This is a genomic window from Microbacterium sp. JZ37 (genome assembly GCF_035188445.1).
Lineage (GTDB): Bacteria > Actinomycetota > Actinomycetes > Actinomycetales > Microbacteriaceae > Microbacterium > Microbacterium barkeri.
Genome location: NZ_CP045253.1, coordinates 2505834 through 2618827, shown reverse-complemented (window position 1 = coordinate 2618827; position 112994 = coordinate 2505834). Strand labels below are relative to the sequence as shown.

At 72.4% G+C, this 112994-nt stretch carries 107 protein-coding genes, 1 tRNA gene and 2 pseudogenes (2 of these 110 cut by a window edge); 66 read left to right on the top strand and 44 right to left on the bottom strand.

All coding sequences use genetic code 11. The features are described from left to right. The 4 genes from GC092_RS12125 to GC092_RS12110 form a co-directional block, all read right to left on the bottom strand. Positions 1-563 carry the beginning of an enolase C-terminal domain-like protein gene (locus tag GC092_RS12125; RefSeq protein WP_324012196.1) on the bottom strand. It extends 760 nt beyond the left edge of the window, so the window shows 563 of its 1323 coding nt (coding positions 1-563); the start codon lies at positions 561-563; its stop codon lies beyond the left edge, outside the window. After that, complete coding sequence (locus GC092_RS12120; RefSeq protein WP_324012194.1) at positions 560-2149, bottom strand: aldehyde dehydrogenase (NADP(+)); 1590 nt, start codon at positions 2147-2149, stop codon at positions 560-562. The genes GC092_RS12125 and GC092_RS12120 overlap by 4 nt, the downstream gene beginning before the upstream one ends. Before the next feature lie 14 nt (positions 2150-2163). After that, entirely contained in the window at positions 2164-3099 is a 936-nt protein-coding gene (gene kdgD / locus GC092_RS12115; protein WP_324012192.1) for a 5-dehydro-4-deoxyglucarate dehydratase, read from the bottom strand. Between the two features lie 116 nt (positions 3100-3215). Continuing rightward, positions 3216-4100, bottom strand: coding sequence for a LysR substrate-binding domain-containing protein (locus GC092_RS12110; protein ID WP_324012189.1), 885 nt, complete (start codon positions 4098-4100; stop codon positions 3216-3218). Positions 4101-4240: 140 nt separating this feature from the next. On the opposite strand from GC092_RS12110, the gene GC092_RS12105 reads away from it, so the two are divergent. The 14 genes and pseudogenes from GC092_RS12105 (at position 4241) to GC092_RS12040 (ending at position 16314) form a co-directional block, all read left to right on the top strand. Further along, positions 4241-5227, top strand: coding sequence for a tripartite tricarboxylate transporter substrate binding protein (locus tag GC092_RS12105; protein ID WP_324012187.1), 987 nt, complete (start codon positions 4241-4243; stop codon positions 5225-5227). 68 nt (positions 5228-5295) lie between these two features. Next, positions 5296-5808: a tripartite tricarboxylate transporter TctB family protein gene (locus GC092_RS12100; RefSeq protein ID WP_324012186.1), complete on the top strand. Its 513-nt coding sequence runs from the start codon at positions 5296-5298 to the stop codon at positions 5806-5808. Positions 5809-5822: 14 nt separating this feature from the next. Then, positions 5823-7334, top strand: a complete 1512-nt coding sequence (locus GC092_RS12095; RefSeq protein WP_324012185.1) for a tripartite tricarboxylate transporter permease — start codon at positions 5823-5825, stop codon at positions 7332-7334. Beyond that, complete coding sequence (locus tag GC092_RS12090; RefSeq protein WP_324012183.1) at positions 7331-7687, top strand: universal stress protein; 357 nt, start codon at positions 7331-7333, stop codon at positions 7685-7687. The genes GC092_RS12095 and GC092_RS12090 overlap by 4 nt, the downstream gene beginning before the upstream one ends. Before the next feature lie 59 nt (positions 7688-7746). Beyond that, positions 7747-9600, top strand: a complete 1854-nt coding sequence (glmS, locus tag GC092_RS12085) for a glutamine--fructose-6-phosphate transaminase (isomerizing) (protein WP_324012181.1) — start codon at positions 7747-7749, stop codon at positions 9598-9600. 43 nt (positions 9601-9643) lie between these two features. Beyond that, a pseudogene (locus tag GC092_RS12080) lies at positions 9644-9997 on the top strand (holo-ACP synthase); the annotation flags it as partial. 131 nt (positions 9998-10128) lie between these two features. Beyond that, the gene (alr, locus tag GC092_RS12075; protein WP_324012179.1) at positions 10129-11250 is read left to right on the top strand and encodes an alanine racemase; all 1122 of its coding nucleotides are present in this window, start codon (positions 10129-10131) and stop codon (positions 11248-11250) included. Continuing rightward, positions 11247-11753, top strand: a complete 507-nt coding sequence (tsaE, locus tag GC092_RS12070; RefSeq protein WP_324012178.1) for a tRNA (adenosine(37)-N6)-threonylcarbamoyltransferase complex ATPase subunit type 1 TsaE — start codon at positions 11247-11249, stop codon at positions 11751-11753. Before alr ends, tsaE begins: the two co-directional genes overlap by 4 nt. Further along, positions 11750-13246, top strand: coding sequence for an APC family permease (locus GC092_RS12065; RefSeq protein ID WP_271172342.1), 1497 nt, complete (start codon positions 11750-11752; stop codon positions 13244-13246). Before tsaE ends, GC092_RS12065 begins: the two co-directional genes overlap by 4 nt. Then, a complete protein-coding gene (locus GC092_RS12060) occupies positions 13243-13710 on the top strand; it encodes a GNAT family N-acetyltransferase (RefSeq protein WP_324012175.1) in 468 nt (155 codons plus the stop codon). The genes GC092_RS12065 and GC092_RS12060 overlap by 4 nt, the downstream gene beginning before the upstream one ends. 51 nt (positions 13711-13761) lie before the next feature. Continuing rightward, complete coding sequence (tsaB, locus tag GC092_RS12055) at positions 13762-14415, top strand: tRNA (adenosine(37)-N6)-threonylcarbamoyltransferase complex dimerization subunit type 1 TsaB (RefSeq protein WP_324012173.1); 654 nt, start codon at positions 13762-13764, stop codon at positions 14413-14415. Then, entirely contained in the window at positions 14412-14909 is a 498-nt protein-coding gene (gene rimI, locus GC092_RS12050) for a ribosomal protein S18-alanine N-acetyltransferase (RefSeq protein WP_271172339.1), read from the top strand. Before tsaB ends, rimI begins: the two co-directional genes overlap by 4 nt. After that, positions 14906-15973, top strand: coding sequence for a tRNA (adenosine(37)-N6)-threonylcarbamoyltransferase complex transferase subunit TsaD (gene tsaD, locus GC092_RS12045; RefSeq protein WP_271172338.1), 1068 nt, complete (start codon positions 14906-14908; stop codon positions 15971-15973). Before rimI ends, tsaD begins: the two co-directional genes overlap by 4 nt. Then, a complete protein-coding gene (locus GC092_RS12040; protein WP_271172337.1) occupies positions 15970-16314 on the top strand; it encodes a hypothetical protein in 345 nt (114 codons plus the stop codon). Before tsaD ends, GC092_RS12040 begins: the two co-directional genes overlap by 4 nt. A 3-nt stretch (positions 16315-16317) precedes the next feature. Here the strand turns inward: GC092_RS12040 and GC092_RS12035 are convergent, their stop codons facing one another. Further along, positions 16318-17505 carry a class I SAM-dependent methyltransferase gene (locus GC092_RS12035; protein WP_324012169.1) on the bottom strand — a complete coding sequence of 396 codons (1188 nt, stop codon included), beginning with the start codon at positions 17503-17505 and terminating at the stop codon, positions 16318-16320. A 147-nt stretch (positions 17506-17652) separates the two neighbouring features. On the opposite strand from GC092_RS12035, the gene groES reads away from it, so the two are divergent. The 13 genes from groES to guaA all read left to right on the top strand — a co-directional run bounded on the left by groES (position 17653) and on the right by guaA (position 30439). Continuing rightward, the gene (gene groES, locus GC092_RS12030; protein ID WP_039394204.1) at positions 17653-17949 is read left to right on the top strand and encodes a co-chaperone GroES; all 297 of its coding nucleotides are present in this window, start codon (positions 17653-17655) and stop codon (positions 17947-17949) included. Positions 17950-18113: 164 nt separating this feature from the next. Next, positions 18114-19058, top strand: coding sequence for an EamA family transporter RarD (gene rarD, locus GC092_RS12025; RefSeq protein ID WP_282978201.1), 945 nt, complete (start codon positions 18114-18116; stop codon positions 19056-19058). A gap of 277 nt (positions 19059-19335) precedes the next feature. Continuing rightward, positions 19336-20493, top strand: coding sequence for a hypothetical protein (locus GC092_RS12020; RefSeq protein ID WP_324012162.1), 1158 nt, complete (start codon positions 19336-19338; stop codon positions 20491-20493). A gap of 519 nt (positions 20494-21012) precedes the next feature. Further along, complete coding sequence (locus GC092_RS12015) at positions 21013-21915, top strand: metal ABC transporter substrate-binding protein (RefSeq protein ID WP_324012160.1); 903 nt, start codon at positions 21013-21015, stop codon at positions 21913-21915. Then, positions 21915-22640, top strand: coding sequence for a metal ABC transporter ATP-binding protein (locus tag GC092_RS12010; protein ID WP_324012158.1), 726 nt, complete (start codon positions 21915-21917; stop codon positions 22638-22640). Before GC092_RS12015 ends, GC092_RS12010 begins: the two co-directional genes overlap by 1 nt. Continuing rightward, positions 22637-23491: a metal ABC transporter permease gene (locus GC092_RS12005; RefSeq protein ID WP_324012156.1), complete on the top strand. Its 855-nt coding sequence runs from the start codon at positions 22637-22639 to the stop codon at positions 23489-23491. The genes GC092_RS12010 and GC092_RS12005 overlap by 4 nt, the downstream gene beginning before the upstream one ends. 129 nt (positions 23492-23620) lie before the next feature. Further along, positions 23621-25123: an IMP dehydrogenase gene (gene guaB / locus GC092_RS12000; RefSeq protein ID WP_271172331.1), complete on the top strand. Its 1503-nt coding sequence runs from the start codon at positions 23621-23623 to the stop codon at positions 25121-25123. An 88-nt stretch (positions 25124-25211) separates the two neighbouring features. After that, positions 25212-25487 (top strand): DUF2277 domain-containing protein, encoded by a 276-nt coding sequence (locus tag GC092_RS11995; protein WP_282978196.1) that lies wholly within the window; start codon positions 25212-25214, stop codon positions 25485-25487. A 56-nt stretch (positions 25488-25543) separates the two neighbouring features. After that, entirely contained in the window at positions 25544-26662 is a 1119-nt protein-coding gene (locus tag GC092_RS11990; RefSeq protein WP_271172329.1) for a GuaB3 family IMP dehydrogenase-related protein, read from the top strand. Between the two features lie 139 nt (positions 26663-26801). After that, a complete protein-coding gene (locus tag GC092_RS11985; RefSeq protein WP_324012152.1) occupies positions 26802-27557 on the top strand; it encodes an SURF1 family cytochrome oxidase biogenesis protein in 756 nt (251 codons plus the stop codon). A gap of 2 nt (positions 27558-27559) precedes the next feature. Then, positions 27560-28255 carry a nucleoside/nucleotide kinase family protein gene (locus GC092_RS11980; RefSeq protein WP_324012150.1) on the top strand — a complete coding sequence of 232 codons (696 nt, stop codon included), beginning with the start codon at positions 27560-27562 and terminating at the stop codon, positions 28253-28255. A 91-nt stretch (positions 28256-28346) separates the two neighbouring features. After that, positions 28347-28865 (top strand): DUF3817 domain-containing protein, encoded by a 519-nt coding sequence (locus tag GC092_RS11975; RefSeq protein WP_324012148.1) that lies wholly within the window; start codon positions 28347-28349, stop codon positions 28863-28865. Further along, positions 28862-30439: a glutamine-hydrolyzing GMP synthase gene (gene guaA, locus GC092_RS11970; protein ID WP_324012146.1), complete on the top strand. Its 1578-nt coding sequence runs from the start codon at positions 28862-28864 to the stop codon at positions 30437-30439. Before GC092_RS11975 ends, guaA begins: the two co-directional genes overlap by 4 nt. A 51-nt stretch (positions 30440-30490) precedes the next feature. Here guaA and GC092_RS11965 read toward each other — a convergent pair whose 3' ends face one another. After that, positions 30491-30991, bottom strand: coding sequence for a hypothetical protein (locus GC092_RS11965; RefSeq protein ID WP_324012144.1), 501 nt, complete (start codon positions 30989-30991; stop codon positions 30491-30493). 78 nt (positions 30992-31069) lie between these two features. On the opposite strand from GC092_RS11965, the gene GC092_RS11960 reads away from it, so the two are divergent. From GC092_RS11960 to GC092_RS11950, 3 genes are all read left to right on the top strand, one after another. Further along, positions 31070-32350: an alpha/beta fold hydrolase gene (locus GC092_RS11960; protein ID WP_324012143.1), complete on the top strand. Its 1281-nt coding sequence runs from the start codon at positions 31070-31072 to the stop codon at positions 32348-32350. A gap of 396 nt (positions 32351-32746) precedes the next feature. Continuing rightward, positions 32747-33937, top strand: a complete 1191-nt coding sequence (locus tag GC092_RS11955; RefSeq protein ID WP_324012141.1) for an MFS transporter — start codon at positions 32747-32749, stop codon at positions 33935-33937. Between the two features lie 59 nt (positions 33938-33996). Next, entirely contained in the window at positions 33997-34326 is a 330-nt protein-coding gene (locus tag GC092_RS11950) for a helix-turn-helix domain-containing protein (RefSeq protein ID WP_271172321.1), read from the top strand. Positions 34327-34376: 50 nt separating this feature from the next. Here the strand turns inward: GC092_RS11950 and GC092_RS11945 are convergent, their stop codons facing one another. The 3 genes from GC092_RS11945 to GC092_RS11935 form a co-directional block, all read right to left on the bottom strand. After that, positions 34377-34964, bottom strand: a complete 588-nt coding sequence (locus GC092_RS11945; RefSeq protein WP_324012139.1) for a ClpP family protease — start codon at positions 34962-34964, stop codon at positions 34377-34379. Then, positions 34961-35578 (bottom strand): ClpP family protease, encoded by a 618-nt coding sequence (locus GC092_RS11940; RefSeq protein WP_324012137.1) that lies wholly within the window; start codon positions 35576-35578, stop codon positions 34961-34963. Before GC092_RS11940 ends, GC092_RS11945 begins: the two co-directional genes overlap by 4 nt. Before the next feature lie 145 nt (positions 35579-35723). Then, positions 35724-36104, bottom strand: a complete 381-nt coding sequence (locus GC092_RS11935; RefSeq protein WP_324012135.1) for an MmcQ/YjbR family DNA-binding protein — start codon at positions 36102-36104, stop codon at positions 35724-35726. Between the two features lie 169 nt (positions 36105-36273). Here GC092_RS11935 and GC092_RS11930 point away from each other — a divergent pair, with 169 nt between their 5' ends. Then, positions 36274-37155, top strand: coding sequence for a formate/nitrite transporter family protein (locus GC092_RS11930; RefSeq protein ID WP_282978187.1), 882 nt, complete (start codon positions 36274-36276; stop codon positions 37153-37155). A 321-nt stretch (positions 37156-37476) separates the two neighbouring features. Here the strand turns inward: GC092_RS11930 and GC092_RS11925 are convergent, their stop codons facing one another. From GC092_RS11925 to GC092_RS11900, 6 genes are all read right to left on the bottom strand, one after another. Then, positions 37477-39051: a carbohydrate-binding domain-containing protein gene (locus GC092_RS11925; protein ID WP_324012132.1), complete on the bottom strand. Its 1575-nt coding sequence runs from the start codon at positions 39049-39051 to the stop codon at positions 37477-37479. Between the two features lie 16 nt (positions 39052-39067). Then, complete coding sequence (locus tag GC092_RS11920) at positions 39068-39835, bottom strand: polyphosphate polymerase domain-containing protein (protein WP_324012130.1); 768 nt, start codon at positions 39833-39835, stop codon at positions 39068-39070. Next, positions 39832-40422, bottom strand: a complete 591-nt coding sequence (locus GC092_RS11915; protein ID WP_271172314.1) for a DUF4956 domain-containing protein — start codon at positions 40420-40422, stop codon at positions 39832-39834. Before GC092_RS11915 ends, GC092_RS11920 begins: the two co-directional genes overlap by 4 nt. Positions 40423-40483: 61 nt before the next feature. Further along, entirely contained in the window at positions 40484-41554 is a 1071-nt protein-coding gene (locus GC092_RS11910) for a glycosyltransferase (RefSeq protein ID WP_324012127.1), read from the bottom strand. Continuing rightward, positions 41551-42465, bottom strand: coding sequence for a phosphodiester glycosidase family protein (locus tag GC092_RS11905; RefSeq protein ID WP_324012125.1), 915 nt, complete (start codon positions 42463-42465; stop codon positions 41551-41553). Before GC092_RS11905 ends, GC092_RS11910 begins: the two co-directional genes overlap by 4 nt. 137 nt (positions 42466-42602) lie before the next feature. Next, positions 42603-43514, bottom strand: a complete 912-nt coding sequence (locus tag GC092_RS11900; RefSeq protein WP_324012124.1) for a Bax inhibitor-1/YccA family protein — start codon at positions 43512-43514, stop codon at positions 42603-42605. A 176-nt stretch (positions 43515-43690) separates the two neighbouring features. Between GC092_RS11900 and GC092_RS11895 the strand changes: the two genes are divergently transcribed. Then, complete coding sequence (locus GC092_RS11895) at positions 43691-44713, top strand: glycerophosphodiester phosphodiesterase family protein (RefSeq protein ID WP_324012122.1); 1023 nt, start codon at positions 43691-43693, stop codon at positions 44711-44713. Here GC092_RS11895 and GC092_RS11890 read toward each other — a convergent pair. Both GC092_RS11890 and GC092_RS11885 read right to left on the bottom strand, forming a co-directional pair. Beyond that, a complete protein-coding gene (locus GC092_RS11890) occupies positions 44706-45371 on the bottom strand; it encodes a GntR family transcriptional regulator (protein WP_271172309.1) in 666 nt (221 codons plus the stop codon). The two genes, GC092_RS11895 and GC092_RS11890, sit on opposite strands and share 8 nt — an antisense overlap. Before the next feature lie 62 nt (positions 45372-45433). Continuing rightward, the gene (locus tag GC092_RS11885) at positions 45434-46030 is read right to left on the bottom strand and encodes a GntR family transcriptional regulator (protein ID WP_324012119.1); all 597 of its coding nucleotides are present in this window, start codon (positions 46028-46030) and stop codon (positions 45434-45436) included. A 192-nt stretch (positions 46031-46222) separates the two neighbouring features. Between GC092_RS11885 and GC092_RS11880 the strand changes: the two genes are divergently transcribed. Beyond that, positions 46223-48601 carry an ATP-dependent helicase gene (locus GC092_RS11880; RefSeq protein ID WP_324012117.1) on the top strand — a complete coding sequence of 793 codons (2379 nt, stop codon included), beginning with the start codon at positions 46223-46225 and terminating at the stop codon, positions 48599-48601. Here GC092_RS11880 and GC092_RS11875 read toward each other — a convergent pair. Further along, on the bottom strand, positions 48598-49287 hold the full coding sequence (locus tag GC092_RS11875; protein WP_324012115.1) for a GntR family transcriptional regulator: 690 nt from the start codon (positions 49285-49287) through the stop codon (positions 48598-48600). The two genes, GC092_RS11880 and GC092_RS11875, sit on opposite strands and share 4 nt — an antisense overlap. Before the next feature lie 45 nt (positions 49288-49332). Here GC092_RS11875 and GC092_RS11870 point away from each other — a divergent pair, with 45 nt between their 5' ends. From GC092_RS11870 to GC092_RS11855, 4 genes are all read left to right on the top strand, one after another. After that, a complete protein-coding gene (locus tag GC092_RS11870) occupies positions 49333-50523 on the top strand; it encodes an MFS transporter (protein WP_324012113.1) in 1191 nt (396 codons plus the stop codon). A gap of 63 nt (positions 50524-50586) precedes the next feature. Further along, positions 50587-50868: a DUF6412 domain-containing protein gene (locus GC092_RS11865; RefSeq protein ID WP_324012111.1), complete on the top strand. Its 282-nt coding sequence runs from the start codon at positions 50587-50589 to the stop codon at positions 50866-50868. A gap of 76 nt (positions 50869-50944) precedes the next feature. Further along, positions 50945-51652, top strand: a complete 708-nt coding sequence (locus GC092_RS11860) for a YidC/Oxa1 family membrane protein insertase (protein ID WP_324012110.1) — start codon at positions 50945-50947, stop codon at positions 51650-51652. 81 nt (positions 51653-51733) lie between these two features. Then, the gene (locus tag GC092_RS11855) at positions 51734-52873 is read left to right on the top strand and encodes an SseB family protein (RefSeq protein ID WP_324012108.1); all 1140 of its coding nucleotides are present in this window, start codon (positions 51734-51736) and stop codon (positions 52871-52873) included. A gap of 8 nt (positions 52874-52881) precedes the next feature. On the opposite strand, the gene rsgA is transcribed toward GC092_RS11855, so the two are convergent. Both rsgA and aroA read right to left on the bottom strand, forming a co-directional pair. Next, positions 52882-53925 carry a ribosome small subunit-dependent GTPase A gene (gene rsgA / locus GC092_RS11850; RefSeq protein ID WP_282978173.1) on the bottom strand — a complete coding sequence of 348 codons (1044 nt, stop codon included), beginning with the start codon at positions 53923-53925 and terminating at the stop codon, positions 52882-52884. Then, positions 53922-55280: a 3-phosphoshikimate 1-carboxyvinyltransferase gene (aroA, locus tag GC092_RS11845; RefSeq protein ID WP_271172302.1), complete on the bottom strand. Its 1359-nt coding sequence runs from the start codon at positions 55278-55280 to the stop codon at positions 53922-53924. Before aroA ends, rsgA begins: the two co-directional genes overlap by 4 nt. 123 nt (positions 55281-55403) lie before the next feature. Here aroA and GC092_RS11840 point away from each other — a divergent pair, with 123 nt between their 5' ends. From GC092_RS11840 to GC092_RS11800, 9 genes are all read left to right on the top strand, one after another. Beyond that, the gene (locus GC092_RS11840) at positions 55404-56003 is read left to right on the top strand and encodes a sigma-70 family RNA polymerase sigma factor (protein WP_271172301.1); all 600 of its coding nucleotides are present in this window, start codon (positions 55404-55406) and stop codon (positions 56001-56003) included. Beyond that, positions 56000-56260, top strand: a complete 261-nt coding sequence (locus GC092_RS11835; RefSeq protein WP_271172300.1) for an anti-sigma factor family protein — start codon at positions 56000-56002, stop codon at positions 56258-56260. Before GC092_RS11840 ends, GC092_RS11835 begins: the two co-directional genes overlap by 4 nt. A 57-nt stretch (positions 56261-56317) precedes the next feature. Next, positions 56318-57505: an inorganic phosphate transporter gene (locus GC092_RS11830; RefSeq protein ID WP_324012105.1), complete on the top strand. Its 1188-nt coding sequence runs from the start codon at positions 56318-56320 to the stop codon at positions 57503-57505. Then, positions 57505-57753, top strand: a complete 249-nt coding sequence (locus tag GC092_RS11825; protein ID WP_324012104.1) for a hypothetical protein — start codon at positions 57505-57507, stop codon at positions 57751-57753. Before GC092_RS11830 ends, GC092_RS11825 begins: the two co-directional genes overlap by 1 nt. Positions 57754-57915: 162 nt before the next feature. Beyond that, a complete protein-coding gene (locus GC092_RS11820) occupies positions 57916-59043 on the top strand; it encodes an ABC transporter substrate-binding protein (protein WP_271172297.1) in 1128 nt (375 codons plus the stop codon). Further along, on the top strand, positions 59040-59960 hold the full coding sequence (locus tag GC092_RS11815; protein ID WP_416383273.1) for an ABC transporter permease: 921 nt from the start codon (positions 59040-59042) through the stop codon (positions 59958-59960). Before GC092_RS11820 ends, GC092_RS11815 begins: the two co-directional genes overlap by 4 nt. Continuing rightward, positions 59957-60757, top strand: a complete 801-nt coding sequence (locus GC092_RS11810; protein ID WP_324012100.1) for an ABC transporter permease — start codon at positions 59957-59959, stop codon at positions 60755-60757. The genes GC092_RS11815 and GC092_RS11810 overlap by 4 nt, the downstream gene beginning before the upstream one ends. After that, positions 60754-61845, top strand: coding sequence for an ABC transporter ATP-binding protein (locus tag GC092_RS11805; protein ID WP_324012098.1), 1092 nt, complete (start codon positions 60754-60756; stop codon positions 61843-61845). Before GC092_RS11810 ends, GC092_RS11805 begins: the two co-directional genes overlap by 4 nt. 107 nt (positions 61846-61952) lie before the next feature. Further along, positions 61953-63254: a GNAT family N-acetyltransferase gene (locus GC092_RS11800; RefSeq protein ID WP_271172294.1), complete on the top strand. Its 1302-nt coding sequence runs from the start codon at positions 61953-61955 to the stop codon at positions 63252-63254. 73 nt (positions 63255-63327) lie between these two features. Here GC092_RS11800 and GC092_RS11795 read toward each other — a convergent pair whose 3' ends face one another. Continuing rightward, a complete protein-coding gene (locus tag GC092_RS11795; protein ID WP_324012096.1) occupies positions 63328-67008 on the bottom strand; it encodes a multifunctional oxoglutarate decarboxylase/oxoglutarate dehydrogenase thiamine pyrophosphate-binding subunit/dihydrolipoyllysine-residue succinyltransferase subunit in 3681 nt (1226 codons plus the stop codon). Between the two features lie 229 nt (positions 67009-67237). On the opposite strand from GC092_RS11795, the gene GC092_RS11790 reads away from it, so the two are divergent. Beyond that, positions 67238-68704 carry a GMP reductase gene (locus GC092_RS11790; protein WP_324012095.1) on the top strand — a complete coding sequence of 489 codons (1467 nt, stop codon included), beginning with the start codon at positions 67238-67240 and terminating at the stop codon, positions 68702-68704. A gap of 22 nt (positions 68705-68726) precedes the next feature. On the opposite strand, the gene GC092_RS11785 is transcribed toward GC092_RS11790, so the two are convergent. From GC092_RS11785 to GC092_RS11775, 3 genes are all read right to left on the bottom strand, one after another. Further along, positions 68727-69788, bottom strand: coding sequence for a hemolysin family protein (locus GC092_RS11785; protein ID WP_271172291.1), 1062 nt, complete (start codon positions 69786-69788; stop codon positions 68727-68729). Then, positions 69785-71110, bottom strand: coding sequence for a hemolysin family protein (locus tag GC092_RS11780; RefSeq protein WP_324012093.1), 1326 nt, complete (start codon positions 71108-71110; stop codon positions 69785-69787). The genes GC092_RS11785 and GC092_RS11780 overlap by 4 nt, the downstream gene beginning before the upstream one ends. A gap of 114 nt (positions 71111-71224) precedes the next feature. Next, complete coding sequence (locus GC092_RS11775) at positions 71225-72316, bottom strand: NADH:flavin oxidoreductase/NADH oxidase (RefSeq protein WP_324012090.1); 1092 nt, start codon at positions 72314-72316, stop codon at positions 71225-71227. A 58-nt stretch (positions 72317-72374) separates the two neighbouring features. Between GC092_RS11775 and GC092_RS11770 the strand changes: the two genes are divergently transcribed. The 5 genes from GC092_RS11770 (at position 72375) to GC092_RS11750 (ending at position 78054) form a co-directional block, all read left to right on the top strand. After that, positions 72375-73277, top strand: a complete 903-nt coding sequence (locus tag GC092_RS11770; protein WP_416383272.1) for an ADP-dependent NAD(P)H-hydrate dehydratase — start codon at positions 72375-72377, stop codon at positions 73275-73277. Positions 73278-74071: 794 nt separating this feature from the next. Next, complete coding sequence (locus tag GC092_RS11765; protein ID WP_324012087.1) at positions 74072-75289, top strand: glycosyltransferase family protein; 1218 nt, start codon at positions 74072-74074, stop codon at positions 75287-75289. 23 nt (positions 75290-75312) lie between these two features. After that, on the top strand, positions 75313-75624 hold the full coding sequence (locus tag GC092_RS11760) for a thiamine-binding protein (RefSeq protein WP_271172286.1): 312 nt from the start codon (positions 75313-75315) through the stop codon (positions 75622-75624). An 81-nt stretch (positions 75625-75705) separates the two neighbouring features. After that, a complete protein-coding gene (locus tag GC092_RS11755; protein WP_282978263.1) occupies positions 75706-76938 on the top strand; it encodes an MFS transporter in 1233 nt (410 codons plus the stop codon). Positions 76939-76986: 48 nt separating this feature from the next. Beyond that, positions 76987-78054: an L-cysteine desulfhydrase Cds1 gene (locus GC092_RS11750; RefSeq protein ID WP_324012085.1), complete on the top strand. Its 1068-nt coding sequence runs from the start codon at positions 76987-76989 to the stop codon at positions 78052-78054. A gap of 6 nt (positions 78055-78060) precedes the next feature. Here GC092_RS11750 and metX read toward each other — a convergent pair whose 3' ends face one another. Both metX and GC092_RS11740 read right to left on the bottom strand, forming a co-directional pair. Further along, the gene (gene metX, locus GC092_RS11745; RefSeq protein ID WP_271172284.1) at positions 78061-79266 is read right to left on the bottom strand and encodes a homoserine O-acetyltransferase MetX; all 1206 of its coding nucleotides are present in this window, start codon (positions 79264-79266) and stop codon (positions 78061-78063) included. A gap of 106 nt (positions 79267-79372) precedes the next feature. Beyond that, positions 79373-80689 carry a bifunctional o-acetylhomoserine/o-acetylserine sulfhydrylase gene (locus GC092_RS11740; protein WP_416383271.1) on the bottom strand — a complete coding sequence of 439 codons (1317 nt, stop codon included), beginning with the start codon at positions 80687-80689 and terminating at the stop codon, positions 79373-79375. Between the two features lie 196 nt (positions 80690-80885). Here GC092_RS11740 and GC092_RS11735 point away from each other — a divergent pair, with 196 nt between their 5' ends. Genes GC092_RS11735 through GC092_RS11720 form a run of 4 tightly spaced genes read left to right on the top strand, consistent with a single transcriptional unit; the run spans position 80886 to position 83605 of the window. Further along, positions 80886-81668, top strand: coding sequence for an SDR family oxidoreductase (locus GC092_RS11735; protein WP_324012083.1), 783 nt, complete (start codon positions 80886-80888; stop codon positions 81666-81668). Between the two features lie 54 nt (positions 81669-81722). Continuing rightward, the gene (locus tag GC092_RS11730) at positions 81723-82262 is read left to right on the top strand and encodes a phosphoribosyltransferase (RefSeq protein ID WP_374727724.1); all 540 of its coding nucleotides are present in this window, start codon (positions 81723-81725) and stop codon (positions 82260-82262) included. 11 nt (positions 82263-82273) lie between these two features. Then, complete coding sequence (locus GC092_RS11725) at positions 82274-82969, top strand: uracil-DNA glycosylase (protein WP_282978261.1); 696 nt, start codon at positions 82274-82276, stop codon at positions 82967-82969. Between the two features lie 9 nt (positions 82970-82978). Continuing rightward, on the top strand, positions 82979-83605 hold the full coding sequence (locus GC092_RS11720; protein ID WP_271172281.1) for a GNAT family N-acetyltransferase: 627 nt from the start codon (positions 82979-82981) through the stop codon (positions 83603-83605). A 6-nt stretch (positions 83606-83611) separates the two neighbouring features. Here the strand turns inward: GC092_RS11720 and GC092_RS11715 are convergent, their stop codons facing one another. From GC092_RS11715 to GC092_RS11685, 7 genes are all read right to left on the bottom strand, one after another. Continuing rightward, positions 83612-84637, bottom strand: a complete 1026-nt coding sequence (locus GC092_RS11715; RefSeq protein ID WP_324012081.1) for an alcohol dehydrogenase catalytic domain-containing protein — start codon at positions 84635-84637, stop codon at positions 83612-83614. Positions 84638-84791: 154 nt separating this feature from the next. Further along, a complete protein-coding gene (locus GC092_RS11710; protein WP_271172279.1) occupies positions 84792-85598 on the bottom strand; it encodes an ATP-binding cassette domain-containing protein in 807 nt (268 codons plus the stop codon). Beyond that, positions 85585-86421: an ABC transporter ATP-binding protein gene (locus GC092_RS11705; RefSeq protein ID WP_324012080.1), complete on the bottom strand. Its 837-nt coding sequence runs from the start codon at positions 86419-86421 to the stop codon at positions 85585-85587. Before GC092_RS11705 ends, GC092_RS11710 begins: the two co-directional genes overlap by 14 nt. After that, on the bottom strand, positions 86418-87296 hold the full coding sequence (locus GC092_RS11700; RefSeq protein ID WP_324012078.1) for an ABC transporter permease: 879 nt from the start codon (positions 87294-87296) through the stop codon (positions 86418-86420). The genes GC092_RS11705 and GC092_RS11700 overlap by 4 nt, the downstream gene beginning before the upstream one ends. Beyond that, complete coding sequence (locus GC092_RS11695; RefSeq protein ID WP_324012077.1) at positions 87293-88243, bottom strand: ABC transporter permease; 951 nt, start codon at positions 88241-88243, stop codon at positions 87293-87295. The genes GC092_RS11700 and GC092_RS11695 overlap by 4 nt, the downstream gene beginning before the upstream one ends. A gap of 13 nt (positions 88244-88256) precedes the next feature. Beyond that, the gene (locus GC092_RS11690) at positions 88257-89774 is read right to left on the bottom strand and encodes an ABC transporter substrate-binding protein (RefSeq protein ID WP_324012076.1); all 1518 of its coding nucleotides are present in this window, start codon (positions 89772-89774) and stop codon (positions 88257-88259) included. Next, complete coding sequence (locus GC092_RS11685; RefSeq protein ID WP_324012074.1) at positions 89771-90718, bottom strand: alpha/beta hydrolase; 948 nt, start codon at positions 90716-90718, stop codon at positions 89771-89773. Before GC092_RS11685 ends, GC092_RS11690 begins: the two co-directional genes overlap by 4 nt. A gap of 206 nt (positions 90719-90924) precedes the next feature. Here GC092_RS11685 and GC092_RS11680 point away from each other — a divergent pair, with 206 nt between their 5' ends. Together GC092_RS11680 and GC092_RS11675 are read left to right on the top strand one after the other, a co-directional pair. After that, on the top strand, positions 90925-91395 hold the full coding sequence (locus GC092_RS11680; protein ID WP_282978144.1) for a carboxymuconolactone decarboxylase family protein: 471 nt from the start codon (positions 90925-90927) through the stop codon (positions 91393-91395). Between the two features lie 48 nt (positions 91396-91443). Continuing rightward, a complete protein-coding gene (locus GC092_RS11675; protein ID WP_271172272.1) occupies positions 91444-91914 on the top strand; it encodes an SIP domain-containing protein in 471 nt (156 codons plus the stop codon). Here the strand turns inward: GC092_RS11675 and GC092_RS11670 are convergent. The 5 genes from GC092_RS11670 to GC092_RS11650 all read right to left on the bottom strand — a co-directional run bounded on the left by GC092_RS11670 (position 91904) and on the right by GC092_RS11650 (position 96517). Further along, on the bottom strand, positions 91904-92362 hold the full coding sequence (locus GC092_RS11670; RefSeq protein ID WP_324012073.1) for a Fe-S oxidoreductase: 459 nt from the start codon (positions 92360-92362) through the stop codon (positions 91904-91906). The genes GC092_RS11675 and GC092_RS11670 overlap by 11 nt on opposite strands. A gap of 52 nt (positions 92363-92414) precedes the next feature. Next, a complete protein-coding gene (locus GC092_RS11665) occupies positions 92415-93140 on the bottom strand; it encodes a fumarylacetoacetate hydrolase family protein (protein ID WP_324012071.1) in 726 nt (241 codons plus the stop codon). After that, complete coding sequence (locus tag GC092_RS11660; protein ID WP_324012069.1) at positions 93137-94546, bottom strand: MFS transporter; 1410 nt, start codon at positions 94544-94546, stop codon at positions 93137-93139. Before GC092_RS11660 ends, GC092_RS11665 begins: the two co-directional genes overlap by 4 nt. 86 nt (positions 94547-94632) lie before the next feature. After that, complete coding sequence (locus tag GC092_RS11655; RefSeq protein ID WP_324012068.1) at positions 94633-95421, bottom strand: IclR family transcriptional regulator; 789 nt, start codon at positions 95419-95421, stop codon at positions 94633-94635. A gap of 37 nt (positions 95422-95458) precedes the next feature. Beyond that, positions 95459-96517, bottom strand: a complete 1059-nt coding sequence (locus GC092_RS11650) for a D-2-hydroxyacid dehydrogenase (RefSeq protein WP_324012066.1) — start codon at positions 96515-96517, stop codon at positions 95459-95461. Positions 96518-96614: 97 nt separating this feature from the next. Here GC092_RS11650 and GC092_RS11645 point away from each other — a divergent pair, with 97 nt between their 5' ends. Beyond that, the gene (locus GC092_RS11645; protein ID WP_324012064.1) at positions 96615-97505 is read left to right on the top strand and encodes an NAD(P)-dependent oxidoreductase; all 891 of its coding nucleotides are present in this window, start codon (positions 96615-96617) and stop codon (positions 97503-97505) included. Positions 97506-97512: 7 nt separating this feature from the next. Here GC092_RS11645 and GC092_RS11640 read toward each other — a convergent pair whose 3' ends face one another. The 3 genes from GC092_RS11640 to GC092_RS11630 form a co-directional block, all read right to left on the bottom strand. Continuing rightward, positions 97513-98331, bottom strand: coding sequence for an arginase family protein (locus GC092_RS11640; protein ID WP_324012063.1), 819 nt, complete (start codon positions 98329-98331; stop codon positions 97513-97515). Between the two features lie 95 nt (positions 98332-98426). Then, the gene (locus GC092_RS11635; protein ID WP_271172264.1) at positions 98427-99164 is read right to left on the bottom strand and encodes a PspA/IM30 family protein; all 738 of its coding nucleotides are present in this window, start codon (positions 99162-99164) and stop codon (positions 98427-98429) included. Positions 99165-99226: 62 nt separating this feature from the next. Beyond that, the gene (locus tag GC092_RS11630) at positions 99227-101257 is read right to left on the bottom strand and encodes a TPM domain-containing protein (protein WP_324012062.1); all 2031 of its coding nucleotides are present in this window, start codon (positions 101255-101257) and stop codon (positions 99227-99229) included. 173 nt (positions 101258-101430) lie between these two features. Here GC092_RS11630 and GC092_RS11625 point away from each other — a divergent pair, with 173 nt between their 5' ends. From GC092_RS11625 to GC092_RS11605, 5 genes are all read left to right on the top strand, one after another. Next, positions 101431-102264: a DUF3097 domain-containing protein gene (locus GC092_RS11625; RefSeq protein WP_324012060.1), complete on the top strand. Its 834-nt coding sequence runs from the start codon at positions 101431-101433 to the stop codon at positions 102262-102264. 54 nt (positions 102265-102318) lie between these two features. Continuing rightward, a complete protein-coding gene (trmB, locus tag GC092_RS11620; RefSeq protein ID WP_324012058.1) occupies positions 102319-103044 on the top strand; it encodes a tRNA (guanosine(46)-N7)-methyltransferase TrmB in 726 nt (241 codons plus the stop codon). A gap of 9 nt (positions 103045-103053) precedes the next feature. After that, positions 103054-103938, top strand: coding sequence for a CPBP family intramembrane glutamic endopeptidase (locus GC092_RS11615; RefSeq protein WP_324012056.1), 885 nt, complete (start codon positions 103054-103056; stop codon positions 103936-103938). Between the two features lie 10 nt (positions 103939-103948). Continuing rightward, positions 103949-105064, top strand: coding sequence for an FAD-dependent oxidoreductase (locus tag GC092_RS11610; RefSeq protein ID WP_324012054.1), 1116 nt, complete (start codon positions 103949-103951; stop codon positions 105062-105064). A gap of 199 nt (positions 105065-105263) precedes the next feature. Next, positions 105264-107357, top strand: coding sequence for a RecQ family ATP-dependent DNA helicase (locus GC092_RS11605; RefSeq protein WP_324012052.1), 2094 nt, complete (start codon positions 105264-105266; stop codon positions 107355-107357). A 61-nt stretch (positions 107358-107418) separates the two neighbouring features. Here GC092_RS11605 and hrpB read toward each other — a convergent pair. The 3 genes and pseudogenes from hrpB to GC092_RS11590 form a co-directional block, all read right to left on the bottom strand. Then, positions 107419-109991 (bottom strand): annotated as a pseudogene (gene hrpB, locus GC092_RS11600) (ATP-dependent helicase HrpB). Positions 109992-110061: 70 nt separating this feature from the next. Next, positions 110062-110134: transfer RNA gene (locus GC092_RS11595), tRNA-Arg, on the bottom strand. A gap of 16 nt (positions 110135-110150) precedes the next feature. Next, on the bottom strand, positions 110151-110999 hold the full coding sequence (locus GC092_RS11590) for an SGNH/GDSL hydrolase family protein (protein WP_324012051.1): 849 nt from the start codon (positions 110997-110999) through the stop codon (positions 110151-110153). Positions 111000-111059: 60 nt separating this feature from the next. On the opposite strand from GC092_RS11590, the gene argS reads away from it, so the two are divergent. Together argS and GC092_RS11580 are read left to right on the top strand one after the other, a co-directional pair. Continuing rightward, positions 111060-112727 carry an arginine--tRNA ligase gene (argS, locus tag GC092_RS11585; RefSeq protein WP_271172245.1) on the top strand — a complete coding sequence of 556 codons (1668 nt, stop codon included), beginning with the start codon at positions 111060-111062 and terminating at the stop codon, positions 112725-112727. 1 nt (position 112728) lies between these two features. Continuing rightward, positions 112729-112994, top strand: the 5' end (the start) of a protein-coding gene (locus GC092_RS11580; RefSeq protein ID WP_324012048.1) for an LmeA family phospholipid-binding protein. 505 nt of this gene lie beyond the right edge of the window; 266 of the gene's 771 nt are visible here — the first part of the coding sequence; the start codon lies at positions 112729-112731; its stop codon lies off the right edge, out of view.

Here is a 112994-nt window from a genome sequence, read left to right as displayed (position 1 = left end):
TCCGCGAGGCGCACGACCGCGTCGGCGGTCATGGCCTCCTCTCGGCGCAGGCGCTCCCACTCGTCCGCCCCGTCGGGCTCGCGGAGGTAGGGCAGGTCGGTGCGATCGGCGTCGCCGACGAAGAACAGGTATCCGAGCATCGGCACGCTGTCGCGCTGCTGCCCGGATCCGAGGAGCTCGGCCACGGGCACGCCGAGCTCCTGCCCGTGCAGGTCGAGGAGGGCCGACTCGAGCGCCGTCACGGCGTGGACGGTCGTCCGGAGGTCGAACGTCTGCAGGCCGCGCCCGCCTGCGTCGCGGTCGGCGAACCGTCGGGCGATCTCGCGCAGGAGGGAGCGGAATCGCGCCACGGGCTGCCCGACGAGCAGCTCGCCGGCCTCGGCGATCGTGGCGCGGATGGCCTCGCCGCCCGGCACCTCCCCGAGGCCCTCGCGGCCGTCGGAGTCGGTGACGATCGCGATGTTGCGCGTGAAGAACGGCCCGTGCGCGCCGGACAGGTTGAGGAGCATCGAGTCGTGGCCCGCGACGGGCACGACCTCGACGCGGGAGACGACGGCGCTCATGCGGCACCTCCGGGCTGGAGCACGCCGTCGACGAGGCGCGTGAGGTTCCACGGGTTCGCGTCGCGCAGCGGCGCGGGAAGGAGCGCGTCAGGGAGCCCCTGGTACGCCACCGGTCGGAGGAAGCGCTCGATCGCGAGTGTCCCGACGCTCGTCGTGCGGCCATCCGATGTCGCGGGGAACGGGCCGCCGTGCACCATCGCATGCCCGACCTCGACGCCGGTCGGCCAGCCGTTCGCGAGGATCCGCCCGGCCTTCCGCTCGAGCACGGGAAGGAGCGCCGCCGCGAGCGCGTGGTCCCGTTCGGCGAGCTGGATGGTCGCGGTCAGCTGGCCCTCGAGCCGGCCCGCGGCCGCGGTGAGGTCATCGGCCGCGTCGTATCGGACGACCAGCGATGCGGCGCCGAAGATCTCGGCCTGCAGGGCGTCGTCGGCGATGAACGACGCGGCGTCGACACCGTGGATGACGGGTGCCGGCGCGTTCTCGCCCGCACCCTCGGCGCCGCGGGCGAGCACCTCGACGTCCAGGTGCTCGCGCGCGGCGACCCCCTCGCGCCAGGCCCGTGCCATTCCCGCCGTGAGCATGACCTGCCCCGCGGCCTCGTCGACGAGGCGCGACGTCGCCGCGACGAACCGGTCGCCGGCCTCTCCGCGCGGCACGAACACGATGCCGGGCTGCGTGCAGAGCTGTCCGCTCGAGCCCGTCACGCTCGCGACGTACCCCGTCGCGAGCGCCTCGATGTCGCCATCCAGCGCCCCGGGCAGGATGAAGACCGGGTTCACCGAGCTCATCTCGGCGTACACGGGGATCGGCACGGCGCGGCTCTGCGCCGTCCGGACGATCGCGAGGCCGCCCGCGCGCGAGCCGGTGAAGCCGACGGCCTGGATGGCCGGGTCGGCGACGAGCGCCTGCCCCACCGCGGCGCCGGGCCCGTATACGAGCGAGAAGACGCCGGGGTGCAGGCCTGCCGCGGTGATGGCGTCGACGATCGCCGACGCGACGAGCTCGCTCGTGCCGGGATGCGCGTTGTGCGCCTTGAAGACGACGGGGCAGCCGGCGGCGAGGGCGGAGGCGGTGTCTCCACCCGCGGTGGAGAAGGCGAGTGGGAAGTTCGACGCGCCGAACACCGCCACGGGCCCGAGGGCGACCTTGCGCTGGCGGATGTCGGGGCGCGGGAGCGGCGAGCGGTCGGGCAGGGCGGGATCGACGCGGACGCCGCGGAAGTCGCCCTGCCGCACGACGCGCGCGAACAGCCGCAGCTGGTTCGTCGTGCGCGTCCGCTCTCCGGCGAGTCGGGCCGACGTGAGCCCGGTCTCGAGGGCGGCGCGCTCGATGAGGGCGTCGCCGAGCGCATCGATGCGGTCGGCGACGTCGTCGAGGAACGCGGCGTGCGCCGACGGGTCGAGCGACGAGAACGACGGGAATGCGGCCTCGGCTGCGGCCGTCGCCTCTCCGACCGGGTCGACGTCGAGCAGGGTGTAGGCAGGCTCGAGGCGCTCGCCGGTGAGCGGCGAGACGCCGTGTGTCGTTCCCGCGGTTCCCGGCACGCGTGCGCCGGCGATGAGCGAGTGGCCCGTGAGGGTGGTCATGCGGTTCCTTTCGATCAGACGGCGGCGGGGGCGCGGACGCCCGCGCGCTCGATGAGCGCGGCGAGGTCGGCGAGGTCCTGCTCGGAGAGGTCCTGCAGAGGAGGGCGGACGGGCCCGGCGTCGCGGCCGACGGCGCGCAGCCCTGCCTTGACGATCGAGACGCCGTAGCCGCGGCCTCGATCGCGGATGTCGAGGTACGGCAGCACGAAGCGCGAGAGCTTCTCGGTGACGGCGCCGCGATCCTGCGCGCGCACATCGCGGTAGAACTCGAGCGCGAACTCGGGGAGGAAGTTGAACAGCGCGGACGAGTAGGTGCTCATGCCCATCTGCAGGAGCGGAAGGGCGTAAGTCTCGGCGGTCGGCAGGCCCCCGAGGTAGAAGAGACGGTCGCCGTTGCGCGCGTAGACCTTGGCGAGGTGCTCGATGTCGCCGATCGCGTCCTTGAACCCGATGAAGTTCTCGTGGCGGTCCGCGAGGCGCTCGACCGTCTCCGCGGAGTACACCGCGTTCGCCCGGTTGTAGACGATGATGCCGATCCGCGTCGCGGAGGCGATCGCGTCGACGTGCGCCTCGAGTCCGCGCTGATCGCACTCGGTGAGGTAGGGCGGCAGCACGAGGAGCCCCTCCGCGCCCGCCTCCTCGGCTGCGCGGGCGTTCTCGACCGCCTGCCAGGTGGCGCCGCCGGACGAGGCGAGCACAGGCACCTCAGGGCGGGAGGATTCGACCGCCGCGCGCACGACGGCAGCGGATTCCGCCGGGCTCAGGCTGAAGCCCTCGCCGGTGCCGCCCGCGGCGAACAGCCCCGCGACGTCGTAGCTCGCCTGCCACTCGACGTGCTCGCGGTAGGCGCGCTCATCGAAGGCGAGCTCGCGGGTGAACGCGGTGACGGGGAAGGAGAGGAGTCCATCCTTCAGGTGAGCCGCCAGTTCGGCGGGGGTGAGACGTGCCACGAGTGCTCCTGGAGCCAGTGCCGGCGACCCGGCGACGAACGGGATACCGTCACGCTAGGCGGGGCCCGCCATACCTGTCCAAGCCAAAGAGTGGATAGTTCGATGCTCTCGAGGTATCAGGCGGGCAGGTCGTCCAGGAGGCGGACGACGCGCGCGAGTGCGGGATTCCGGCTCGCGCTGCTCCAGATCGCGTGCAGCTGCACGATGTCGTGAGCGTCCGGGCCGAGGTCGACGTAGGCCACCCCGTCGATGCCGAGCAGGCGTGCCGACTCCGGCACGAACGCGATGCCGCGTCCGGCGGCCACGAGCGCGACCATCGTCGCGATCTGGCTCACGACGTGCACCACCCGGGCGTGGTCGACCGGCAGCATCCGCACCGCGAGGTCGTAGAAGTAGCGCGCCTTCGTGGGGGAGTGCATGATGAGCGGCTCCGTCTGCAGCCGTTCGCGGCTCGGGATGTCCGCGGCCGAGGCGAGCGGATGGCCGGCGGGCACAGCCAGGACGAGATCCTCGGCGAGCAGCAGGCGCGAGTCGAACCGCTCGGGGTCGAACGGCGGCCTCGCGAGACCGAGGTCGAGGGAGCCATCCGCGAGGGCGTCGCGCTGCTCGTTCGTGACGAGCTCCTCGAGCTCGAGCCGGACGTTCGGGAGCGCCTCCGAGATCGCGGTCAGGAGCGGGCCGAGCACGCTGTAGCCGGAGGCGGCGGTGAAGCCGATCCGCACGACCCCGCTGCGGCCGGCTGCGACCTCGCGGGCCGTGGACGGCGCGCGCTGCACGGCCGCGAGGATCTCCCGGCTCTCGCGGAGGAAGGCCTGGCCGGCCTCCGTGAGCGCGACGCTGCGGTTGTCCCGGTCGAGCAGCGTCACGCCGAGGTGCGCCTCGAGCCGCTGGATCTGACGGCTCAGCGGCGGCTGGGTCATGCGGAGGCGCTCCGCGGCGCGTCCGAAGTGGAGCTCCTCGGCGACGGCGATGAAGCAGCGGAGCTGGTCGAGCGTGAACATGATGCCCTGAGGGTATCGCGCTATTCGGAATCTGGCTTGGACGTGCATCCATCCGCCTTCCTAACCTGAGTACCCGTCCCGCATCGGTGTGGACGCCGCGAACGAAAGCGGGCGAGGACGCCCGACCCGAAAGGACCGACATGACCGCCACCCGATTCGCAGGACTCGGCCTCCTGGCCGCCGGCGCGCTCGCCCTGACCGCATGCGGCGGCAACATCGCCTCGGGCGGTGACGCCGAGGAGTTCCCCACCGGCCCGATCACCCTCACCGTCGGTCAGGCGGCGGGCGGATCGACCGACCTCATCGCCCGCGCTGTCGCCGAGGGCATGGCGGAGGAGCTGGGCGTCGCCGTGCCCGTCGTGAACAAGCCGGGCGCCAACGGCGCGCTGGCCACCGAGGAGGTCGCCGCCTCCGAGGCCGACGGGTACAACCTCGTGCTGCTCAACGCGTCGCTCATCACGATCACCCCGCTCGCCGTCAGCGAGGAGGAGGCGGTGAGCCTCGACGACCTCACCGTCCTCAAGGGCCTCTCGCAGGACGACTACGTGCTCGTCGCGAGCACCGCGTCGGGCTTCGACAGCCTCGACGACCTCTCCGGGGCCGAGGACCTCTCGTACGGCACGACGGGCGTCGGCACCGGATCGCAGCTCGCGCAGGCGATCCTCTTCGCGGAGGCCGGCATCGACGGCACGGCCGTGCCGTTCGACTCGGGCTCGCCCGCGCTCACCGCGGTCATGGGCGACCAGGTCCAGGTCGCCACGATCCAGCTCGGCGAGGCCAAGCCGCAGATCGACGCGGGCACGGTCACCCCGCTTCTGACGTTCTCCCAGGAGCGCAACGAGTACCTGCCCGACGTCCCGACCGCGGCGGAGGAGGGCTACGACATCCCCGTCGCCCAGTACCGCGCGGTCGCCGGGCCGAAGGGCCTCCCCGAGAACGTGCAGGAGGCGCTCGTGAGCGCGATCGACGCGGCGCTCGAGACCGACGCGTACCGGCAGCTCAACGAGACCAATCTCCTCACGCCGCACGAGATCTCGGGCGACGAGGTCGTCAGCGAGTGGACCGAGCTCGCCGACACCTACCGCGCGCTCGTCGAGGACAACGGCATCTCGCTCACCGAGGGCTGAGAGCGCGCGCGGCCGGGAGCACCCCCGGCCGCGCGCCCGCCCGCACGACTCCAGGAAGAGGACGCCGCATGGCCGGACTGTTCGCGCAACCCGCGCCGCCGCCGGGCGACACCACGCCCGTTCCGATCGACGACTCGCCGCCCGCGGCCGGACCGATCGCCAACCTCGCCGGCTCCCTCGTCGCGGCCGCGGTCGGAGCGCTCGGCGCCGTGCTCGCGACCTCCCTCGGAATCGGGACGCTCGCGAAGCCCGGGCCAGGACTCTGGCCGCTCGCCGTGAGCGCGGTCGTCGTCATCCTCGCGCTCGCGCAGCTCGTCGCGGGCCGTCACGGCGGCGACGGAGAGAAGTTCATGCGGGCGTCGTGGATGGCCGCTGCCGGCTTCGCGAGTCTCGTCGCGTACGTGGCGCTGCTGCCGGTGATCGGCTTCGAGATCCCGACCCTCCTGCTGGCCTTCCTCTGGCTGCGCGTCCTCGGCCACGAGCGCTGGATCCTCTCCATCGTCGGATCCGTGCTGATCGTCGTCGGGTTCTACCTCGTCTTCGTCGTCGCCCTCAAGACGTCGATCCCCCACCTGCTCTGACCCGCGGAGACACCATGGACTTCCAGCCCGTGCTCGACGGCTTCGCGACCGTCTTCGAGCCCCTCAACCTCCTCTACTGCCTCATCGGCGTGGTCGTCGGCATGCTCGTGGGCGTGCTCCCGGGCCTCGGGCCCGCCGCGACCATCGCCATCCTCCTGCCGCTGACCTACGGCATCGAGCCGGTCACGGCGATCATCATGCTCGCGGGCATCTTCTACGGCGCGCAGTACGGCGGCACGATCACCTCGGTCCTCCTGCGGCTGCCGGGCGAGGCGAGCTCGGTCGTGACGGTCTTCGACGGCTACGCGCTCGCGAAGCGCGGCAAGGCGGGCACGGCGCTCGGCATCGCCGCGATCGGCTCGTTCATCGGGGGCACCGTCGCGATCATCGGCCTCACGGTGTTCGCGCCGATCGTGGCGGGGTGGGCGCTGAGCTTCGGGCCCGCCGAGTACGCGGCGCTCGCTCTGCTCGGCATCCTCCTCGTCGCCACGATCTCGAGCGGCTCGAAGCTCAAGGCGATCATCGCAGCGGGCATCGGCCTGCTCCTCGCCACGGTGGGGCGCGACCCCTTCACGGGGGCCGAGCGATTCACCTTCGAGAGCCTGCAGCTCGCCGACGGCCTCGACTTCGTGCCGATCGCGATGGGCCTGTTCGGGCTCGGCGAGATCCTCTACAGCCTCGAGGAGCGGCATCGCGCGGAGACGCTCGCCCCTGCGCACGTCGCGAACGTCTGGCCCAGCCGCTCCGAGCTGCGGCAGTCGTCGGGCGCGTTCGCGCGCGGCTCCGTTCTGGGCTTCCTCCTCGGTCTCCTGCCCGGGGGCGGAGCGACCATCGCGTCGATGGCGGGGTACGCCGTCGAGAAGAAGCGCGCGAAGGACCCTTCGCGGTTCGGCCACGGCGCGGTCGAGGGCATCGCCGGCCCGGAGACCGCGAACAACGCGGCGGCGACGAGCTCCTTCATCCCTCTCCTCACCCTCGGCATCCCGGCCAACGCGACGATGGCGCTCATGTTCGGCGCGCTCCTCATCCAGGGCGTGACGCCCGGCCCGCAGCTCGTCGACCAGCACCCCGACCTCTTCTGGGGCGTCGTGAACTCGATGTACATCGGCAACGTGCTGCTGCTCATCATGTCGCTGCCGCTCGTGGGACTGTTCGTGCGCATCCTCCGCGTGCGCGCGGCCATCCTCGCCCCCATCACGGCGCTCATCACCCTGATCGGCGCCTACACGATCAACAACTCCGTCTTCGACGTGGCGCTCGTCGTCGGCTTCGGCGCCCTCGGGTACCTCATGAAGAAGTTCGGCTTCGAGCCGGGCCCGCTCGTGCTCGCGTTCGTGCTCGGCTCGCTGCTCGAGTCGAGCATCCGGCGGGCGCTCCTCCTGTTCGACGGCGACCCGACCGGCTTCCTCACCCGGCCGATCTCGGGCGTGCTCATCGTCGTCGCCGTCGTCGTCATCGTGCTGCCGGTCATCCAGTCGGCGATGCGCGCCCGGCGGGGGTCCGCGATCGGGATCGGCCGCCGATGAGCGCGGTGCTCGCCCTGCTCGTGCCGGGCGCGGAAGGCCGCTCGGCGCTCGCCGCAGCCGCGGCCGAGGCGGACCGGCGCGGCTCCCGACTCGTCGTGGCGGGCGAGGAGGCGCTGCTGCGCACCCTCGCCGATGAGCGCGGCTCGTCGGAGAGCCTGCGCGCTGCCCGCACGGTCGAGGTGGAGGCGCCGGCGGACGGCGACGCGCTCGCCTCGATCGTGTCGGACGAGGGGGTCGACCTCGTCGTCGTGGGCATGCGCCGACGCGAGGGAGCCGGCCGGCTGCTCGTCGCGACGCCCGCCATGCGCGCCGTGCTCGCGGTCGACGCTCCCGTGCTCGTCGTGCGCCCGTAGCCGCGCCCGGGGCGGTGGCCTGCCGGGGTTCCCAGGATGGCGTCCCTAGGATTGAGCGCATGTGCGGAATCGTCGGATACGTCGGTCCTCGGGAAAGCCAGGACATCCTTCTCGCGGGTCTTGCTCGGCTCGAGTACCGGGGGTACGACTCCGCGGGCATCGCCGTGATCGACCGGGAGGGGTCGCTGGGGATGCGGAAGAAGGCGGGCAAGCTGGCGCGTCTGCGGGAGGCGCTGGATGAGGCTCCGCTGGGTGCCGGCACGACGGGGATCGGGCACACGCGGTGGGCCACGCACGGCGGTCCGACGGATCTGAACGCGCATCCGCATCTGGCGGATGAGGACCGGCTGGCGGTGATCCACAACGGCATCATCGAGAACTTCTCTGCGCTGAAGGCGGAGCTGGAGGCGGAGGGGTTCTCGTTCCGCAGCCAGACGGACACCGAGGTCGCGGCGGTGCTGCTGGGCCGGGAGTACCGGGCTGCGGGCGGGGATCTGGCTGCGGCGTTCCGGGCGGTGGTGTCGCGGCTGGAGGGCGCGTTCACGCTGCTGGCGATGCATGAGGATCACCCGGGTCTGGTCGTGGGCGCGCGGCGGAACTCGCCGCTGGTGATCGGCCTGGGCGAGGGGGAGAACTTCCTCGGGTCGGATGTGGCGGCGTTCGTGGAGCACACGCGTCGTGCGCTGGCGATCGGGCAGGATCAGATCGTGTCGATCACGCCGGAGGGCGTGTCGGTGACGGACTTCGACGGCGCGGTCGTGGAGGTCGAGCCGTTCGAGGTGTCGTGGGATGCGGCGGCTGCGGACAAGGGCGGCTGGTCGAGCTTCATGGCCAAGGAGGTCTCGGAGGAGCCCGAGGCGGTCGCGAACACGGTGCTGGGTCGGGTGCAGGACGGGCAGATCGTGATCCCCGAGCTGGATGGCCTGGACGGGCTGTTCCAGGGGGTGAGCCGGGTGATCGTGCTGGCGTGCGGGACGGCGTACTACGCGGGTCTGGTCGGGAAGTACGCGATCGAGCAGTGGGCGCGGATCCCGGTGGATGTGGAGCTCGCGCACGAGTTCCGGTACCGCGACCCGATCGTGGGGCCGGAGACGCTCGTGGTGTCGATCAGCCAGTCGGGCGAGACGATGGACACGCTGATGGCGGTGAAGGAGGCCGCGCGTCTGGGCGCGAAGACCCTGTCGATCTGCAACACGCAGGGTGCGACGATCCCGCGGGAGTCGGACGCGATCGTGTACACGCACGCGGGGCCGGAGGTCGCGGTGGCGTCGACGAAGGCGTTCGTGGCGCAGATCACGGCGCTGTACCTGCTCGCGCTGCACGTGGGGCGGGTGCGGGGCGCGCTGTCGGCGGAGGTCGCGGGTGCGGCGATCGCGGAGCTGGAGGCGCTGCCGGAGAAGATCCGGTGGATCCTGGAGAACGAGCAGGAGCGCATCGAGCAGCTCTCGCGGTGGATGTCGGACACGCGGTCGGTGCTGTTCCTGGGCCGTCACGTGGGGTACCCGATCGCGCTGGAGGGTGCGCTCAAGCTCAAGGAGCTGTCGTACATCCACGCGGAGGGGTTCGCCGCGGGCGAGCTCAAGCACGGCCCGATCGCGCTGATCGAGCCGGGTCAGCCGGTGTTCGTGATGGTGCCGTCGCCGCGTCAGGGCGCGACGCTGCACGCGAAGGTCATCTCGAACATCGAGGAGATCCGCGCCCGCGGCGCCCGCGTGATCGCGGTCGCGGAGGAGGGCGACGCGGCCGTGCTGCCCTTCGCCGACGAGGTGCTCCGGGTGCCGCTCGCGGCGCCGCTGTTCGAGCCCATCCTCGCCGTCGTGCCGCTGCACATCTTCGCGATGGGCCTCGCGACCGCGAAGGGCCTCGACGTCGACCAGCCCCGCAACCTCGCGAAGTCGGTCACAGTCGAGTAGGCGCGTCGGAGCGCGCAGCACGGGCACGGCGGAAGGGAGAAGGATGATCGTCGGCATCGGCGTCGACCTCGTCGACATCCCGCGGTTCGAGAGCACGATCATGCGCACGCCGCGCCTGCGCGACCGCCTGTTCACGGAGCACGAGCGCGGCCTGCCGCTGCGCTCGCTCGCCGCGCGCTACGCCGCGAAGGAGGCGCTCATCAAGGCGCTCGGCGGCTCGGACGGCGTGACGTGGACCGAGATCGAGGTCGCCCGGCTCGGCGAGCGCGAGGCGCCGCGATTCGAGCTCACCGGCGCCACCGCGCAGACCGTCGCGTCCCTCGGGATCACGGCGCTGCACCTCTCGCTGTCGCACGATGCGGGGCTCGCGATCGCCTACGTCACGGCCGAAGGGGAGGCGGGCCCTGCCGCGGTCGACGTCGTGAGCGCGGGCGTCGAATCGCCTCTCGACGAGGCGGATGGCGACGAGGCGGATGGCTCGGATGTCGCGGATGGCGCGGGCACGTCGACCGCAGGCGAGACGACCCCGTGAGCGGCGAGGGGCGCGCGCTGCGTGAGGCCGTCATCGATCGCGCGGCGATCGTGCACAACGTGCGGCATCTGCGCGAGGTGACGGGGACGCGCGAGTTCATCGCGGTCGTGAAGGCCGACGGCTACGGCCATGGCGCCGAGACCGCGGCGCGTGCGGCGCTCGAGGGAGGGGCGACGCGGCTCGGGGTCGCCGAGATCCCCGAGGCGCTCGCGCTGCGCGCCGCGGGCATCGACGCGCCCGTGCTCGCGTGGCTGCACGACCCGGTCGAGGACTTCGCCGCCGCGGTGGCCGCGCGGGTCGAGCTCGGCGTCTCGCGCATCCCGCAGCTCGCGGCGATCGCCGCCGCGGCGACCGGCGACGAGGTGCCGCGCGTGCACCTCAAGCTCGAGACCGGCCTCGGGCGCAACGGGCTCGCCCCCGCCGACTGGCCCGCGGCGTTCGCGGAGGCCGCGCGCCTCGCGCAGGCCGGGCGCATCGTCGTCGAGGGCGTCTTCAGCCACCTCTCCGGCACGAGCGAGGCCGACGACCTCGCGCAGGTGCGCGTCTTCGAGGGCGCGCTCGCGCAGGCCGAGGCGGCGGGGCTCTCGCCGCGCATCCGCCACATCGCGGCGACCGCCGCCGCCATCCGCCTGCCCGCCGCCCGCTTCGACGCCGTCCGCGTCGGCGTCGGCATCTACGGGCTCTCGCCGTTCGACGACGCGACGTCGGCCGACCTCGGGCTGCGGCCCGCGATGACCCTGCGCGGCCGGGTGGCGGCCGTGCGCCGCGTGCCCGCCGGCCAGGGCGTCTCATACGGGTACGTCCATCGCACGGCGGGGGAGACGACGCTCGCCCTCGTGCCGCTCGGCTACGCCGACGGCATCCCGCGCCAGGCCTCGAACCGCGCGCCGGTCGTGATCGGCGGGCGCCGGATGCCCGTGGTCGGGCGGATTGCGATGGACCAGTTCGTCGTCGATGCGGGTGACCATCCGGTCGCCGTCGACGACGAGGCGATCCTCTTCGGCGACCCCGCTGCGGGGGCTCCCGCGGTCGAGGAGTGGGCGGACGCGGCGGGCACGATCAACTACGAGATCGTCACGCGCATCGGACCGCGCGTGGCACGGAGGGTGAAGGGATGATCCCCGACGAGCTGCTCGGCACGCACGACGTGCCCACAGCGACCGACATGGAGAACCTCGGCCGCCGCATCGGCGCGCACCTCGAGGCGGGCGACCTCGTCGTCCTGACCGGGCCGCTCGGCGCCGGCAAGACGACGCTCACGCGCGGCCTCGCCGATGCGCTCGGCGTGCGCGGGCCCATCCAGAGCCCGACCTTCGTCATCGCGCGCACGCACCCCTCCCTCGTCGGCGGGGCGCCGCTCGTCCACGCAGATGCGTACCGCCTCTCGTCGGCGCTCGAGCTCGACGACCTCGACATCGACGTCGACGGATCGGTCGTCGTCATGGAGTGGGGGCGCGACAAGATCGAGGGCCTGCGCGAGGTCTGGTGGGACGTCGAGATCACCCGCCCCGTGGGCGGACGCGGCTCCGACACGATGTGCGGCGATCTCTCGCGCGCCTCCGCGGAGCTCGACGCCGACGCGCCGCGGATCGTCGTGATCGAGAAGCGCACCGCCGCATGACCCGCGCCTCTCTCGGCGGCCAGCTCCTGCGCCGCCGCACGATCGGCATGCTCGTCGCCGAGGCCGGGCAGTCGAGCGAGGGATCCGCGACGCTGGGGCGCCACCTCTCGATGATCCAGCTCGCCATGATCTCCGTCGGCGCGACGCTCGGCACGGGCATCCTCGCTCTGCTGGCCGAGCAGATCCCGCATGCCGGTCCCGGCATCTGGATGAGCGTGCTGCTCGCGGCCGTCCCCGCTCTGCTCTCCGCCCTGTCGTACGCCGAGATGGCGGGCGCCGTGCCGGTGTCGGGCTCGAGCTACTCGTACGCGTACGTCACGCTCGGCGAGGGCGTCGCCTGGGTCGTGGGCTGGTGCCTCGTCCTCGAGTACGGCGTCTCGGTCGCCGCGGTCGCATCGGGCGCGGGGCAGTACGTCGACGAGACCCTCGCGATCTTCGGGCTCTCGCTGCCGGCCGCGATCGCCTCGGATCCGTCGGCCGAGGGCGGCGTGTTCAACCTCAGCGCGTTCCTGCTCGTGATCCTCGCGATGGTGCTGCTCCTGCGCGGCGTGCGCGAGGCCGCCTGGATCAACACCGTGCTCGTCGCGCTCAAGGTCGGCGTCCTGCTCTTCTTCTCCGCGGTCGCGTTCACCGCATTCCGCGTCGATCACTTCGACGGCATGTTCGACGCGTTCTTCCCGGGCGTGACGGGCGCCGCGGCCGTGCTGTTCTTCTCGTACATCGGGTTCGACGCGGCCTCGACCGCGGGCGAGGAGGCGCGAGACCCCGCGCGCGACCTGCCGCGCGCCATCCTGCTCGGGATGGGCCTCGTGACGGCCATCTACGTCGTCGTCGCGATCGCGGCGGTCGGCGCGCGCGAGGCGCCGTGGTTCCGCGACCACGGACTCGTGACGGTGCTCGCCGAGGTGACCGGCCAGCCCTGGTTCGGCGTCGTGTTCTCGATCGGCGCGCTCATCGCGTTCGCGAGCATCGTGCTGACCGTGCTGTACGGGCAGACGCGCATCCTCCTCACGATGTCGCGCGACGGGCTCGTGCCGCGCGTCTTCGGGCGCATCTCGCCGACGACCCGCACGCCCGTGGCCGGCACCCTCATCACGGGCGCCGTGATCGCCGTCGCTGCGGGCATCGTGCCCCTCGGCGAGCTCGCGAACGCGACGAGCATCGGGACGTTCGCGGCCTTCACGGTCGTCAACGTCGCCGTCATCGTCCTGCGATACCGCCGCCCCGACCTGCCGCGCACGTACCGCGTGCCGCTCTTCCCCGTCGTGCCCGTCCTCGGTGCCGTGACGTGCCTCGCGCTCATGACGCAGCTCTCGGGCGGCACCTGGATCGCGTTCGGCTGCTGGATGGCCGTCGGCATCGCGATCTACCTCGCCTACGGCCGGAGGCACTCGCGGATCGGGGCGCTCGACGAGCGCGCCTACCGTGCGGCGATCGCGGGCGAGGCGAGCGGCTTCCGCGCCGCGCCCCGCGCTGGCAGACTTCCGGGATGACGCTCACCCTCCGCGATATGGACCCCTCCCGGCTGCCCGCCTGGATCGACCGCAGCCGCGACGCGTATGCCGACGAGCTCATGGCGGCCGGGGAGGCGCCCGACGTCGCACGCGAGAACGCGCAGAAGAGCGTCGAGCGCGCCTTCCCCGACGGGCAGCTCGTCGCCGGCCACCGCGTGTTCGACGTCGTCGAGGGCGACGAGGTCGTCGGGTGGCTGTGGATCGGGCCCGATCCGAGCCCGGATGACACCGCCTGGTGGGTGTGGGACATCCAGATCCACGAGGCGCACCGCGGTCGCGGGCTGGGCCGGGCCGCCATGCAGCTCGGGGAGGAGCACGCCCGCTCGCAGGGAGCGCGGTCGATCGGGCTCAACGTGTTCGGCTCGAACACCGCCGCCCGGCGTCTGTACACGTCGCTCGGGTTCGAGATCAGCGCCATCCGGATGCACAAGACCCTCGACTGAGGGCGCGCGTTCCCGGCATTCCGTGACCGGCGGGAAACTACGCTGGAGAGCATGATCCTGGCCGTCGACACCTCCATCGGCTCGGGCGCGGCCGTCGTCGCGCCCGACGGCGAGATCCTCTCGGAGGCCGAGAGCGAGAACGCCCTCGGCCACGCCGAGGTGATCGGCACGCTCCTCGAGCGCGCGCTCGCCGACGCGGGCGTCGGGCCGGACCGCATCACGCATGTCGCCGCGGGAATGGGGCCGGGGCCCTTCACGGGCCTCCGCATCGGCATCGCCGCCGCGCGCGCCTTCGCCCTCGGCCGCGATGTTCCCGTGCTCGGCATCGCGAGCCACGACGCGGTCGCCGCGGAGCTGACGATCGCCTTCCCGACCGGCGGATTCGCCGTCGCGACCGACGCGCGCCGCAGGGAGAACGCCATCTCGATCTACGGCGACCTCGACGGATGGGGTCTGCCGCGCCGCATCGCCGGACCCGAGCTGCGCCCGCGCGACGCCGACCTCTCCGCTGACCCGCTGCTCGCGCCGCTGCGCGACCTCGACGGCGACCGGTTCGTTCTCGCCACGCGCATCCCGATCGGCGCGCTGGGTCGGCTCGCGGCCATCCGCCTCCGCGCGGGCGAGACGCGCGGCGTGACCGAGCCGCTCTATCTGCGCTCGCCCGACGTCACGGCGCCCGCGCCGCGGAAGCGGGTGGGCTCGTGAGCATCCGCGAGGCGACCGTCGCCGACCTCGACGCGATCATGGCGCTCGAGCGCAGCGCGTTCCCGACCGACGCCTGGAGCGAGGGCATGATGCGCGAGGAGCTCGCGTCGGAGCACGCGCACTACCTCGTGCTCGAGCAGGCGGGTCAGGTCGCGGGCTACGCCGGTCTGCGATCGCTCCCTGGCGCGAAGGACGCGGATGTCCAGACGATCGCGATCGCCGAGAGCGCGCGCGGCCGCGGGCAGGGCAGGGCGCTGCTGCGTCTCCTCCTCGAGGAGGCCGATCGCCGCCGCGTGCGCGAGGTGTTCCTCGAGGTCCGCGCCGACAACCCGGTCGCCCAGGCGCTCTACGCCAGCGAGGGGTTCGCCGAGCTCGGCCGGCGCCCGCGCTACTACCAGCCCGACGACGTCGACGCGATCGTCATGAAGCTCGACGTCCCCGCGTGGCGCGCCGCGCGCATCCCCGACCCGACCGATGCAGGAGCCTGCTCATGAACCGCGCCGAACCCCTCGTGCTCGGCATCGAGACGAGCTGCGACGAGACCGGTATCGGGATCGTCCGCGGCCGCACCCTCCTGTCCAACACGATCGCGAGCAGCATGGACGAGCACGCGCGCTTCGGCGGCGTCGTGCCCGAGGTGGCCGCCCGCGCGCACCTCGAGGCGCTGCAGCCGGCGATCGAGCAGGCCGTCGCCGAGGCGGGCATCCGGCTCGCGGATCTCGACGCCGTCGCGGTCACGAGCGGGCCGGGCCTGGCCGGTGCGCTCATGGTGGGGGTCGGCGCCGCCAAGGCCCTCGCCGTGTCGCTCGGCAAGCCGCTCTACGCCGTGAACCACCTCGTCGGGCACATCGCGGCCGACATCCTCGCCGACGACAGCGAGCCGCTCGAGTACCCGACCGTCGCCCTGCTCGTCTCGGGTGGACACACCTCGCTGCTGCTCGTCCGCGACCTCACGAGCGATGTCGAGCTGCTCGGCGAGACGGTCGACGACGCGGCGGGGGAGGCCTTCGACAAGGTCGCACGGATCCTCGGACTGCCGTACCCCGGCGGCCCGGAGATTGATCGCGCGGCCGTCGGCGGCGATCCCGACGCCATCCGCTTCCCCCGCGGCCTCTCGCGCGCGAGCGACCGCGAGAAGCACCGCTGGGACTTCTCGTTCTCGGGCCTCAAGACCGCCGTCGCGCGGTGGACCGAGCAGCGCGAGGCCGAGGGCGAGGACATCCCGATGGCGGATGTCGCGGCGAGCTTCCGCGAGGCCGTCGTCGACGTGCTCGTGACGAAGGCACTGGATGCGTGCGCGGAGCACGACGTGCCGCGACTGCTCCTCGGCGGGGGCGTGATCGCGAACCGCCGTCTCCGCGAGGTCGCTCTCGCGCGCGCCGAGGCCGCGGGCGTGACCGTCCGGATCCCGCCGCTGCGGCTCTGCACCGACAACGGCGCGATGATCGCCGCGCTCGCCTCCGAGCTCATCCAGTCGGGCCACGAACCCTCGACGCTCGCGTTCGGAGCGGACTCGACCCTGCCCGTCACCGACATCCAGGTCGCGCGCAGACCATGACCGAGCCGGAGGACGCGGCGCAGCTCGACGACGACGAGCTGCTGAACGCGGTGCCCTCCCGCTCCGACCGGCCGCGCCGCCGGGTCTCGCTCTCGAGCCCGTCGCTCGTGCTCGGGATGTTCGCGCTCACGATGTCGTGGTTCACGCCGTGGGTCGCGCCGCTCGCGCTCATCGCCGTCGTGCTCGCGGTCATCGCGCTCGTCCGCCGACATGCCGACCGGGCCCTCGCTTGGTGGGGGTTCGGGTTCGGCGTCGTGGCGATCGCCTACTGCGGCGTCTGGGCGCTCTGGATCCTCGGCCAGCTCGGCGAGGCGCCCGTCATCGAGCTGCCGGCCGCGTAGCCGCTACACGCGGTCCGCGAGGATGGCGGCGCGCCGCCCGCCGATGCGCGTCATGAAGAGCGTCGCCGATCCGTCGCCGCGCAGATTGAGCTTCTTCCGGAGGAGCGCCGGATCGACGTCGACGCCGCGCTTCTTGATCTCGAGGGTGCCGATCCCGCGGGCGCGGAGCGCCTTCGCGAGCGCCTTGACGTCGGCGGGAAGCGTCTCGCGGACGCGGAACGACGAGACGAACGGCGTCGTCAGCGCGGCGTCGCCCGTGAGATAGGCGATGCCGGGAGCGATCGGGCCGGCCTCGAGCGACCGGGCGACCTCGCCGACGAGGCGCGCGCGGATGACGGCGCCCTCGGGCTCGTGCAGGAACGCCCCGAGCTCGTGCACCGGCTCGTCCTCGGTGTCGGCGGGAGCGGTGAGCTCGTGCGACGCGTCGCCGCGGATGACGAGCGCGGCCCGTCGCACGCCGTCGCGCGCGAGCGCCCCCGACCAGAGCACGAGCTCGACGGTCGACCCGTCGACGCTCACCCACTGCGCCTCGACCTCGTCAGGGATCGCCTCGCGGTCGTGAGCCGGCCCGAGCTTCATGCCCACGGGCATCCGCTCGCCGAGCGCGTGCGCCCAGTCGAGCGCCGGGGAGTAGTCGGATGGCGCGACCCGGCGGGTCTCGGAATGACCGCTCGTGCGACGCGCGGGGTCGAGCCAGACCGCGTCCCAGCCGGAGAGGTCGACCTCCTCTGCGCGCTCGGAGCGCACCTCCACGGCATCCCCGAACGGCCGCAGGTTGTAGGCCGCGAGGGCCGCCGTCACAGGGTCCGCGTCGACCGCGAGCACGTCCATCCCGACGCCGGCGAACGCGAGCGCGTCGCCGCCGATGCCGCAGCCGAGGTCGGCCACGCGCTCGATTCCCGCCGCGCGCATGCGCCCTGCATGGTGCGCGGCCACGGCCATCCGCGTCGCCTGCTCGACCCCCGCGCGGGTGAAGAGCATGCGCGCCGCGAAGGGGCCGAACTTCGCCTCGGCCCGCGACCGCAGACGCACCTGGCCGACGACCGCCGAGACGAGGTCGGGGGAGTGGCCCGCGGCCCGGAGGCGCGATACCGTGCGGGCGACATCCGCCGTCGTCTCCACGGGGTCCAGCGCGTCGAGCAGGGCCAGGCCCTCGGCGGTCAGCAGCGCGTCGAGTTCTCCCTGCTCCATGCGTCCATTCTCGCGTGTCATCCTGTGTCCTCGAATTGGCACTCGCGTTGCGGGAGTGCCAGGTCCCGCCCTACACTGGCGTTAGCACTCTCGTCATGAGAGTGCGAACTGAGTCTTCCGTCGAAGCAACGAAAGAAGAGGTACACCGTGTCGGTTTCCATCAAGCCGCTCGAGGACCGCATCGTCATCAAGCAGGTCGAGGCCGAGCAGACCACCGCCAGCGGTCTGGTCATCCCCGACACCGCCAAGGAGAAGCCCCAGGAGGGCGAGGTCGTGGCCGTGGGCCCCGGCCGCATCGACGACAACGGCAACCGCGTTCCGCTCGACGTCGCCGTCGGCGACCGCGTCCTGTACAGCAAGTACGGCGGGACCGAGGTCAAGTTCGGCGCCGACGAGTACCTGGTGCTCTCGGCCCGCGACGTGCTCGCGGTCGTCGTCCGCTGACGACACGCCTTTCCTGGAGGGCCCGGCGCTTCGGCGTCGGGCCCTTCTGCATGCGCGCGATCCTGCCGAGGCTGCCGCGGTCTGGCAGGAATGCGCCGGAGGATGACCGCCGCGGCACCGTCCCGGCCGCCCTCGCGAGCCACCTGCCGACCTAGGCTGGATCGGTGACCACGCTCTCCGCCACTGGATCCTCGGAACGCGAGCGGGCGCTCGGCACGGGGTACGGCTTCAGCGCCTACCTGCTGTGGGGTGTGCTCCCGCTCTACTTCGTCTTCCTCGCGCCGACCGGCCCCTGGGAGGTCGTCGCCTGGCGCGTGCTCCTCTCGCTCGTCTTCTGCGCCATCCTGCTCACCGTCGCGCGCGGATGGGGCCGGATGATCGCCGTGCTGCGGAACCCCCGTCTCGCGCTGTGGACCGCGATCGCCGGCGTCCTCATCTACGTCAACTGGCAGACCTTCCTCATCGCGACCCTCACCGGGCACGTCGTGGAGTCGAGCCTCGGGTACTTCATCAACCCGATCACGACGGTCGTCCTCGCGGTGCTCGTGCTGCATGAGCGGCTGCGCCCCGCGCAGTGGGCCGCGGTCGGCATCGCGGCCGCGGCGGTGGTCGTGATCGTCGTCGGATACGGCTCCGTGCCGTGGATCGCGCTCATCCTCAGCACGTCGTTCGGCCTCTACGGGCTCGTCAAGAACCGGATCGGCGGCGCGGTCGACGCGGTCAGCGGCCTCGCGCTCGAGACGATGTGGCTCGCGCCGGTCGCAGTCGTGCAGCTCGTCGTCGTCGCGGCGACGGCGGGGCTGACCTACGGAACCGTCAGCACGCTGCACACCGTGATGCTGTCGCTCGCGGGCGTCGCCACGGCCGTGCCGCTGTTGCTCTTCGCGGCAGGCGCCCGGCGCATCTCGCTGACGGCGGTGGGGCTCCTGCAGTTCATCGCGCCGATCCTGCAGTTCCTCGTCGGCGTCGTCGTGCTCCACGAGCCCATGCCGCTCGAGAGGTGGATCGGCTTCGGCATCGTCTGGGTCGCGCTCGTCGTGCTGAGCGTGGACATGATCCGGCACGCGCGTCGCCCCCGTCCGGCCCTGGAGCCCGAGCCCGTCGCCTGAGGTCGGGTTTCTGGGGCGGGGTCGCTCAGTGGTCCCGACCGCGGTCTTCGCCTGCTGAGGGTCACGGATTCGGATGGCCGGGGCTGGTGTGCGCGTGTCGTGCGCAGGAGGCGACTCCAGCACCACCGGTCCGATTCCCGTGACCGTTGCTGCGGGTCGTGCATTTCGGGAAAACGCTTCCTCTCCTGACTGACGCGTCGCTACTCTGCGAGTCAGTCGCCGTCCGCCGCGTCAAAGAGGACGCGGATCGCGGGCGGCGTGTCGAAGGGGACCCATCTTGAGACATGCTCACGCGCGGCGGCGCAGCCGCGCCATCCTGTCCGCGCTCGCGACGACCATCCTCTGCATCGCGGGACTGGCTCTCGCCGCGCCGGCCCATGCTGCCGGCACGAGCTGCACCGGCTCGACCGTGCACGGGGCAGCAGTGCAAGACGGCAGCACCTGGCGCGCGTATCGCGGCTCGACCCTCCTGTGGGAGGGCGCCGACATGCTCACGGCCATCAACACAGCCATCTCCGGCCTCGACGCGGGGAGGACGAGCAAGCAGCGCGTGGTCGTCAACGGATCGGGGACGATGAGCGCGAACGCCCGGATCACGATGCCGAGCTACACCACGCTCGAGTCCTGCGGCACGATCAACGTCACCGGCACCGGATCCGGGAATGTCGCGGGTGTCTACATGCGCGGTGCGCACGACATCGAGATCGCGCGGCTGCACCTGACGGGAACCCCGGTGTACGGGATCTTCGCGCGGAACGTCGACAACCTCCGCCTGCGCGACATCGACATGCGACTGAGCGGCGGCCTCGGCGTGCGCATCGACAACCTCGGCGACACGAGCGTGTACGCGAAGAACATCGTCATCGACAGCGTCTACGTCTCGGGCGCGGGGTCGCACGCCGTCGAGACATACGGCGTCGATGGCCTCACGGTCGGCACCGTGACCGCTCGCGACGTGGCGCACTCCGGCCTCCTCCTCAACAACACGGTGAACGCGACGGTCGGCACGGTCGACGCCGTCGGCGCGGGCACGGGGACGGGCTATGCCGCGTTCCGCATCGCCAACAGGGCCGGTCGCATCGGCGACGCCTATCCGACGAACATCCGCGTCGGCACCGTCAAGGCGACCGGGGGCGGCCGGGGCGTCTTCTGCGTGTCGGAGAGCGGCGGACTCATCATCGACCGCGTCGAGCTCACGGATACCGGCAACAACCCCGTGCTCATCGAGAACTGCACGAATGTGAGCCTCGCCACGACCGGCGGCACGATCTCGCGCGGCGACGTGCGCCTCGCCGAGCGGACGGAGTTTCCCGGCAACCGCGACATCACGCTGCGCAACCTCACGCTCATCAACGGCGCGCGCATCGTCGAGAACCCGTGTGCGGACAACCTTGTCATCTCGAACGTGACCGGGCCGATCGTGCGCTGCTCCTGACAGGAGGGGCTCGCGCGGGGCTCCGGAAGGAGCTCAGCGCGAGCCCTCTCCACGGCCCGGCGGCAGCGAGGTGCGGCACGTCACGGGATTCGGATGGCTGGGGCTGGTGTGCGCGTGTCCTGCGCAGGAGGCTACTCGTGCCCCACGGGTCCGATTCCGGAGACGGTTGTGACCGCGGTCGTCGCCTGCTGCGGGTCGCGGATTCGGATGGCTGGGGCTGGTGTGCGCGTGTCGTGCGCAGGAGGCGACTCCAGCACCACCGCTCCGATTCCGGCGACGGTTCTGGCTGCGGTCGTCGCCTGCCGCGGGTCGCGGATTCGGATGGCTGCGGCGCGTGTGCGCGTGTCGTGCGCAGGAGGCGACTCCTGCCCCACGGGTCCGATTCCGGTGACGGTGTGCCGGGCCGGGCGCCGCCAGCCGCGACTCCGCGCAGGCCCTGTCGTGCCATCCGCCTACCGCGCCTCGGCGCCCATCCGCAAGCGCCTTGTTTTCGGTTCACCGAAAAGCTACTTTTTCGGTATGCCGAAAAATCTCGTCCGGGGCGGTGCCGTCCTCGCGGCGGTCGCCCTGCTCTCGGGGTGCGCCGGGGGTGCCGCTCCCCAGGGAGACGACCGCCCGGTCGTCCTCACCACCTTCACCGTGCTCGCCGACATCGCCCGCAATGTCGCGGGCGAGCACCTCTCGGTCGAGTCGATCACGAAGGTCGGGGCCGAGATCCACGGCTACGAGCCGACGCCGGGAGACATCCGGCGCGCCGCCGACGCCGACCTCATCCTCGACAACGGCCTCAACCTCGAGGCGTGGTTCGCGCAGTTCGTGGACTCCGTCGACGTGCCGCACGTCGTCGTGTCGGAGGGCGTCGAGCCCATCGACATCGCCGGCGACGCGTACGCAGGCAAGCCCAATCCGCACGCCTGGATGAGCCCCGTCAACGTGCAGGTGTACGTCGACAACATGGTCGAGGCGTTCAGCGAGCTCGATCCCGAGCACGCCGACGACTTCGCGGCGAACGGAGAGGCCTACGCGCAGCAGCTGCAGGCCGTGCAGGACGAGCTCGTCGACGCGCTCGCGCCGCTGCCGGAGAACGAGCGGGCGCTCGTCACATGCGAGGGGGCGTTCTCGTACCTCGCGCGCGACGCGGGGCTCACCGAGGCGTACATCTGGCCCGTCAACGCCGAGCAGCAGGCCACGCCGCAGCAGATCGCCGCCGCCATCGAGTTCGTCGAGGAGAACGGCGTCCGGGCCGTGTTCTGCGAGTCGACGGTGTCGGACAAGCCCATGCAGCAGGTCGTCGAGGCGACGGGCGCGGCATTCGGCGGCACGCTCTACGTCGACTCCCTCTCCGAGCCGGAAGGGCCCGTTCCCACCTACCTCGACCTCATCCGGCATGACGCGTCGCTCATCGTCGAGGGGCTGACCTGATGAGCCCCGCGATCGAGCTGGCCGACATCACGGTCCGCTACCGCGACATCCTCGCTCTCGACGCCGCGTCCGCGACCGTCGAGGCCGGGAAGGTGACGGCCCTCATCGGGATGAACGGGTCGGGCAAGTCCACGCTCTTCAAGACCGCGCTCGGGCTCATCCGCCCCGACGCCGGCAGCGTCCGCATCGAGGGCGGGTCGCCCGCTGTCGCCCGTCGACGCGGCATCCTCGGCTACGTGCCGCAGAGCGAGGATGTCGACTGGGCGTTCCCGGTCTCCGTGCGCGACGTCGTCATGATGGGGCGCTACGGGCGCCAGGGCCTCATGCGGCGGCCCCGCCCCGATGATCGCGCGGCCGTCGAGGAGGCCCTCGAGCGGGTCGACCTCGTCGATCTCGCAGACCGCCAGATCGGCCAGCTGTCGGGAGGCCAGCGCAAGCGCGCGTTCGTCGCGCGCGGCATCGCGCAGGCGGCGCGGATCCTCCTGCTCGACGAGCCCTTCGCCGGGGTCGACAAGCGCTCCGAGGCGACGATCGTGCGGCTCCTCCGCGAGCTCGCGGCCGACGGCTGTGCGGTGCTCGTCTCGACCCATGACCTGCACGCGCTTCCCGAGCTGGCCGACGAGGCCATCCTCCTCCTGCGCAGGCCCCTCTTCCACGGCCCGGTCGGCGAGGCGCTGCGGCCGGAGAACCTCGCACGCGCCTTCGGGCTCGGGGAGGCCGCATGAACCTCCTCGACCTCCTCCTCGAGCCGCTGCAGTACGACTTCATGGTGCGCGCGCTCGCCGCGACCGTCGTCGCCGCGGTCGTCTGCGCGCTGCTGTCGTGCTGGCTCGTGCTCGTCGGATGGTCGCTCATGGGCGACGCCGTCTCGCACGCGGTGCTGCCGGGCGTCGTCATCGCGTACATCCTCGGCGCGCCGTTCGCGCTCGGCGCGCTCGCCTTCGGGCTGCTCGCGGTCGCGCTCATCGGCGTGCTCCGCGACACGAGCCGCGTCAAGGAGGACGCCGCGATCGGCATCGTCTTCACGACCCTCTTCGCGCTCGGGCTCGCCCTCATCTCCGTGACGCCGAGTCAGACCGATCTCAACCACATCATCTTCGGGAACATCCTCGGCGTCTCCGACGGCGACCTCATCCAGATCGGCGCGCTCGCCGCGGTCGCCCTCGTCGTGCTGCTCGTGAAGCGACGCGATCTCACGCTCTACGCGTTCGACCCGACCCATGCGTTCGCGATCGGGCTCTCGCCCCGTCTGCTGGGCGCCATCCTGCTCGGCGTCCTCGCGCTGACCGCGGTGGTCGCGCTCCAGGTGGTCGGCGTCATCCTCGTCGTCGCGATGCTCATCATCCCGGGCGCGACCGCGCACCTCCTCACCGACCGATTCGGGCGGATGCTCGTCATCGCGCCGATCCTGTCGGCCGCCTGCTCGGTGATCGGCATCTACCTCAGCTACTGGCTGGATGCCGCGTCGGGGGCGCTCGTCATCCTCGTCCAGGGCGTCGTCTTCACTCTCGTCTACCTCTTCAGCCCACGTCACGGAGTGGTCGGACGGCGGATGGCGCGGGCGCGCGCCGCCTGAGGCTTTCCTGTGCGCGGGGTGTGAGCGAGACGGCGCCGCTCTCCGGGCGCGCCGATAGAATCGGCGCACGGGACGGCGATCCCTCCCGTACCGGAGCAGCCCACACCGCGTCGGCAGGAGACACCCCCAATGACAGAACACGACCCGTTCGGCTTCGTCGGCCTCACCTACGACGACGTGCTGCTCCTCCCGGGGCACACCGACGTCATCCCCAGCGAAGCGGACACGTCGTCGCGGCTCACCCGCCGCATCCGGGTCGCCATCCCGCTCCTCTCGAGCGCGATGGACACCGTCACCGAAGCGCGGATGGCGATCGCGCTCGCCCGCCAGGGCGGCATCGGCATCCTCCACCGCAACCTCTCGATCGCCGACCAGGCCGCGGCCGTCGACCGCGTCAAGCGCAGCGAGTCGGGCATGATCACCGACCCGATCACGACCTCGCCCGACGCGACGATCGCCGAGGTCGACGCGATGTGCGCGAAGTACCGCATCTCGGGTCTGCCCGTCGTCGACGAGGACAACCGCCTCATCGGCATCATCACGAACCGCGACATGCGGTTCGTCTCCGACATCCAGCGCCCCGTCACGCGCGTGAAGGACGTCATGACGAGCGAGGGCCTCATCACCGGCCCCGTCGGCATCGCCGCCGAGCAGGTCATCGCCCTGTTCGCCGAGCACCGCGTCGAGAAGCTGCCGCTCATCGACGACGAGGGCAGGCTCGCCGGCCTCATCACCATCAAGGACTTCGACAAGAGCGAGAAGTACCCCCTCGCCACGAAGGACGACCAGGGGCGCCTCCGCGTGGGCGCCGCGATCGGCTTCTTCGGCGACGCGTGGGAGCGCGCCGAGGCGCTGCGCGACGCGGGCGTCGACGTCATCGTCGTCGACACGGCCAACGGGCAGTCGCAGGGCGTCATCGACATCGTCCGCCGTCTCAAGTCGGACGAGTCGTTCGCGCACATCGACGTGATCGGCGGCAACATCGCCACGCGCGAGGGCGCCCAGGCGCTCATCGAGGCGGGTGTCGACGCGGTCAAGGTCGGCGTCGGCCCCGGCTCGATCTGCACGACGCGCGTCGTCGCCGGTGTCGGCGTGCCGCAGGTGACCGCGATCTACGAGGCGTCGCTCGCGGCGCGCGCCGCCGACGTGCCCGTCATCGCGGATGGCGGCCTCCAGTACTCGGGCGACATCGCGAAGGCGCTCGTCGCCGGCGCCGACACGGTCATGCTCGGGTCGCTGCTCGCGGGCACGGAGGAGTCGCCGGGCGAGATCGTGTTCCAGGCCGGCAAGCAGTTCAAGCAGTACCGCGGCATGGGCTCGCTCGGCGCCATGCAGACGCGCGGCAAGCAGACCTCGTACTCGAAGGACCGCTACTTCCAGGCCGACGTCCCGAGCGACGACAAGCTCATCCCCGAGGGCATCGAGGGTCAGGTACCCTACCGCGGGCCCCTCTCGGCCGTCGTGTACCAGCTCGTCGGCGGGCTGCGCCAGTCGATGTTCTACGTCGGCGCGCGCACGATCGACGAGCTCAAGACCCGCGGCAAGTTCGTCCGCATCACCTCGGCGGGTCTCAAGGAGTCGCACCCGCACGACGTGCAGATCGTCGTCGAGGCGCCGAACTACAAGCGCTGAGCCGCTCGACAGAAGGCCCCCGCTCCGGCGGGGGCCTTCGTCGTCGGCACCCCTGGACCCCTCCGAGCCCCGGGCGTACCGTGCGGGTATGTGCCGAAGCATCCACACCCTCCACAACTTCGAGCCCGCCGCGACCTCCGAGGAGGTGCACGCGGCGGCGCTGCAGTACGTCCGCAAGATCGCCGGCACGACGAAGCCGTCGAAGGCGAACCGCGAGGCGTTCGACCGCGCGGTCGCGGAGATCGCCCACGCCACCCAGCACCTCCTCGCCGACCTCGTCGCGACGACACCTCCCAAGAACCGCGAGGAGGAGGCCGAGAAGAAGCGCGCGAAGGCCATCGCCTCCGGCCGCTACGCGGCCTGATCGCGCGCCGCGGCGCGGATCCGGATGGCCGTCACCCGGCCAGGTAGGCTGGGCGGGTGAGCAGTGACATCGAGCTGGGCCGCGGCAAGCGGGGTCGACCCGCGTACACGTTCGACGACATCGCGGTCGTGCCCTCGCGGCGCACGCGCAACCCCGAGGACGTCTCCACGACGTGGGCGATCGACGCGTACACGTTCGACGTGCCCGTCGTCGGCGCGCCGATGGACTCGGTCGTGAGCCCGCAGACCGCGATCATGCTGGGCAAGCTCGGCGGCCTCGGCGTCCTCGACCTCGAGGGTCTGTGGACGCGCTATGAGGACCCGGAGCCACTGCTCGCGGAGATCGCGTCGCTGCCCGAGCGCTCCGCGACCGCCCGCATGCAGGCGCTCTACTCCGAGCCGATCAAGCCCGAGCTCATCACGGCGCGTCTCGCCGAGATCCGCGACGCCGGCGTCACGGTGGCCGGCGCGCTGTCGCCGCAGCGCACGAAGGAGCTCTACGAGACGGTCGTCGCCGCGGGCGTCGACCTGTTCGTGATCCGGGGCACCACGGTGTCCGCCGAGCACGTCTCGAGCGCGGCCGAGCCGCTGAACCTCAAGGAGTTCATCTACGAGCTCGACGTGCCGGTCATCGTCGGCGGCGTCGGCACGTACACGGCCGCCCTCCACCTCATGCGCACGGGCGCGGCCGGCGTGCTCGTCGGCTTCGGCGGGGGAGCCGCGTCGACGACCCGCGCGACCCTCGGCGTCACCACGCCCATGGCGACCGCGGTCGCCGACGTGGCCGGTGCGCGCCGCGACTACCTCGACGAGTCGGGCGGCCGCTACGTGCACGTGATCGCCGACGGCGGCGTCGGGACCTCGGGCGACATCGTGAAGGCGCTCGCCATGGGCGCGGACGCGGTGATGCTCGGCGTCGCGCTCGCCCGCGCGACCGATGCGCCCGGCAACGGCTACCACTGGGGCCCCGAGGCGCACCACCCGAAGCTCCCGCGCGGCCACCGCGTCAAGGTCGACCAGGTCGGCACGCTCGAGGAGGTCCTCTACGGGCCCGCTCTCGTGGCGGATGGCACGGCGAACCTCATCGGGGCGCTGCGCAAGTCGATGGCGACGACGGGATACTCCGACCTGAAGGAGTTCCAGCGCGTCGACGTCGTCGTGAACCCCGTGCACTGATGGCCGATCCCGCGCCATCCGCTGCGAGCGAGACGCAGGTCTTCCCGCCGACGCTGCGCGAGGTCATGCTGCGGCCGCGCTGGATCGCGATGCTGCTGCTGTGCCTCGTCGTGGCCGGCGTGTTCTCGTGGCTCCTGCAGTGGCAGCTCGCGCGCGCGATCGACACCGATCCCCCGAGGACGGCGCGACCGAGATCATCCGCCCGATCGACGAGGTCGTGCGGCCGGGGCAGTACCTCGACGACGCGCTCGTCGGCCAGAAGGTCTCCCTTGAAGGCCAGTGGGTGCCCGGCGACTTCATCGTCGTCTCGTCGCGCTTCGACGACGGCGTCGAGGGCTACTGGGTCACGGGGCAGTTCGCCCTCGCGGTCTACCCCGAGAGCCGCTCGATCGCCGTCGCGCTCGGCTGGACCGCCTCCCGCGAGGACGCCGACGCCGCCGTGGCCGCACTCGAGGAGCGCGCGGAGGAGAAGTACGTCGCCCCCGAGCTGCGGCACGTCGTCGACTGGCAGCCGACGCCGCTCACCGGGCGGGTCATCTCCGACGAGGGGCCGCAGCTGCCGCCGGGTGAGGACGTCGACGAGATGACGCGGATGTCGCCTGCCGCGCTGCTCAGCCGATGGCACGACACCGAGATCGACGGCGAGCGGATCGACGTCTACCGCCCGTACCTCACCTCGGATGACCCGGTCGCGGGCCTCGTCGAGACGGAGCTGACGGCGATCTCGTCGCCGGCTCCCGAGGTGGCGGGGCCGGTCAACTGGCTGAATCTCTTCTACGCGGTCGAGTGGGCGGTGTTCGCGGCGTTCTCGTTCTACCTCTGGTATCGCCTCGCGAAGGACGCGTGGGAGCGCGAGCTCGAGGAGCTCGCGGGCGGCGACCCCGACGACGAGTAGCCGTGGCCTCCGAAGCTGATCGGCGCACGGGCCCGCCCGCTGAGCGGGTCGAGGAGCTCGCCCGGCGGATCGAGCTCGCCGCGCGCACCCGGCGGCGGTTCCTGCTCGGGGTCGCGGGCAGCCCAGGGGGAGGGAAGACCACCCTCGCGGCGGCCCTGGTGGCGGCGCTCAACGCGCGCCATGCGGGCATCGCGGTCGCGTTGCCGATGGACGGGTTCCATCTCGCGAACGCGACGCTCGAGCGCCTGGGCCTTGGCGACCGCAAGGGAGCGATCGACACGTTCGACGGCTGGGGATTCGTCGCGCTCCTCGACAGGGTCCGCCGCGAGACGGATCACACGGTCTACGCGCCCGCGTTCGAGCGCGACGTCGACGAGGGCGTGTCCGGGGCGATCGCGATCGAGCCGACGGCTCGGGTCGTCATCGTCGAGGGCAACTACCTGCTCATCGACCGGGAGCCGTGGCTCGGCGTCCGGGAGCGGATGGATGAGGTCTGGTTCTGCGCGACGCCCCCTGCCGAGCGCGAGTCACGGCTTGTCGAGCGGCACACACGGCACGGGCGGACGCCTGAGGCGGCCGCAGCGTGGGCACGCGACGTCGACGGCGCGAACGCCGTGCTGATCGAGGGATCGCGCGTCCGCGCCGACCTCGTCGTCTCGGGGATCACCGGCGAGTCGCTGGGGCCGCCGACGGGCTGACCTCGACGGCGGACGGTGCCCCGCCCGCGCAGCGGCCGCGGCCATCCGCCCATCGGCGAACCGCCAGGTGCGCCCCCACTAGAATCGAGGTATGCCACAGCCGCGGGTCTCATCCTTCCCCCAGATCCGCCGGGCGCTCCGCTTCTACCAGGTCTGCTCGGTCATCACGGGCGTCGGACTGCTTCTCCTGTGCGCCGAGATGGTGCTGAAGTACACGCCGCAGCTGGCCGTCGAGCTGTTCTTCCTCGACTCCCACGGCCTCTTCGCGTTCCGCGAGGTCGTCCCGAGCCCGACGGGGGAGCTCATCTCGACCGGTGACGGCGTCAACCTGTCGCTCGGCATCCTCATCGTCCACGGCTGGTTCTACGTCGTGTACCTCTTCGCGTGCTTCCGCGTGTGGAGCCTCATGCGCTGGCCGTTCTGGCGCTTCCTGCTGCTCGCCGGCGGCGGCGTCGTGCCGTTCCTCTCCTTCTTCATGGAGTACTTCGTCGCCCGCGACGTCAAGCGCTACCTCGCCCAGCGCGAGGAGACCGCCGCCGAGAAGCGGGCCGCCAAGGCCGCCTCCGGCCCCTCGACTCCGTCCGCACCGACCCAGGAGGTCCCCCGATGAGCGCAGACACCGCTGCGCGCCCCGTCCTCGTCGTCGACTTCGGCGCGCAGTACGCCCAGCTCATCGCACGTCGCGTGCGCGAGGCGGGCGTCTACAGCGAGCTGGTGCCGCACACGATCACGGCCGCAGAGGTCGCCGAGAAGAACCCCGTCGCGATCATCCTCTCGGGTGGGCCGTCGTCGGTGTACGAGCCCGGCGCACCCTCCCTCGATCCCGGCGTCTTCGAGCTCGGGATCCCCACGCTCGGCATCTGCTACGGCTTCCAGGTCATGGCCCAGGCGCTCGGCGGCGAGGTCGCCCACACCGGTCTGCGCGAGTACGGCGCGACCGATGCGGCCGTCGTCGGAGACGGCGGCGTCCTGCTGGGCGGCCAGCCCAGCGAGCAGAACGTGTGGATGAGCCACGGCGACCAGGTCGCCCAGGCGCCAGAGGGCTTCCAGGTGCTGGCCTCCACGGCCGTCACGCCCGTCGCCGCCTTCGGGGACGACGAGCGCTGCCTCTACGGCGTGCAGTGGCACCCCGAGGTGAAGCACTCCGACTTCGGCCAGAACGTGCTGGAGAACTTCCTGCACAAGGCCGCGGGCCTCCCCGCCGACTGGAACAGCGGCAACGTCATCGAGGAGCAGGTGCAGCGCATCCGGGAGCAGGTCGGCTCGGCGCGCGTCATCTCGGCCCTCTCCGGCGGCGTGGACTCGGCCGTCTCGACGGCCCTCGTGCACCGCGCGATCGGCGACCAGCTGACCGCCGTCTTCGTCGACCACGGGCTCCTCCGCAAGGGAGAGCGCGAGCAGGTCGAGAAGGACTACGTCGCCTCGACGGGCGTCCGCCTCATCACGGTCGACGCGGCCGAGACCTTCCTCGGCCACCTCGCGGGCGTCACCGACCCCGAGGAGAAGCGCAAGATCATCGGCCGCGAGTTCATCCGCGCCTTCGAGAAGGTGCAGCGCGAGCTCGTCGAGGAGGCCAAGGCCGAGGGCGAGCCCATCCGCTTCCTCGTCCAGGGCACCCTCTACCCCGACGTGGTGGAGTCGGGCGGCGGCGCGGGCACGGCGAACATCAAGAGCCACCACAACGTCGGCGGCCTGCCCGACGACCTCGACTTCGAGCTCATCGAGCCGCTGCGCACCCTGTTCAAGGACGAGGTGCGTGCGATCGGCCGCGAGCTCGGCCTCCCCGAGGCGATCGTCGGCCGCCAGCCCTTTCCGGGGCCCGGCCTTGGCATCCGCATCGTGGGCGAGGTCACCGCTGACCGTCTCGAGATCCTGCGTGACGCCGACGCCATCGCGCGCGAGGAGCTGAGCGCGGCGGGCCTCGACAGCGAGATCTGGCAGTGCCCCGTCGTGCTGCTCGCCGACGTCCGCTCGGTGGGTGTGCAGGGCGACGGCCGCACGTACGGCCATCCGATCGTGCTGCGTCCGGTCTCGAGCGAGGACGCGATGACCGCCGACTGGACGCGTCTGCCGTACGACGTGCTGTCGAAGATCTCCAACCGCATCACGAACGAGGTGCGCGAGGTGAACCGCGTCGTGCTTGACGTCACCTCGAAGCCCCCGGGGACGATCGAGTGGGAGTGATCCCGCCCCGCTGAAGGCCGTCGCTGCACCCGCAGCGGCGGCCTTCGCCGTTCAGAGGCTGTTCAGCACCGCCCGCTCGTCGACCGTCCATCGCTGCATGCGATTGTCCGAGAACGCGTAGCCCAGCACCCGATAACGGTCGCTCTTCGTGTAGGGGCGCAGATTCCCGTCGTACTCCGAGGTGTGCTTCGCGAAGTCCCACGCGAACGGGCTGCCCTTCGGGTTGAGCATGACGAAGTACTCACCGGGAGGGAGCACGTTCATCTCGATCGGATGCTCGACGCGCTCGCCGTGCATCGTCACGTCGATGACGATGTCGTGGAAGGTCGAGCCTGATGTGTTGGACACGACGACGCCGTAGACGCGCGGGTCGCGCTCGACGTCTGTCACAGCCCAGGCCGTGAGCTCTGTCGCCTGCGCCTTCCGCTCACGATCTTCCTCAGCAAGGCGGCGACGACGCTCGCCGATGTACTGAAACGCTGCGATCGCGATCGCCAGCGTAGTGAGCCACGTGGGCAGATCACCCAACCAGTTCGGCCAATCCATGAGCATCCCCCTGCTCCTGTGCGCCCGTCGGGCGCGCCTGACACCATCCTGCCTCGCGCGACTCGCGCCCGCGAGAATGGGACGATGACGTCCTACCGCATGCGCGACCGGCTCATCCGCGATCACACCGTCACCGTGCCCCTCGACTGGACCGCACCCGACGACGGCCGCACCATGGAGGTGTTCGCCCGCGAGGTCGCCCACGTCGACCGCGTCGACGCACCGCTGCTCGTCTTCCTCCAGGGCGGTCCGGGCGGCACCGGGCCGCGCCCGATGCCCGGCGGCGGAGACTGGATCGACGAGGTGCTGAAGACGCACCGGCTGCTGCTCCTCGACCAGCGCGGCACGGGGCGCTCCACGCGTGTCGAACGCGCCTCGATCGCCGGCATGAGCGCGGACGACGCGGCCGCCTACATCCGCCTCTTCCGTGCTGAGCAGATCGTCGCCGACCTCGAGCACCTCCGCCGTACGGTGTTCGGCGGTGTGCGCTGGCAGACGCTCGGGCAGAGCTACGGAGGCTTCCTCACGCTCACGTATCTGTCCTTCCATCCCGAAGCCCTCGCCGCCTCGTACGTCACGGGCGGGCTCACCTCGGTCGATCCCGATCCCGTCGAGGTCTACCGCCGCACGATCCCGCGCGTCGAGGCGAAGACCGCCGAGTTCTACCGTCGCTACCCGGAGGACGCCGACACGCTCGCGCGCATCGTCGACATCGTCGAGGGCTCCGACGTGCGCCTGCCCAGCGGCGACCGGCTCTCCGCGCGCCGGCTGCAGACGCTCGGCATCGAGTTCGGCATGAAGCCGGGTTTCGAGCGGATGCACTGGCTCCTCGACGAGGCCTTCTCGCGCCCGGGCGTGCTGAGCGATCACTTCCTCGCCGAAGTCGACGCCGCCACGCAGTACTGGCGCGGACCGCTGTACGCGCTCCTGCAGGAGGAGATCTACGCGGATGGCGACGGCGCGACCGCGTGGGCCGCTCAGCGGGTGCGTGACGAGCGGGGCGGACTGCCCGCGACCGACGGGCCGATGCCGTTCACGGGGGAGATGTTCTTCCCGTGGATGTTCGACGAGATCGCGTCGCTGCGGCCCTTCCGCGATGCCGCGCATGCGCTCGCGGATCGCGTCGACCATCCGCGCCTGTACGACCGGACGCGGCTCGCGCGCAACGAGGTGCCCGTCGCCGCCGCGATGTACTACGACGACATGTACGTCGACTTCCCGCAGGCCGAGGAGACCGCGCGCTTCGTGCCGCACACGCACCTCTGGGTGACGAACGAGTACGAGCACGACGGGCTCCGTCAGGACCCGCGCATCGTGCGCGCCCTCATCGACCGCGTCGTCGCCGAGGGCGGACCGCTCGCCTGAACCGGCGGTGGCGGCTGTCCGGGTCGCCCGGGTGGCGCCGCCGGATGTCCGGGTCGCGGTTGCCGTCCGTATTGGGGGTGTTGGGGACGCGAAGTGCGACCTGGGCGGCGGCCGCCGATGTCCGGGTCGCAGTTGCCGTCCGTATTCGGGCAGTTGGGGACGCGAACTGCGACCTGGACGAACGGCTGCGGCTTGGGCGGCGGACGCCGATGTTCGGGTCGCGGTTTCCGTCTGTATTCGGGCTGTTGGGGACGCGAACTGCGACCTGGACGGTCCCGCCGACCCCCCCAACCCCGCACCCGGCCACAACCCGGCCCCCCAACCCCGCCCCCGCCGACCCGTGTACGCTTGTACACACATCCGCAGATCGCGGCTGGATCAGGAGACCCGGTGAGCATGTCCTCCCCTCCCTCGCGCGAGGCGCGCAGGGCCCGCGGCGCGGTGTCCGCGCTCTTCTTCACGAACGGCGCGATCTACGCCAACGTCATCCCGCGCTTCCCCGAGATCAAGGACGCGCTGGGCCTCAGCGATACGCTCTACGGCGCCTCCATCGCGGCGATGCCGGTCGGCGCGCTCCTGTCGGGGCTCGCCGCTGCCGCGATCATCCGCCGTCTCGGATCCGGCCGCGTCGCGGTCATCGGCTCCGTGCTCCTCGCCGCCACGATGCTCGGGGTCGGCCTCGCGCCGGTGCCGATCCTCTTCGCCCTCGGCCTCTTCCTCGCGGGCGTCCTCGACTCGGTGACCGATGTGGGGCAGAACGCCCATGGCCTGCGCGTGCAGAAGCGGTACGGGCGGTCGATCATCAACGGCTTCCACGCCATCTGGTCGCTCGGCGCGGTCGTCGGCGGCTTCATGTCGGCCGGAGCGATCGCGATCGGCCTCCCGCTCGGCGTGCACCTGGCGATCACCGGGGCGCTCTTCGCCGCGACGGCGATCGTCGCGCTGCGCTTCTGCCTGCCCGGTCCCGAGGAGGAGTCGGGCGGCGCCGAGACGCCGACCACCGCCGCAGCGGCCCCGACCGCGCGCCGGACGCCGCGCATCGCGCTCGTCATGGCCGGGCTGGCGGTCATCGCGATCGCCGGGACGATCGTCGAGGAGGTCGGCAGCTCCTGGGCGACCCTCTACATGGGCGAATCGCTCGGCGCGCCCGCGGCGCTCGCGGCGATAGGCTTCATCGCGCTCATCGGGTTCCAGTTCATCGGCCGCCTCGTCGGCGACCGCCTCGTCGACCGGTTCGGGCAGCGGATGGTCGCGGTCGCGGGCGGCGCGCTCGTCGCGGTCGGCATGGGGTCGGCTCTCGCATGGCCCTCGGTCCCGCTCACCCTCGTCGGCTTCGCCGCGGCGGGATTCGGCGTCGCGACGCTCGTGCCGGCCGCCATGCATGCGGCCGACGAGCTGCCGGGCCTGCGCCCCGGCACCGGGCTCACCGTCGTGACGTGGCTCATGCGCCTCGGGTTCCTCATCTCACCGCTCGTCATCGGCACGATCTCCGATGCGACCGAGCTGAGGGTGAGCCTCGTCATCGTGCCGGTGGCGGGTCTGCTCGTGATCGCGCTCTCAGGCTTCCTCGAGCGGCGGCGAGCGTAGCCGTTCTGCTCTGGGCGGAAAGGGGTGCGCGCGCGAGCCGCGATGCCTACCGTGAGGGCATGGCCGAACTGCTTCCGCTCCCGTCGCGCCCCGTCGAGCCGGATCCGCTGTGGCGACATCTCGTCGGCGACCGGCTGCGGCGCATGCGCCACGAGCGCGGGGAGACGCTCGCCGAGGTCGCGCGGCGCGCGGGCGTGTCGGTGCAGTACCTCTCCGAGGTCGAGCGCGGGCGCAAGGAGCCCTCGAGCGAGATCGTCGCGGCCATCCTCGGCGCTCTCGGCGGCACGCTCCTCGACCTGACCGCCGGCGTGGCGGACGACCTGCGCGCGACGGCGCTGGCCCCCGCGACGCTGCAGGCGCCGGGCGCGGTGCTCGCCCTCGCCGCCTGACGGCCGACCGGGGCGCGATCGCCGCGCCCCGGCCATCCTGCCCTCCGCCCTCAGTGCCGTTCCAGGACGACGTCGGCGAGCCCGTACTCGACGGCGGCGCGCGCGGTGAAGACGCGGTCGCGGTCCGTGTCGCGGCGCAGGGTCTCGACGTCGTGCCCGGTGTGGCGCGACAGGATTCCCTCCATGTCGCCGCGCACGCGCACGAGCTCGTCGGCGTGCAGGATGAGGTCGGGGATGGCCCCGCGCCCCTGCGCCGCCGGCTGGTTGAGCACGACGCGCGCGTGCGGGAGCACGGCTCGCTTGCCGGGCGCCCCCGCTGCGAGCAGCACGGCGCCGACGCCGATGGCCTGGCCGACGCACGTCGTCGCGACGTCGGGTCGGATGTACTGCAGCGTGTCGTAGACGCCGAGCATGGCCGCGGGGTCGCCGCCCTCGCAGTTGATGTAGAGCTGCACGTCGCGGTCGGGCGCGGACGACTCGAGATGCAGCAGCTGCGCGATGAGCGCGTTCGCGACGCCCGCGTCGATGGGCGTGCCGAGGTACACGACCCGCTCGGCGAGCAGGTGCGAGTACACGTCCATGATGCGCTCGCCGCGGCCGTCGCGGGTGATGACGCTGGGGATCGTGTAGGTGCTCATGCCGCCTCCGCTCCGAGCCCGATGCGGACGCGCCGCTCGGGCATGACCTCGTGGAATCCGCTCACGATCGCGTCGATGAAGCCGTACTCCCTGGCCTCCTCTGCCGTGAACCAGTTGTCGTGCAGCGAGTCCTCGAAGACGCGCGCGAGCGGCTGGCCGGTGTCCTCGCTGATGAGGCCGAGCACCGTGTCGCGCAGCCGGCGGAGGTCGTCGGCCTGCAGCTCGACGTCGACGGCCGTGCCTCCGATGCCCGAGGAGCCCTGATGCAGCAGGATCCGGGCGTGGGGGAGGGCGCGGCGCTTGCCGGGCGTCCCCGCAGAGAGCAGGAACTGCCCCGCGCTGCAGGCCAGGCCGATCGCGAGCGTCGAGACGTCGCACGGCACGAGCCGCATCACGTCGCGGATCGCGAGCATCGACGGCACGGAGCCGCCGGGGGAGTGGATCCACAGCGCGATCTCGCCCTGCGGATCCTCGGCGGCGAGCGCGAGCATCTGCGTCGTGAGGAGCATGCCGTTGTCGTCGTCGAGCACGCCGTCGAGCACGAGCACGCGGCGGTGGTAGAGCTCACGGCGGGCCTCCGCCGTGAACTGCGGGATCTTCGGTTCGTCTGCCATGCACCCAGCGTGCGCGCGCCATCCGCTCGCCGGGCGGGAATCGGCTCAGGGCGGATCTGCCCCGAGCGGATGGCCGCGACGCGAGAGAGCGGATGGCCGCGCCGATGGAGAGCGGATGGCCGTGCCGCGAGGACGCGCTCGGCGCTCAGGCGCGCCCGAACGTCTCCGGATCGACGGGCCGAGTGCGCCGCGGGAGCCCCTGCACGACAAGGAGGTACGACTCGGTCACGAGCTCGTCGACGAGCTCCGGCGTGAGCCCCGGGCCGGGCGTGAGGGTGATCCAGTGCCGCTTGTTCATGTGGTAGCCGGGGGCGATCTCGGCGAACGTCGCGCGCAGCGCCTCCCCGTCCTCGGGGCGCGCCTTGAGGTTGACCATCGCCCCTCCGCCGCGCACGGTCTGCAGCATGAAGACCTTGCCGCGCACCTTGAAGACCTCCCACTCGGGTCCGAACGGGTACTCGAGCGTCATGCCCGGGAGCTCCTCCGCGCGCTCGGCCGCGTGGCGCTGCAGGTCGTCGCCGTCCATCCGCACTCTCCTCGTCGTCGGTCCTCCGTCAGCGTACGCATCCGCGCGGAGTCACAGACCGGTCACGTCGGTCGTGACCGGAACGGACATCGCCCGTAACACCGCGACGCGTCCCGCGAAACGTCGTGCCGCCATCCTGGAGGCACCCCTCGAGATCCACGGAGTCGCCATGTCCTACGTGAAGCCCGCCGACCTCGTCACGCGCATGATCGATGCCGGCGAGTCGAAGATCCTCATGTCCACCCGCGACACGATCATCCGCGCGTTCATGGGCGGGGCCATCCTCGCCCTGGGCGCCGCGTTCGCCGTGACCGTGTCGACGAACACGGGTCAGCCGCTTCTGGGCGCCCTGCTCTTCCCTGCGGGATTCGTGCTGCTGTACCTGCTCGGTTTCGACCTCCTCACCGGCGTCTTCACGCTCGCCCCCCTGGCCTGGCTCGACAAGCGCCCTGGCGTCTCGGGCGGCGGCGTGCTGCGCAACTGGGGGCTCGTGTTCCTCGGCAACTTCCTCGGCGCGTTCACGGTCGCGGTGCTCATGGCGATCGTGTTCACCTACGGCTTCGCCGCCGAGCCGAACGCGATCGGCCAGGCCATCGGCGAGATCGGTCACGGCCGCACGGTCGGATACGCGGAGTACGGCGCCTCGGGCATGCTGACGCTCTTCGTGCGCGGCGTCCTCTGCAACTGGATGGTGTCGACCGGCGTCGTCGCGGCGATGATGTCGGACAGCGTCGCGAGCAAGGTCATCGCGATGTGGCTGCCCATCATGCTCTTCTTCTACATGGGCTTCGAGCACTCGATCGTGAACATGTTCCTGTTCCCGTCGGGTCTGCTCCTCGGCGCCGACTTCACGCTCGTGGACTACCTCGTGTGGAACGAGATCCCCACCGTCGTCGGCAACCTCGTGGGCGGTCTCTCGTTCGTGGGTCTCACGATCTACGCCACGCACGGCCGGACGGCCCCGAAGCGCGTCGCGCTCGTGAAGCCGAACGGCAAGCGCTTCGCGGCCGCCCCGACCCGGGTGCCGGCCGAGCTCGCCGACCAGCTCTGAGACCGACGGGAGCCGGGACGCCTCGCGCGTCCCGGCTCCCGCATGTCCGGGCATCCTGTTCGGGTGTGCCGTTTGAGCTCGCTCCTTCGGGGGTACCGGGATTCGGATGGCTGGGGCTGGTGTGCGCGTGTCGGCCCCAGCGGGCGACGTGTGCCCCACGGGTCCGATTCCGGGGACGGTGGGTGAGGGAGCGTCGCGTCGTTCCGGTGTCGGGATTCGGATGGCTGGGGCTGGTGTGCGCGTGTCGGCCTCAGTGGGCGACGTGCGCACCACGGGTCCGATTCCGGGGACGGCGGGCACGGCCTGGTGCGGGGAGGCGGCTCAGCCGCGCCCGCCGCCCGGGCCGCCCATCCCTCCGCCGCCCATCCCTCCGGCGAGGGCCTGGCCGGTCGTCGCGGTCGCGACGGAGGCGCCGTCGACCGAGATGTCATACGACGCACCCGATACGACGTCGGCGCTCGAGAACACCACGGCCCCGAAGTCCTTCTCGGCGGTCGTCGAGAACAGCACCGTGCCGTCCTCCGCGACGATCTCGACGGTCGACCCGGCTGCGCCCGACGCGGAAGCCGCGACCCAGGCCTGAGCCGATTCCGTCGCGGGGGAGCCGCTCATGCCGCCCGAGTCGAGCGCGAGCACCGTGCCTCCCGAGATCGTGAGCGACCCGTTCGTGTCGAGCGCGCCGTTGCCCGAGCTCGTCGGGCCGTAGACGACCGTCGTGCCGCCCGTGATCTCCATCGAGCCGTTCGAGTCGAGCCCGTCGCCGTCGGAGTCGATCGTGATCTCGCCGCCCGCGATGAGCACGAGCTCGCCGGAGTCCTGCATGCCGCCTCCTCCCATGCCGCCCTGCATCTCCTCACCCGACGCCGTGTCGGAGCTCGAGCCCGCCGATCCGTTGATGCCGTCGTCGGTCGCCGTGATGTCGATGACGCCCCCGCCGATCGCGATCGTGCCGGCCTCGATGCCCTCCTCCGCCGAGATCGCGATGTCTCCGCCCGTGATGACGACGTCGGTGTAGCCGTCGATCCCGTCGCTGCCTGCGGCGATGTCGAGCGTGCCGCCCTCGATCTCGACGTAGCCCTGGGTCTCGTCCGCATCCTGATCGGAGGCGAGTCCGTCGCCGCCGGCGTCCACGGTGATCGTGCCGTCGCGGACCGTCAGCGAGTCGTTGCCCTTCAGCCCGTCGTCGGCGGCGGTCACGCTGATCTCGCCGGAGAGGATGACGAGGTCGTCCTTGCTCGCGACGCCGTCCTCGGCTTCCCCCTCGACGGTGAGCGCTCCTGTGCCGGAGATCGTCAGATCGGCGTCGGCCCAGATCGCGGCGTTCGCGTCGGCATCGGCGGAATACGCGCCCGTCGAGGCGACGGCGTTGGTCGAGCCCTCGGCGAGGAAGAGCGCGACGTCGTCGGCGGTCGTCACCTGGATGGCCGGGGCATCGGCTGCCGCGATCGTCGCGCCGTCGAGGATGAGCACGACCTGCGCGTCGTCGGGCGCGGCCACGACGATCGATCCCGTGTAGTCGCCCGACAGACGGTACACGCCGGCCTCGGCGATGGTCACCGTGCCGTCCGCGACCGTCACGCCCGGGGCATCCGTCGTGGCTTCGGTTCCCGACAGGGCGATGTCGACGGCGTCGTCGGCCGACCACTCGTCGTCGTTCACGACGGTCTGGTCGGCGTTGGCGTCGCTCACCGCGGTGACGCTCGCGACCTCGGCGGTCGAGGCCGAGCTCGCCGTGGACGACGACGCGGACGAGGAGTCCGACGTGGAGCCGGCTGCGGTGTCGGTGGCCGCGCTCGCGATGGCGGAGCAGCCGGTGACGGCCGAGACGGCGAGGGCGAAGGCGAGGCCGAGGCCCACACGCGCGGTGCGGGCGGAGCGGCGGGGTTCGGTGTTCATGAGGGCTCCAGTCGGGTCAGGCGGCGGGTGCGAAGTGGGTGCGGAGCACGCGGCTCCATTTGTTGGAGGGCAGATCGGGGTGCAGGGCGGCAAGGCCCGTGGCGAACTTGCTGATGCCGACCGGGCGGACACCTCCGCGCCAGAGCAGCCGGTCGAGTGACGACGCGCGAGCGGCGGACTTCGTCTCGACGATCACGAGGTCGGGGCGGTGCATCCGTCCGCCCCAGGCATCGGCCCACGCGAGCTCGGTGTCGATCGTCGCGCGGGCGCCCTCGGGCAGGAGCAGCGTCGTGCGCCGGTAGGCCGTGTGCAGCGTCGGCGTGAGCGTGTCGGCGATGCCGGCGTCGAGACCGAGCGACGCGACGGCCTCGGCGGCGTAGCCGCGGCCCTCGTCGGTGAGGCGGTCGACCGCGTCGGCGGGGTGCGCGATCCGCTCCTTCACGGTCGTGCCGCGGCTGCCACGCGTCTTCATCTCGAGGAAGGCCGCGTCGGTGTCGACGTAGTGCCGCGCGCGCAGCTTGAAGCGGCGCCGCCGGCCGAGCGCCGCGAGGCGGTAGCTCAGGAGATCGGGGGTGTCGAAGTACATCGTGCCGTACTGCGACGCGCGGTCGCCGTCGATCTCCAGGACCCGGGTGCGGCGATCGACCTGATCGAGGATCCGGACGGCGTCGTCGGCCGTCATGAGGTACTTGCGGTCGACGCGGGTGAGCAGCTCCGCCTCCTCGACGAGCTCGTCGAGGGACAGCGGGGTGAAGCGGCCCGCGAACCGCTCCGAGAGGCTCACGCGGCCACCTCCTCGCGGACGGCGGAGATGCGGATGGCCGCGGCCGGGCGCACGCGATAGCGCACGTCCACGAGCGTGGTGTCGTTGACGAAGTCGATGTGCTGAACGGAGAACGCCCGCACCTCGCCCCCGAGCCGCTCCTCGAGCGCGCACCGCAGCTGGTCGTCGTCGCCGATGGCCTCGTCGAGCTCGACCGTGCGGTGCCGGTAGGAGGCGAACAGAGCGGGATGGTCGACGACGGCGAGAGCGAGCACGACGACCGCGACGAGCACGGTCGGGAGCACGTCGAACGTCGGCGCGAGGCCCGTCAGCAGCCCGATGGCGAGCGCCGCGAAGTAGTAGGCGACCTCGCGCTGAGAGATCTCGCTCGAGCGGAGGCGGATGATCGACAGGACGCCGAACAGACCCAGCCCCAGGCCGACGGCCACCTCGGCCGAAGCGAGCACATTCGACACCGCGAAGACGCCGATGTTGACGCCGAAGAACGCGACGACGAGGTCGCGCCGCCGGTGGCGGTGGAAGTAGACGGCGACCGTGAGCAGCGTGATGGCGGCCAGGTCGACGGCGAGCATCGTGAGATCGGGCATGTCGTTCACCTTTCGTTCACTTCAGTGAAGCGGCGCGGTCTATGCGCCTCCTATGGCCCGATCAAGCGAGGACCAGGGGTTTCGCCGGCGCTCGGTCGGCTGCGCGCGCGTGCGCGAACACCCACGCGCGCTGCACCAGGAACCCGGCGAGCCAGAGCGCCGCCTCGGTGGCGACCTTGGCGATGACGAGGCCCACGCCGAGCGTGTCGAGGATGGTCATGAGGGTCACGTTCGCGACGAGCACGACCGCCGCGAGGGCGGCGTAGCGCGCGAGCTCGACGCGCAGGGGAGCGCGCTGTCGACGGCGTCCGAAGACCCAGATGCGGTTCACGGCGAAGTTCAGGCTCGCGCTCACGACGCGGGCGCCCGCGATCGATCCCTGCAGCCATCCGCTCGCGAGGAGGAGCAGCCAGAGCAGGAGCGCGTCGACCGCTGCCGCGAGCACCGACGACGCGAGGAACGCAGCCAGCGGAGCCACGACGCGCAGCGAGTCGCGCAGCGGGCGGAAATGCGAGCTGCGGTTCTCGTCGAGGTAGACCGTCCGGATGGGCGTCTGCAGGATCCGGAAGCCGGCCCGCGCCGAGCGGAGGAGCATGATCGCCTCGTACTCGAAGCGGTCGCCCGGCAGGCGCGACGCCCACGGGAGCGCGGCAGCAGGCAGCCCCCGCAGCCCCGTCTGCGTGTCGACGACCCGGACGCCCGTGGCGACCGCGAACATCCGCGCAGACACCGCGTTGCCGAAGCGGCTGCGCAGCGGCACGTCGTCGCCCCGGAAGTCGCGCACGCCGAGCACGATCGCGTCAGGGCTCCCCTCCACCTCACGCGCGACCCGCACGATGTCGTCGGGGGCATGCTGCCCGTCCGCGTCCGCGGTGACGACGGGAGCGTCGGGGTGCGCCGTGCGTGCGTGCCGGAAGAGCGTGCGCAGCGCGGCCCCCTTGCCGCGGTTCGCGCCGTGGCTCAGCACCTCGATGCCTGCGGCCTCGAGCGAGGCGAAGACGGGCGCCGACGCCACGCCGCTGCCGTCGTCCACGACGACGATGTCGAGCGAGGGATCGCGCTCGTGCAGGGCCGTGGCGAGGTCGACGAGCCGGTGGTCCGGCTCGTAGGCCGGGATCGCGACGACGGTCACGCCGCGCCGCCGATGTAGAGGATGTCGCTCGTCGCCCGCTCGCCGCCGTTGGAGGGCCGGTTGACGACCTCGCCATCGAACCACATCTCGCTCGAGCCGCCGCCGTCGAGGTTGTACGCGGTCTGCACGCCGAGGCCCTGCATGATCTCGGCGAGCTCGGGCAGGGTCGCGCCGCGGCTGTACCCCTCCTCGCGTCCGTCGACGACGACGAAGAGGAGGTGCGTCGCATCGATCACGCCGATCGCGGTGCGCGGCTGCTCGCCCTGGATCGAGTGGTTGCCGAAGTTCGTGTCGACCTCCACCTCGTCGACGCCCTCGACGACGGCGCCGTCGCGCACGAGCGCCGGGCCGAACGAGAGCGTCGTCCAGACACCCGCGTCGACGAGGGCCTGCGCCGTGGTCGCGGTCTCGTCGTAGATCTCGGCGCGCCCGTCGGCGTAGAGGGCGAGGCCCTCGCGCGCCCCCGCATCGCGGTACGCGACCCCGTTGCGCACCTGGATGCCCGTGTCGCGGAAGCCGTAGTAGTCGCCGTTGACGGCGAACCAGGCGCCGTGCGCCTCGGCCATCTCCGACACGAGCTGCGTCACGTTCTCGCCGAACTGGTCGTGCGCGAACGCCGTGCGGAGGTCGGTCGGGTCGCCCAGCGTCACGTGCGCGACGAAGAAGGTGAGGGTGTCGGCGCCCGTGCCCGTCGTGACGGTCTCGATCGAGACGGTGCTCGCACTCGAGGTCGAAGCCGTCTCGGAGACCGCGGTGCCGGACGCCTCCTCGGCCGCCGCGACGCTCGCGACCTCGACATGCGGGACGAGGAATCGGTCGGCCGCCCACCAGGCGGCCGTGCCGGCGCCGGCGACAGCCGTCGCCCCGCCGATGAGAAAGGCTCTGCGTGAGAGGATCCGTCGTTCGCTCATGGCCCGATGCTCGAGCGCGCGGCTATGCGGTCGCTATGGCACCGGGATGACGGGGCTCCGGCTTCCTCTGGAGACGCCGGGAGAGACGACGAAGGCCGCCCCGCGGAGCGGGACGGCCTTCGATCGTCTGCGGCTGCTTACTCGCTGCCGCGGAGGATGGCGATGATGCGCAGGATCTCGACGTACAGCCAGACGACCGTGACCATGATGCCGAAGGCGGCCTGCCAGCCGAACTTGCGCGGGGCGCCGTTGCGGACGCCCTGCTGCACCATGTCGAAGTCGAGCACGAGCGAGTACGCCGCCATGATGACGACGAGCACGCCGATCGCGACACCGAGCCATCCCGAGCGGAGACCCCAGCCGTCCACGATCCCCGTGAACGAGAGCACGAGGTTGAGGAGCGAGAAGACGAGGTACCCGATCATCGCGATCATGAAGATCTTGGTCGCACGGGCCGAGGCGCGGACCTTGCCGCTGGCGAAGAGGGCGAGCGTCACGCCGATGACCGAGACGGTCGCCAGCGTGGCCTGCATGATGATGCCGGGCCAGATGAGCTCGAAGTAGGCGGAGATGCCGCCGACGAAGAGCCCCTCGAACGCCGCGTAGGCGAAGATCAGCGGAACGCTCGGCGTCTTCTTGAACGCGTTCACGAGGCCGAGGATGCCGCCGCCGATCATGCCGATGATCCACGGCATCATCGACGCGTTGGCGAGGTTGTTGGTCGCGATCGCCGGCGCGAAGGTCCAGAAGTAGCCGACCGTCGCGAGCACGAGCATGACCGCGAACAGGCCCACGGTCTTCCAGATCGTGTCCTCGACCGTCATGCGGCCGGTCTCGCGTGCGCCGGCCGGCGGCGCGGCGAGCATGCCCTCCATCTGGGCGTTCGCCGCGGCGTCGACGCCCATGTGGGCGAACTGCCCGGCCTGGACGCCTGCGGGCGGCGGGGTGGTGGGCGTTCCGTACTGCGCGGCCTGCGGGCCACCGGGGTAGCTCTGAACCGCGCGCGGATCGGGGGAGAAGACGGGATTGTTGAAACCGGGGCTGGCCATGATGCGGTCACTCCTATGGTCTGCTGACGGCGCGGTCTCATCGTCGAGCTTCGCGGAAGCCCCACGATGATGCTGTCCCTCCAGAGTAGTCACGCGATGCTATGGGAGGGCTGTGATTCGGAAAGCGTTCACGCGCGGCGAAATCCCGGTTCCCGCGCGCTGGCTAGCCTTCTCGTATGCCCCGTCGCCATCCGCTCGTCATCGGCCACCGCGGAGCACCGGGGTATCGGCCCGAGCACTCGCGCTCGTCCTACGCCCTCGCCTTCGCGATGGGCGTCGACGCCGTCGAGCCCGATGTCGTCGCCACGCGCGACGGCGTGCTCGTGGTCCGGCACGAGAACGAGATCTCCGGCACGACCGATGTCGCCGACCATCCCGAGTTCGCCGACCGTCGGACGGTGAAGACCGTCGACGGCGAGCGGCTCGACGGCTGGTTCACGGAGGACTTCACGTGGGACGAGCTCGCGACCCTGCGCACGCGCGAGCGGATCCCCGACCTGCGGCCCGCGAGCGCGACGTTCGACGGGGCCGAGCCCATCCTGCGGCTGGACGAGCTGCTCGAGCTCGTCCGCGCGGCGTCCGCCGAGCACGGGCGCGAGATCGGAGTCGTGCTCGAGATCAAGCACGCGACGTACTTCGAGCGCCTCGGCCTCGATCTCGTGCCCCTCATCGAGCGCGACCTCGCCACCGCGGGCTGGCTGGACGGGTCGCTCCCTCTCATCGTCGAGGCGTTCGAGGAGACGGTGCTGCGTCGGCTGCGTGCGCGCGGCGTGCCCGGGACCTACATCCACCTGCTCGAAGCCCGGGGGACGGCCTTCGACCTCCTCGTGCGCGATGGCGCCGCGGCGCGCAGCTACGCGCAGACGGCGACGCCGGCCGGTCTCGACGAGCTCGTCGGCGTGGTCGACGGCATCAGCGTCGACAAGCGCATGATCCTCCGCCCCGACGGCGCGGGACGCGCGACCGGGCCGGGCGGGCTCGTCGCCGACGCGCACGACCGCGGGCTGGAGGTGTTCACCTGGACCTGCCGCCCCGAGAACGCGTTCCTCGTTCCCGAGTTCCGCGGCGCGGGCGGGCGCGCGGCGTTCGGCGACTACGCGGCCGAGTGGGAGCTCGTGCGCGCGAGCGGGGTGGACGGCGTGTTCGTCGACCATCCCGATCTGGGGGCGGACGTGTTCCGCGCCCCCGTCGTCAGCTGACGGAGGAGCTCATGTCGGCCCGGAAGATCCGACCGAGGCACCGCTCTGCGGTGCGGGCGTCGGACGCCTGGATGGCCGTGGCGACCTCGCGCGCGCGTGCCGCGATGAACTCCGGAGGGTTCAGCAGCGGATGGCCGCCCCGCGTGCTGCGCATGAGCTCACCCCACGCGCGGTCGAAGGACACGCGGAGGAACGGGTTGCCCGCGGCCTCGATGGTCGCATCGAAGGCCACTCGCGCGGCCCCGTAGAGCACCTCCGGCGTGTGCTGGCCCTCGTCGCACAGCGCGGCGAGCGCGCGGAACAGCTGCGCCAGGCGCACCCGCGCGGCACTGTCGACCCGCGCGAGCGCGAGATGGAGGCCGATGCCGACCTCGATCCCCAGGCACTCCATCGCGATGTGGAAGCGGTCGGGGGCGTGCTCGGCGACGCGGTAGAAGCGGCTGCGGGTCTCGCGGACGAGCCCCACGCGCTCCAGCTCGCGCAGCGCGACGCGCACGATCGCGCGAGGGATCCCGAGCTCGTCGGCGATCACCGCGTCGCGGATCCGCGCTCCCGGCGGCAGCGCTCCTGTCCTGATCGCCTCGCGCACGTGCTCCGACGTGCGCTTCATCTCCCCGGCGTGCTCGACGACACGCACCTGCCCCCTGTATCGCTGCATGGCAGACCCCCTTGGACACACGGTAGCGCCACCGGCGCTTCGTGCAACAGGGTGTCGTGGGGTCAGTCGCGCGAGGTCGTCGCGTCGAACAGCTCGAGGATGCTCTGCTCGGCGCGCAGCGCGTCCGCGCTCTCGATCGCGTCGCGCAGCTCGTCGAAGAGCGCCGACACCGCGTCGTCCACGGCGATCGCGAAGCTGCCGCTGCGGATGTTGCGCTCGAGCGCGAACCGCGCGTCCATCGTGACGGAGCGGAAGACCGGGTTCTCCGTCTGGTCGACGAGGAACAGGAAGCACGCGAAGTAGCTCTCGCGCGCGCGGTCGCGATCGCCGGCGGCGAGTGCCGTTCGCAGGTCCTCGAGCAGCTCGAGGCTGCGCCTGCGCGCGGCGTCGTCCATCCGCTCCACGGCCATCCGCGCGGCCACGCCGGTCTGGTAGCGCGCGAACTCGATGCTCGCGGTCACCATCTCGGGCGTGATCTCGGTCACGCGCGTGAAGCGGCTCGCCGACATCTCGATGAGCCCCTCCCGCTCGAGGCGCTGCAGAGCCTCGCGGACCGGCATGCGCGAGACCCCCAGGCTCTCGGCGATGTCGAGGTCGCGGATGCGCTCTCCGGGCGCGAAGGAGCCGTCGACGATGGCCGCCGCGATCCTGTCGTACACGGCGTCGCCCAGTCGTGTCGGCGATAGGTCGAGTTTCCCAGTGAAATTCGGCATCGTAACCTCCCCAGTCGATGCGAACGGATGAACACTACTCCTCGCACCTGCGATATGTCGCTCTCACCAGCTGTGTTGTTCCTCCGGAATACGGGTACATCTGCCCTTGTCAGGGGCCCGCCCTACACTCGAAGGGACATGACAGACGCGCTCTTCCCCCTCTCCGCCGCCGCCGACGACGACCTGCTGAAGGGGCTCAATCCGCCGCAGCGCGAGGCCGTCGAGTACCGCGGCCCCGCTCTGCTCATCGTGGCGGGTGCCGGGTCGGGCAAGACGCGGGTCCTCACGCACCGCATCGCCTCGCTCCTGCGCAGTAGGGAGGCATGGCCGAGCCAGATCCTCGCGATCACCTTCACGAACAAGGCCGCGGGCGAGATGCGCGAGCGCGTCGAGCAGATCGTGGGCGACAGCGCGCGCGGCATGTGGATCTCGACGTTCCACTCGGCGTGCGTGCGCATCCTGCGCCGCGAGGCCGAGCAGTTCGGCTTCACGAAGGCGTTCACGATCTACGACTCCGGCGACTCGCGCGCGCTCCTCAAGCGCCTCGTGCGCGAGCGCGAGGCCGACGCGCTCGGGCTGACCCCGGCCGGCGTGCAGTCGCGCATCTCCAAGCTCAAGAACGAGCTCGCCGACGCCGAGTCGTACGCGCGCGACGCCAACATGAACGACCCCGCCGAGCGGAAGTTCGTCGAGATCTTCGGCGACTACCAGCGCGAGCTACAGAAGGCGAACGCCTTCGACTTCGACGACCTCATCGCGCAGACCGTCTTCCTCTTCCGAGCGTTCCCGCACGTCGCCGACGTCTACCGCAAGCGGTTCCGCCACATCCTCGTCGACGAGTACCAGGACACGAACCACGCGCAGTACCAGCTCATCCGCGAGCTGACGCGGCCCGTGCAGGCGGAAGCGGCCGGCGGCATGGTGTTCGAGGACGAGCCGGCGGCCTCCCTCACGGTCGTCGGCGACTCGGACCAGTCGATCTACGCGTTCCGCGGGGCGGACATCCGCAACATCACCGAGTTCGAGCGCGACTTCCCCGGCGCGAAGGTCGTCCTCCTCGAGCAGAACTACCGGTCGAGCCAGAACATCCTCGACGCGGCGAACGCGGTGATCCGCAACAACTTCGACCGCAAGGACAAGCGCCTCTGGAGCGACCAGGGCGAGGGCGAGAAGATCGTCGGCTTCACGGGCTACTCGCAGCACGATGAGGCGCAGTTCGTCGCCGACGAGATCGAGAAGCTGCGGCGCTCGGGCATCGACTACCAGCAGATGGCCGTGTTCTACCGCACGAACTCGCAGTCCCGTGCGCTCGAGGAGATCTTCATCCGCGCCGCAGTGCCCTACAAGATCATGGGCGGCACGAAGTTCTACGACCGCGCGGAGATCAAGGACGCCCTGGCCTACCTCGTCGCCGTGGCGAACCCCGCCGACGAGATGGCCGTGCGGCGCATCCTGAACAAGCCCAAGCGCGGCATCGGCGACGTCACCGAGACGACGATCGCGCGATTCGCGGCCGACAACGGCCTGTCGTTCCGCGACGCGCTCGCGCACCCGGCGGAGATGGGGCTCGGCCCCAAGCTGCAGAAGGCGATCGCCCAGCTCGACGAGGTGCTCCGCGAGGCGAGCGGGATCCTGTTCCCCGCCTCGGGGGAGCAGGCGCCGCCATCCGCGGTCACGGAGGGCCTGCAGGTGCTCCTCAACAAGAGCGGCTACCTCGACGCGCTGCGCATGAGCCGCGATCCGCAGGACGAGGCGCGCGTCGAGAACCTCGACGAGCTCGTCGCCGTCACGCGCGAGTTCGCGCGGAACAACCCCGAGGGCACGATCGTCGACTTCCTCACCGAGGTCGCGCTCGTCGCCGACACCGACGACCTCGACGACGAGTCGGGTGCCGTCTCGCTCATGACGCTGCACACGGCGAAGGGGCTCGAGTTCGACGCCGTGTTCGTCACGGGCGTCGAGGAGGACCTCATCCCGCACCGCATCTCGGCGGGCGAGCCGGGCGGCCCGCAGGAGGAGCGGCGCCTGTTCTACGTCGGCATCACGCGGGCCCGCAAGCGCCTCTACCTGTCGCTCGCGATGACCCGTGCGCAGTTCGGCGAGGTCACGGTCGCGATGCCGAGCCGGTTCCTGCAGGAGATCCCGGCGGCCCTCATCGACTGGAAGCAGTCTCCCGGCGACGTGAACTCCCGCGGCGGAACCCAGTCGCGCGCCCTCAACGCGCGCCGACCCGGCGGATCGAGCGACCGCTGGGGTGTGAAGCCGCTGCCGGCCGGCGGGGGCCTCAAGCCGAAGTCGACCGCGATGGACCGCTTCCCCGGGCTCGTCACGAACAAGGTGCGCGACAACGGAAACCTCGAGCTCGCCGCGGGCGACCGCATCCGCCACGACGACTTCGGCGAGGGGACCGTCGACGCGATCACGGGGGAGGGCGCCAAGCGCATCGCGCACGTGCGCTTCGACGAGGCCGGAGCCAAGAAGCTCCTCATCAAGGTCGCGCCGATCGCCAAGCTCTAGCCCGCGCTCGGCTCTGCGCCGCCGTCGACGATCGCCATCCCGCGGCCCCGGAGGCGGCGCCGCTCGCCCTCGAGGAAGCCGACGAGGCGCTCGCGTGTGCCGCGCGCGTGCGCTGCGACGAGCGCCGTCGCCGTCTCGGCCTCGCGCGCGAGGATCGCATCGAGGATGGCCGCATGCTCGTCGCGCGCGTGGGCGCGCGCCTGCGGCGTGCGCACCTCGAGCCATCGCGTGCGGCTCAGACGCGTCATCACGTCGGCCAGCGCGTCGGCGAAGAACGCGTTGCCCGACAGGCGCGCGAGGGCGACGTGGAAGTCGCCGCCGTCGCGGACGCCCGCCTCCTCGTCGTCGTGCTCGGGTTCCTCGGCGAGCGCGCGGAGCGCCGCGAGGTCGTCGTCCGACGCCCGGTCGACGACGAGGGCGACGGCCCCGGTCTCCACGGCCTCGCGGAACTCCATGGCCGCGTGCACCTCGCTGAGGTCGATCGGCGCGACCCGCCACCCGCGACCATCCCGCCGCGTGAGCCCCTCGCCCTCGAGGCGGAGGAGGGCGGCGCGGATCGGGGTGCGCGATGCGCCGGTCAGCGGCTCCAGCCCGCGCTCGCTGAGGGACTCGCCGGGGAGCAGATCGAACGACAGGATGGCCGCGCGCAGGGTCGCATAGGGGGCGCGGTCGTCGGTGTGCGGCATGGCATCCTCCAGTGGTATACCAGTACGGTACACCGAGGAGGAGCCATGACCGACATCATCACCCGCGCACCCGTCAAGGCCTGGCGGATGCTCGTGCTCGGCGTGCTCGCGCAGGCGGCGGGGACCATGCTCGTCAGCACGCCCGCGTACCTCATCCCGCTGCTGCACCTCGAGCGCGGCATGTCGCTGGCCGAGGCTGGCGCGCTCGCCGCCGCGCCCACCCTCGGCATGGTGACGACGCTCGTGCTGTGGGGGCACCTCGCGGATCGCCACGGCGAGCGGTGGGTCATCGCCGGCGGGCTCGCCCTGACGGCGGTCTTCGCGCTCGCGGCGTCGGCCGACTCCGACGTCCTCGGCTTCGGGGCCCTGCTCCTCCTCGGCGGGGCCGCCTCGGCGAGCGTGAACTCGGCGAGTGGCCGGATCGTCGTCGGCTGGTTCCCGCGCCGTCGTCGGGGCACCGCCATGGGCATCCGCCAGATGTCGCAGCCGCTGGGCGTCGCGGTCGCCGCGCTCGTCGTGCCCGGGCTCGCCGACGTCGGCGGCATCGCGGCGCCGCTTCTCGTGTCGGCGGCCGCGACCGGCCTCCTCGCCGTGCTGTGCGCCCTGGGCGTCGAGAACCCGCCCCGGACCTCGGCCGTGCCAGGAGCGCCCGCGGGCGCGAACCCGTATCGCCGCAGCGGCTTCCTGGCCCGCGTGCACGCGGTGTCGCTGCTTCTCGTCTTCCCGCAGTTCCTCCTGTCGACGTTCGGGATGGTGTGGCTGATCGCAGGACTCGGGTGGGACGCCGCGGCGGCGGGCGCGCTCATCGCCGGGTCGCAGTTCGTCGGCGCGTTCGGGCGGATCGCGGTCGGCGCGCTGAGCGATCGGGTCGGCAGCCGCATGCGCGTCCTGCGCTGGGTCGCGGTGAGCGGCGTCGTCGTCATGGCCGCGCTCGCGCTCGTGGCGGCGCTCGAGGCGGGCGCCGCCGCGGCGGTCGTCCTCGTCATCGCCACGAGCGTCACGGTCGCCGACAACGGCCTCGCGTTCACCTCGGTCGCGGAGGCGGCCGGATCGGCGTGGTCGGGCAAGGCGCTCGGCATCCAGAACACGGGGCAGTTCGTCGCGGCATCCGCCGTCGGCCCCGTGATGGGCGTGCTCATCACGGCCGTCGGCTTCCCGCTCGCCTTCGCGCTCACGGCGCTCGTGCCGCTCGCGGCCTATCCGCTCATCCCGCGGCACGACGAGCACGCCGCCTGAGCGACGAGCGGGCCCCGCGAGGCGGCGGAGCGCGATACTCTTCGGTTGAGGGGAGGCGACGGCATGATCGAGTGGATCGGCACCCTCGTGCGTCTGCTCCTGGTGGCGCTCGGCTCCGCCGCTGTTCAGGAGCCGGTCGCCCTCGGCGCGCTCGCTCTCGCGGCGGCCGCGCTGGCCATCCTCGCCATCGCCACGAAGCCGACAGCGGCAGGAGACGCGCGGCCCGCCATCCGCCGGCGCCTGCGCGCCGAGCGACGCGAGCGCGGCGCGCCCGCGCAGTGCGACCCGGGTGCCCCGGGGCATCCGCGCCCCCGCGCGCCGGGCGGCGCGGCTCCGGCCGCGTAGCGGCGTCCGCGCGCCCAGGCGCGCCGTCGACGCGCATGCGGCCATCAGCCGCATCCGCCTCGACGTCAGGACACTCATGGACCCCTTCGCTCTGCCCCCGCTCGCCGCCGTGCTCGACGCAGCGGCGACCCTCCTCGTCGGCACCGCCGACGTTCTCCGGCCGCTCGCCGGTACGGCTTCCGGTGCGCTCGCCGTGGTCGTCGCCACACTCCTCGTGCGTGCTCTTCTGCTCCCGGCCGGCGTCGCGCAGGCGAAGGCCGAGCAGGCGAGAGCGCGTATCGCTCCGCGGCTGAAGGCCATCGCAGACCGGCACCGACGCGACCCGCAGCGCCTCCAGCGCGAGACCGCGCGGGCCTACGCGGAAGAGAGAGTGTCTCCTCTCGCCGGCATCCTCCCCATGCTCGCGCAGGCGCCCGTCATCGGCGTGCTCTCTGCCGTATTCCTCCACCCCGTGGTCGCAGGGCGCCCGAACGGGCTCCTCGAGGAGCAGCTCGCGGGTGTGTCGCTCGGCGCGAACGCGCTCAGCGCAGGCGCCGAGGGCGCCATCGTGTTCGCGGTGCTCGTCGGACTGCTCGCGCTGATCGCAGAGATCACCCGCCGCGCCTTCCGTCCGCCTGCTTCGCTCGAAGGGCCTGCGATTCTCCGTCAGGTCGGACTGCTCGTGCACACGACCGCCCTCATCGCGCCGTTTCTGCCGCTCGCGGCAGGCATCTACCTGCTCACGACCATGTCATGGACGCTCGGGCAGCGCGCGCTGCTGCGCAGGCGGTACCCGCTTCCGTGAGCGAGGGCGGATGCGCCGCGCAACCTGGGCAGGGCGTGCGAAGCGGCCGGAGGGCCCGTCGGCGACCCGTAGGCTGGGCGCATGGGCCTGTTCTCGAGGAAGAAGAAGACCGACCCCGCGACGGAGGAGGCCGCTTCGACCCCGGTCGAAGGCCAGGGGGCCGCTGCGGCGGCCGACGCTCCCGCCGAGCCGGAGGCTCCCGCCGAGCAGACACCCGAGGTCGGCATCTCGTTCTCCGCGTTCCGCGGCGTGGGAGCGCCCTCGGGGCCCGAGATCGCCCCGCCGTCCGACGAGCCCGCGCCCGCCCCGGCCGCGCCGTCTGCGCCCGCTCAGCCCGGGCCGTCCGTCACGCGTCGCCCGGCGCCCGAGCCGACCCCGCCCGCGCGCCCCGAGCTGCCCAAGGCGCCCGCCGCTCCGCCGACCCAGCTCGAGACCGTGCCGGGCCTGCGCGACAACGCGCTGCTGCGGGACGCGCTCGCGGCTCTCCCGGAGAAGCCGACCGGCCCGCAGGTCATGGGCGTGCTGCGGCAGATGCTGCAGGGCCACGTCTTCCTGCGGGTGAAGGGCGATGCGCGCCAGCAGATCGCGGAGGGGAAGCCCGTCACCTTCGGCATCGCGCGCGTGGGCGACCAGAACTTCATGGTCGCGTTCAGCTCGGGCAAGGCCCTGCGCGATGCCGTCCAGAGCGATGGCGACACGGAGACGTCGGCGGTCGCGCAGCCCGTCGCGGCGCTGCTCACGCAGCTGCTCAAGGGCGACTTCGGCGGCATCATCATCGACAACAACTCCGCACCGCACCGCGTGGTGCTGCCGCGCGACATCATCGAGCAGGCGATGAACCAGGCCGACCCGGAGTTCCGCCTCAAGGCGCTGCTCACGGCGCCGCGCGAGGCCGACACCCCGCACAAGGTCGCCGCGCTGCTCGCGGAGGCCCCGCCGCTCTGGGTCGCGGTCGGCTCGCTCGCGGAGGACCAGACGAAGATGGGGATCGCCGAGGCGCGCCTGGCCGACGGCACGCGCCTCGTGCAGCTGCACTCGCACCCCCTCGAGGTCGTCGCGCAGGGTCGCGGCGAGAAGGCGCTCCCGATCAAGGTCGTCAAGCTCGCGAAGATGCTCCGCGACCACGAGGAGCTGGGCGGCGTGCTCATCGACCCGGCGGGGCCGCTCATCACGCTCACGCGCGACGAGCTCGCCCCGGTGCTCGCCCTCGAGGAGGAGTAGGGGCGGGCTCAGTACTCCGCGCGCGCCGCGAACGTCTCGAGCAGGCGCTGCAGCGAGTCCAGGCGCGGCGCGGGCAGCCGGTGCTCCGCGACCGCCTCGTTGAGCGCGCAGTCCGGCGCGTCGGGCAGGTGCGTGCAGCCGCGCGGGCACTCCTCGGCGACGGCGTCGAGATCGGGGTACGCCCGGAGGATGTTCGCGGGGTCGACATGGCCGAGCCCGAACGAGCGCACGCCCGGGGTGTCGATCACCCATCCCTTGCCCCGTCGGCCCTCGTATCGCAGCGACACCGTCGAGGACGACGTGTGCCGGCCGCGGCCGGTCACCTCGTTCACATGCCCCGTCGCGCGGCCGGCGCCGGGCACGAGGGCGTTCACGAGCGTCGACTTGCCGACGCCGGAGTGCCCGACGAAGACCGTCGAATGGCCCACGAGCGCCGCTCCGATCTCGGCGACCGGCGTCTCGCCGCGCGCGCTGCGGAAGACGCGCAGGTCGGGAAGGCCCTCGAAGTGCGCGAGGAACCCCTCGGGGTCGGCGAGGTCGGTCTTCGTGACGACGAGGAGCGGCCGGATGCCGGCGTCGAGGGCCGCCACGAGGTAGCGGTCGACGAGGCGCGGGCGCGGCTCGGGATCGGCCGCGGCCACGACGACGAGCATCTGGTCGGCGTTCGCGACGACGACCCGCTCGACCTGGTCGGTGTCGTCGGCGCTGCGACGCAGGAGCGACGTGCGCTCCTCGATGCCGACGATGCGCCCCAGCGTGCCCTCACGGCCCGACGTGTCGCCCACGACGCGCGCGCGGTCGCCCGTGACGATCGGCGTGCGGCGCAGCTCGCGCGCGCGGGCGGCCGTCGCCTCGTGCTCGTCGGGGCCGTCCTCGTCGATGAGCAGGGTGTAGCGCCCGCGGTCGACGCCGAGCACCCGCGCGATGCGGGCGTCCTCGTGCGCGGGGCGCCGCTTCGTGCGCGGCCGGTTGGCCTTCGGGTTCGGCCGCACACGGACATCCGACTCGTCGAACTCGTCGTCGAGGTCGTCGGAGTCGCCGAGCCAGCTCACGCCGAGGTGCTCCTCGACCTCGTGCCGACGAGGCCCTCCCACAGCTGGGCGAACTCCGGCAGCGTCTTCGCCGTCGTGCCGATGTCGTCGACGACGACACCCGGGGTGCGCAGCCCGATGAGCGCGCCCGTGGTCGCGATGCGGTGATCGTGGAACGCGCGCCACGTGCCCGCGCGGAGGGGCCGCGGGAACACGCGGATGCCGTCCGGAAGCTCCTCGGCCTCGCCGCCGACCGCGCGGAGGTTCTGGGCGAGCGCGGCCAGGCGATCGGTCTCGTGCCCGCGGATGTGCGCGATCCCGCGGAAGGTCGACGGTCCGTCCGCATACGCTGCGAGCCCGACGAGCGTCGGCGTGAGCTCGCTCACCGCCGAGAGGTCGAGGTCGACGCCGTGCAGGCCCTTGCCCGCGGAGACCGTGAGCGCACCCGAGCGCCGCGTCACGCGCGCGCCCATGTGCGCGAGGATCTCGGTGAGGTGCGCTCCCGGCTGGGTCGAGTGCACGGGCCATCCGGTCACCGTCACGTGGCCGCCCGCGATCATGGCGGCCGCGAGGAACGGTGCGGCGTTCGACAGATCGGGCTCGATCGCGATGTCCTTGGCGCGCACGGGGCCGGCCGGCACGATCCACTCGCCGTGGCCCGACCGCTCGACGAGCACGCCGCGTCGCGCGAGCGACTCGATCGTCATGTCGATGTGCGGGACGCTGGGCAGGCGGGCGCCGACGTGTCGCAGGCGCAGGCCGACGTCGAAGCGCGGGGCGGCGAGCAGGAGGCCCGAGACGAACTGGCTCGACGCCGAGGCGTCGATGTCGATCTCCCCGCCGCGCAGATGGCCGTGTCCGTGCACGCGGAACGGGAGCGACCAGCGCCCCTCGTCGTCGATGTCGACGCCGAGGTCGCGCAGCGCCTTGATCATCTCGCCCATCGGCCGGTGCAGCGCGCTCTCGTGAGCGGTCACGAGCACGTCGCCGTCGGCGAGGCCCGCGAGCGGGGCGACGAACCGCATCACCGTGCCGGCCTGGCCCGAGTCGACCGTGCCGCCGCCGCGCAGGGGAGCGGCAGGGGTCACGTGCAGGTCGGGCCCGAACGGACTGTCGCCCTCGACCTCCTCGATACCGACACCCAGCTGGGTGAGCGCCTCGATCATCCGGCGTGAGTCGTCCGAGTGCAGCGGCCGGTGCAGGGTGCTCGGCCCGTCTGCGATGGCCGCGAGCACGAGCTCGCGGTTCGTGAGCGACTTCGACCCGGGCACGGCCAGGGTCGCGTCCAGCGCACGCTCGGCGACGGGCGCCTCGTACGCGCCCTGCGGTCTGTTCACGGCGCCATGGCCGTCGGGGGAATACCCACGGGCAGTCATCGCGTTCCACCCTACTGAATGCACGAGAGGAGCCGGATGTTCGCCACCCTTGCGAATCCGCGTGAGGACGTCGACGCGGGGCCCTGCGGCGGCGCCGACGCGGCGCGCCTAGACTTGCCGATCATGAGCGACGCACAGCCCTCCCCGGCAGACGCGCGCGCGCAGTTCGAAGAGCAGGCGCTCCCCTTCATGGACCAGCTCTACGGCGCGGCGATGCGGATGACCCGGAACCCGCCGGATGCGGCGGACCTCGTCCAGGAGACGTTCGTCAAGGCGTTCGCGTCGTGGTCGTCGTTCACGCAGGGGACCAACCTCAAGGCGTGGCTGTACCGCATCCTCACGAACACCTACATCAACACGTACCGGAAGAAGCAGCGCGAGCCCTACCAGGGCACGATCGACGACCTCGAGGACTGGCAGCTCGGCGGCGCCGAGTCGACGACCGCGATGAGCAGCCGCTCGGCCGAGGCCGAGGCGATCGACCGCATGCCCGCCTCGGTCGTGAAGGACGCTCTGCAGTCCATCCCCGACGACTTCCGGATGGCGGTGTACCTCGCCGACGTCGAGGGCTTCGCCTACCAGGAGATCGCCGACATCATGAAGACCCCCATCGGCACCGTCATGAGCCGCCTGCACCGTGGCCGGCGGCTCCTGCGCGGGATGCTGACCGAGTATGCGGCCGAGCGCGGGATCTCGGCCGCCGAGACAGGAGCGAAGAAATGACCGACTGCGGCTGCGAGAAAGCACGGCGCGACCTCGAGGCGTACCTCCGAGGCGCGATCGAGCTGTGCCGGACCGAGCACTCCGACATCAAGGAGCACATCGACAGCTGCCCGAGCTGCCAGGGCGAGGTCCTCGTCGAGCGCACGCTCACCGAGGCCATCCAGCGCTCCTGCCGCGAGGAGGTCGCCCCAGAGGAGCTCCGCGACCACGTCCTCGCCCAGCTGCGCGCGGCGCAGGCCGCCCACACAGCGGTCTGAGACCGCCCCTGAGACCGTGGCGTCGAGCACACAGTCTCGGGGTGGACAATAGACGACGTGGAAGAGCTCTTCGTCCTCCTGCTGGTGGTCGTCACCGCCCTGGCATTCGACTTCACCAACGGGTTCCACGACACGGGCAACGCGATGGCCACGTCCATCGCGACCGGGGCTCTGAGACCGAAGGCGGCCGTCGCCCTCTCGGCCGTGCTCAACCTCGTCGGCGCGTTCCTCTCGATCGAGGTCGCGAAGACGGTCGGCGGAGACGTCGTCGACCTGAACCAGGCGCAGGGCGAGGAGCTGATGCTCATCGTCTTCTGCGGCCTCGTCGGCGCGATCATCTGGAATCTCGTGACCTGGCTCTTCGGCCTCCCGTCGTCGTCGAGCCACGCGCTCTTCGGCGGGCTCGTCGGCTCGGCGTTCGTCTGGGGCATCGTGAACGACGCGAACGGCGTCGTGTGGGCCGGCATCGTCGGCAAGGTGCTCATCCCCGCCGTGCTGTCGCCGCTCATCGCGGCCCTCATCGCGGGCGTCGGCACCGTGCTCGTCTACCGCATCACCGCCCGCGTGCCGGCGGAGAAGTCCGAGCGCGGCTTCCGCTGGGGCCAGCTGGGCTCGGCGTCGCTCGTCTCGCTCGCGCACGGCACCAACGACGCCCAGAAGACGATGGGCGTCATCTTCCTCGCGCTCATCGCATACGGGGCGGTGAACCCCGAGGACGACGTTCCGTTCTGGGTGAAGCTGACGTGCGCCCTCGCGATCGCGCTCGGAACCTACCTGGGCGGATGGCGCATCATCCGCACGCTCGGAAAGGGCCTCGTCGAGCTGTCGGCGCCGCAGGGGATGGCCGCGGAGACGTCGAGCGCGGCGATCATCCTCACCTCGAGCCACCTCGGCCTCCCGCTGTCGACGACGCACGTCGCGACCGGATCCATCCTCGGCACCGGTCTGGGGCGGAAGGGCGCCGAGGTCCGCTGGAAGCTCGCGGGGCGGATGGGCATCGCGTGGATCATCACGCTGCCGGCCGCGGCCGCTGTCGGCGGCGTGTGCTGGTGGATCGGCTCCGCGTTCCCCGGCCTCATCGGCGTCCTCATCGTCTTCGCCCTGCTCATCGGGCTGTCCGGCTACATGTACTGGCGCTCCACGCACAATGAGGTGTCGCACCACAACGTCAACGACGACTGGAAGGACGGCGGCGTCACGGTCGACACGTCGAACGTGACGAGCGTCGTGAAGGTCGTGCGCTGATGGCCATCGACGTCTCCGCGATTCTCGGCTCCGTCGGCCAGGTGCTCGTCGCCGGGCTCCTGCTCGGCGCTGGCCTCCCTGCGCTGTTCGCGCTCGGGGTCCGCCTCCTCGCCACGGCCCCCGAACCCGGAGCCGGCGGCTCCTCGGGCGCCCGCGTCGGCGCGTGGGCGTGCTTCGGGCTCTGCATCGCCGCCGCCCTGTTCGGGATCGTCGTCATCGTCTTCGGGAAGCAGATGTTCGGGGCCTGAGGCCCTCGGCAGCCATCCCGCTGGGCCCGCGCGTTCACGCGCACGTCACCCCCGCGCATCCCTCCGGCCACCGACGCGCGCGTGTCGCGTCATCCCGCCTCCGTACGGTCGCGCCTGCGCGCACCCGAGCGCGCTTCCCTGCCGCACCTTCCGGAGGTCCCCATGTCACCACGCCCTGCCCTCGCCGCCCTCGGCCTTCTGGCCGCGACGTCGCTCGCGCTCGCGGGCTGCGCCCCCGCCGGCTCCGACGACGCCGCTGCGTCCGACGGCATCGATGCGGCGTCCGCGACGAGCGTCGAGGACTTCGGATCGTTCGAGGCGCTCGAGGAAGCCGCGAAGGCGGAGGGCGCGCTCAACGTGATCGCCCTGCCGCGCGACTGGGCGAACTACGGCGAGATCCTCGACCTGTTCGCTGAGCGCTACCCCGAGATCGCGATCGAGGAGCAGTCGCCCGACGTCTCGAGCGCCGAGGAGATCCAGGCCGCCGAGGCGAACGCCGGGCTCGACACCGCACCCGATGTGTTCGATCTCGGCCTCACCGTCGCTCTGCAGAACACCGACGCGTTCGCGCCGTACCGCGTGCAGACGTGGGACGACATCCCCGACGAGCTCAAGCACCCGGAGGGCCTCTTCGTCGGCGACTACGGCGGGTACATGTCTATCGGGTACGACGCGTCGTCGTTCGACGCGCCGACCTCGCTCGACGACCTGCTCGGCTCGGAGTTCGCCGGCTCCGTCGCGATCAACGGCGACCCCACGCAGGCCGGCGCGGCGTTCGCCGCCGTGGGCCTCGCGACGGTCCAGTCGGGCGGCACGCTCGACGACTTCCAGCCCGGCATCGACTTCTTCTCGGAGCTCAACGCGGCGGGCAACCTCCTCAAGGTCGATGTCACCTCCGCGACCGTGGCCTCGGGCGAGACCCCCGTCGTGTTCGACTGGGACTACCTGAACGCCGCGCACAGCGCCGAGAACCCCGACTGGAAGACGGTCGTCCTCGACGGCGTCGGCTACGCGGGGTACTACAACCAGGCGATCAACGCCGACGCGCCGCATCCGGCCGCTGCGCGCCTGTGGCAGGAGTTCCTCTACAGCGACGAGGTCCAGAACCTGTGGCTGAAGGGCGGCGCCCGCCCGGTCCGCGCCGAGGCCATGGCCGCGGCGGGAACGATCGACGAGGAGCTCTACGCCGCGCTGCCCGAGGCGCCCGAGGAGACGGTCGTGCCGACGGAGGAGCAGTCGGAGGCCGCGGGCACCCTCCTCGGCGAGACCTGGGCCGCGGCCGTCGAGTGACGACCGCAGTCCTCGCGGAGGGGGCGTCCACCGTCGCGTCGGCGCCCCCTCCGTCCGCCCCTCGACGCCGGCGGTTCGACCCGGCTGCGCTCGGCCTGGTCCCCTTCGCGGCATACGTCCTCGTGTTCCTCCTCCTCCCGACGGCGATCGCCATCGGGACGGGCTTCCTCGACAGCGACGGAGCGCTCACCCTCGACAACATCGCCGGCCTGCTCGAGCCGACGATCCTGCGGACCTTCGGCAACTCCATCTGGCTGTCCGCCCTCACGGCGATCGTCGGCGCCGTCCTCGGTGCGCTGGCCTGCTACGCGATGCTCGGCCTGCCCGAGGGCGGGCGAACGCGCACGGCGGTCGACGCCGCGGCGAGCGTGCTCGCGCAGTTCGGCGGCGTCATGCTCGCGTTCGCGTTCATCGCGACACTCGGCGCGCAGGGGCTCATCACCCGGCTCATCCTCGATCTCGCGGGTGTCGACATCCGCGCGGGCGGCAACTGGCTGTACGCCCTGCCCGGCCTCGTCCCGACGTACCTCTTCTTCCAGGTGCCGCTCATGGTCATCACGTTCATGCCCGCGATGAACGCGCTGCAGCCGGCCTGGGCCGAGGCGAACCTCACCCTCGGGGGCACGCGCTTCGGCTTCTGGCGCTGGATCGGCATCCCGGTTCTGTCGCCGGCGTTCCTCGCGAGCCTGCTTCTGCTGTTCGCCAACGCCTTCTCCTCGTACGCGACGGCGGCCGCGCTCGCCAGCCAGGGAGCGCAGATCGTGCCCCTGCAGATCCGCGCCGCCCTCACGAGCGAGACGGTCCTCGGCCGCGAGAACCTCGCGGGCGCCCTCGCGCTCGGCATGATCGCCGTCGTGTCCGCCTGCATGTGGGGCTACTCCGCGATCCAGCGCCGAGCGGCGAGGTGGCGGCGATGAGCGCCCCGCCCTTCGCTCCGAGTGCCGCGACGCGCTGGATCATCGGCGTCGTGCTCCTCGCCGTGTTCGCCATCCCGATCGCGTCGATGGTCGAGTACTCCCTGCGCGACGGCGAGGGCTACTCGCTCGTGCACTGGACCGCTCTCTTCGACCCGGAGAACGCGGGGACCTATCGTCCGATCTGGGCCGGACTCGGCAACTCGCTCCTCCTCGCCGCGGTCACCGTCGTCATCGTGCTCGCGCTCGTCGCGCCCACCGTCGTGCTCGTGAACCTCCGCTTCCCCCGCCTGCGACGGCTCTTCGAGTTCGTCGTGCTGCTGCCGATCTCCATCCCCGCGATCGTCGTGGTGGTCGGACTCGCTCCGATCTACCAGAGCATCGGACGTGCGATCGGCACGGGGGTGTGGACGCTGGCGTTCGCCTACGGCATCACGGTCCTGCCGTTCGCCTACCGCGCGATCCAGGCCTCCATCGACGCGGTGGACCTCCGGACCCTGTCCGAGGCGTCGCGCACACTCGGCTCGGGCTGGGGGACCACCCTCCTCCGGGTGATCGCGCCCAACCTGCGGCCGGGGCTCCGCGCCGCGTCGCTCATCTCCGTCGCCGTCGTGCTCGGCGAGTACACGATCGCCTCGATCCTCGGGCGCCAGAACCTCCAGACCGCCCTCGTCGTGGTCGGCAAGCAGGACCCGTGGGCGCCGGTCATCCTCTCGCTGCTGTCGCTCGTCTTCGCGTTCGCACTGCTCATCGTCATCGGGCGCGCGGGGCGCGCCCGCTCCGGAAGGACCTCTGCATGACCATCGACGCGATCGACACCGACGAGAACGCGCTGCTCGCGGCCCGAGGGCAGGGCGTCCCGGTCGCCTTCCAGGGCGTGGTGAAGGAGTTCGGGTCGACGCGCGTTCTCCACGGCGTCGACCTCGACATCCGCCCCGGCGAGTTCCTGTCCCTGCTCGGTCCATCCGGCTGCGGCAAGACGACGCTCCTGCGCATCCTGGCGGGGCTCGAGCAGGCGACCAGCGGCGTCGTCCGCATCGACGGTGCCGACGTGTCGACCGTCCCGACCAATCGGCGCGACCTCGGCATGGTGTTCCAGGCGTACTCGCTCTTCCCTCACCTCACGGTGCAGCAGAACGCGGCTTTCGGGCTCGAGCGGCGCCGCGTCGCCAAGGTCGAGGCCGCGAGGCGCGCGCTCGACGCGCTGCGGCTCGTGGGGCTCGAGCATCTCGCCGATCGGTATCCGCACCAGCTGTCGGGTGGCCAGCAGCAGCGCGTCGCCCTCGCGAGGGCCATCGTCACCGAGCCCCGCGTGCTGCTGCTGGACGAGCCGCTCTCGGCACTCGACGCGAAGGTGCGGGTGCAGCTGCGAGACGAGATCCGTGCCCTGCAGCTGAGGCTCGGCATCACGACGGTGTTCGTCACCCACGATCAGGAGGAGGCGCTCGCCGTATCCGACCGGATCGCGGTCATGGACGCGGGGCGCATCGAGCAGATCGGCACGCCGGAAGATCTCTATCTGCGCCCCGCGACGCCCGGCGTCGCCGCGTTCGTCGGGCTCTCGTCCATCGTCCCCGCCGTCGCCCGGAGCGGGTTCGTCGAGGTGCTGGGCACGCGGGCGCCCATCCTGGGCGACGCCGTGGACGGGTCGGTCGAGGCGTTCGTGCGCCCCGAGAACGTGCGCCTGGGCGGGAGCGTGCTCGGCACGGTCGTCGAATCGACCTTCCTCGGCAGCATGCGCCGCTCGGTCGTGCGGGTGGAGACGGCGGACGGCGCGCCGGCGCTCGTCCGCGTGCAGCACGCCGCGTCCGAGCGGCTCGAGGTGGGCGAGCGGGTGACGCTGTCGGTCGACGCCGTGCCGGTCGTCGTGCGCCCGCGCGGGGCCTGACCCTCTTCGAGCGACGCGCCTCGGGCCATCCTGCGCGCGCAGCTCGCGCCATCCACCGCCCGGTCGGAGCCGGACCCGGCGTCCGCGCCCGCCCGTAGGCTGGTGCGGTGAGCCCCATCGACGCACGCACTGTTCCCGCCGACCCGACCTCTCACGCGCGCCTCGCCGCCGCCGGCCTCGACTACCGGCTCGTCGACGGGGCGGACCGCGACGCGCTGGGCCGCACGCTCCAAGCGGTGTCGCGCGGCTTCCTCGGCCCGGAGGTGAACGACGAGTCGCTCACCGAGCAGCACACCCAGCTCGCCGACCGCCGGTACACGGCGGTGTTCGACGCGTCGATCGCCGAGCCGGAGATCCCGGTCGCGACGGTCGATTCGTGGGTCACGCCGCTGACGATCCCCGGCGGCGAGCTCGACATGTGGGCGATCAGCGGTGTGACCGTGTCGCCGACCCACCGGCGGCGCGGCATCGCGCGGGCCATGCTCGAGGGCGAGGTGCGCGCCGCGGCCGAGGCCGGCCTCGCGATGGCGGGGCTGACCGTGACCGAGACCACCATCTACGGCCGGTACGGCTTCGGATCGGCGATCCCCATGAGCCGGTGGACGATCGATGTGCGGCGTGCGGGATGGTCCGGCGGCGAGCCCGACGGCCGCGTCGAGTTCGTGAGCCGCGAGCAGCTCGCGCGCGACCTCGGGGAGGTGCACGACCGTCAGCGCACGCTGCGCGCGGGCGAGATCGCCGGATGGCCGCGCCGCTGGCGGCAGCACGCCGGCCTGTCCTCCTCGGTGAAGGACGGCGACAGCGTCCGCGGCGTGCGGTATGTCGACGCCGACGGCGCCGTGCGGGGCGCGATGGCCTACCGGATCGCCGAGGGCGAGAGCGACTTCGCGCTCGCGCGCCTGGACATCCGCCATCTCGCGGCCGAGACCGACGACGCGACCGCCGCCCTCCTGCGCTTCGCCCTCCAGCACGATCTCGTGGCCGAGGTCCGCACCGACCTGCGGCCCGTCGACGACCCGCTCCGCTGGCTCGTGAGCGACGAGCGCGGCGCCGTGCAGACCATCCGCGACCACGGCTGGCTGCGCATCCTCGACGTGCCGCGCGCGCTCGAGGCGCGCACGTACTCTGCACCGGCGACGGCGACGCTCGAGGTGACCGACCCGCTCGACCTCACGACGGGCACGTGGCACCTCGAGATCGGCGCGGATGGCCGTGCGCACGTCGCGCCGACGGACGCGGCGCCCGACATCCGGCTCGGGATCGCGCAGCTGTCCTCGATCTTCCTCGGGGGCGTGCCCGCCCTCGGTCTCCTCGCGGCACGTCGCATGGCGGGCGACCGAGCGGTCGCGGCGGCGCTCGACGTCGCGTTCCGGCCCGCCCAGCCGCCGTCGCTCAGCATCTGGTACTGAGCTCGCGGCATCCGCACCGCACGGCGAAGCGGCCGGCCATCCCGAGGGATGACCGGCCGCTTCATCGTGCGGATCAGGCCAGCGCGCGGCCCATCAGCTCGGCCTGCTCGACCGCGTGGATCTTCGAGGACCCGGTCGACGGCGCGGCGGCAGCCGGGCGCGAGACGACCGAGATCGTGCGGCCGAGACGGCCGGCGACCTCGAGCGAGATGAACGCCCACGCGCCCTGGTTCTCGGGCTCGTCCTGGACCCAGACGATCTCCGCGTTCGGGTACTCCGCGAGCACGGCCTGCAGCGCCTCGACGGGCGCCGGGTAGAACTGCTCGAGGCGCACGAGCGCGATCGACGGGTTGGGGTTCTTCTCGAGCTCGCCGCGGAGATCCCAGTGGATCTTGCCCGAGTGCAGGAGCACCTTCGTGACGCCCGCCTTGTCGATCGGGCGGTCGTCGGCGAGAACCGGCTGGAAGCGGCCCTGCGTGAAGTCCTGGATCTCGCTCGTCGCCCCGCGCAGACGCAGCATGGCCTTCGGCGTGAAGACGATGAGCGGCTTGCGCGGCCGCGCGTACGCCTGTCGGCGGAGGAGGTGGAAGTACGACGCGGGCGTCGACGGACGCGCGACCGTCATGTTGTCCTGCGCGCACAGCTGCAGGAAGCGCTCGATGCGCGCCGACGAGTGGTCGGGGCCCTGGCCCTCGTACCCGTGGGGGAGGAGGAGCACGACACCCGACTCCTGGCCCCACTTCTGCTCGGCCGACGAGACGTACTCGTCGATCACCGACTGCGCGCCGTTGACGAAGTCGCCGAACTGCGCCTCCCAGAGAACGAGCGCCTCCTCGGCCTCGACCGAGTAGCCGTACTCGTACGCGAGCGCCGCGTACTCGCTGAGGAGCGAGTCGTACACCCAGAAGCGGCCCTGGCTCTCCGAGAGGTTGACGAGCGGCAGCCACTCCTGGCCGTTCACGCGGTCGTGGAACGCCGCGTGGCGCTGCACGAACGTGCCGCGACGCGAGTCCTGGCCCGCGAGGCGGACGTTCGTGCCCTCGAGCAGGAGCGATCCGAACGCGAGGAGCTCGCCGAACGCCCAGTCGATCTTGCCCTCGCGGCTCATCTGCACGCGCTTGTCGAGCAGCTGCTGCAGCTTCTGATGCACCGTGAAGCCCTCGGGCTTGTTCGCGTGCGCATCGCCGATCTGGTGGATCACCTCGACCGGGACGCCGGTGACGTCGGGCTCCCCGACGACCGGGTCCTGCTCGACCTCGGGCGTGACGACGGGGTTCGCCCCCGTCTCGACCGCGTGCGTCTCGGCGAACGCGACCTCGAGGCGGTTCTGGAAGTCGGCCTTCGCCTGCTCGTACTCCTCCTCGGTGATGTCGCCGCGGCCGACGAGGGCCTCGGTGTACAGGCGGCGCACGGAGCGCTTCGCCTCGATGAGGTCGGTCATGAGCGGCTGCGTCATCGACGGGTCGTCGCCCTCGTTGTGACCGCGGCGGCGGTAGCAGACGAGGTCGATGACGATGTCGCGGTGGAAGCGCTCGCGGTACTCGAAGGCGAGCTCCGCGGCGCGCACGACCGCTTCCGGGTCGTCGCCGTTCACGTGGAGGATCGGCGCCTGGATGGTCTTGGCCGCGTCGCTCGCGTAGTACGAGGTCCGAGAGTCCTGCGGCAGCGTGGTGAAGCCGACCTGGTTGTTCACGATGATGTGCACCGTGCCGCCGGTCCGGTAGCCGCGCAGCTGCGACATCTGAAGGGTCTCGACGACGACGCCCTGGCCCGCGAAGGCCGCGTCGCCGTGGATGAGGACGGGCAGCCACGAGAACGACGCGATCGGGCCGCGGTCCTGCTTGGCGCGCGCGATGCCCTCGAGCACGCCGTCGACGGTCTCGAGGTGCGACGGGTTCGCGGCGAGGAGCACCTCGAGCGAGGAGCCGCCGTCCGACGTGAAGGTGCCCTGGGTGCCGAGGTGGTACTTGACGTCGCCCGAGCCGCGCTTGTTGCCGGGCAGGGCGCCCTCGAACTCCTGGAAGACCTCGCCGTACGCCTTGCCGGCGATGTTCGTCAGCACGTTGAGGCGGCCGCGGTGCGGCATGCCGATCGCGGCGCCCTCGAGCCCGCCGTCGGCCGCGCCCTGCAGGATGCGGTCGAGGAGCGGGATGAGCGACTCGCCGCCCTCGAGCGAGAAGCGCTTCTGGCCGACGTACTTCGTCTGGAGGAAGGTCTCGAACGCCTCGGCCTCGTTGAGCTTGCGGAGGATGCGCAGCTGCTCGTCGTGGTCCGGCTTGACGTACTTGACCTCGAGCTTCTGCTGGAACCACTCGCGCTGCTCGTGGTCGGCGATGTGCATGTACTCGATGCCGACGGTGCGGCAGTAGGTGTCGCGCAGCACGCCGAGCACGTCGCGCAGCTTCATCTGGCGCTTGCCGCCGAAGCCGTTCGTGACGAACTCGCGGTCGAGATCCCAGAACGACAGCCCGTGCGACTCGATGTCGAGGTCGTGGTGCTCGCGCTGGACGTACTCGAGCGGGTCGACGTCGGCCATGAGGTGGCCGCGCACGCGGTAGGAGTTGATGATCTCCTGCACGCGCGCGGTCTTGTCGATGCGCTCGGAGAGGTCGACGGCGACGTCGGGGTTCCAGTGGATCGGCGCGTAGGGGATGCGCAGGGCCGCGAAGATCTCCTCGTAGAAGTCGCGCTCGCCGAGCAGCAGCTCGTGCACCTTCTTGAGGAACTCGCCCGACCCGGCGCCCTGGATGACCCGGTGGTCGTAGGTGCTCGTGAGGGTGATCGTCTTGCCGATAGCGAGCTCGTTGAGCGTCTTCGGGCTCGCGCCCTGGAACTCGGCCGGGTACTCGAGGGCGCCCGCGCCGATGATGCAGCCCTGGCCCTTCATGAGGCGGGGCACCGAGTGGACGGTGCCGATGCCGCCGGGGTTCGTAAGCGAGATCGTCGTGCCCGCGAAGTCGGCCGCGGTGAGCTTGTTCGCGCGAGCGCGCTTGACGAGGTCCTCGTAGGCGGCGAGGTACTCGTTGAAGGTCAGCGTGTCGGCCTTCTTGATGCTCGGTACCATGAGGGCGCGGGAGCCGTCGGGCTTGGGCAGGTCGATCGCGATGCCCAGGTTGATGTGCGCGGGGGCGACGACCGACGGCTTGCCGTCGATCTCGGCGTAGAAGACGTTCTGGCTCGGGAACTCCTTGAGCGCGCGGATGAGCGCCCACCCGATGAGGTGCGTGAAGCTCACCTTGCCGCCGCGTGCACGCGCCATGTGGTTGTTGATGACGATCCGGTTGTCGATCATCAGCTTCGCGGGGATGGTCCGCACGCTCGTCGCGGTCGGGACGGTCAGCGACTCGTCCATGTTCTTCGCGAGCGTCTTGGTCATGCCCTTGAGGACGGTGACCCTGTCCTCCTCGGCCTCGCGCTGGTCGTCGCCGTTCGCGGGCTTCGAGACCGGCTGGTCGGCCGGGATGGGCGCGGGCGCCGCGGGTCGCGCCGTCGTGCGCGCGACCGGCTGCTGCCCGACGACGGGGATCGGCGCCGTCGGCGGATGCGCGGGGCCGCCCGAGGGCGTCGCGGTCGGAGCAGCCGGAGCCGCGGGCGCGCCGGCGCCTGCGCCGTACGCCTCGAGGATCGGCCACCATTCCCTGTCGACCGCGTTGCGGTCGACCTTGAACTGCTCATAGAGCTCTTCGACGAGCCACTCGTTGGCACCGAACTCGTCTTCGCTCGAGGTACCGACGCCCGTCACACGGCTTGACACGGCAGGATCGCCCACTTTCGTCCCTGAATCGATGGCACGCATGCTCCGATGCGGAAAACCCCCGAACCGGACCTCCCGAGGCGGTCTCTTCGCACCGGGACGATGCGCGTGCGTTCAGGCATCCAGCCTAGCCCACTCGCCGCGCGGAACGCCCTGAGGCGACGCGCTCTGATGGCACGCACAGTCGCGCGCCGCCGCGTTCCGACAGGGCGGCGCTACCGTGGGCGACATGGAATTCATCGGCGAGCCCCCGACGGTCGATCTCACCTACTCGGACGTCTTCCTCGCGCCGCGCAGATCGGCGATCACGAGCCGCCTCCAGGTCGACCTCGCGCCGGGTGACGGCACGACCGCGACCATCCCCCTCGTGTCGAGCAACATGAACTCCGTGACGGGCCCGCGGCTCGCGGCGGCCCTCGCACGCCGCGGCGGGCTCGGCGTGCTCCCGCAGGACATGCCCCTTCAGGCCCTCGATGCGGCCATCCGCTGGGTGAAGCGGCAGCCGGTGCACTGGGACACGCCGCTCATCCTCGCGCCGGAGACGACGGTCGAGGAGGCGCGTCGCGTGCTGCCGCCGCTCGAGGGGCACGGCATCGTCGTCGGTCGCGGCGAGGGAGCGGATGGCGAGCTCCCGCACGTGTCCGACATCCGCGGCATGCTGCCGGCGTCTCGGCTCGCGACCGCGCTTCCCGACGCCGCGCTCGGCGACCTCGTGCGCGGTCCCGTGCCGTCGATCGACGCCGACGACGTCACCGACGCACGGCATGCGTTCGACCTGCTCGTGGACGCCGATGTCGAGATGATGACGGTCGTGCGCAAGGGCCGGCTCGTGGGCACCGCGACGCGCCGCAGCGCCCTCCGGTCGACGCTCTACCGCCCCGCGGTCGACGCCGGCGGCCGCCTCGTCGTCGCCGCGGCGATCGGCATCAACGGCGACGTCGAGGCGAAGGCCCGGGCGCTCGCGGCGGCGGGCGTCGACGTGCTCGTGGTGGACACCGCGCACGGGCATCAGGAGGGGATGCTGCGCGCGCTCGGCGTCGTCGCGGGCCTCGGCCTCGGCATCCCGGTCGTGGCCGGCAACATCGTCACGGCCGACGGCGTCCGCGACCTCGTGGCGGCCGGCGCGTCGATCCTCAAGGTCGGCGTGGGCCCCGGCGCGATGTGCACGACCCGCATGATGACCGCCGTCGGGCGGCCCCAGTTCTCGGCCGTGCTCGAGACGGCCGAGGCCGCGCGCGACCTCGGCGCGCACGTGTGGGCGGATGGCGGCGTCCGCTACCCGCGCGACGTCGCGCTCGCGCTCGCGGCGGGCGCCGCGAGCGTCATGATCGGCTCGTGGTTCGCCGGCACCATCGAGGCGCCGGGCTCGCTGCAGACGGACGCCGACGGCCGCATCTTCAAGGAGTCGTGGGGGATGGCCTCGACGAAGGCCGTGCAGGAGCGCTTCGGCCGACTCGACGCCTACGAGCGTGCACGCAAGGAGCTGTTCGCCGAGGGGATCTCGTCGTCGCGCATCTACCTCGACCCGCTCCGCCCGAGCGTGGAGGACCTCGTCGACATGATCACCTCGGGCGTGCGCTCGTCGTTCACGTATGCGGGTGCCGCGACCGTAGCGGAGTTCCACGACCGCGCCCGCGTCGGCCTGCAGTCCGCGGCGGGCTACGAGGAGGGGAAGGCGCTCCCCGTCAGCTGGTGACGGGGAGCGCCGGGGCGTCGCGTCAGCGCCGGCGGGAGCGCTCGGTCGCGTCGTGGACCTCGCCCACGAGCTCCTCGATGATGTCCTCGAGGAAGAGCACGGCTGTCGTCGTGCCCTCGGCGTCGCGCACCCGGGCCAGGTGGCGCCCGGCGCGGCGCATGATCGCGAGCGCGTCCTCGAGGTCGGTCGTCTCCTGAACCGGCACCATCGCGTGGATCCGCTTGGGCGGGATGGGCCGCGCGGCCTTCTCATCCGGGTCGTCGCCGTTCGCGGCGCGGAGGATGTCCTTGAGGTGGACGTATCCGACCGGATCGCCCGCGTCGTCGACGATCACGTACCGCGAGTAGCCGTGCTTCGCCACCGCGCGCTCGACCTCGTCGGGCGTGACCTGCTCGGGAAGCGTCACGATCCGCGCGAGCGGCACCGCGACATCCTTCGCCTTCTTGTCGGTGAACTCCACCGCGGCCGCGACCGTGCCGGCGGTGTCGTCGAGGACGCCCTCGCGGCGCGACTGCGCGACGATCGTGGCGACCTCGTCGAGGGTGAAGGTCGATGCGGCCTCGTTCTTCGGCTCGACGCCGAAGAGGCGCAGCACCGCGTTCGCGAGCCAGTTCAGGGCCCAGATCACGGGGTGGAAGACCTTCGACACCCACACGAGCGGCGGCGCGAGCAGGAGCACGGCGCGGTCGGGAACCGAGAACGCGATGTTCTTGGCGACCATCTCGCCGAACACGACGTGCAGGTAGGAGACGAACACGAGCGCGATCACGAACGCGATCGTGTCGACGGCCGCCTCGGCCATCCCGGTGAGCCCGAGCGGCACCGCGAGGAGGTGGTGCAGCGCCGGCTCCGAGACGTTCAGGATGAGAAGCGAGCAGATCGTGATGCCCAGCTGCGAGGTCGCGAGCATGAGCGTCGCGTGCTCCATCGCGAACAGCGCGGTGCGCGCCGCGCGCGAGCCCTTCTCGGCGAGCGGCTCGATCTGCGAGCGCCGCGCCGAGATGACGGCGAACTCGGCGCCGACGAAGAAGGCGTTCGCGAGCAGCAGCACCACGAGCCATGCCAGTCCGGCCCAGTCGCTCATCGCCGGCCCTCCTCGTCCTCAGCGCCCTCGGGGAGCGGGTCGGGGGTGAAGCGCACGCGGTCGACGCGGCGCCCGTCCATCCGCTCCACGGTGAGCGTGCCGTCGTCGACGCGCACGGCGTCTCCGACGACGGGCACGCGCTCGAGCACGCTCATGATGAATCCGCCGACCGTGTCGTACGCGTCGTCCTCCGGCACCTCGACGGCCGCGCGGTCGCGCAGCTCGTCGGGACGGAGCTGACCGGGGAAGGTCACCGAGTCGCGGTGGCGCACGACCCCCGCGGGGCGGCGGTCGTGCTCGTCGGACACCTCGCCGACGATCTCCTCGACGAGGTCCTCGAGGGTCACGACGCCGGCCGTGCCGCCGTACTCGTCGACGACGACGGCCATCTGGTAGCCGCCGACCCGGAGCTCGGCGATGAGGGCGTCGAGGTGCACGGTCTCGGGAACGCGCAGCGGCTCGTTCGCGAGGGCGGCCGCCGGCACGTCGCCTCGCCGCTCGCGCGGAACGCTGACCGCGGCCTTGAGGTGCACGATGCCGACGATGTCGTCCATCGACTCGTCGTACACGGGGAACCGGCTGTGCCCGGTCTGCCGCGCGAGCTGGATCACCTCGTCGGCGGAGTCGCCGGCCGCGACCGCGTGGACGCGCGGCCGCGGCGTCATGACGTCGCCCGCGCTGAGTCGCGCGAACGTGAGGCTCCGGTCGAGCAGGGTCGCGGTGTCCTCCTCGAGGACGCCCGCGAGAGCGGAGCGCCGCACGAGGCTCGAGAGCTCCTCGGCCGAGCGGGCGCCCGAGAGCTCCTCCTTGGGCTCGATGCCCATCGCCCGCAGCACGGCGTTGGCGCTGCCGTTCAGCAGGGCGATCACGGGCCGGAAGACCGCGGTGAACGCGATCTGGAACGGCGCGACCACCTTGGCCGTGGCCAGCGGCAGCGCGAGCGCGAAGTTCTTCGGCACGAGCTCGCCCAGGATCATCGAGAGGATGGTCGCGACGGCCATCGCCACGACGGTCGCGATGGGCGCGACGGCCGGCTCGGCGACGCCCCAGCCGAGGAGGACCGGCCGCAGCAGGTTCGAGAACGCGGGCTCGAGCGTGTAGCCCGTGAGCAGGGTCGTCAGCGTGATGCCGAGCTGGGCGCTCGACAGGTGCGTCGAGGTGTGCCGCAGCGCGCGGATCGTGAGCGACAGGCGGCTCTCGCCGCGCGACTGGCGCGCCTCGAGCTCGGCGCGGTCGAGGTTCACGAGCGCGAACTCGCTCGCGACGAACAGACCGGTTCCGATCGTCAGGATGAGCCCCACGCCCAGGAAGACGTAATCCATCATTCGTCACCTCCGAGGGGCTCGGAGGGCGGGCAGTGGGGCGATCGTCTGTAACTCGGAGGGTCGTCCATCGTGCCGCTCATGATACGGCACGCCTCTGGACGCGCGTCTCGCTCAGCGTCGTGCCGCCACGCGCTCGCGGTGCGCGCGCAGGTACTGCGGCGGCCACAGCGCGTCGGCCGGCTCGCCGAGCTCGGCCGCCGCACGGAGCGCGAAGTGCGGATCCCGCAGGAACTCGCGGCCCGCGAAGACGGCGTCGGCTGCGCCTTCGGCGAGCACCTCCTCGGCCTGCTCTCCCGACGTGATGATCCCCACGGCTGCCGTGGGGAGGCCCGTGAGCTCGCGGATGCGCGCGGCGTGCGGAACCTGGTAGCCCGGTCCCGGCTCGATGCGCTGGTGGCGCACGAGACCCCCGGTGGAGATGTCGAAGAGGTCGGCGCCGGCCTCGTGCGCCCAGGTCGCCGCGGTCGCGACGTCCTCGACCTCGAGCCCGCCCGGGGCCCAGTCCGTCGCGGAGAAGCGCACGAAGACGGGCACGCCGTCGCCCACCTCGGCGCGCACGGCGCGGACGACCTCGAGCAGGAGCCGTGCCCGGGCCTCCGGCGAGCCGCCCCATCCGTCCGTGCGCTGATTCGACAGCGGCGAGAGGAACTCGTGCAGGAGGTAGCCGTGCGCCGCGTGCACCTCGACGACGTCGAAGCCGGCATCGAGGGCGCGCCGGGCGGCGGCGCGGAAGTCCGAGATCACCTGCGCGATGCCCGCCTCGTCGAGCTCCTGCGGGACCGCGTAGCCGTCGAACGCGACCGGAGACGGGGCGACCGTGGGCCATCCGCCCTCCTCGATCGGAACGCTGCCCTCTGCGTCGGCGAACGGCCACCAGGTCGAGCCCTTGCGACCCGCGTGCGCGAGCTGCACGGCCGCGAGCGCGCCGCGCGCGTGGATCGCGGCGACGACCTCGGCCCACGCGTCGCGCTGGGCGTCGTTCCAGATGCCCGCGTCGCGCGGCGAGATCCGGCCCTCGGGCGAGACGGCCGCGGCCTCGCTCATGACCAGGCCCGCGCCGCCCGATGCGAACTGCGCGAGGTGCACGTGGTGCCAGTCGTTCACGACGCCGTCCTCGGCGCTGTACATGCACATCGGCGACACCCACAGGCGGTTGCGGAACGTCGTCTCGCGGACGGTCAGGGGGCTGAACAGCTGGCTCACAGTGCTCCGATCCGGCGGCGCTCGTCGGCGCCGCGCACAGCGCGAGTAGGGTGGCGGCATGCCGGGAGGACACGCATGGCACTCGGATGAGTGGACCGCCCAGGACGCGGTTCGCGTCCTGCGAGTGCCAACCGCAGACGACCACAAGTATTCCCGAGGCGTCGTCGCCCTGCGCACGGGGTCGCTCGCGTACCCGGGCGCGGCGGTGCTCTCGACGGAGGGCGCGTGGCGCGCGGGCGTCGGGATGGTCCGGTGGGACGGCCCCGAGGACGTCGCGGGTCTCGTGCTGCAGCGTCGACCCGAGACCGTGCTCGGCGCGGGGCGCGCCGACGCCTGGGTCATCGGCTCCGGTGTGGACGCGCGCGGACGCGGCGAGGATGAGACGCGGCTGCTGCGCGGCATCCTGCGCGACCGGCCGCTGCCCGTCGTCGTCGACGCGGGGGCGCTCGACCTCGCCGCGGAGGCCACGGGCCCGCTCATCGTGACGCCGCACGGGGGGGAGCTGCGCGAGGTGCGCATTCCGCTCGGCTTCGGCATCGACGACGTCGAGGAGGATCCGCTCGCCCCGCGCCTGAGCGGCCCGTTCCGAGAGCGCGTGCTCGTGGTCCGCGAGACCGCGGTCGCGCTCGGCGGCGTCGTGCTCCTCAAGGGCGCCGCGACGATCGTGGCGACGCCGGGAGGCTGGTGGACGGTCGTCCGCTCCGGCACGCCCTGGCTCGCGTCGGCGGGCACGGGCGACGTCCTGGCCGGAGCGGCGGGCGCTCTGCTCGCGGGAGCAGCGGCGGCCGCCCGCGTCGCGGGGCGCGAGCTCGACGTCGAGGAGCTCGGCCCGATCGCCGCGACCGCTGCCTGGCTCCATGGGACCGCCGGACGCATCGCCTCCGGCCGCGGCCATCCGATCGCCGCGATCGACGTGGCCGAGGCGCTTCCGGCCGCCTTCGCCGCCGCGCTCGCCGCCTGAGTCAGCGCGGGCGTGTTCGTGGGCGGTTCGGGCTGATGCGGGGGCTGGGGCGGGGTGGCGGCCGGGCGGCGGCCGGGGCGGGGCGGCCGGGCGGAGCCAGCATGTCTCACCCGGGTAGGGATTGGCGCGCTGAAACCGTGCCTTTTCGAGACATGCGACCGGGCCCGGGCCGGCATGTCTCACCCGGGTAGGGATTGGCACGCTGAAACCGTGCCTTTTCGAGACACGCAACCGGGCCCGGGCCAGCATGTCTCACCGGTGCAGGGATTGGCACGCCGAAACCGTGCTTTTTCGAGACACGCGGCGGGGCCCGACGGCGCATGTCTCACCTCGGCAGGGATTGGCACGCCGAAACCGTGCTTTTTCGAGACACGCGGCGGGGCCCGGGCAGGCATGTCTCACCCGGGTAGGGATAGGCACCCCGAAAGGGTGCCTTTTCGAGACATGCGACCGGGCCCGGGCCGGCATGTCTCACCTGGGTGGGGATTGGCACGCCGTAAGGGTGCCTTTTCGAGACATGCGACCGGGCCCGGGTCGGCATGTCTCACCCGGGTAGGGATTGGCGCGCCGAAAGGGTGCCTTTTCGAGACATGCGACCGGGCCCGGGCCGGCATGTCTCACCCGGGTGGGGATTGGCACGCCGAAACCGTGCCTTTTCGAGACATGCGCCAAGGCCACGCGCCAAGGCCCGACCCGGCATGTCTCACCCGGGTAGGGATTGGCACGCCGAATCCGTGTCTTTCGAGACATGCACGGGGGCGGATGGCCGGAGGGGCGGTCCGTAGGATGGGGGCGTGCCGAGGCGGATGCTGCTGTGGATCGCGTTCACGCTCGTGCACGTCTGGGTCGCGGCGGCCGGGTGGTGGATGCCCAACCAGCCGATGGGCGACGTCCACCTCGTGTACGAGCCGTGGTCGGCGCGCGCCCTCGCCGGCGACGGCATCGTCGGCGTCACCGAGGCGTGGGTCTACCCGCAGCTGGCCCTCGCGCCGATGCTGCTCGCACACGCGCTCGCCGGGATCGGCGGATACGACCTCGCGTGGGCGATCCTCGTCACGCTGTGCGACGCGGTCGCCTTCTGGCTCCTCGTCGGAGACGGACGATCGCGCGGTCGCCGCACGGCCGCGTGGTTCTGGCTCGGCTTCGCGCTCCTCCTCGGGCCGGTCGGGATGTTCCGGCTCGACGCGATCACGGTGCCGATCGCGATCGTCGGGCTGCTCCTCCTCGCGACGCGGCCGACCGTCGCCTCCGCCCTCCTCACAGCCGCCGCCTGGATCAAGGTGTGGCCGGCTGCGCTCGTGGCGACGGCCGTGGTCGCGATGCGCCGTCGAGGTGCCGTGCTCGTCGGCGCCGCCGTCGCCTCCGCCCTCGTCGTCGCGGTCGTCGTGGTGAGCGGGGGAGCGGCCCACCTGCTCGGATTCGTCACGATGCAGACGGGGCGCGGCCTGCAGCTCGAGGCGCCCGTGAGCACGTTCTACCTCTGGGGCGCCGCGCTGCACATCCCGGACTGGTGGATCTTCTACGACCGCGACATCCTCACGTTCCAGGTGACGGGACCGCAGGTCGATGCCGTCATCGCCGCGATGACCCCGCTGCTCGGTGCCGCGGTCGCCGCGATCGCGGTGCTCGGCGTCGTCCAGGCGCGCCGGGGCGCCGCGTACCGCTCGCTCGTGCCGCCGCTCGCGCTGGCGCTCGTTCTCGCGTTCATGGTGTTCAACAAGGTCGGCTCCCCTCAGTTCCACGACTGGCTCATCGCGCCGATCGCGCTGTGGCTCGTCGTCGATCGGCGACGTGCTCGGGGGCCGGCTCTCCTCGCGCTGGCCTGCGCGCTCCTCACCCAGCTCGTGTACCCCCTCCTCTACATGGGGGTCATGCTCGCCGAGCCGTTCGCCGTGTCGGTCCTGACGGCGCGCAACGCACTGCTCGTCGTCCTCCTCGTCTGGGCGGTCGCGCGCGTGGCGCGCGTGCCCGTCCGCGTCCGCTCGCGCGCCGTCGCGCTCGCGGAGTCCTGACCGTCCTTCGAAAGGGGAATCCCATGCTCGTCGCCTTCTCCGTCGCTCCCTCGGGAGACGGCAGCGCCGACGGCTCCGTGCACGACGCGGTCGCCGCGGCCGTCAAGGTCGTCCGCGAATCGGGCCTCGCGCACCGCACGACGTCGATGTTCACCGAGATCGAGGGCGAGACCTGGGACGAGGTGATGGATGTCGTGCGCCGCGCGACCGAGGCCGTCATGCCGTTCGGCTCCCGCGTCTCCCTCGTGCTGAAGGCCGACATCCGCCCGGGCTACCACGGCGAGATCGACGGCAAGATCGAGCGCCTCGAGCGTGCGATCGGCGACCTGGACTGAGGCTTCCGTGAGAGCGGCGCCGCGCACGGCCCGTAGACTCTCCTGGTGACCACCTCGACCACCACGTCGAGGGGTGCGGCGATGTGGGCGCTCCTCTCGCTCGCCATCGGCGCCTTCGGCATCGGCATGACCGAGTTCGTCTCGATGGGCCTCCTCCCGCGCATCGCGGGCGACCTCCTGCCGGCCGTCCACGCCGCGAGCCCCGAGGACGCCGTCGCGCAGGCAGGCGTGCTGATCAGCCTCTACGCGCTCGGCGTCGTCATCGGAGCGCCGACGATCGCGGCGTTCGTGTCGCGGTTCCCGCGGCACCGCGTGCTCATCGCCCTCGCCCTCGCGCTCCTCGTCTTCAACGCGCTCACCGTCATCATGCCGACGTTCGAGCTCGTCGGCCTCTCGCGCTTCCTGTCGGGTCTGCCGCACGGCGCCTACTTCGGCATGGCCGCCGTCGTCGCGGCCGACCTGTTCGGCCCCGAGAAGCGCGGCCGCGCGATCTCGATCGTCATGAGCGGCCTCATGATCGCCAACGTGGTCGGCGTGCCCGGCGGCACGCTCCTCGGTCAGCAGCTCGGATGGCGCGCCGCCTACGTCGTCGTCGGGGCGGTCTTCCTGCTCGCCCTGCTCATGATCGCCTTCTTCGTGCCTGCGCAGCCCGGCGACGCGGGTCGCACGGTCCGCCACGAGCTCGGCATCTTCCGCATCCCCCAGGTCTGGCTCACGGTCGCGATCGGGTCGATCGGCTTCGGCGCGTTCTTCGCGGTGTACAGCTACGTCGCGACCCTCGTGACCGAGGTCGCCGGGGCGGAGGAGTGGGTCGTGTCGATCGCGCTCGTCGCCATCGGGCTCGGCATGACGATCGGCAACCTGCTCGGCGGCCTGCTCGCCGACATCAGCGTGCGCCGCACCCTCGTCTACGGTCTGCTCGCGCTCGCCGGCGCGTCGGCCCTCGTCGGCGTCGTCGCCCACCTCACCGTCGCGCTCGTCATCGGCCTGTTCGTCTTCGCGACCGTCTCGGCGACCGCCACGCCGACCGTGCAGCTGCGCCTGCTCGATGTCGCGCGCGATCACCAGGCGATCGGCGCCGCCCTCAACCACTCGGCGCTCAATGTCGGCAACAGCCTCGGAGCGGCGCTCGGCGGCGCCGTGATCGCCGCCGGATGGGGATACGTCGCCCCGGTGTGGGTCGGCGTCGTCCTGTCACTCGTCGGGATGGCGATCGCGCTCGTCGCCTTCGCAGCCGAACGGCGCTCCGACGCGCGGATGCTCGCATCCTTCTCCTCGGAGGACACCGGCACCTCGCCCATCCCCACGGTCTGAGCCCGGGCCATCCGCTCGCGGCGCAGGACGCCGCGTAGGGTCGAAGGCGTGACCGACCGATGCACCTGGGTGCGCGACGCCATCCGCCTGCTCGAGGCCGACGCGAACCGCAGCGCCGACACGCACCTGCACGTCTTCCCGCTTCCGCCGGAGTGGGGCATCGACCTGTACCTCAAGGACGAGTCCGTGCACCCGACCGGCTCGCTCAAGCACCGCCTCGCGCGGTCGCTCATCCTCTACGGGCTCGTGAACGGGCGCATCGACGAGGGGACGACGCTCGTCGAGGCGTCGAGCGGATCGACCGCCGTGTCGGAGGCGTACTTCGCGCGCATGCTCGGGCTCGACTTCGTGACGGTCGTGCCGCGGGCGACGAGCCCCGAGAAGATCGAGCTCATTGAGTTCTACGGAGGGCGCTGTCACTTCGTCGACGTCCCCGGCGACATGTACGCCGAGGCCGAGCGCCTCGCGGCGGAGAGCGGCGGGTACTACCTCGACCAGTTCACGTACGCCGAGCGCGCGACCGACTGGCGCGGCAACAACAACATCGCCGAGAGCGTGTTCGAGCAGCTCGCCGCCGAGCGCTATCCCGTCCCCGCGTGGATCGTCGTGGGCGCGGGAACCGGCGGCACGAGCGCGACGTTCGGCCGCTATGTGCGCTACCGCCGCCATCCGACCCGGATCGCGGTCGTCGACCCGGAGAACTCCGCGTACTACGGCGGATGGCGCACCGGGCGCTCCGACCACACGACGGGCATGCCGAGCCGCATCGAGGGCATCGGGCGCCCGCGCGTCGAGCCGTCTTTCGTGCCGGGAGTGATCGACGAGGTGCTCCCGATCCCCGACGCGGCGTCGCTCGCGGCCATCCGCCTCCTCAGGGAGCGCACGCTGCACTGGGCGGGCGGGTCGACCGGCACCAACCTCGTCGGCGCGTTCCAGCTCATCGCGCGGATGATCGCGGCGGGGGAGCGGGGCAGCGTCGTCACCCTCATCTGCGACGGCGGCGCGCGCTACGCCCACACGTACCACGACGACGCGTGGGTCGCCGCGCAGGGGCACGACCTCGCGCCGCACCGCGAGCGGATGGACCGCTTCCTCGCGACCGGCGTCTGGGACTGACCCGCGCTACGCCGCGAACAGGCGGCCGAGGTGGTGGGCGACGGCCTCGGTCTCGATGAGGAACCCGTCGTGGCCGAAGTCGCTGTGCAGCACCACCGACTCCTGCCCGTCGAGCGTGTTCGGGATGCTGCGCGCGATGCGGTGCTGCCCGTCGACGGGGAAGAGCCGGTCGCTGTCGATCCCCAGCACGAGCGTCGTCGCGGTGACCTCCGACAGGGCCTCCTCGACACCGCCGCGGCCGCGGCCGACGTCGTGCGAGTCCATCGCCTCCACGAGCCGGATGTACGTGTTCGCGTCGAAGCGGCGCGTGAACTTGTTGCCGTGGAAGTCGAGGTACGACTCCACCGCGAAGCGGCCGCCGAAGCCGAGGGGGCTGACGTCGGACTGCCACGACCGCTGGAACCGCTGATTGAGCTCGGTGGGGCTGCGGTAGTTCAGCAGGGCCATCCGACGGGCGAGCGCGAGACCGCGGTGCGGCCCCTCGCCCGGTGCCGCGTCGTAGTAGTCGCCGCCCGCGAACCGGGGATCGATCTCGATCGCCTCGAGCTGCACGGAGTTCAGGGCGATCTGGTCGGCCGTGTTGATCGGGGGCGAGGAGAGGATGGCCAGCCGCTCGACGCGGTCGGGCAGCCCGACAGCCCATTCGAGCGCGTGCATGCCGCCCATCGAGCCGCCGATCACGGCGGCCCAGCGGTCGATGCCCAGGGCGTCGGCGAGGCGGACCTGCGCGGCGACCTGGTCGCGGATGGTGAGATACGGGAAGCGCGAGCCCCAGGCCTCGCCGTCGGGGTGGATGCTCGCCGGCCCGGTCGAGCCCTGACATCCGCCGAGGACGTTCGGGGCGATGACGAACCACCGGTCGGTGTCGATCGCGAGACCCGGCCCGACGAGCGCGTCCCACCATCCCGCGGTCGGATGCCCGGGGCCGGCGGGGCCGCGGACATGGCTGTCGCCGGTCAGCGCGTGCAGGATGAGCACCGCGTTGTCGCGGGCGGGGCTCAGCTCGCCCCACGTCTCGTACGCGAGGCGGAACCCTGGCAGCTCCGCGCCGCTCTCGGTCGTGAGCGGTCCGAACGCGGCGAACCGGCGATCCCCCACGGGATCGCCGTCGAGCCACGCTCCCGTCGCGGGCGGACGGCCGGCCATCGAGCGGGCGTCGGCCTCCGTGACGGGAGCAGACGGCACCGTGTCCTCGGAGATCTGCCAGTCCATCCGTCCATTCTCCCGTGCTCTGCGGGGCACCCCCGCCACTGTTACGCGTCGCCGGATACGGCGGATGCCCCGGGCGCGCGCCCGGGGCATCCATCGTGTTCGCGGGTCAGGCCCGAGCGGCCGCCGCCGTCTCGCGGGCCGCGACGAGCGCCTGCTCGAGGTCGGCCTTGAGGTCGTCGACGTTCTCGAGGCCGATCGACAGGCGCACGAGTCCCGGCGTCACGCCGCTCGTGAGCTGCTGCTCGGGGGTGAGCTGCGAGTGCGTCGTCGATGCGGGGTGGATGACGAGCGAGCGCACGTCGCCGATGTTGGCGAGGTGGCTGAACAGGCCCAGCGAGTTGACGAACGCGCGGCCCGCGTCGACGCCGCCCTTGAGCTCGAACGACAGCACGGCGCCGACGCCCTTCGGCGCGTAGCGGTTCGCGTTCGCGTACCAGGGCGACGACGGGAGACCCGCGTAGTTGACCGTCGCGACGTCGGGGTGGTTCTCGAGCCACTCCGCGATCTCCTGGGCGTTCTGCACGTGGCGCTCGATGCGCAGCGACAGCGTCTCGATGCCCTGGATGAGCTGCCACGCGCTCTGCGGGGCGATGGCCGAGCCGAGGTCGCGCAGCAGCTGCACGCGCGCCTTGATGATGTACGCGAGCTCGTCGCCCACGGCGGTCGTGTAGCTCGCGCCGTGGTACGACGGGTCGGGCTCGGTGAGACCCGGGAACCTCTCGACGTTCTGCGACCACGCGAAGCGGCCGCCGTCGACGATCGCACCGCCGAGGACCGTGCCGTGCCCGCCGAGGAACTTCGTCGCGGAGTGCACGACGATGTCGGCGCCGTGCTCGAACGGGCGGATGAGGTACGGCGTCGCGATCGTGTTGTCCACGATGAGCGGCACGCCGTTCTCGTGGGCGATGTCGGCGACCGTGCGGATGTCGAGGACGTTGATGGCGGGGTTGCCGATCGTCTCCGCGAAGAACAGCTTCGTGTTCGGGCGGACCGCCGCGCGCCACTGCTCGGGGTCGTCCTGGTTCTCGACGAAGGTGACCTCGATGCCCAGCTTGCCGAGCGTGTACTTGAAGAGGTTGTAGGTGCCGCCGTAGATCGAGCTCGAGGACACGATGTGGTCGCCGGCCTGCGCGATGTTGAGCACGGCGAAGGTCTCGGCGGCCTGGCCGCTCGCCACGAGGAGCGCGCCCGTGCCGCCCTCGAGCGCCGCGATGCGCTGCTCGACGACATCCTGCGTCGGGTTCTGCAGGCGCGTGTAGATGTTGCCGAACTCGGCGAGGGCGAAGAGGTTCTTCGCGTGGTCCGCGTCGCGGAACACGTACGAGGTCGTGTTGTAGATCGGCGTCGCGCGGGCCCCGGTCACGGGGTCGGGCTGCGCGCCGGCGTGGATCTGCGTGGTCTCGAAGCGCCAGTTCTCGCTCATGCGTGTCTCCTGCTCGAAGGATGGTCGTGGGATCTGCTCGGGGATGCCCGCCTTCGGGCATGACTGCGACAGTACGGAACCCGCGGTGCCCGGGCAACGCACGGGACACGCGGCGTCATATCGCGCGTCGCATGCCGTCACGGCTCGTCACAGGCCGTCACGGTGCGCCCTCGGCCGGGGACGGCATACTGGACGGATGGCGAACAGGCGTGCGGTCGTGACGGGAGCGAGCTCGGGGATCGGCGCGGCGACGGTGCGCCTGCTGCGCTCGCGCGGATGGGACGTCACGGGCGTGGCCCGGCGGGCCGAGCGCCTCGAGGCGCTCGCCGCGGAGACGGGCGCCGACGTGTTCGCCGCCGACCTCACCCGGCAGGCCGACGTCGACGCCCTGGCCGCGCATCTCGCCGCGAGCGGCGGCGTGCAGGCGCTCGCGCACGTCGCGGGCGGCGCGCGCGGCACCGACCGCGTCGAGGACGGCGACGCCGACGAGTGGACGTGGATGTTCGAGGCGAACGTCCTGTCCGCGCAGCGGCTCGTGCGGGCTCTCCTGCCGCAGCTGCGCGACGCGGTGCGCGGGGGAGCGGGCCACGCCGACCTGCTCTTCGTCACGTCGACGGCTGCTCAGCGCGCATATCCCGGTGGCGCCGGCTACAACGCCGCGAAGGCCGGGGAGTCGATGATCGTCGACGCCCTCCGGCTCGAGCTCAACGGCGAGCCGCTGCGCGTGATCGAGATCGCGCCGGGGATGGTGCGCACCGAGGAGTTCTCGCTCACGCGCCTCGGCGGCGACCGGGAGGCGGCGGAGGCCGTGTACGCGGGCGTCGACAGCCCGCTCTCCGCCGAGGACGTGGCCGACGTGATCGCGTACGCCCTCGAGGCGCCCGGGCATGTGAACCTCGACCTCGTGACCGTGCGGCCCGTGGCCCAGGCGGCCGCCCATCTCCTGCACCGCGGCCCTCTCGCCGTCCGCGAGAGCTGATCGGCACCATCCGCATGTCTCGTTCTCTCCGGCTTTCCGGCCCGGGAAGGCGCGATGACTGAGACACGATCGAAAGGAACGCCCGTGACCGACACTCCGACCGAGCGCGAAGTCCTCACCTGGGACGGCTTCGGCGCCGCGACGCGCGATCTCGCCCGCACGATCCTCGACAGCGGCTTCGAGCCCGAGGTCGTCGTCGCGATCGCGCGCGGCGGACTCCTCCCCGCCGGCGCCATCGCCTACGGTCTCGGCGCGAAGAACTGCGGCGCCATCAACGTCGAGTTCTACACGGGCATCGGGACCGTCCTCGACGCGCCGGAGGTGCTCCCGCCGGCACTCGACATGGAGTACCTCGACGGGCGACGCGTGCTCCTCGTCGACGACGTCGCCGACTCGGGGCGCACGCTCGCACTCGCCGTCCAGCTGCTCTCCGACAAGGGCGCCGACGTGCGGTCGGTCACGATCTTCACGAAGCCGTCGACGATCATCCAGCCCGACTACGCGTGGAAAGACACCGACCTCTGGATCGACTTCCCCTGGTCGGCCAGGGGCACCGTGCGCGAGGAGGACCTCGGCCTCGCCCCGACCGCGTGAGCGCGCTCGACATGGCAGGGCGCTCCCTTCCCGAGCTCGCCGAGGCGGGCCTCATCGACGCCGGCTGGGCGCACGCGCTCGCACCCGTGGCCGCCGACATCGCCGCGCTCGGCGACCGGCTCCGCGCCGAGGTCGCGGCCGGGCGGCCGTATCTGCCCGCGGGGGACCGCGTGCTGCGGGCGTTCCAGCGCCCGCTCGCCGACGTCCGCGTGCTCATCGTCGGGCAGGACCCGTACCCGACCCCGGGCCATCCCATCGGCCTGTCGTTCGCGGTCGAGCGGCACGTCCGCCCCATCCCGCGCAGCCTGCAGAACATCTACCGCGAGCTGCAGAGCGACCTCGGCGTCGCGCCCGCGCCCCACGGCGACCTCTCGGCGTGGAGCGACCAGGGCGTCATGCTCCTCAACCGCGTGCTCACGGTGAGCCCGGGTGCGCCCGCGTCGCACCGCGGATGGGGGTGGGAGCGGGTGACCGAGACCGCGATCCGTGCCCTCGCAGAGCGCGGCGGGCCGCTCGTGGCGATCCTGTGGGGGCGTGACGCCGCGAACCTCAAGCCGCTGCTGGGCGGCGTGCCGTCGATCGAGTCGCCCCACCCCTCGCCGCTCTCGGCGAGCCGCGGCTTCTTCGGATCGCGGCCGTTCTCACGAGCGAACGCGCTGCTCGCGCAGCAGGGCGCCGGCCCTGTCGACTGGACGATCCCCGCGTAGGCTGGACGCATGCTCGAGGAGGAATACCAGAAGCGCCGACGCCTGCCGCTGCACCTGCAGCGTCGGCCCGCCCCCGAGCGCCCGTTCTCGTACGAGATCCGCCCCGCCGAGATGCGCGACATCGAGGACATCCGCGAGATCTACAACTACTACGTGACGAACTCGGTCGTGACCTTCGACGAGAAGAAGTGGACGCATCGGCAGTGGAAGGAGAAGTTCCTCCACCTGCAGAAGCTCGACCTGCCCTTCCTCGTCGCCGTCGCGCCGACCGGGCAGGTGCTGGGCTACGCGCTCGTGTCGCCGTGGTCGGGCAAGTCGTCGTACCGGTACACGGTCGAGAACTCGATCTACCTCGGGCACGCCGCGACGGGCAAGGGCCTCGGCACCGCGCTCCTGGCCGCCCTCATCGAGGCGTGCGAGGAGAAGGGGCTCCGTCAGATCGTCGCGGTGATCAGCGACAAGGGCGCCGAGGGGTCGCTCGCGCTGCACGAGCGCTTCGGCTTCGAGGAAGTCGGGCGGATGGGCAAGGTCGGCTTCAAGTTCGACCGCTGGCTCGGCACGGTGTACCTCCAGAAGTCGCTCACGCCGAAGCGGAAGCGCGGCGTGCTCTCGCGGGTCTTCGGCTCGGACGACTGACCGTCGTCAGGGCGCGATCGCGGTCCGCGGCGCGACGCTCGCGGGCTGCGCGAGGAGGAGCGCCAGGTGCTCGAGGCCCATCGCGGGCGCGACGAGCCGCTCCCACGGGTACCGCGTGCGCGTGGACGCGAGGAACGCGAGCGCCTCGCGCAGGTGGCGGGGCTCGGAGCCGAGCACGCCGGTGATCGCGAGTCCGCGGCGGACGACGCGGTCCAGGTCGACAGGGACCGCGGCGGATGTCGCGGCTGCGCGCGCGAGGACGAGCCGGCCGCCGATCGCGAGCGCCGCGAGCGCGCGCGAGGCCGCCTCGGCCGCTCCCGAGAGCTCCCACGCGAGATCCGCCTCGCCCGGGCGATCCCGCGGCCCCACGACCGTCGTCGCGCCGAAGGCGAGCGCGAGCGAGCGGCGCGACGCGTCGGTATCGAGGACGACCACCTCGGACGCCCCGCTCTCGCGGGCGACCGCCGTCGCCGTGAGGCCGAGCATCCCCGCGCCGCAGACGAGGACGCGCAGGCCCGTGAGGTCGCCCGACGCCTCGCGCACGGCCATCGCGGTCGCCGTGGCGCCGCCCGCGGGCGCCGCGACGGCATCGCACAGCTCGTCCGGCACCCGCTCCACGGTCGCTCCGGACGGGAGGAGGATGTGCCTGGCGTAGGCGCCCGAGAGCGGCCACGGGCCGTCGATGGGCTCGCGCCCGATCTCGCGCAGCTTGCGGCAGCGCGCGACCCGTCCGTGTCGGCAGCGGTCGCACATCCCGCATCCGACGGATGGGGCCCAGACGACCCGATCGCCCTCGGCCGCCGGTGCGCCGACTCCGGCGGCGACGACGCGTCCGACCGCCTCGTGGCCGAGCACGGCAGCCGGTGCGCGGTGCGCGTCCGATGCGGTGCGGCGGTCGTCGCCGCTGACGGTCGCGAGGTCGATCTCGACGACGAGCTCGCCGGGCCGCGGCGCGGGCACCGGCAGCTCCTCGATCCGGATGCCGTCGGCGCCCCGCCACACGGCGGCGAGGGTCGTGGGTGCGGCGCTCACAGCGCGGCCGCGGCGGTCGTCGCAGGGCTGCGGTGCGGTCCGGCTGCGGCGCGCTCGATCGACATGGGGCGAGCCTGACGCGCGCGCGTGAACGGACGGCAAACGGATGGCGACCGCCCCGTGCCGCGCGCGCGTGCGGATGCCCCGTGCCGCGTCAGGCGCGCGGCTGGTCGATCGTCGGGATGGCCGCGAGCAGCCGCCGCGTGTAGTCCTCGCGCGGGAAGAGGAGCACCTGCGGGGTCGGCCCGTGCTCGACGACGCGGCCGTCCTTCATGACGACGACCGTGTCGCAGAGGTTCTGCACGACGCCGATGTCGTGCGAGACGAGCACGAGGGTCATCCGCTCGCGGGCGCGCAGGTCGGCGAGGAGCGCGAGGATCTGCGCCCGCACCGTGACGTCGAGTGCCGACAGCGGCTCGTCGCCCACGAGCGTCTCCGGGCGGTGGACGATCGCCCTGGCCAGGGCGATGCGCTGACGCTGGCCTCCGGAGAACTCGTGCGGGTAGCGGTCGGCCATGTCGGGCTCGAGGCCGACCTGCGCGAGCACCTCGCGGACGCGCGCCGCGCGGTCTCCCGGGATGCCGAGCGCCCACAGCGGCTCCTCGACGATGCGCGCGACGGTCATGCGGGGGTCGAGCGAGGCGTACGGGTCCTGGAAGACGATGCCCGTCGCGCGCCGCAGCCCGTGCAGCGCACGCGCCGGAGCGCGGGCGTCGACCGGACGGCCGTCGTACTCCACGGTGCCCGCCGTCGGGACGTCGAGCCCGAGCAGGAGGCGCACGAGCGTGGATTTGCCCGACCCGGACTCGCCGATGATCCCGACGGCCTCGCCGCGGCGGATGTCGAGGTCGGTCGGGTGCAGCGCGACGGTCTCGCGCCGCCGCTCGAAGAGCGTCGTGCGCGGATGGAGGTGCCGCCGCTCGAGCGCGCGCGCTCGCAGGAGGATGTCAGCCACGGCCATCCGCCCCCTTCGCCGAGCCGTCATCTCGCGGGGCGTTCTCCGCGCCCGCGGGTCGCCAGAGCGTCGCGGTCGCGTCGCGCAGGAGGCCCTGCGTGACGGGGTGCTGCGGCGCGGTGAGCAGCCGGGACACGGGCGCATCCTCGACGACGCGGCCGTCCTCGAGCACGACGCCGTGGGTCGCGACCTGCGACAGCACCGCGAGATCGTGCGTGATGAACACGAGCGACATCCCGTCGTCCGCGACGAGCGACAGGAGCAGGCGCAGCACCTCGGCCTGGATCGTGACGTCGAGGGCCGTCGTGGGCTCGTCGGCGATGAGCAGCCGCGGGCGGCATGCGAGCGCCATGGCGAGCGCGACCCGCTGGCGCTGCCCGCCCGAGAGCTGATGCGGGTAGCGGGCGACGATGCGCTCGGGGTCGGGCAGCGCGACGCGACGGGCCTCGGCGACGGCGATCTCCGCGGCCTCGCTCCGGGAGACGTTGCGGTGGATGCGCACGGCCTCCGAGATCTGGCGCCCCACGGTGCGGATCGGGTTGAGCGCGGTCTGCGGCTCCTGGAAGACCATGCCGATCTCGTCGCCCCGCAGCCGCGCCATCTCGCGGTCGGGGATGCCGAGGATCTCGGCGCCCTGCCAGCGGACGCTGCCGCTCGCGGTGGCGGCCGCGGGCAGGAGGCCCAGGATCGCGAGCGCCGTGAGCGACTTGCCCGATCCGGACTCGCCGATGAGCCCGAGCCGCGCGCCGTCGGGCACGGCGAACGAGACGTCGTCGACGACGCGGCGACCGCCGATCTCGATCGTGAGGCCCGAGACCTCGAGGCTCATGAGACCACCACCGGCTGATGCGCCTGCGGCTTGGCCTCGCCGCGGCGCAGGGTCGGGTCGGTCGCCTCGCGCAGGGTGTCGCCGAGGAGGTTCAGCGCGAGCACGGTGACCGTGATCGCGAGTCCCGGCCACAGCACCGAGAGCGGGTGCAGCGAGATGTAGCGCTGCATGTCGCCGAGGAGCAGGCCCCAGCTCGGCTCGGTGACCGGGGCGCCGAAGCCGAGGTACGACAGCCCCGCCTCCGCCAGCACGGCAGCCGCCATCGACCACGACAGCTGCACGATGAACACCGGCAGCACGTTCGGGAGGAGGTGGCGCGTGAGCGTCTGCACGGTCGTGAGCCCCGACGCGCGCGCCGCGAGCACGAAGTCGCTGCGCTGCACGCGGCGCAGCTCGGCGCGGGCGACCCGCGCGATGTTCACGCCGAACCCGATGCCGACCGACCAGACGACGATCCACAGCGACGCACCCCACACGGCCGACAGCATCATGGCGATGAGGAGCACGGGGAAGGCGATGAGGATGTCGACGAGCACCGCCACGGCCTCGCGCACGGGCCGCGCGGTGAGGGCGCCGAGCGCGGCGAGCAGCACGCCGACGGCCGTCGCCACCGCGCCCGCGCCCGCCGCGACGAGCACGGTCGTGCGTGCGCCGACCATGAGCAGGCTGAGGATGTCGCGCCCGTTCGCGTCGCCGCCGAGGAGGTGCGGCCATCCAGGGCCCGTCCAGCGCGCCGCGAGGTCGACCGTGCGCGGATCGAACGGGGTCCAGAGCAGCGACACGAGGGCGACGATGCCGATCACGGCGACCGCGACGAGGCCGAATCGCCCCGTCCCCGTGCGCCACAGGCGCGAGAGCACGCGCGCGGGTGTCATGCGGCCTCCCTCTGCCGGGGGTCGATCACACGGTGCACGATGTCGACCGCGAACCCGATCGCGAGCACGAAGCCCGTGAGGACGAGCAGCTCGCCCTGCACCTTCACGAGGTCGCGCGCGCCGACATCCGCCACGAGCATCCGCCCGATGCCGGGGAGGTTGAACACCTGCTCGATGACGACAGCGCCGACGACGATGCCGGCGATCTGCAGGCCGAGCACCGTGATGATCGACAGGCCGACCGACGGCAGGCCGTGCCGGACGAGCGCCTGGTTGCGCGTGAGCCCCTTCGCCGCCGCCGTGCGCACGTGATCCTCGCCGAGCGCCTGCAGCGTCGCGCTGCGCACGAAGCGGAGGAGGAGCGCGCCCTCGACGACGCCCACCGTGAGGGCGGGCAGCGTGAGCGCTCGCAGCGCGGCGGCCGGGTCGGACCAGCCCGCGCGCGGGAACCCCTGCGCGGGCAGCCAGCCCAGCGTGATCGCGAAGACGACGACGAGCATCATCCCGGCCCAGACGACGGGAACCGCGGCGAGCAGCTGCGCGACGACGCTGATCGAGGTGCCGACGGGGCGCCCGCGGCGGATGGCCGACAGGACGCCGAACGGGACGGCGATCGCGAGGGCGATGGCGAGCGAGAGCACGCCGAGCGGCACCGTCACCTGCGCCTTCGACGCGAGCTCGTCGGCGACCGGGGTGCCGGTCAGGAGCGACCGGCCCAGGTCGCCGCGCAGGATCCCGCCGATCCAGTCGGCGTACTGCACGAGGACGGGCCGGTCGAGGCCGAGGCGCTCGCGGATCGCCGCCACCTGGCCGGGGCTGCCCTCGGTGCCCGCGACGAGCTGCGCCACGTCGCCCGGCAGCACGCGCAGCGTCGCGAAGACGAGTGCGCTCGCGACGAGCAGCCCGAGCGCCAGCAGCGCGAGCCTCGTCAGCGTGTACCGGAGCACCGGCGGAGGGGCCTCAGTCGGCCAGCGTCACGGACGCGAGGTCGAGGCGGGAGTTGATCGAGTCGACGGGGAAGCCCGCGACGCCCGGCCCCACCGCGACGATCGTCTCGCCCGTGTAGAGCCAGTCGGCGGCGTGGTCCTCGGCGACGATCCGCGCGGCCTGCGCGAGCAGATCGGCGGACTCGTCCGGATCGATCGCGGCGATCGCCTGTGCGTAGAGCTCCTGGACCTCGGCGCTGTCGTAGTGGAAGTAGTAGTCGGGGTTCGCCCACGCTCCGAAGTCGCGCGGCTCGACGTGGTTCACGAAGCTCAGCTGGTAGTCGCCGTTCGTGTAGACGTCCTGCAGCCACGTCGAGAACTCGACGGGGTTCACGGTCAGCTCGACCCCGACGTCGTGGAACGCCGAGACGAGGAACGTCGACGCCGTCGTGCCGTAGAACGCGGGGATCGTGAGCTCGAGCTCGAGATCCTCCTGACCGGCCTCCGCGAGGAGCTGCCGTGCGCGGTCGGGGTCGAAGGGCGCCACGTCGGACAGGTCCTCGTAGCCCGGGTCGAGCTCGGGGATCGGGCCGTACTGGGTCACGCCGGCGCCCACGGCCTCGACGAGGGCGTCGTGGTCGATCGCGAGGCGCAGGGCCTCCCGCACGCGGGCGTCGTCGAGCGGTGCCTCGGCGCTGTTGAACGCGAGCACGTACTTGTCCGTGGTCCGACCGGTCGTGAGCGTGAAGCCGTTCGCGCCGTCGAGCTGCGGCGCGAGCTGGGGGTCGACGGCCGTGAGCACGTCGAGCGAGCCGTCGAGCGCCGCGTTCACGCCCGCGGTGAAGTCCGGGATGTAGCTCGCGACGACCTCGGCCACGCCCGCGGCCTCGCCCCAGTACTCGTCGAAGCGCTCGAGCACGATGCTCTCGCCCTGGTTCCACTCCGCGAGGGCGAACGGGCCGGTGCCGTTCGCGTCGCTCTGGAGGTCGGTCTCGTCGCCCTCGTCGAACACGAGGCCGGCGGGGCCCGTGAGTGTGAAGAGGAGGTTCTGGTTCGGCTCCGTCAGCTCGACGACGACGGTGCGGTCGTCGGGAGCGGTCACGGACTTGACGTTCGCGAGGTCGTCGTGGCCGACGACGGACTCGTCGGAGACGACCTCCTCGAGCGACGCGACGGCATCCTGCGCGGTGAGCTCGCCGCCGTCGTGGAAGACGACCCCCTCCTCGAGCGTGAAGGTGTAGACGAGGCCGTCCTCCGACATCTCCCAGGAGCTCGCGAGCGCGGGCACGATCTCGTTCTCCTGCGTGCGGGTCACGAGGCCCTCGTACACGTTGTCGACGAGGATCTGCTCGAGCGCGGCGCCCGAGGTGCGGCGGATGTCGAGGTTCGTCGGCTCGAGGACGAGGCCCACGCGCAGACTCGCGTCGGGGTTGGGCTCGCCCGCGGGAGCGTCGGAGGGCGACGTCTGCCCGCCGCCGGCGCAGCCGGCGAGGAGCACGGCGGGCACGAGGAGCGCTGCGGCGGACGCCGGGCGCCCGGGGATGCGGATCATGCTGTCTGCCGTCCTTCCGGTGCGGCGCCCGCCGAGGCGGCGAGACGCGCGATGAGGGATGCGAGGTCGGCGAAGGCGACCTCCTGCACGTTGTGAGGGGCGTCGAGCGCGACGACGTCGGCGCCCGTGCGCCGGGCGAACTCGTCGGCGTCACCTGACGTGACGAACCCGGTGGTGCCGCGCACGAGGGCGATCGGGGCGGTCACGCCGGCGAGATCCTCCCACCCGCTCTCGGGCGCAGCGGCGGGGGAGGGCGTCCCCGAGGACATGAGCTGGGCGAAGTGGTGGCACCACTCCACCCGGCCGTCGTCGCGCACGCGGGAGTTGAGGAGGACGCCCCGCTCGGCCTGCGCGCGCGAGCCGCCGAGGCCGAACGCGAGCGCGCGCTCGACGAGCTCGTCGCGAGACGCGAAGACCGTCTCCTCGTAGAAGCGGCGGAGCATCGCCGGCCCGGCCGAGGTGTCGACGCCCGGCGTGATGTCGACGATGGCGAGGCGCGCGATGAGGTCGGGCCGTCGCGACGCCACGGCGGCCGCAGTGAGCCCGCCGAGGGACTGCCCGACGAGGACGACGGGAGCGTCCGCCCACGCCTCGATGCCGCGCACGACGTCATCGGCGATCGTGCGGGCGCGGTAGTCCGCGTCGGCACGCCACGACGAGTGCCCGTGGCCGGGAAGGTCGATCGCGAGCGCGGGGAGGCCGAGCGCGATCACAGTCTGGTCCCACGTGTGGGCGTTGAGGCCGGCCCCGTGGAGGAGCACGATCCTCGGGCGCCCTTCGCCGTACGCGAGAGCGCTGAGAGCGCGTCCGTCGGGAAGGAGGAGACGCTCGCGTCGGCCGATCGGGGCGGGGCGCCCCTGAGCGGCGGCCTGCTCCGGCAGGAACGAGAACTCGTCGAACGCGTCGTCGGCGGGGGATGCCGCGTTCGCGGGGGCGATGCTCACAGGACTCCTCGATGGGGACGCCGAGCGGGACGCACGGGAGGGCTCCCGACGCCTCCATTCTGGCGAGGTCGAGGCCCGCCCGGGAAATCGCGGATCGAACTGCTCGTCGCGCAGCGGCAGATCTGAGCATAAGGTACGGAGCAGGCGGGTGGCGCTGCGCGATCTGCCGCCGAGCCGGGTCCGCCTCCGCGCACTAGGGTCGAAGCATGACCGAGCAGCGCGTGCATCTGTCCAAGTCGGCGATCGAGGCCTACAAGGCGCTCGACGCGTTCTCGCAGACCGTCGGCCGCATCGCGCGCGAGTACGGCGTCGACGACCGGCTCAAGGAGCTCGTGCTCCTGCACTGCTCGCAGCTCAACGGCTGCGCCTACTGCGTCCGCGTGCACGTGGATCGGGCGGTCGCCGCGGGGCTCACGGTCGACGAGATCGCGCAGATCGCGGTGTGGCGCGAGTCGGGCGTCTTCTCCGAGCGCGAGCGCGCGGCCCTCGAGCTCGCCGAGGCGCACACGTTCATCCACCGTGCCGGCATCCCCGATGACCTGTACGACCGGGTCGGCGCGGTGCTCAGCGAGCAGGAGTACGTCGCCGTCAGCTGGCTCAGCGTCTCGATCAACGCGTTCAACCGCATCACCGTCGCCGGACGCTACCCCGTGCCGCCCCGCCCCGCGGAGAGCTGACCGTGCTGAGGTAAGGCAACCCTTCGCGCGGTGTAGACTGGCGTCGTCATGGAGAGCATCGAGACGACCCAGGAGCACGGCGACAAGGTCTGCCGTGCGTCGCGTCACGCGCGCGTGCAGCACCTCATCACGGCCGACGAGCGCTCGCTCGTCGACCTCGAGACGCTCGTCGCGACGCTGCCGATCTGCTCGACGGGCCGCATCTTCATCGAGGTCCCCGACGCGTCGTGGATCGGCGAGATCGCCGCACCCGCCCGGATGGTCGTGACCTGGCTCGACCGCTCCCGGCGTTCGGGCGCACCCGGCACCGGACGTGCGTGCGCACCCGGCCAGGCGCTGTCCCGCGCGGTCACCGCGTGGGCCGACGAGATGATGTGCGCCGGCGACGACTCGACGCGCGTCGTCCTGCTCGGCGGCTTCCTCGGCACGGCCGACATCGTCGACCACCTGACGGGATCCCTCGGGACCCCGGCGGAGGCCATCCACGTGCCCGACGCCTTCGCGAGCCTCATCCGCTGACGTAGCCGCCCGCTTCCAGCCCGGCCTCGATCTCGAAGCGATTGCGCAGCGGGTTCCGTCCCGCGAGCAGGTACAGCACGGGCATGAGCACGCCGTAGCGGCGCCACTGCCGCAGGTGCACGGCCTCGTGCCGCAGGAGCCGGGTCGACACGCTCCGGTCGCCGGTCAGGAAGCACCCGCCCACGCACACGCCGCCGCGGCCGAAGGTCCACGCGGGCATCCCGCGGAAGACGAGCAGGCCCTCGCGGCGCTCGACGCGCCCGCGGCTCCACAGCGTCCCCCACAGCCATCCGAGCGCCGTCGCGGCCGCGCAGCCGACCGCGCTCACGGGGGAGTCGAGCAGCCATCGCGGGATGCGGGCGTCGATGCGCCGCCCGTGCTCGACCCGCAGCGCGGCGATCTCGCGCCAGTGGGCGGGAGCCGGATCGGCCGGGAAGCTGATGCGCATGACGCCATCCTGCCGCAGTCCGGGCGGGCGAGGGGCGGATGGCGCACGCGGGTCAGCGGAAGCGCGTGCGCAGCAGGGCGCCGGCGACCTCGATCTCGACGAGCGCTCCCTGCTCGACCGGGAACGCCGAGCGCGGCGCTCCCGTCATCACGACGTCGCCCGGCCCGAGCTCGATCCAGTGCGCGACGTACGCAAGGCAGTCCGCCACGGGCGCCGGGAGCTCGTGGGTGCCGGTCCGGACGCGCTCCACCCCGTCGATGCGGACGGCGAGGTCGACCTCGTCGAGGTCGATCGCGGTCTCGATCCACGGCCCGAGCGGGGTGTAGCCTGCTCCGCCCTTGACCTCGAAGTTGCGCGGATCGGAGCGGTCGGGGCTCGAGACGTCGTTCACGGCGGTCACGCCGAGCACGTACGACGCCGCGTTCTCGGGCGTGAGACCGGCCGTGCTCCGCCCGATCACGACGGCGACCTCGCCCTCGATCACGGGGCGCCCGGCGTCGCGCCGCAGGGCGACCTCGGCGCCGCTCGCGACGACCGTGCGCGGGCTCTTGAGCCACGCGCCGACGGGCCCGCCCGGGTGCGCGGGCTGGGCGATCCCCACGACGACGCGGGGGTCGACGGGCGCCAGGAACACGGGGGAGTCGACGGGAGCGCCGAGCGGAACCGGCGCCGCGCCCGAGGCGAAGGCCGCGAACGGGTCGGACACAGGCTGCCAGCGCTCCCCGTCCGGCACCGCGTGCACGGCGCCGGACGGGGAGGCGATGCGGGCGATCCTCATCGCGCGTCGGCGATGACCACCGACACGAGGCCGGTGTCCTTCTCGTCGGTCGAGACGCGGACCGCGTCCTGGATGCGCAGAAGGTCGCGGCTGCGGGTCTCCGGGATGAGGAAGGTCGATGCCGTCGTGATCGCGGCGAGCGTGGCGAGGTAGAGGCCCATGACGACCCAGTTGCCGCCGGTCAGCGTGAGCAGCCACGTGCCGAGCACACCCGCGAGGCCGCCCGCGAGCACCGCGGAGATCTCGCGCGCCATCGCGACGCCGAGGTAGCGGTGGCGGTTGCCGAACATCTCGGGCAGGAGCGCGCACTGCGGGCCGAGCATCGAGGCGACGGCGACGCCGATGCCGATCGCGATGACGGCCACCGTGAGAACCGGGTCGCCGAGCGAGAGCATCCACCACGCAGGGAACGCGAAGAGCAGCATGAAGACGGCGCCGAAGCGGTACACCGGGCGACGGCCGAACCGGTCGGACAGCCAGCCGGTGAGCGGGACCGAGAAGATGCCGATGAGCGAGCCGATCGTCACGCCCCACGTCGCGATGCCGCGGTCGACGGGGTTCGCGATGAACGTGCCGGCGACGAACGCGAGCGCGACGTTCTGGAAGATGTACGAGCCGCCGTTCTCGGCCATCCGCAGGCCGATGCCCGTGATGACGCCCGGCATGCCGGTCGTGAAGATGTCGCGGAAGGGGTGCGCGGCGACCTGCTCGTGCTTCTCGAGCTCGACGAAGGTCGGCGTCTCGCGCAGCCGCATGCGGATGAACAGCGCGATGAGGATGAGGAGGAACGAGGCGAGGAACGGCACGCGCCATCCCCAGGCGAGGAACGCGTCCTCGGGCATGAGCGACAGCCCGGAGAAGACGAGGGCCGCGAGGAGCGTTCCCGCCTGGATGCCGATGAACGGCAGCGCCGCGAAGAACCCGCGCTGGCGCACCGGCGCGTACTCCGCCATGAGCACCGTGGCGCCGGCCTGCTCGGCTCCCGCGCCGAAGCCCTGCAGGAGGCGCATGATCACGAGCAGCACGGCTGCCCACACGCCCACGACCTCGTAGGTCGGCAGGAGGCCGATGGCCGTCGATGCGCCGCCCATGAGGAGGATCGTCACGACGAGGACCCACTTGCGGCCGAGCCGGTCGCCGATCGTCCCGAAGAAGAACCCGCCGAACGGGCGCGCGACGAAGCCCACGCCGTAGACCGCGAACGCGCCGATCACGCCCATCGCGGGATCGGCGGGGTCGAAGAACAGGCGGTTGAAGACGAGGGCCGTCATCAGGCCGTACAGCGCGAAGTCGAAGTACTCCAGCGCGCTGCCGACGCTCGAGGCGAGAGTGGCGCGCCGGAGGTTCGCGGCGTACTCGGGATCGTCGTACTGGGGCTTGGGGGCAGTCGGGGCTGCTGTGCTCACGTCATCTCCTTCGATGAGGGCGCTCGCGGGAGCGCGAGACGTGACCACCGTACCACAGATGGAACGGTGTGCAACAGGTTGAACGCTCAGTCCGAGCTGGTGCCTCGGACGGCGAGCGGGTTCGTCAGGAGCGACGCCGCCGCGAGCAGCGCCTCGCCGACCTCGGCGACCCGCTCGGGAGTCGTCGCGTCGGCGGGCAGCGCCGCGCCCATGGCGAGCGGCGGGTCGCTCGGATTCCACGGCGACAGGGGCACGGCGACGCCCGTGATGCCCGCGAACGACCCGCTCTCGTCGAGCGCATAGCCGCGCTCCCGCGCCTCCGCGAGGAGCGCGAGGAGGGCGTCGAGGCTCGTGACGCTGCGCTCGGTCACGGCCGCGAACGCCGACGGCGGCAGCTGGCGGGCGACGTCCTCGTCGTCGAGGGTCATGAGGATGGCCCTGCCGGTCGCGCTCTGCGCGGCCGGCAGGCGCGAGCCGAGGGGCGTGCCGAGGCGGTGCGGAGCGCGCCCCTCGTGGCGCGCGAGGTAGAGCACGTCGGCTCCGTCGAGCATGGCGATCTGCACGACCTCCCGGTGCAGCACCTCGGAGGCCGCGCAGATCGCGAAGAACTCGCGCACCTGGTTGAACTGCAGTGCGAACGCCCCGCCGAGCTCGGCGGTGCGCCGACCGAGCCGGAAGCCGCGCGCGTCGCGCTCGATCATGCCGCCCTCCTCGAGCGCCGCGCAGAGGTTCGCGGCGGAGGACTTCGCGATGCCGACCGCTCTGGCCAGCTCGCTGAGCGTCATCGGCGCTCCGCCGGAGTCGGCCAGCGCCGTGAGGATGCGCAGGGCGCGCGTGACGGCCGGCGCCGGGTCTCGATCGGGGGCAGTGGACATGGCGCTCCTTCGCGATGCCGGCGCTCGCGCGGCCGGCCTAGTAGAACTCGACGGTGTCCACCACGTTACGCAGGGGCTCGCCGTCGAGCAGGCGACGCGCGTTGTCGGCGAAGAGGCGCATGATGCGCGCGTCCTCCTGCGTCGACAGCGCCGCGGTGTGCGGGCTCACGAGAACGCGCGGATGGTCCCACAGCGGGCTCCGGTCGGGAAGCGGCTCCACCTCGAACACGTCGAGCGCCGCGTACGACACCCGGCCGTCGTCGAGGGCGGCGAGAAGCGCCGCCTCGTCGATGACGCTGCCGCGCCCGACGTTGGTCACGATGACGCCCGGCTTGACCGCGCGGAGCACCTCCTCGCCGATGAGGTGCTCGGTCTGCGCGGTGCCGGGCAGGGTGACGACGATCGCGTCGACCTCGCCGACCGCGGATGCGAGCTCGTCCACGGGGACGATGCGCTCGACGCCGTCGACAGGGCGGCCCGATCGGCTCGTTCCCCACACCCGCGCGCCGAAGGCGGCGAACCGCGAGACGACGGCCTTGCCGATGCCGCCCAGGCCCACGACGAGCACGGTCATCTCGTCGAGGTGGCGCATCGTCCAGCGGTCGTCCCACGCGTGCTCGCGCTGTGCCTGCTGCAGGCGGGGAAGCTCCTTGGCGCCCGCGAGCACGCCGAAGACGGCGAACTCCGCGAGGGTCGAGCCGTGCACGCCCGCGCTCGTCGTGAAGACGACCCGGTCGAGCTCCTCCTCGGTGAGGCCCGCGGCCTTGACCTGGGCGCCGCCGCCGGCCGCCATGACGTGCACCCAGCGGAGGCGCGGATTCGCGCGCACCGTGCGGGCGAGGGCCGCCGGGTCGGTGTCGGGGATCGAGAAGAGGATGTCGGCCGAGTCGACGAGCGCGTCGAACGCCTCCTGCTCGGCGGGCGAGCGGACGTGGGCGGGGTCCCCGCCCCAGTCCGCGGGCCACCGCATGGGGCGGCACAGGCTCGGATCGCGGACGATCTCGAGTCGCGGCTCGCGCCGCTCGAGCTCGCGGCACAGCTGCTCCGACAGGTCGGTGGCGATGACGGCGCGCAGCCGTCCGGTGCTTTCGGTCATGACCATCCTCTTCGATGTGGGGTGGTGCCAGCATACCGGCTCGGCCAAAGTTCTGTACGACGTTCCATATTCTGGCCAAAACCCGTAGAGTCGGAGCATGACCGATGACGCTCATCCTCCTCTCCGTGTCGGCGTCGTGGGCCTCGGCGCGATGGGCCTGCCGATGGCCGAGCACCTCCTGGAGGCGCACGGCGCGCTCGCGATCACGGGCCGCACGCGCCGCCATCCGTCTCTCGAGAGCGCCGGCGCGACCTGGTGCGAGACGCCGCGCGCCCTCGCCGAGCGCAGCGACGCCGTGTTCGCGATGGTGCCCGACCTTCCCGAGCTCGAGGGCCTGCTCGAGGGCGACGACGGCCTGCTCGCGGGCGTCGCGCATCCCCTCCTTCTGCTCATCGGCTCGACGTCGTCGGCCACGCGCGTGCGCGCTCTGGCTGCGGACCTCGCGGAGCGGACGGATGGCCGGGTGCGGGTGGTCGACTGCCCCGTGTCGGGCGGGGAGGACGGCGCGAGGGCGGGGACGCTCTCGATCATGATGGGCGGCGACGAGGCCGACGCCGCGCTCGCGGCGCGCGTGCTCGCTCCCTGCGGAACGCCCGTGCGCCTCGGTCCGCTCGGAGCGGGGGAGGTCGCCAAGTCGTGCAATCAGCTCGTCGTGTCGGCGACGATGCTCGCGCTCGCCGAGGCCACCGTGCTCGCCGAGCGCAGCGGGATCGACCCCGGGCAGCTGTGGGAGCTGCTCGGCGGCGGCTACGCGGGATCGAACCTGCTCCGCAGCCGCCGCGACAAGCTCGTGGCCCGCGACTACAGCCCCTCCGGAGTCGCGAAGTACATGGTGAAGGACCTCGCGTTCGCAGATGACGTGGCAGCGGAGACGCGCACGCACCCCGTGCTGCTTCCGGCGCTGCGCGCCGCGTTCGACGAGCTCGTCGAACGCGGCCTCGGGGACGACGATCTCGTCGTGACGCGCCGCCTCGTCGAGGAGCGCTGACCCGGGCTCAGCGCGCGAGGGCGCCGATGAGGCGCAGGATCGTGCCCATGTCGTCGACGGCGGCAGCGGGCGACGACGGCGCGAAGCCCGCGACCGATGCACCCGCGAGCGGCAGCGCCGAGCGCAGAGCCGCGATCGCCGCGACCACCTGCGAGGGCTCGAGGCCGAACGGCGTGGGGGCCGTGACCCCCGACATGTGCGCGGGGTCGAGGACGTCGAGATCGATGTGCACGTAGACGCGCGCCGCGCCCGTGGCGGTCGCGGCCTCGGCGAGGGCGTCGGGGGTGAAATCCGCGGCGGGCACGCGGCGGATCGCGCTCGTCTCCAGGAAGTCGGCCTCCTCGTCCTCGAGGATCCGGGCGCCCGCGAGGACGACGCGGTCGGGCGTCACGGCGCCGCGGGGGAGCGCGAGCGTGGGCTCGCCGCCGCCCAGCACGCCGCGCAGCGACATCCCCGAGAACGCGCCGGACGGAGACGAGGACGGCTCGTGCAGGTCGGCGTGCGCGTCGAGCCACACGACCGCGAGGTCGTCGGCCGCGACGCGGCCGATCGCGGGCACCGCGACGCCGCAGTCGCCGCCGACGACGATGACCGGCTCATCGTCGTGCTCGTCGAGCGCGGCGCCGATGCCGTCGCGCACGCGCTGGAGGGCGCTCGCTCTGAGGACCCCGGTGCCCAGGGTGTCGCCCGCCTCGAGCGGGACGTCGATGCCGGTGCACGCGGAGCGGGGCAGGTCGCCGGCGATGGCCTCGGCGCCGTCGATGAGCGCCATCGCCCTCGACGAGGGGGAGCCCTGCCACTGCGGGACCACGAGGAATCGTGCCATCCTCCCATCCTGCCCCCGCCGGAGGGCGCGCGCGAGTGCGCCCGCGGACACGACGACGCCGCCCTCCCCGGGGAGAGGGCGGCGTCGGAAGGCGGTCAGGCGCCGAGCTGGCCCTGCGGCTGGCCGCCGGTCTTGAGCGCCGCGAGGCGCGCTTCGACCTCGGTCAGCTCGCCCACGTCCTCGAGCGACTCGAACTGCGCGTCGAGGCTCGATGCGGCGATCTCCGCCTTGCCCGCGGCGAGGGCCTCCTGGCGGCGGACCTTGTCCTCGAAGCGGCCGAGCTCGCTCGTCGGGTCGAGCACGTCGATCGACTTGACGGCGTCGTGCACCTTGTTCTGCGCCTCGGCCGTCTTGGCGCGCGCGAGGAGCTCGGCGCGCTTGCCCTTGAGCTGCTCGAGCTTGACCTTCATGCCGTTGAGCCCGTCCTTGAGCTTGTTCACGACCTCGGTCTGCTGCTGCAGCTGCGGCTCGACGGCCTTGATCTCGTTCTCGGTCGAGATCTGACGCTGCAGGGCGACCTTCGCGAGGTTGTCGAACTTGTCGGCGTCGGCGGTGTTGCCCGATGCGCGCAGCTCGTCGGCCTTGCGGCTCGCGGCGAGCGCCTTGTTGCCCCACTCGGCCGCGGTCTGGCGGTCCTCTGCGGTGTCGCGCTCGAGCAGGCGCAGGTTCCCGATCGTCTCGGCGATGGCGGCCTCGGCGTCGGCGATGTTGTTCGTGTAGTCGCGGACGAGCTGGTCGAGCATCTTCTGGGGGTCCTCGGCCTCGTCGATGAGGGCGTTGATGTTCGCCCGGATGAGGGTCGAGATGCGTCCGAAGATCGACTGCTTGGTCATCGGTGTTTCCCTTTCGGTTGGGGTCAGGAGCGGATGGCTGTCTCAGGGCAGGGAGGGGCGGATCAGAAGCGACCACCTCCGCGGCGGCCCGAGCGGCCGCCTCCGCCGAAGCTTCGGCGGCCGGATCGTCCTCCGCCGAACGACCCGCCTCCGCGGCGCCCGGAGCGCGACGAGCCGCCTCCGCCGCCGAAGAGCCCGCCCCCGCCTCCGCCGAGGAGGCCGCCGCCCCATCCGGAGCTCGAGGAGCGCCCGCCGCCGAGGGAGCTGCCGATGAGGCCGCCCAGGAGCCCGCCGAGGAAGTCGTCCCCGCCCGAGGAGCGGCCCTGCGAGCGGTACGACGACTCGAACATGCTGAGGTCGCTCTGCGTGAGGGAGATCGCGTCGTTCGCGAGACGGAGCGCGGACTGCGCGTGGCCGAGCGCGGCCGCGGGGTCGCTCTGACGCAGGCCCTCCGCGCGCGCGAGTTCGGCGCCGGCCTGCGCGAGCCGCGTGCGGGCGTCCGAGCCCACTCCGCCGCGCCGCGCCGACACGTACTCCTCGGCCGCCGAGACCTGGCTGCGCGCCTGGAGGATGGTCTGCTCGAGCATCTGCTCGGACCGCCGTCGCCGCTCGACCGCGTCGCGACCGCCGGCGAGGGCGCGGTCGATCTCCTCGTCGGCCTTCTGGAGGGCCTCGAGCATCGCGAGCGGGCGGCGCCCGGCGCCGGCGAGGTTCTGCTTCGCGGTCTGCACCTGCTGCTCGGTGCGCGCGACGGCGGCCGCGACGGCCCCGTCCTCATCGGGCAGCTGCCGGGCCGCGGCGACGTCGCCCTCGAGCTCGAGGATGAGATCGGCCGCCTGCTTCTCGCCCTCAGCGAGCGCCGCGCCGAGCTCGTCGATCGCGGTGCCGAGGCGCCGCGCCTGGGCGATCGCCTGCTCGGCATCGCGGATGGCGACGGCGGCCTCGCCGCCCTCGCCCGAGCCGATCGCGCGCTGCGCGACGGCGAGCTGCTCGTCGGCGAACGCCAGCCGTGCCTGAGCCTGCTCGGGGTTGTCGGCCACGGTCGTGAGCGCCTCGGGCGCGTACCGGGCGCCCAGCGCCTCGAGCGCGCGGCGCGCCTCGTCGGACACGGACGCCGCCTGCGCGCGCTTCTCCTGCACCTGCGTGAGCGCCTCCGGCGCGTTCTGCTCGAGCTGGCGCAGCTGCGCGAATCCCTGTGCCTTCTCCTCGAGCGACGCCGCCGCCTGCTCGCAGAGGGCGACGATCTCGGTGTTCCACGTGCGCACGTCGGCCTCGGTGTCCTCCGTGGCGTCGTCGAGCCGCTGCTTGAGCTCGAACGCGCGCGCGAGCGACGCGCGCGCATCCGACAGCGCGGTGCGGAACTCGGCGGTCGCCTCCTCGCCGAACTGCGCGACCGCGAACCCGAGCTCCTGCTCGCTCGAGCGGATGGCGTCGTCGGTCGCGATGAGGGCGGATGCCGCCCGGCGCTGCAGCTCGGCGGTCGGGACCTCGGGCTCGGCGGGCGCGTCACCGGCTCCTGCCCTCTCCGCGGGGCTGCGCTTGCGCGAGAGCAGCACGACGACGATCACGATGCCCGCGATCACGACGAGGCCGATGATCCACGGCCATGCGCTGGCGCCGCCCTGTCCGCCGCCCTCGAACCCGTCGGCGGCGACGTCGACCGCGCTCGCCCAGTCGTCGTCCACCAGGGCGTCGAAGAGGTCCTGCTCGATCGCCGCGAGACGGTCCTCGCTCACGGGGCCGTCCGCGGCGGAGGAGATGTAGAGCTGGCGGCCCTCGGTCGCGATCGCGAGGAGGTACTGCGTGCTGCCGAGCCCGTTGAGGTCTGCGGTGCGATCCGCCCACTCGATGGCGTCGGAGGGGTTCTCGAAGTCGTCGACGTAGACGACCCAGAGCGAGACGTCGGTGTCGGCCGCGAGCTGAGCGAGGCGCTCGTCGGCGGCGCGCTCCTCGCTCGGGCTCAGCACATCCGAGCCGTCGTAGACGTACGCGTCGCCGAGCTCGACCGGGCTCTCCGCCGAGGCCGCCATCGGGGCGCCCCCGAGGAACAGCGTCAGGCCGGCGCACAGCGCCACGGTCCACCTTGCCCGCATGGCGACTTCCCCTCCGCGGGCGCCATGGGCCCGCGAGACCGATCCTATGCACGCGGCGGCATGCGGCGGAAGACGAGGCCGCCGCGCACAGGAGATTCATCGACCGCGTCGAGCGCGCGCCGCTCCGCGACGGGTCGGCGGCCCGTGGTGGGATGGAGGGCGGGAGGACCCTCATGGACGACAGATACGGCACCGACGTGCTCGCGGCGGGATGGCGCGAGAAGGGCAGGAAGACGTCGAAGCCGGTCCCCGCGGAGCTCGACCTCGTCGTCGAGGTCGCGGGAGACGGATACTGCGGCGCGATCACGCGCGTCGAGAACGGCAGCGTCGAGCTCGAGGACTGGAAGGGGCGCACGCGCGTCTTCCCGCTGGGCGCGGGCTTCCTCATCGACGGCGAGCCGGTCGCCCTCGTCCCGCGGAAGGCGGCACCGCAGGGCCGCCGCCGCACGGCATCCGGATCGTTCGCGGTCGAGGATCAGCGGGCGCGGGTCGCGCTGCCGAGTCGCATCCTCGTGGAGGGGAAGCACGACGCCGAGCTCGTGGAGAAGGTCTGGGGCGCCGATCTGCGCGTCGAGGGCGTGGCGGTCGAGTTCCTCCAGGGCATCGACCTCCTGCACGAGCTCCTCGAGGAGGAGCCGCCATCGGCGAAGCGCCGCTACGGCGTGCTCGTCGACCACCTCGTCCCGGGGTCCAAGGAGTCGCGCATCGCCGAGCAGATCGCGCGCGGGCGCCACGGTGCGCACGTGCGCATCGTCGGCCATCCGTTCGTCGACGTGTGGCAGTGCGTCAAGCCGCAGGCGGTCGGCATCGCGCGCTGGCCCGTCGTGCCGCGCGGCACCGACTGGAAGACCGGCATCTGCCGCGGCCTCGGCTGGCCCGCCGAGACCAAGGAGGACCTCGGCCTCGCGTGGCAGCGCATCCTCTCGCGCGTGACGACGTACCGCGACCTCGAGCCCGAGCTGCTCGGCAGGGTCGAGGAGCTCATCGACTTCGTCACGGCCCCGTGACCCGCGGCGCCTGACCCACGGGGAGGGCACGGCGGCGGAAAGTACCCTGGAGGCATGCCCGAGCCCCGCACCTTCCGCGACCATCCCGTCTCGTTCGTCCGCCGCAGCGGGCGCATGTCGGAGGCGCAGGAGCGCGCGTGGGCCGAGCTCGCGCCGACGTACTTCTTCGACGTGCCGCGGGCGATCGCGTCGACATCGGTCCACCCCGACGCGCGGTTCGTCCCCGCGGAGGAGTACGGCCGCGTGGCGCCGCTCATCGTCGAGATCGGGTCGGGGCAGGGGCACGCGATCGTGCACGCCGCGTCGACCCGGCCCGACGTCGACTTCCTCGCCGTCGAGGTGTTCCGCGCGGGGCTCGCGCGGACGATGCTCGACGCCGACGCCGCCGGCGTGCGCAACCTCCGTCTCATCGAGGCGAACGCGCCCGAGGTGCTCGAGACGCTCCTGCCGGAGGGCGGCGCCGACGAGGTCTGGATCTTCTTCTCCGACCCGTGGCACAAGAAGCGGCACACGAAGCGCCGGATGATCCGCCCCGGGTTCGGCGCCACGGCGGGCCGCGCCCTGCGCGACGGCGGCCTCCTGCGCCTCGCGACGGACTGGGAGGACTACGCCCTGCAGATGCGCGAGGTGCTCGACATTGCGCCCGAGTTCGAGCGCGCGTTCGACGGGGACTGGGCCGATCGCTTCGATGGACGGGTGATGACGGCCTTCGAGCGCAAGGGCATCGAGAAGGGGCGCGAGATCCGCGATCTCGTCTACCGCCGCGTCGCGCGGAGCTGACGGGTGGCCATGCCCGGTGCGCGCGCCGTCGCGCCGCTCCCGCTCGCCGCCGCGCTGCTCACGTGCCTCGCGGCTCCGGCGTTCTTCGTGCTGCTCGTGCCGTGGCTCGGATGGCTGCTGCTCGCGGCCGGCATCGCCCTCGCGATCGCGGCGGACCGGTCGCGCGGCGTCGTGCCGTGGGCGCCCGCGCCCTCCGGACCATCCGTGCCCGGGCCATCCGCGCCGTCGCCATCCGAGCCCTCCCTCGCGCGGGATCTGTCGCTCATCGCGGTCGGGCTGCTCATCGTGAGCGCCATCCCGCTCGCGGCGGAGCTCGACGACGCCGCGATGATCCGCTTCACGGTCGCGCTCGGCGGCGCGGTCGCCGTGCCGTACGCGGTCTCGCGGTTCGTCTACCGCGACCGCGCGATCGCGTTCCCGTGGCGGACGGGCCGGCGCTGGACGCGCCTGCAGTGGGGGTGGCTCGTCGCGGTGCTCGCGCTCGGCTGGCTGATCCTGCCGTTCTACTTCATCACGTCGGGCGTGTACCGCAACTGGCCGGTCGTCGACACCGCCGACCTCATCGCGCGGCTCTTCGTGGGCGTGGGCGCCGTGGGCATCTGGGACGAGCTCTTCTTCGTGTGCACGGTGTTCGCGCTGCTGCTGCGGCACTTCCCGACGACGGTCGCCAACGTGCTCCAGGCGATCGTGTTCGTGTCGTTCCTGTGGGAGCTCGGCTACCGCGCGTGGGGTCCCGTGCTGACGATCCCGTTCGCGCTGCTGCAGGGGTGGATCTTCCTGCGCACGCACTCGCTGGCCTACGTCGTGACCGTGCACTTGCTCTTCGACGCCGTCGTGTTCCTCGTGCTCGTGCACGCGCACAACCCCGGCGCCGTCCCGTTCTTCCTGGTGTGAGGAGACCCGCATGACCGACCGGATGGACGTCGAGACCGTCGTCGTCGGAGGCGGCGTCGTCGGCGCCGCGACCGCGTGGGCGCTCGCCCGCGAAGGGCGCGAGGTCGTGCTGCTCGAGGCGCACGAGCCCGCCCACGCGCTCGGCGCCTCGCACGCGTCGACCCGCAACTTCAACCCGTCGTACGCGGAGCCCGCGTACCTGCGGCTGCTCACGCGTGCGCTGCCCCTCTGGCGCGAGCTCGAGGCGGAGTCGGGCGAGACCATCCTCGAGCAGACCGGCATCGTGAACCGCGGGCCCGTTCCGGATGCCGAGCGCCTGCGCGAGAACGCGCCGCGCGCCGGGTTCGCCGTGGAGACGGTTCCCGCGGGCGAGGCCGCGCGCCGCTGGCCGGGGATGCGGTTCGCGAGCGACGCGCTCTTCCTGCCGGACGGCGGGCGGATCTGGGCCGAGCGCGCCGTCCGCGCGCTCCACGCGCTCGCTGCGCGCTTCGGCGGAGACATCCGACACGGCGTGCGCGTCGACGGCGTCCGCGTCCTCGGCGACGGGATGGCCGAGGTGCGCGCCGGCGATCTCGTCGTCCGCGCGCGCCGTGCGGTCGTCGCAGCGGGCGCGTGGTCGTCGGAGCTGCTCGCGGGCGTCGTCGACCTGCCGCGCCTGCGGGTCACGGAGGAGCATCCCGCCCACTTCGCGCTCGCCGCGGGCGACGACGGCGCGGGCTGGCCGAGCTTCAACCACTTCGCCGAGCCGTCCGGGTTCGGATGGCTCGGGCCGATCTACGGGCTCGTCTCGCCCGGCGAGGGCCTCAAGGTCGGATGGCACGGCGCGGGCCCCGAGGTCACACCCGCGACGCGCACGTTCGCGCCCGAGGAGCACGTCGTCGCCGCCCTGCGCGCGTACGTGCGCGAGTGGATGCCCGGCGCGGACCCCGATCGGCTGGAGCCGATCAGCTGCACGTACACGTCGCGCACGGGCGAGGACTTCATCCTCGACGCGGCGGGGCCGATCATCGTCGCCGCGGGCTTCGCGGGGCACGGGTTCAAGTTCGCCCCCGCGCTCGGCGAGCACCTGGCCTCCCTCGCGACCGGCGCGGGCCATCCGGATCCGTTCTTCGCCCTGCGACGGTGATCCGCGCCCCGATCCCGCGACGTGAGCGGGGTGGGTGGGGGTGTCCTCGTGTGCGTGTCTCGGTGCGGGTGGGTATGGGTGCCGGTGAGCCGCGCGTGGTGAGACATGCGGGACCGGTGAGACATGCGGGGCGTCTGACCTGCCGGGTCGGCGCGGGAGGACCAGGCCGGCTGTCGGATGCCCGTGCGAGGCTGGGTGCATGAGCGACGACACCCTGCGGACCTCCGCGCTCGCGGCCCTCCGGAAGCTCGTGGGGCGGGACGACGCCGACTTCCACGAGGGGCAGTTCGAGGCGATCGAGGCGCTCGTGGGCGGACGCCGCCGCGCGCTCGTCGTGCAGCGGACCGGGTGGGGCAAGTCGGCGGTGTACTTCGTGGCGACGAGGCTGCTCCGAGACGCGGGAGCCGGGCCGACGGTGCTCGTGTCGCCCCTCATCGCCCTCATGCGCGACCAGATCGCGGCCGCGCAGCGGGCCGGCGTCCGCGCCGTGGCGATCAACTCGACGAACGCGCACGAGTGGACCGACGTCCTCGCGCAGCTCGACGCCGACGAGGTCGACGTGCTGCTTGTGTCTCCTGAGCGGCTCAACAACCCGACGTTCCGCGACGAGCAGCTGCCCGCCCTCGTGCGGCGGATCGGCATGCTCGTCGTCGACGAGGCCCACTGCATCAGCGACTGGGGTCACGACTTCCGCCCCGACTACCGGCGCCTGCGCGACCTCATCGCGCAGATGCCGCCGTCCGTCCCTGTGCTCGCGACGACGGCCACCGCGAACAGCCGCGTGGTCGCCGACGTCGTCGAGCAGCTGGGTGCGGAGGGCGTGACGACCATCCGCGGCCCGCTCGCACGCGCGTCTCTGCGCCTCGGCGTGCTGCGGCTCCCCGACGCGACGGCGCGCCTCGCGTGGCTGCTCAGCCACCTCGATGAGCTGCCGGGGTCGGGCATCATCTACACGCTCACGGTCGCCGCCGCGAACGACACCGCCCGGCTCCTGCGCGATCACGGCCACGCCGTGCGCGCGTACACCGGGCAGAGCGACGCCGACGAGCGCGCGGAGTCGGAGGCGATGCTCAAGCGCAACGAGGTCAAGGCGCTCGTCGCGACGAGTGCGCTCGGCATGGGCTTCGACAAGCCCGACCTCGGCTTCGTGCTCCATCTGGGTGCCCCTTCGTCGCCCGTGGCGTACTACCAGCAGGTCGGCCGTGCGGGCCGCGCGACGGCGTCCGCGGATGTCGTGCTGCTTCCGGGCCCCGAGGACCGCGACATCTGGCACTACTTCGCGACCGCGTCGATGCCCGACCAGGAGCGCGCCGAGCGCGTGCTGTCGGCCCTCGGAGCGGCCGATCGTCCGCTGTCGACGGCTGCGCTCGAGGCGGTCGTCGACATCCGGCGCACGCCCCTCGAGCTGCTCCTCAAGGTGCTCGACGTCGACGGCGCGGTGCGGCGCGAGAAGGGCGGATGGGCCGCGACCGGCATCCCCTGGACGTACGACGCCGAGCGGTACAGCCGCATCGCCGCCGAGCGCCGCATCGAGCAGGAGCACATGCTCGAGTACGAGACGACCACCGCGTGCCGCATGGAGTTCCTGCAGCGCCGTCTCGACGACGACACCGCGGCACCGTGCGGGCGCTGCGACAACTGCGCGGGACCGTGGCTCTCCGCCGAGATCGGTCAGGGCGTCTCGGCGTCCGCCGCCTCCGCCCTCGACCGCGTCGGCGTGCCGATCGAGCCGCGGCGCCAGTGGCCATCCGGTCTCGATCGGCTCGGCGTGCCGCTCAAGGGCCGCATCCCGGCCGAGGAGCAGGCGGCCGAGGGCCGCGCGCTCGCCCGCCTGACCGATCTCGGCTGGGGCGGTGCCCTGCGCGAGCTCTTCGCCGCGGGCGCGCCCGACCGGCCCGTGCCCCCGCGCCTGCTCGATGCCTGCGTGCGCGTGCTCGCCGACTGGGGCTGGGACGAGCGCCCCGTCGCCGTCGCCTCCGTGCCCTCGCGCTCCCACCCGCAGCTCGTCGCCTCGACCGCGCAGGGGCTCGCACGGGTCGGGCGCCTGCAGTACCTCGGCGAGCTGGCCCTCGATCCCGCCGCGCCGGTCGGCCGCCCCGGCGGCAACAGCGCGTTCCGCGTCGCCGACCTGCACGGTCGCCTCGACGCGTCCCCGCTCGCGGTGCCGGCGGGGCCGATCCTGCTCGTCGACGACCTCGCCGACAGCCGGTGGACGCTCACGCTCGCCGCGCGCGAGCTCCGCAGGGCCGGCGCCACGGCCGTCCTGCCGTTCGCCCTCGCTCTCCGGAGCTGAGCGGCGCCGAGCAGACTCCGCGCCCGGCGCCGCGAGCCGGCTCACGGCGCCGACAGCGGGCTCAGCGCCCGGCCGCGCGGTTCGTCTTCGCGGTCGCGGGCGCCGTCCACGGATCCTCCGGCCACGGATGGCGCGGGTAGCGCCCGCGCATCTCCCTGCGCACCTGCTGGTACGGGCCGTTCCAGAAGGACGCGAGGTCGTCGGTCACGGCGAGAGGACGCCGCGCGGGGGAGAGCAGGTGGAAGAGCACGGGCACGCGCCCGTCGACCAGGCTCGGCGTCTGCGCGAGGCCGAAGACCTCCTGCAGCTTCACGGCGACGACGGGACGTGCATCCACATCGCCCGCGTAGTCGATGCGCACGCGGGACCCGGACGGCACGGCGAGCCGCTCCGGCACGAGCTCGTCGAGGCGCGCGGCCTCCGGCCAGGGGAGCAGGCGCCGCAGCGCCGCCTCGACGTCGATCCCGTGCAGAGACACGTCGGCGCGCAGGCGGGAGAGGTCGGGCCCCAGCCAGTCGTCGATGCGCGCGAGCAGGGAGGCGTCGTCGACCTCGGGCCACGGGCGGCCGATCTCCCGGTGCACGAGCGCGAGGCGCGCGCGCAGGGCGAGCGCCTCGGGACGCCACGCGAGCGCGTCGAGGCCTCTCTCGCGGACGTGCGCGGCGAAGGCGGGGCCGACGTCCTCGGGGGTCGCCGCGACGGGCGTCTCGGCGAGCAGGATGGCGCCGAGCCGGCGGGTGCGGCGGACGCGCACGCGACCGCCCTCGATGCGTGCGGCGCGTTCGTCGCTTGTGAGCCCCGCCCCGATCGCGAGCGCGTCCTCCTCGGCGAGCGCGGCGGCCGTCCGGATGACGGCGCCGGTGCCCTCGGCAGCGCGGCCCTCTGCGCGCTGGACCTCCCAGACCGCGAGCCACTCCGACGCGCTCAGCGCACTGCCCGCGGGAAGCGCGGCGCGCGTGCCGCTCGCGAGGAGGTACGTCCGGTCGTGCGGGCCCGTGCGCCGGGCGATCCAGTCGGGCCGCGCGAGGGCGACGACGGCTCCCGGCGCGGATAGCCCGGAATCGGACCCGCCCGGCGCGGATAGCCCGGAATCGGACCCGCGGGGCGCCGCGTCGGATGCCGCGATCCGGGCGAGCCGGGTCGTCTCGCGCCGCCAGCGCGCGGCGCCCGGGCCGCGGCCATCCCTGAGCTCGCGGAGCATCCGCCCGAGGTCGGCGTCGGCATCGCGGTGGTCGTCGGAGATCGCCGCGACGACCTCGGCGGCCGCGCGCGCATCGCCGAGCATCGCGGCGCCCTCGAGGAGGGCCCGCGCCTCGCGAGCGCCGACGGGAAGCGGTGCGATGCGGCGCCCGAGATCCGTCGGCCGTCCGCTCGCGTCGGTCAGCTCGAGCGCGTGCAGCACGGAGAGCGCCTGAGCGACCGCGGCGCGCGGGGGAGGGGTGAGGAGGGCGAGGCCCTCGCCGCCCGGCGTGCCCCACGCTCCCGCGAGGAGCAGGGCGTCGACGAGGTCGGCCGAGGCGATCTCCGGTGCGGCGGCGGCCGGCATCCGCGCGAAGTCGACCTCCGCGTAGGCGCGCACCGCTCGGCCGGGCCCTGCCGTGCCGCGCGCCCGGCTCGCTGGTCCGCGCTCGCTCGCGACGCGCTGACCGTCACGAGGCCGGTCATGTCGCGGCCGCGGTCTCGGCGCACCTCGCGCGAGAGGCCCGCGTCGACGACGAGCCGCACACCGGGCACCGTGAGCGAGCTCTCGGCGAGCGCCGTGCTCACGACGATGCGGGGCGGCTCCCCGGTGCGGCGCCCCTGCGTGGCGCGATCCTGCTCGCGGGCGGGCAGCCGGCCGTGCAGGGGGAGGACCTCGATGTCCGCTGCGCGGTCGCGGATGAGCCGCACGAGCTCGTCGACATCGCGCGCCGAGGGCACGAAGACGAGGGCATCGCAGCCGTCCTCGCGCTGTGCGGACGTCGCGACGCGGGCGAGGTGCGCGAGGTGCGCGCGCGTGACGCCGCGCTCGTCGAGGCGCGGTGCATCTCCCGGCGCGTACTCGATCGCGAGCGGATGGAGGGGCGACGGCACGTCGACGACGGGCGCGGGATGATCGGCGCCGCCGAGCAGGCGGGCGACGGCGTCTGCATCGAGGGTCGCCGACATGGCCGTCACGACGAGGTCGTCGCGGAGCGCGCGTGCCTCGGCGAGCATCCCGAGGAGGAGGTCGCCGTCGAGCGAGCGCTCGTGCACCTCGTCGAGGATGACCGCGTCGACGCCGTCGAGACCGGGATCGGCGAGCAGTCGGCGCAGCAGCACGCCGGGGGTGAGGAGCTCGATGCGCGTGCGCGGGCCGACCTCGCGCTCGCCGCGGACGCTGAAGCCGACCGGGCCGCCGAGCTCCGCCCCGTCCAGCTGCGCGATGCGGCGGGCGGCCGCGCGCACGGCGACCCTGCGCGGCTGCGTCACGAGCACGCGGCCCTCGACCGCGTTCGCGAGCAGCGGTGGCACGAACGTGGTCTTGCCCGTTCCGGGCGGCGCCGTCACGACGAACGCGCCGTGCCGGGCGGCCGAAAGCAGCGCGTCGCGCGCCGTCGACACCGTGAGCCCCGCGCCGAGCGCGGCGAGGTCGAAGCGGTGCGGGTCGGCCATCGTCCGATTCTCTCAGGGGGCGGGAACGGCGAAGGCCCCGCTCGCAGACGAGCGGGGCCTTCGCACCGGGTGCCCCCGGAGGGATTCGAACCCCCGACCTTCGGTACCGGAAACCGGCGCTCTATCCCCTGAGCTACGGAGGCGTGCTGATCGAGCTTATCAGCGCGGCGAGGGTGTCTCGTACACGTCGGGCGCCGCCGGGAGCGCCGGCTCGGGCTGGTTCTCCGCGGCCTCGACCTGCACGGGGGCCGTGATCTCCGCGATGGCCGCGACGAGGCGCTCCGCGAGATGGGCGTGTCCGGCGTCGGAGGGGTGCCGCGCGCCGCGCTCCGACGTGTCGATGAGCCGCAGGTAGTCGGCGGCCGTGATCCACTCGTCCTGCACGGGCGAGATGTACGGCCATCCGCGGTCCGTCGCGAGCGCCGAGAGCCTGCGGTCGAGCTCCGCCGTCGTGTCCTCGACCGGAAGGATGTGCGGTGCGGGGCCGAGGATGACGATCGCGGCGTCGGGGTAGAGCTCCGCGAGCGCGTCCCATGCCGCATTCACCGCGCCCGCGTAGCGGGACAGGTCCTGTCGGCGGTCGTTGATCGAGCCCTGGACGATGACGAGATCCGGATCGAGCGCGGGATCGAGCGCGGCGATGCGCTCGCCGAAGGCCGGGCCGTCGATCCCCGGCTTGAGGTACCCGCTGCCCCGCACGCCGTCGACGACGGTCTCCCAGCCCTCGAGCTCCCCGAAGCGGTACGCGTACCCGCCCGTCGGGGTCGTCGCCGCCGAGCCGTAGGTCCACGAATCGCCGAAGACGAGCACCGTCGGGTCGTCGGGCAGCGCGATCGTCGCGGTGCTCTCGGCGGAAGCCGCCTCGCGATCGGACGCGCCCGCCGCGTCGGGCACGGGAAGCGGCGCCCAGGGCCGCCAGACCCCGAGCACGAGGGCGGCGGCGAGCAGGAGGAAGCCGATCGCCGCGGCGAGCACGACGGGCCGGCGGGTCGGGTGCGCCGCGGTCATGCGAACGAGGATAAGCACTCGGCGTGGCCACACCGTGCGTCGTCATAAACTTGTGACGCTATGAACCCGGATTCCCTCGCCGCCGCCCTGCTCGCCGTCCTCTCTCCGATCGCCGAGCGTCGCCGCCCCGAGGAGTCCCTCGACCTGGCCGCCGCCGACGTCGTCTTCGAGCGCCCGAAGAACCGCGATCACGGCGACTGGGCCACGAACATCGCCATGAAGCTCGCCAAGCGCCTCGGTGCGAACCCGCGCGAGCTCGCGCAGGAGATCGCCGACGCCCTCGGCTCGGTCGACGGCATCGCGTCGGTCGAGGTCGCGGGCCCCGGCTTCATCAACATCCGCCTCGACGCCGCCGCGGCTGGGGCCCTCGCGAAGACGATCGTCGACGCGGGCGCGGCATACGGGCGCAACGAGACGCAGGTCGGCAACACGATCAACCTCGAGTTCGTGAGCGCGAACCCCACGGGCCCGCTCCACATCGGCCACACGCGCTGGGCCGCGCTCGGCGACTCGATCGCGCGCGTGCTCAAGGCGAGCGGCGCCGACCTCGTCAGCGAGTACTACATCAACGACGCGGGCGCGCAGATGGACAAGTTCGGCGCGAGCGTGCTCGCGGCGGCCAAGGGGGAGCCGACGCCGGAGGGCGGCTACCCGGGCCAGTACATCGCCGATCTCGCTGCTCACGTCCTCGAGCAGCGCCCCGATCTGCTCGAGCTCGACGACGACGCGCAGCTCGCCGTCGCCCGCGAGCTCGGCTATGCGCGCCAGCTCGAGGAGATCAAGCAGTCCCTCGAGACGTTCAACGTGCACTTCGACGTCTTCTTCAGCGAGCGCACGCTGCACGAGAAGGGCGCCGAGGGCGCCAGCGCGATCGACCAGGCCATCGACCGCCTGGCCGAGCAGGGACACGTGTTCGAGGACGGCGGTGCCGTCTGGGTGCGCACGACCGCGTTCGGCGACGACAAGGACCGCGTCGTCCGCCGCTCCGACAGCGAGATCTACACGTACTTCGCGGCAGACGCGGCGTACTACCTCTCGAAGTCCGACCGCGGCTATCAGCACAAGATCTACCTGCTGGGCGCCGACCACCACGGCTACGTCCACCGTCTCAAGGCCCTCGCGGGCGCGGCGGGCGACGACCCCCAGAAGGACATCGAGGTGCTCATCGGGCAGCTCGTCTCGGTGAACGGGGCGCGCCTGTCCAAGCGCGCGGGCAACATCATCGAGATGGACGACCTCATCTCGTGGATCGGCACGGACGCGCTGCGGTACTCGCTCGCGCGGTACCCCGCCGACTCGCCGCTCGCGCTCGACCCCGAGCAGCTGCGCAGGCGCACGAACGACAACCCGGTCTTCTACGTGCAGTACGCGCACGCGCGCACGGTGAACGTCGCGCGCAACGCCGTGGACGCGGGAGTCGACCGCTCGACGTTCGCGCCCGAGCTGCTCGACCACGAGACCGAGAGCGCGCTGCTCGGCGCCCTCCAGGAGTTCCCCCGCGTCGTGGCGTTCGCCGCCGAGCTGCGCGAGCCGCACCGCATCGCGCGCTACCTCGAGGAGCTCGCCGGCCTGTACCACCGCTGGTACGACAGCTGCCGCGTCACGCCCAAGGGCGACGAGCCCGTCGAGCCCGTGCACGGCACGCGCCTGTGGCTCAACGATGCGACCGGCCAGGTGCTCCGCAACGGGCTCGACCTCCTCGGTGTGAGCGCGCCCGAGCGGATGTGACGTGGCGCGCCGCCGTCGTCCGCTGAGGGCGCTCGTCGCCGTCGGCGTGATCGTCGCCGTCGCGGTCGCGGCGTTCCTCGTCGGCGAGGCGGTCGCGCGCGAGCTCGTGAAGCAGCAGGTGCGCGACGTGATCGTGTCGGAGCTCGCGCTGCCGGCCGACCAGCCCATCGAGGTCGGGGTCGGCGGGCTCGTCATCCCGCAGCTCATCGCGGGCCGGCTCGACGACCTCGCCGTCGCGAGCGACGACGTCGCGGTCGGCGGGCTGTC

Bases quoted from the DNA above. Each gene is read 5' to 3' on its own strand.
- GC092_RS11840 (WP_271172301.1), top strand. From the start codon at position 55,404: ATGAGCGACGCACAGCCCTCCCCGGCAGACGCGCGCGCGCAGTTCGAA.
- GC092_RS11680 (WP_282978144.1), top strand. From the start codon at position 90,925: ATGACCGAGCAGCGCGTGCATCTGTCCAAGTCGGCGATCGAGGCCTAC.
- GC092_RS11835 (WP_271172300.1), top strand. From the start codon at position 56,000: ATGACCGACTGCGGCTGCGAGAAAGCACGGCGCGACCTCGAGGCGTAC.
- GC092_RS11995 (WP_282978196.1), top strand. From the start codon at position 25,212: ATGTGCCGAAGCATCCACACCCTCCACAACTTCGAGCCCGCCGCGACC.
- GC092_RS11890 (WP_271172309.1), bottom strand. From the start codon at position 45,371: ATGCAGCGATACAGGGGGCAGGTGCGTGTCGTCGAGCACGCCGGGGAG.
- GC092_RS11650 (WP_324012066.1), bottom strand. From the start codon at position 96,517: ATGACCGAAAGCACCGGACGGCTGCGCGCCGTCATCGCCACCGACCTG.
- GC092_RS12105 (WP_324012187.1), top strand. From the start codon at position 4,241: ATGACCGCCACCCGATTCGCAGGACTCGGCCTCCTGGCCGCCGGCGCG.
- GC092_RS11690 (WP_324012076.1), bottom strand. From the start codon at position 89,774: ATGATCCGCATCCCCGGGCGCCCGGCGTCCGCCGCAGCGCTCCTCGTG.
- GC092_RS11780 (WP_324012093.1), bottom strand. From the start codon at position 71,110: ATGGATTACGTCTTCCTGGGCGTGGGGCTCATCCTGACGATCGGAACC.
- GC092_RS11790 (WP_324012095.1), top strand. From the start codon at position 67,238: ATGGAATTCATCGGCGAGCCCCCGACGGTCGATCTCACCTACTCGGAC.
- GC092_RS11965 (WP_324012144.1), bottom strand. From the start codon at position 30,991: ATGCTCATGGATTGGCCGAACTGGTTGGGTGATCTGCCCACGTGGCTC.
- GC092_RS11730 (WP_374727724.1), top strand. From the start codon at position 81,723: ATGACTGAGACACGATCGAAAGGAACGCCCGTGACCGACACTCCGACC.
- GC092_RS12065 (WP_271172342.1), top strand. From the start codon at position 11,750: ATGACCCGCGCCTCTCTCGGCGGCCAGCTCCTGCGCCGCCGCACGATC.
- GC092_RS12060 (WP_324012175.1), top strand. From the start codon at position 13,243: ATGACGCTCACCCTCCGCGATATGGACCCCTCCCGGCTGCCCGCCTGG.
- GC092_RS11645 (WP_324012064.1), top strand. From the start codon at position 96,615: ATGACCGATGACGCTCATCCTCCTCTCCGTGTCGGCGTCGTGGGCCTC.
- GC092_RS11905 (WP_324012125.1), bottom strand. From the start codon at position 42,465: ATGAGCGAACGACGGATCCTCTCACGCAGAGCCTTTCTCATCGGCGGG.
- GC092_RS12095 (WP_324012185.1), top strand. From the start codon at position 5,823: ATGGACTTCCAGCCCGTGCTCGACGGCTTCGCGACCGTCTTCGAGCCC.
- GC092_RS11875 (WP_324012115.1), bottom strand. From the start codon at position 49,287: ATGCCGCACACCGACGACCGCGCCCCCTATGCGACCCTGCGCGCGGCC.
- GC092_RS11655 (WP_324012068.1), bottom strand. From the start codon at position 95,421: ATGTCCACTGCCCCCGATCGAGACCCGGCGCCGGCCGTCACGCGCGCC.
- GC092_RS11880 (WP_324012117.1), top strand. From the start codon at position 46,223: ATGACAGACGCGCTCTTCCCCCTCTCCGCCGCCGCCGACGACGACCTG.
- GC092_RS11950 (WP_271172321.1), top strand. From the start codon at position 33,997: ATGGCCGAACTGCTTCCGCTCCCGTCGCGCCCCGTCGAGCCGGATCCG.
- guaA (WP_324012146.1), top strand. From the start codon at position 28,862: ATGAGCGCAGACACCGCTGCGCGCCCCGTCCTCGTCGTCGACTTCGGC.
- GC092_RS12100 (WP_324012186.1), top strand. From the start codon at position 5,296: ATGGCCGGACTGTTCGCGCAACCCGCGCCGCCGCCGGGCGACACCACG.
- GC092_RS11960 (WP_324012143.1), top strand. From the start codon at position 31,070: ATGACGTCCTACCGCATGCGCGACCGGCTCATCCGCGATCACACCGTC.
- argS (WP_271172245.1), top strand. From the start codon at position 111,060: ATGAACCCGGATTCCCTCGCCGCCGCCCTGCTCGCCGTCCTCTCTCCG.
- GC092_RS11720 (WP_271172281.1), top strand. From the start codon at position 82,979: ATGCTCGAGGAGGAATACCAGAAGCGCCGACGCCTGCCGCTGCACCTG.
- GC092_RS11785 (WP_271172291.1), bottom strand. From the start codon at position 69,788: ATGAGCGACTGGGCCGGACTGGCATGGCTCGTGGTGCTGCTGCTCGCG.
- glmS (WP_324012181.1), top strand. From the start codon at position 7,747: ATGTGCGGAATCGTCGGATACGTCGGTCCTCGGGAAAGCCAGGACATC.
- GC092_RS11700 (WP_324012078.1), bottom strand. From the start codon at position 87,296: ATGACACCCGCGCGCGTGCTCTCGCGCCTGTGGCGCACGGGGACGGGG.
- GC092_RS11635 (WP_271172264.1), bottom strand. From the start codon at position 99,164: ATGACCAAGCAGTCGATCTTCGGACGCATCTCGACCCTCATCCGGGCG.
- GC092_RS11630 (WP_324012062.1), bottom strand. From the start codon at position 101,257: ATGCGGGCAAGGTGGACCGTGGCGCTGTGCGCCGGCCTGACGCTGTTC.
- GC092_RS11735 (WP_324012083.1), top strand. From the start codon at position 80,886: ATGGCGAACAGGCGTGCGGTCGTGACGGGAGCGAGCTCGGGGATCGGC.
- GC092_RS11760 (WP_271172286.1), top strand. From the start codon at position 75,313: ATGCTCGTCGCCTTCTCCGTCGCTCCCTCGGGAGACGGCAGCGCCGAC.
- GC092_RS12110 (WP_324012189.1), bottom strand. From the start codon at position 4,100: ATGTTCACGCTCGACCAGCTCCGCTGCTTCATCGCCGTCGCCGAGGAG.
- GC092_RS11805 (WP_324012098.1), top strand. From the start codon at position 60,754: ATGACCATCGACGCGATCGACACCGACGAGAACGCGCTGCTCGCGGCC.
- GC092_RS12040 (WP_271172337.1), top strand. From the start codon at position 15,970: ATGACCGAGCCGGAGGACGCGGCGCAGCTCGACGACGACGAGCTGCTG.
- GC092_RS11895 (WP_324012122.1), top strand. From the start codon at position 43,691: ATGCCCCGTCGCCATCCGCTCGTCATCGGCCACCGCGGAGCACCGGGG.
- GC092_RS11590 (WP_324012051.1), bottom strand. From the start codon at position 110,999: ATGACCGCGGCGCACCCGACCCGCCGGCCCGTCGTGCTCGCCGCGGCG.
- GC092_RS11945 (WP_324012139.1), bottom strand. From the start codon at position 34,964: ATGAGCACCTACACGATCCCCAGCGTCATCACCCGCGACGGCCGCGGC.
- GC092_RS11825 (WP_324012104.1), top strand. From the start codon at position 57,505: ATGGCCATCGACGTCTCCGCGATTCTCGGCTCCGTCGGCCAGGTGCTC.
- GC092_RS11710 (WP_271172279.1), bottom strand. From the start codon at position 85,598: ATGGCCGTGGCTGACATCCTCCTGCGAGCGCGCGCGCTCGAGCGGCGG.
- GC092_RS11975 (WP_324012148.1), top strand. From the start codon at position 28,347: ATGCCACAGCCGCGGGTCTCATCCTTCCCCCAGATCCGCCGGGCGCTC.
- GC092_RS12120 (WP_324012194.1), bottom strand. From the start codon at position 2,149: ATGACCACCCTCACGGGCCACTCGCTCATCGCCGGCGCACGCGTGCCG.
- trmB (WP_324012058.1), top strand. From the start codon at position 102,319: ATGCCCGAGCCCCGCACCTTCCGCGACCATCCCGTCTCGTTCGTCCGC.
- GC092_RS12015 (WP_324012160.1), top strand. From the start codon at position 21,013: ATGCCGAAAAATCTCGTCCGGGGCGGTGCCGTCCTCGCGGCGGTCGCC.
- GC092_RS11870 (WP_324012113.1), top strand. From the start codon at position 49,333: ATGACCGACATCATCACCCGCGCACCCGTCAAGGCCTGGCGGATGCTC.
- GC092_RS11605 (WP_324012052.1), top strand. From the start codon at position 105,264: ATGAGCGACGACACCCTGCGGACCTCCGCGCTCGCGGCCCTCCGGAAG.
- GC092_RS12010 (WP_324012158.1), top strand. From the start codon at position 21,915: ATGAGCCCCGCGATCGAGCTGGCCGACATCACGGTCCGCTACCGCGAC.
- GC092_RS12035 (WP_324012169.1), bottom strand. From the start codon at position 17,505: ATGGAGCAGGGAGAACTCGACGCGCTGCTGACCGCCGAGGGCCTGGCC.
- GC092_RS11820 (WP_271172297.1), top strand. From the start codon at position 57,916: ATGTCACCACGCCCTGCCCTCGCCGCCCTCGGCCTTCTGGCCGCGACG.
- GC092_RS11670 (WP_324012073.1), bottom strand. From the start codon at position 92,362: ATGCGCATCAGCTTCCCGGCCGATCCGGCTCCCGCCCACTGGCGCGAG.
- metX (WP_271172284.1), bottom strand. From the start codon at position 79,266: ATGGACTGGCAGATCTCCGAGGACACGGTGCCGTCTGCTCCCGTCACG.
- GC092_RS11935 (WP_324012135.1), bottom strand. From the start codon at position 36,104: ATGGACGGCGACGACCTGCAGCGCCACGCGGCCGAGCGCGCGGAGGAG.
- GC092_RS11740 (WP_416383271.1), bottom strand. From the start codon at position 80,689: ATGAGCGAGAACTGGCGCTTCGAGACCACGCAGATCCACGCCGGCGCG.
- GC092_RS12005 (WP_324012156.1), top strand. From the start codon at position 22,637: ATGAACCTCCTCGACCTCCTCCTCGAGCCGCTGCAGTACGACTTCATG.
- tsaB (WP_324012173.1), top strand. From the start codon at position 13,762: ATGATCCTGGCCGTCGACACCTCCATCGGCTCGGGCGCGGCCGTCGTC.
- GC092_RS11855 (WP_324012108.1), top strand. From the start codon at position 51,734: ATGGGCCTGTTCTCGAGGAAGAAGAAGACCGACCCCGCGACGGAGGAG.
- GC092_RS11925 (WP_324012132.1), bottom strand. From the start codon at position 39,051: ATGAACACCGAACCCCGCCGCTCCGCCCGCACCGCGCGTGTGGGCCTC.
- GC092_RS11930 (WP_282978187.1), top strand. From the start codon at position 36,274: ATGTCCTACGTGAAGCCCGCCGACCTCGTCACGCGCATGATCGATGCC.
- GC092_RS11940 (WP_324012137.1), bottom strand. From the start codon at position 35,578: ATGGCAGACGAACCGAAGATCCCGCAGTTCACGGCGGAGGCCCGCCGT.
- GC092_RS11770 (WP_416383272.1), top strand. From the start codon at position 72,375: ATGCCGGGAGGACACGCATGGCACTCGGATGAGTGGACCGCCCAGGAC.
- GC092_RS11675 (WP_271172272.1), top strand. From the start codon at position 91,444: ATGGAGAGCATCGAGACGACCCAGGAGCACGGCGACAAGGTCTGCCGT.
- aroA (WP_271172302.1), bottom strand. From the start codon at position 55,280: ATGACTGCCCGTGGGTATTCCCCCGACGGCCATGGCGCCGTGAACAGA.
- GC092_RS11725 (WP_282978261.1), top strand. From the start codon at position 82,274: ATGGCAGGGCGCTCCCTTCCCGAGCTCGCCGAGGCGGGCCTCATCGAC.
- GC092_RS11705 (WP_324012080.1), bottom strand. From the start codon at position 86,421: ATGAGCCTCGAGGTCTCGGGCCTCACGATCGAGATCGGCGGTCGCCGC.
- GC092_RS11900 (WP_324012124.1), bottom strand. From the start codon at position 43,514: ATGGCCAGCCCCGGTTTCAACAATCCCGTCTTCTCCCCCGATCCGCGC.
- GC092_RS11955 (WP_324012141.1), top strand. From the start codon at position 32,747: ATGTCCTCCCCTCCCTCGCGCGAGGCGCGCAGGGCCCGCGGCGCGGTG.
- tsaD (WP_271172338.1), top strand. From the start codon at position 14,906: ATGAACCGCGCCGAACCCCTCGTGCTCGGCATCGAGACGAGCTGCGAC.
- GC092_RS11755 (WP_282978263.1), top strand. From the start codon at position 75,706: ATGTGGGCGCTCCTCTCGCTCGCCATCGGCGCCTTCGGCATCGGCATG.
- GC092_RS11610 (WP_324012054.1), top strand. From the start codon at position 103,949: ATGACCGACCGGATGGACGTCGAGACCGTCGTCGTCGGAGGCGGCGTC.
- tsaE (WP_324012178.1), top strand. From the start codon at position 11,247: ATGATCCCCGACGAGCTGCTCGGCACGCACGACGTGCCCACAGCGACC.
- GC092_RS11665 (WP_324012071.1), bottom strand. From the start codon at position 93,140: ATGAGGATCGCCCGCATCGCCTCCCCGTCCGGCGCCGTGCACGCGGTG.
- GC092_RS11615 (WP_324012056.1), top strand. From the start codon at position 103,054: ATGCCCGGTGCGCGCGCCGTCGCGCCGCTCCCGCTCGCCGCCGCGCTG.
- GC092_RS11640 (WP_324012063.1), bottom strand. From the start codon at position 98,331: ATGGCACGATTCCTCGTGGTCCCGCAGTGGCAGGGCTCCCCCTCGTCG.
- GC092_RS11860 (WP_324012110.1), top strand. From the start codon at position 50,945: ATGGACCCCTTCGCTCTGCCCCCGCTCGCCGCCGTGCTCGACGCAGCG.
- GC092_RS11915 (WP_271172314.1), bottom strand. From the start codon at position 40,422: ATGCCCGATCTCACGATGCTCGCCGTCGACCTGGCCGCCATCACGCTG.
- GC092_RS12090 (WP_324012183.1), top strand. From the start codon at position 7,331: ATGAGCGCGGTGCTCGCCCTGCTCGTGCCGGGCGCGGAAGGCCGCTCG.
- GC092_RS11810 (WP_324012100.1), top strand. From the start codon at position 59,957: ATGAGCGCCCCGCCCTTCGCTCCGAGTGCCGCGACGCGCTGGATCATC.
- guaB (WP_271172331.1), top strand. From the start codon at position 23,621: ATGACAGAACACGACCCGTTCGGCTTCGTCGGCCTCACCTACGACGAC.
- GC092_RS11865 (WP_324012111.1), top strand. From the start codon at position 50,587: ATGATCGAGTGGATCGGCACCCTCGTGCGTCTGCTCCTGGTGGCGCTC.
- GC092_RS11625 (WP_324012060.1), top strand. From the start codon at position 101,431: ATGGACGACAGATACGGCACCGACGTGCTCGCGGCGGGATGGCGCGAG.